The sequence below is a fragment of the Sinomonas humi genome (genome assembly GCF_000802235.1).
In the GTDB taxonomy this organism is placed as follows: domain Bacteria; phylum Actinomycetota; class Actinomycetes; order Actinomycetales; family Micrococcaceae; genus Sinomonas; species Sinomonas humi.
Genome location: NZ_JTDL01000145.1, coordinates 57,524 through 141,445 on the forward strand (window position 1 = coordinate 57,524; position 83,922 = coordinate 141,445).

The 83,922-nt window shown below is 66.4% G+C and carries 65 protein-coding genes and 1 pseudogene; 31 read left to right on the forward strand and 35 right to left on the reverse strand.

Going from position 1 to position 83,922, the window contains the following annotated elements; genetic code table 11:
- Window positions 1-99: 99 nt before the first annotated feature.
- Genes LK10_RS17840 through LK10_RS17850 form a run of 3 tightly spaced genes read left to right on the forward strand, consistent with a single transcriptional unit; the run spans window position 100 to window position 2,518 of the window.
- On the forward strand, window positions 100-1,017 hold the full coding sequence (locus LK10_RS17840; protein ID WP_231567833.1) for an ABC transporter ATP-binding protein: 918 nt from the start codon (window positions 100-102) through the stop codon (window positions 1,015-1,017).
- The gene (locus LK10_RS17845; protein WP_043126671.1) at window positions 1,014-1,766 is read left to right on the forward strand and encodes an ABC transporter permease; all 753 of its coding nucleotides are present in this window, start codon (window positions 1,014-1,016) and stop codon (window positions 1,764-1,766) included. The genes LK10_RS17840 and LK10_RS17845 overlap by 4 nt, the downstream gene beginning before the upstream one ends.
- A 5-nt stretch (window positions 1,767-1,771) precedes the next feature.
- On the forward strand, window positions 1,772-2,518 hold the full coding sequence (locus LK10_RS17850; RefSeq protein ID WP_043126674.1) for an ABC transporter permease: 747 nt from the start codon (window positions 1,772-1,774) through the stop codon (window positions 2,516-2,518).
- Between the two features lie 245 nt (window positions 2,519-2,763).
- Here the strand turns inward: LK10_RS17850 and LK10_RS22055 are convergent, their stop codons facing one another.
- Window positions 2,764-2,910 carry a hypothetical protein gene (locus tag LK10_RS22055; RefSeq protein ID WP_156144246.1) on the reverse strand — a complete coding sequence of 49 codons (147 nt, stop codon included), beginning with the start codon at window positions 2,908-2,910 and terminating at the stop codon, window positions 2,764-2,766.
- A 1,767-nt stretch (window positions 2,911-4,677) separates the two neighbouring features.
- Between LK10_RS22055 and LK10_RS17860 the strand changes: the two genes are divergently transcribed.
- The 12 genes and pseudogenes from LK10_RS17860 (at window position 4,678) to LK10_RS17910 (ending at window position 24,480) form a co-directional block, all read left to right on the forward strand.
- Complete coding sequence (locus LK10_RS17860) at window positions 4,678-6,300, forward strand: hypothetical protein (protein ID WP_156144247.1); 1,623 nt, start codon at window positions 4,678-4,680, stop codon at window positions 6,298-6,300.
- 1,639 nt (window positions 6,301-7,939) lie between these two features.
- Window positions 7,940-8,299, forward strand: a pseudogene (locus tag LK10_RS23090) (DEAD/DEAH box helicase); the annotation flags it as partial.
- 1,479 nt (window positions 8,300-9,778) lie between these two features.
- The gene (locus LK10_RS22750; protein WP_231567834.1) at window positions 9,779-13,033 is read left to right on the forward strand and encodes a DUF1998 domain-containing protein; all 3,255 of its coding nucleotides are present in this window, start codon (window positions 9,779-9,781) and stop codon (window positions 13,031-13,033) included.
- A gap of 32 nt (window positions 13,034-13,065) precedes the next feature.
- On the forward strand, window positions 13,066-14,892 hold the full coding sequence (locus LK10_RS21055) for an McrB family protein (RefSeq protein WP_052207537.1): 1,827 nt from the start codon (window positions 13,066-13,068) through the stop codon (window positions 14,890-14,892).
- A complete protein-coding gene (locus LK10_RS17875) occupies window positions 14,861-16,120 on the forward strand; it encodes an McrC family protein (RefSeq protein WP_231567835.1) in 1,260 nt (419 codons plus the stop codon). Before LK10_RS21055 ends, LK10_RS17875 begins: the two co-directional genes overlap by 32 nt.
- A gap of 99 nt (window positions 16,121-16,219) precedes the next feature.
- Entirely contained in the window at window positions 16,220-17,242 is a 1,023-nt protein-coding gene (locus LK10_RS17880) for a LacI family DNA-binding transcriptional regulator (RefSeq protein ID WP_043126687.1), read from the forward strand.
- Window positions 17,243-17,353: 111 nt separating this feature from the next.
- Complete coding sequence (locus tag LK10_RS17885; protein WP_043126690.1) at window positions 17,354-18,574, forward strand: sugar ABC transporter substrate-binding protein; 1,221 nt, start codon at window positions 17,354-17,356, stop codon at window positions 18,572-18,574.
- Window positions 18,575-18,635: 61 nt separating this feature from the next.
- On the forward strand, window positions 18,636-19,607 hold the full coding sequence (locus LK10_RS17890; protein ID WP_043126692.1) for a carbohydrate ABC transporter permease: 972 nt from the start codon (window positions 18,636-18,638) through the stop codon (window positions 19,605-19,607).
- The gene (locus LK10_RS17895; protein ID WP_043126695.1) at window positions 19,604-20,467 is read left to right on the forward strand and encodes a carbohydrate ABC transporter permease; all 864 of its coding nucleotides are present in this window, start codon (window positions 19,604-19,606) and stop codon (window positions 20,465-20,467) included. Before LK10_RS17890 ends, LK10_RS17895 begins: the two co-directional genes overlap by 4 nt.
- 61 nt (window positions 20,468-20,528) lie before the next feature.
- Window positions 20,529-21,323 (forward strand): ThuA domain-containing protein, encoded by a 795-nt coding sequence (locus LK10_RS17900; RefSeq protein ID WP_043126697.1) that lies wholly within the window; start codon window positions 20,529-20,531, stop codon window positions 21,321-21,323.
- A complete protein-coding gene (locus LK10_RS17905) occupies window positions 21,323-22,432 on the forward strand; it encodes a Gfo/Idh/MocA family protein (RefSeq protein ID WP_043126699.1) in 1,110 nt (369 codons plus the stop codon). Before LK10_RS17900 ends, LK10_RS17905 begins: the two co-directional genes overlap by 1 nt.
- Complete coding sequence (locus LK10_RS17910) at window positions 22,429-24,480, forward strand: glycoside hydrolase family 127 protein (protein ID WP_156144248.1); 2,052 nt, start codon at window positions 22,429-22,431, stop codon at window positions 24,478-24,480. The genes LK10_RS17905 and LK10_RS17910 overlap by 4 nt, the downstream gene beginning before the upstream one ends.
- Before the next feature lie 148 nt (window positions 24,481-24,628).
- On the opposite strand, the gene LK10_RS17915 is transcribed toward LK10_RS17910, so the two are convergent.
- Together LK10_RS17915 and LK10_RS22425 are read right to left on the reverse strand one after the other, a co-directional pair.
- Window positions 24,629-26,110 carry an FAD-dependent monooxygenase gene (locus LK10_RS17915; RefSeq protein WP_043126702.1) on the reverse strand — a complete coding sequence of 494 codons (1,482 nt, stop codon included), beginning with the start codon at window positions 26,108-26,110 and terminating at the stop codon, window positions 24,629-24,631.
- A 212-nt stretch (window positions 26,111-26,322) separates the two neighbouring features.
- Complete coding sequence (locus LK10_RS22425; protein WP_197061988.1) at window positions 26,323-26,688, reverse strand: hypothetical protein; 366 nt, start codon at window positions 26,686-26,688, stop codon at window positions 26,323-26,325.
- Window positions 26,689-26,776: 88 nt separating this feature from the next.
- Between LK10_RS22425 and LK10_RS17925 the strand changes: the two genes are divergently transcribed.
- Entirely contained in the window at window positions 26,777-27,391 is a 615-nt protein-coding gene (locus LK10_RS17925; protein WP_231567837.1) for a glycoside hydrolase family 16 protein, read from the forward strand.
- Between the two features lie 34 nt (window positions 27,392-27,425).
- On the opposite strand, the gene LK10_RS17930 is transcribed toward LK10_RS17925, so the two are convergent.
- From LK10_RS17930 to LK10_RS17945, 4 genes are all read right to left on the reverse strand, one after another.
- Window positions 27,426-29,564 (reverse strand): elongation factor G-like protein EF-G2, encoded by a 2,139-nt coding sequence (locus tag LK10_RS17930; RefSeq protein WP_043126706.1) that lies wholly within the window; start codon window positions 29,562-29,564, stop codon window positions 27,426-27,428.
- Between the two features lie 65 nt (window positions 29,565-29,629).
- Window positions 29,630-31,180, reverse strand: a complete 1,551-nt coding sequence (locus LK10_RS17935; RefSeq protein WP_052207539.1) for a sensor histidine kinase — start codon at window positions 31,178-31,180, stop codon at window positions 29,630-29,632.
- A gap of 179 nt (window positions 31,181-31,359) precedes the next feature.
- Window positions 31,360-32,985: an amidohydrolase gene (locus tag LK10_RS17940; protein ID WP_043126709.1), complete on the reverse strand. Its 1,626-nt coding sequence runs from the start codon at window positions 32,983-32,985 to the stop codon at window positions 31,360-31,362.
- Window positions 32,972-34,483 carry an APC family permease gene (locus tag LK10_RS17945; RefSeq protein ID WP_043126712.1) on the reverse strand — a complete coding sequence of 504 codons (1,512 nt, stop codon included), beginning with the start codon at window positions 34,481-34,483 and terminating at the stop codon, window positions 32,972-32,974. The genes LK10_RS17940 and LK10_RS17945 overlap by 14 nt, the downstream gene beginning before the upstream one ends.
- A 175-nt stretch (window positions 34,484-34,658) precedes the next feature.
- Here LK10_RS17945 and LK10_RS17950 point away from each other — a divergent pair, with 175 nt between their 5' ends.
- Window positions 34,659-35,288 carry a TetR/AcrR family transcriptional regulator C-terminal domain-containing protein gene (locus tag LK10_RS17950; RefSeq protein WP_043126714.1) on the forward strand — a complete coding sequence of 210 codons (630 nt, stop codon included), beginning with the start codon at window positions 34,659-34,661 and terminating at the stop codon, window positions 35,286-35,288.
- Between the two features lie 65 nt (window positions 35,289-35,353).
- Here LK10_RS17950 and LK10_RS17955 read toward each other — a convergent pair whose 3' ends face one another.
- The 4 genes from LK10_RS17955 to LK10_RS17970 are packed head-to-tail and all read right to left on the reverse strand — an operon-like array spanning window position 35,354 to window position 37,850.
- A complete protein-coding gene (locus LK10_RS17955) occupies window positions 35,354-35,758 on the reverse strand; it encodes a VOC family protein (RefSeq protein WP_043126717.1) in 405 nt (134 codons plus the stop codon).
- A gap of 10 nt (window positions 35,759-35,768) precedes the next feature.
- The gene (locus LK10_RS17960) at window positions 35,769-36,236 is read right to left on the reverse strand and encodes a helix-turn-helix domain-containing protein (protein WP_052207540.1); all 468 of its coding nucleotides are present in this window, start codon (window positions 36,234-36,236) and stop codon (window positions 35,769-35,771) included.
- A gap of 18 nt (window positions 36,237-36,254) precedes the next feature.
- Entirely contained in the window at window positions 36,255-37,028 is a 774-nt protein-coding gene (locus LK10_RS17965; RefSeq protein WP_043126720.1) for an SDR family oxidoreductase, read from the reverse strand.
- 54 nt (window positions 37,029-37,082) lie between these two features.
- Window positions 37,083-37,850: a potassium channel family protein gene (locus LK10_RS17970; RefSeq protein WP_052207541.1), complete on the reverse strand. Its 768-nt coding sequence runs from the start codon at window positions 37,848-37,850 to the stop codon at window positions 37,083-37,085.
- A 160-nt stretch (window positions 37,851-38,010) separates the two neighbouring features.
- On the opposite strand from LK10_RS17970, the gene LK10_RS17975 reads away from it, so the two are divergent.
- The 7 genes from LK10_RS17975 (at window position 38,011) to LK10_RS18005 (ending at window position 47,567) form a co-directional block, all read left to right on the forward strand.
- Entirely contained in the window at window positions 38,011-39,375 is a 1,365-nt protein-coding gene (locus LK10_RS17975) for a phenylacetate--CoA ligase family protein (protein ID WP_231567838.1), read from the forward strand.
- 86 nt (window positions 39,376-39,461) lie between these two features.
- A complete protein-coding gene (locus tag LK10_RS22430) occupies window positions 39,462-42,218 on the forward strand; it encodes a hypothetical protein (protein WP_043126722.1) in 2,757 nt (918 codons plus the stop codon).
- 47 nt (window positions 42,219-42,265) lie between these two features.
- A complete protein-coding gene (locus LK10_RS22435; protein ID WP_052207542.1) occupies window positions 42,266-43,015 on the forward strand; it encodes a maleylpyruvate isomerase N-terminal domain-containing protein in 750 nt (249 codons plus the stop codon).
- A gap of 56 nt (window positions 43,016-43,071) precedes the next feature.
- On the forward strand, window positions 43,072-43,749 hold the full coding sequence (locus tag LK10_RS17990; protein WP_043126726.1) for a haloacid dehalogenase type II: 678 nt from the start codon (window positions 43,072-43,074) through the stop codon (window positions 43,747-43,749).
- Window positions 43,750-44,040: 291 nt separating this feature from the next.
- Complete coding sequence (locus LK10_RS17995; protein ID WP_052207543.1) at window positions 44,041-44,820, forward strand: C1 family peptidase; 780 nt, start codon at window positions 44,041-44,043, stop codon at window positions 44,818-44,820.
- 230 nt (window positions 44,821-45,050) lie between these two features.
- Window positions 45,051-45,494, forward strand: a complete 444-nt coding sequence (locus tag LK10_RS18000; RefSeq protein WP_043126727.1) for a hypothetical protein — start codon at window positions 45,051-45,053, stop codon at window positions 45,492-45,494.
- A gap of 159 nt (window positions 45,495-45,653) precedes the next feature.
- Window positions 45,654-47,567, forward strand: coding sequence for a glycogen debranching N-terminal domain-containing protein (locus LK10_RS18005; RefSeq protein ID WP_043126730.1), 1,914 nt, complete (start codon window positions 45,654-45,656; stop codon window positions 47,565-47,567).
- Window positions 47,568-47,943: 376 nt separating this feature from the next.
- Here the strand turns inward: LK10_RS18005 and LK10_RS18010 are convergent, their stop codons facing one another.
- The 8 genes from LK10_RS18010 to LK10_RS18045 form a co-directional block, all read right to left on the reverse strand.
- Entirely contained in the window at window positions 47,944-49,251 is a 1,308-nt protein-coding gene (locus tag LK10_RS18010; protein ID WP_331377580.1) for an FAD-dependent oxidoreductase, read from the reverse strand.
- Window positions 49,252-49,395: 144 nt separating this feature from the next.
- The gene (locus tag LK10_RS18015; RefSeq protein WP_043126732.1) at window positions 49,396-50,166 is read right to left on the reverse strand and encodes an aspartate/glutamate racemase family protein; all 771 of its coding nucleotides are present in this window, start codon (window positions 50,164-50,166) and stop codon (window positions 49,396-49,398) included.
- 83 nt (window positions 50,167-50,249) lie between these two features.
- Entirely contained in the window at window positions 50,250-51,869 is a 1,620-nt protein-coding gene (locus LK10_RS18020; protein WP_081998662.1) for an NCS1 family nucleobase:cation symporter-1, read from the reverse strand.
- A gap of 443 nt (window positions 51,870-52,312) precedes the next feature.
- Complete coding sequence (locus LK10_RS18025) at window positions 52,313-53,011, reverse strand: LysM peptidoglycan-binding domain-containing protein (RefSeq protein ID WP_043126735.1); 699 nt, start codon at window positions 53,009-53,011, stop codon at window positions 52,313-52,315.
- 274 nt (window positions 53,012-53,285) lie between these two features.
- Window positions 53,286-56,702, reverse strand: a complete 3,417-nt coding sequence (locus LK10_RS18030) for a DEAD/DEAH box helicase (protein ID WP_052207545.1) — start codon at window positions 56,700-56,702, stop codon at window positions 53,286-53,288.
- Window positions 56,703-56,755: 53 nt separating this feature from the next.
- Window positions 56,756-58,096, reverse strand: a complete 1,341-nt coding sequence (locus tag LK10_RS18035) for a UDP-glucose dehydrogenase family protein (protein WP_043126738.1) — start codon at window positions 58,094-58,096, stop codon at window positions 56,756-56,758.
- A 25-nt stretch (window positions 58,097-58,121) separates the two neighbouring features.
- The gene (locus LK10_RS18040; protein ID WP_043126741.1) at window positions 58,122-59,267 is read right to left on the reverse strand and encodes a glycosyltransferase family 4 protein; all 1,146 of its coding nucleotides are present in this window, start codon (window positions 59,265-59,267) and stop codon (window positions 58,122-58,124) included.
- A gap of 286 nt (window positions 59,268-59,553) precedes the next feature.
- Window positions 59,554-60,750 (reverse strand): MFS transporter, encoded by a 1,197-nt coding sequence (locus tag LK10_RS18045; protein WP_043126744.1) that lies wholly within the window; start codon window positions 60,748-60,750, stop codon window positions 59,554-59,556.
- Between the two features lie 237 nt (window positions 60,751-60,987).
- Between LK10_RS18045 and LK10_RS18050 the strand changes: the two genes are divergently transcribed.
- The 5 genes from LK10_RS18050 to LK10_RS18070 all read left to right on the forward strand — a co-directional run bounded on the left by LK10_RS18050 (window position 60,988) and on the right by LK10_RS18070 (window position 66,044).
- The gene (locus tag LK10_RS18050; RefSeq protein ID WP_043126747.1) at window positions 60,988-62,130 is read left to right on the forward strand and encodes an oxidoreductase; all 1,143 of its coding nucleotides are present in this window, start codon (window positions 60,988-60,990) and stop codon (window positions 62,128-62,130) included.
- Between the two features lie 183 nt (window positions 62,131-62,313).
- Window positions 62,314-63,636 carry a cell division protein PerM gene (locus LK10_RS18055; protein WP_043126750.1) on the forward strand — a complete coding sequence of 441 codons (1,323 nt, stop codon included), beginning with the start codon at window positions 62,314-62,316 and terminating at the stop codon, window positions 63,634-63,636.
- Window positions 63,637-63,680: 44 nt separating this feature from the next.
- Window positions 63,681-64,292, forward strand: coding sequence for a phosphoribosylglycinamide formyltransferase (purN, locus tag LK10_RS18060; RefSeq protein WP_052207556.1), 612 nt, complete (start codon window positions 63,681-63,683; stop codon window positions 64,290-64,292).
- A 40-nt stretch (window positions 64,293-64,332) separates the two neighbouring features.
- On the forward strand, window positions 64,333-65,235 hold the full coding sequence (locus tag LK10_RS18065) for an ABC transporter ATP-binding protein (RefSeq protein ID WP_043126866.1): 903 nt from the start codon (window positions 64,333-64,335) through the stop codon (window positions 65,233-65,235).
- Entirely contained in the window at window positions 65,232-66,044 is an 813-nt protein-coding gene (locus LK10_RS18070; RefSeq protein ID WP_052207546.1) for an ABC transporter permease, read from the forward strand. Before LK10_RS18065 ends, LK10_RS18070 begins: the two co-directional genes overlap by 4 nt.
- Before the next feature lie 36 nt (window positions 66,045-66,080).
- On the opposite strand, the gene LK10_RS18075 is transcribed toward LK10_RS18070, so the two are convergent.
- The 4 genes from LK10_RS18075 to LK10_RS18090 form a co-directional block, all read right to left on the reverse strand.
- Window positions 66,081-66,626: an SRPBCC family protein gene (locus tag LK10_RS18075; protein ID WP_052207547.1), complete on the reverse strand. Its 546-nt coding sequence runs from the start codon at window positions 66,624-66,626 to the stop codon at window positions 66,081-66,083.
- A gap of 160 nt (window positions 66,627-66,786) precedes the next feature.
- On the reverse strand, window positions 66,787-67,233 hold the full coding sequence (locus LK10_RS18080; RefSeq protein WP_043126756.1) for a DoxX family membrane protein: 447 nt from the start codon (window positions 67,231-67,233) through the stop codon (window positions 66,787-66,789).
- A 104-nt stretch (window positions 67,234-67,337) separates the two neighbouring features.
- Entirely contained in the window at window positions 67,338-67,913 is a 576-nt protein-coding gene (locus tag LK10_RS18085; protein WP_043126757.1) for a hypothetical protein, read from the reverse strand.
- A 13-nt stretch (window positions 67,914-67,926) separates the two neighbouring features.
- Window positions 67,927-69,075: a zinc-dependent alcohol dehydrogenase gene (locus tag LK10_RS18090; protein ID WP_043126872.1), complete on the reverse strand. Its 1,149-nt coding sequence runs from the start codon at window positions 69,073-69,075 to the stop codon at window positions 67,927-67,929.
- 196 nt (window positions 69,076-69,271) lie between these two features.
- On the opposite strand from LK10_RS18090, the gene purH reads away from it, so the two are divergent.
- Complete coding sequence (purH, locus tag LK10_RS18095; protein WP_043126761.1) at window positions 69,272-70,942, forward strand: bifunctional phosphoribosylaminoimidazolecarboxamide formyltransferase/IMP cyclohydrolase; 1,671 nt, start codon at window positions 69,272-69,274, stop codon at window positions 70,940-70,942.
- A gap of 148 nt (window positions 70,943-71,090) precedes the next feature.
- On the opposite strand, the gene LK10_RS18100 is transcribed toward purH, so the two are convergent.
- The 7 genes from LK10_RS18100 to LK10_RS18130 form a co-directional block, all read right to left on the reverse strand.
- Entirely contained in the window at window positions 71,091-71,276 is a 186-nt protein-coding gene (locus LK10_RS18100) for a hypothetical protein (RefSeq protein WP_043126764.1), read from the reverse strand.
- A 99-nt stretch (window positions 71,277-71,375) separates the two neighbouring features.
- Window positions 71,376-71,573: a hypothetical protein gene (locus tag LK10_RS18105; RefSeq protein WP_043126765.1), complete on the reverse strand. Its 198-nt coding sequence runs from the start codon at window positions 71,571-71,573 to the stop codon at window positions 71,376-71,378.
- 286 nt (window positions 71,574-71,859) lie between these two features.
- Complete coding sequence (locus tag LK10_RS18110) at window positions 71,860-73,209, reverse strand: hypothetical protein (RefSeq protein ID WP_052207548.1); 1,350 nt, start codon at window positions 73,207-73,209, stop codon at window positions 71,860-71,862.
- Window positions 73,210-73,307: 98 nt separating this feature from the next.
- Window positions 73,308-73,499, reverse strand: coding sequence for a hypothetical protein (locus LK10_RS18115; protein WP_043126768.1), 192 nt, complete (start codon window positions 73,497-73,499; stop codon window positions 73,308-73,310).
- 239 nt (window positions 73,500-73,738) lie between these two features.
- Window positions 73,739-74,467, reverse strand: coding sequence for a hypothetical protein (locus LK10_RS18120; protein WP_043126771.1), 729 nt, complete (start codon window positions 74,465-74,467; stop codon window positions 73,739-73,741).
- Window positions 74,468-75,235: an AfsR/SARP family transcriptional regulator gene (locus tag LK10_RS18125; protein WP_081998664.1), complete on the reverse strand. Its 768-nt coding sequence runs from the start codon at window positions 75,233-75,235 to the stop codon at window positions 74,468-74,470.
- Window positions 75,236-75,433: 198 nt separating this feature from the next.
- Entirely contained in the window at window positions 75,434-75,700 is a 267-nt protein-coding gene (locus LK10_RS18130) for a hypothetical protein (RefSeq protein ID WP_043126773.1), read from the reverse strand.
- A gap of 266 nt (window positions 75,701-75,966) precedes the next feature.
- On the opposite strand from LK10_RS18130, the gene LK10_RS18135 reads away from it, so the two are divergent.
- Complete coding sequence (locus LK10_RS18135; RefSeq protein WP_043126776.1) at window positions 75,967-78,189, forward strand: NADP-dependent isocitrate dehydrogenase; 2,223 nt, start codon at window positions 75,967-75,969, stop codon at window positions 78,187-78,189.
- Window positions 78,190-78,576: 387 nt separating this feature from the next.
- Here LK10_RS18135 and LK10_RS21060 read toward each other — a convergent pair whose 3' ends face one another.
- The 5 genes from LK10_RS21060 to LK10_RS18160 all read right to left on the reverse strand — a co-directional run bounded on the left by LK10_RS21060 (window position 78,577) and on the right by LK10_RS18160 (window position 83,674).
- Window positions 78,577-80,184, reverse strand: coding sequence for a hypothetical protein (locus LK10_RS21060; protein WP_052207550.1), 1,608 nt, complete (start codon window positions 80,182-80,184; stop codon window positions 78,577-78,579).
- 84 nt (window positions 80,185-80,268) lie between these two features.
- Window positions 80,269-81,255 carry a hypothetical protein gene (locus tag LK10_RS18145; RefSeq protein ID WP_043126779.1) on the reverse strand — a complete coding sequence of 329 codons (987 nt, stop codon included), beginning with the start codon at window positions 81,253-81,255 and terminating at the stop codon, window positions 80,269-80,271.
- Between the two features lie 113 nt (window positions 81,256-81,368).
- On the reverse strand, window positions 81,369-82,448 hold the full coding sequence (locus LK10_RS18150) for a Gfo/Idh/MocA family protein (protein ID WP_043126783.1): 1,080 nt from the start codon (window positions 82,446-82,448) through the stop codon (window positions 81,369-81,371).
- A gap of 57 nt (window positions 82,449-82,505) precedes the next feature.
- On the reverse strand, window positions 82,506-83,138 hold the full coding sequence (locus LK10_RS18155; RefSeq protein ID WP_156144249.1) for a hypothetical protein: 633 nt from the start codon (window positions 83,136-83,138) through the stop codon (window positions 82,506-82,508).
- A gap of 14 nt (window positions 83,139-83,152) precedes the next feature.
- On the reverse strand, window positions 83,153-83,674 hold the full coding sequence (locus tag LK10_RS18160; RefSeq protein WP_043126885.1) for a gamma carbonic anhydrase family protein: 522 nt from the start codon (window positions 83,672-83,674) through the stop codon (window positions 83,153-83,155).
- Window positions 83,675-83,922: the final 248 nt, after the last annotated feature.

Below are 83,922 nucleotides of genomic sequence, written 5' to 3' on the forward strand. Positions count from 1 at the left end.
CCGCTACGCTGCCTCCTGCGAAGGTAGGAGCTGAAGTTCAGTCCTGAGCGCGATTCGCGCTTTGCGTCACGTGGGCATTATGAGAAGCATGTTGCCGCCGTGCGAAACGAGACTTCGATGAACAATGTCATCGCGACAATGGATCTGACGAAACGCTTCAAAGAGCACACCGTTGTCGATGGGCTGGACCTGCTCGTGCCGCAAGGAACGGTCTATGGCTTCCTCGGCCCAAATGGATCAGGGAAGTCGACGACCATGAAGATGCTCCTCGGCCTCACACGGCCGACAAAGGGCGAGATCGAGCTGTTCGGACGGCCTCTCACGCCTGTCTCGCGAGCGGAGATCCTGCCCTCCATCGGGTCGATGATAGAGGAGCCACCTGGCTATGGGCATCTCACCGGCGCAGAGAACATGCGCATCGTCGGGGACATGCTGGGCCTAGTCGACAGACAGATCGAACGGGCGCTGGCCACGGTCCGTCTGACCGAGCATAAGGACAAGCTCGTCCGGAACTACTCCCTAGGGATGAAGCAGCGTCTCGGCATTGCAATGGCCCTTGCCCGCGACCCCTCCCTGCTCGTGCTCGACGAGCCAACGAACGGCCTAGACCCTGCCGGTATCGAAGAGATCCGCACCCTGCTGATCGAGCTGGCAGGGCAGGGCATTACGGTGATGGTCTCCAGCCATCTGCTCGACGAGATCGACAAGATGGCCAGCGTCCTGGGCATCCTCGCGAACGGCAGGATGATCTTCCAGGGCACTCGAGAACGGCTGTTCAATCAATCGATTCCAGACCTGATCATCGAGACGTCCGCGCCCGATGTCGCGCTCGGACACGTGGAGGGTGCAACAGTAGTGCCCGAGGGGATCCGGCTCAGCGGCATTGAGAGAGACGCCGCCGCCCATTTAGTCAAGCGGCTTGCGACAGCAGATGTGCCCATTTACGGAGTCCGCCGCGCCCAGCAGAGCTTGGAAGACGTGTTCATGGACCTCACCGGACGAGGAGGTCTGCTGTGACGCGCGGGGTGCTTCTGGAATTCCGGAAGATGCACAGGCTTCGCACGCTCCCCCTCCTGATCGTGCTCGTCGTGGCGGTGGCTGCCCTCAGCTCGGCCTCGCTGTTCTCCCGTGGAGCGCATGCGACACTGAATGACTCTTCAGCCCGCCCCTGGGCCGCGCTGCTGCTCAGTTACACCATGATCGCGGCGATGACTTCTCCGATCCTCACTGCAGTCCTGGCCAGCAGGCAGACCGATATCGAGCATTCCGGTGCAGGCTGGACGCTCTCTGCTACGGCGGGACATTCGCCTAGTCGGCTCTGCTGGGCAAAACTCGCAGCACTCGCTTTGCTTCTCCTGCCCGCAACCGGTGTGCAGTCGCTGCTCGTTCTGGGCGCCGGCACGCTCGCAGGAATCACCGTCCGCGTCGACCCAGCTCCATGGGCTCTATACACCGCGCTGCTTTATCTGGTCAATGTTGCCTTCTGCGCGCTGTACATCTGGTTGGCGGCGCGCGTCGAGAACCAACTGATTAGCGTCGGCGTCGGCATGCTCGGCGCGTTCCTGGCTGTGTTCGCATTGCTCATACCGTCTGAGCTCAGCAGGCTCATCCCTTGGGGCTATTACGCGGTGATCTCGCATGCAGGCCAGAACGGTGGAGAGGTCACCTACGTGAGTCCTCCTTACGGCTGGATCCTTGGATTCTTCGTCCTTGTCGGGTCGGCCTTCACCTTGGCCACTCGCCACCTCGACCGCGCCGAGAGGTAACTCACGTGTTCCGAGCAGAATTCACTAAGCTCAAGCGCTCCAGCACTTGGATCATCGCCGTCGTCCTTCCATTGCTCGCCGTGGTGACGGGAACCATCAACCTTGCCAACAACACGGAAACCCTCGATGCGGGCTGGTCCTCGTTCACATCTCAAGTCGTCCTGTTCTACGGCCTGCTTTTTTACTCGATGGGCATAAGCCTGCTAGCGGCTGCCGTCTGGAGGATCGAACATCGCGGCACGAACTGGAATCTTCTGCTCACCAGCACTGAAAAGTCGATTCGGCTCGTGCTTGCCAAACTTGCCGCGATCCTCGTGCCTGTTGCTCTTATGCAGGTGGTACTCATCGTCGGAACGGCCGTCTCCGGGCTGTTCATGCTCCGGCTCGACGGCGGCTTCCCTTGGCAGTTCGCGCTGGTTAGCCTCATCGCGATCGTGGCTGCACTTCCTCTTATAGCGGTGCAGTCTCTGCTGTCCCTGCTGGCGAAGTCCTTCGCGGCGCCGGTCGCGCTTTGCCTGCTTGGCTGCGTCATCGGCGTCGCCTCAGTCACCTCCAGCGCACTCCGCCCGCTCGGCTACGTGCTTCCGCAGGCGATCAACACACGCGCGCTTAATCTCGGTTCCACCGCAATCGCCGAGTCTGGGAGACTAACCGTCGTCGATATCATTCCGATGATGTCGACCAGCCTCGGCATAGCCGCCGCGATTGTAGTTTTGACAGTTGGCGCGATCCGGGCGATCAAACTTCGCTGACGCCGAGGCTCGGCGGCGTTCGAGAGCCCGCAGGCGCCGGTCTGATCGCTTCGATCACCGATAAAAGGTGCAGCCGGACGAGCTATAGGCCAGAGTGCGGTCCCGCCAGTCGGCTCCACCTTTGGCCGCTCAGCTGACGCGATTGTCGTTGTCACAAGCTGCACTCCGAGACATCTCGCCCCTGTTCGTCCACAATTTCAGGCTGAGAGTGGAAGGAGATGATCTGCCTTGTTGAGCCTCCGCCCTCATCTCGGCGGGGAGCCTGAGTAGAACCGGCCAAACTTGTTCAAGAACAAGAACATGACGGCAAACCCCACGACGCTCAACAGAGGGCCAGCCCAGTACATCGCGTCCGAACCGCGCAGCAGGATCGCGATCGCGCCGCCCGTCATAGCGAGAGCACCTACGCCTGGCGCCGCCGTTGCGAAGGTGCTCTGTATTTTCCAGTGGATTTGCCCGTAATAGGCGGCTTGAAGAACAAGGAAGAGGATGGCCCCTGGCACGAACACCAAAGGCCATAAGCCCGGTGTCAGGGCGAGAACACTTAGCGATACTCCATAAACCAGGGAGATACCTAACCAATATGCTCGCGGTGACTTTCTCGGCTCCACGTCAGTCTCGTTCCTTCTTGATTAGCAGCTCATATTAAAGTCGATCACCATCCCGCCCAGTGCAAGTGCGAGAAAGCAGCCCACCGCAGTCCAAGGGCCGAAGAACTCCCAGACTTCACACTCCACGCTACTGTTGGCATATCACTCCCAGAGGCGGCCCACGTAGACGGGGACTGCGGTAGCCCGTGAGCATTCTCATCCACTTTGCGAACCCGACAGGATCGAGGGGTCCTTGCCTTGTCCAGTCTCGATATGGCTACTGCTCGTTGTTCAGGAGTGGGCTCAGCAATTGTCGCGCCAGAGGCAAGGTCTTGGCTCTTCGCCGAGGCTGCCGTAGCAGGAGTTAGCGACACTGCAAGAAGCGCTAACGCTGACAGTGAGCGACGACAAGGTAGGCCATTCCGACCGGGGCAGGGCCTCGGCGACGGCGACGGGCAGGTCACCGATCGTGGCGGGATGGTCCACGACCATCAGCGCGGGCCGTGGACGGTGAGGCCTTCGAGGATTGCCCTGAGCTTTGCCCGTCGTGGGGCAGGGCCCGGTCCAGAAAGCGGGGACTCGCTCTTCTAGCTCGGTTCGTGGTGCGGGTGAATCATTTCGCTATTTTGTCGGCCGCCACGTCGGCGGTATTGGTAGCGGTTCCTTTGGGCCGATCCCTACCGTCCACGCTATTCCAAATTGGTCACGCCGAATCTGGTTAGTTAGGTTGCCAAGCGGCTCTAAGAGACCGAGGGCCCAAGCTTCGCCAGTAGACCTGGGTTCTCCCTCAACGGCGTACGGAGGAAAGGCTACTCGGTACCCGGTAGGCCCAAAAACGCCGTTGGTGTGTTCAAACACGACGCACGCGCTGGAGGGCGAGTCGGCCCACACTTCGTGGACCAACACGTCATGACCCTCCCAGGTCGCGAGTGTTCGCAGTAGGGCTTTGATGACTGTCGATGCTTCGTCCATGGTCCTGGCTCCGCTGTTGTTCGTCCAAGAAAGGGGTGATGCTCGCATCTAAGGACCGGGGGATCAAAATGAGGAAGCTCAGGAGTGTTGTCGCGGTGATGATTGCCGCACTGATGACCGTCATTTCGGCTGGGGCCACCACCGGAGGCCAACCACCGCCAGGCCGCGCAGGTCCTGGCGACGGCAAACCACGCCATGCTCGGTCCAGTCCCCCTTCACACGGGTTTTGCACTCGGCAGCAGAGCGGGGATTCGGTTTCGACAAGCGTGGAACAAGCGGGCAACATTTGGCCGTGGAAGCCATGAGAAAGCTGATGGTGTCCCCGAACTGGTGGACGTAGGCCAACGGAAACTACGGTTGGGCCGTCGTACCCCGCAGGACCGCGATAAAGGCCCGGTTCGGCCGGGCATCCGGCAGCACCCTCTGCACCTCGGCGAGCGCCTCGAGCCCCGACAGTCCACGCACCTTCGCGCCGTACAGCCCCGCAACCCCGGCTTCGGGAGCCGCAGTTTTGTCGGCAGAAGGCTATATCTTGTCTCGCAGATGCTTCGTTTGAGGCGCTGGCCGAGAGCGGGCGTCGGATGGGGGGAAGACCCAATGTCGGGTGTTGTCGAATATGCAGATTGGAACCGCGCGATCGGTGAGGCGTTCTTCGGACCTCATGCAGAGGGCGAGCTCGTCTACCTTGATTCCGATGCTGATGCCTTCAGAGAAGCTTGCCGCCGAGTGGGCGTTGCCGAAGACGAGGCAGGCGATTCGCTGGGCTCAAGCGTCCGCTCCCTGCTGAATCTGAGGGGGTCGCACAGGGCAACCTTCGCCAACTTCGATCAGATGACTACCCAATGGGCCCGTCGTCGAAGGAAGGCTGTCCGCGAAGGCGAGAGGACTCCGTTGCCGCCCGTTATTGGGCTGCTCATGATCTTCTCGATGGCGGCGGAGCGAATGGGCGCTCGTGATCCCGGAACCGTTAAGACCGAGGCGGGCTATTACGCGCAACTGGAGAGGCTCCTCCGGATCCCGGTACCGGATTCAACGAGAATCAGGGCCAGCTTTCGTGCCACTTCCGAGACGTATTGGGAAGCGCTCAGCCTGTGGTTGGAGGATCTGGACGGAGCCTATGGTCTACCGAGCGCTCATGCCCTGACTCACCGATACGTGGGTCTGCCGATTTCGCAGGCCCTGATTCGCGACACCGAGCGTCGCCACATGCATTCGATGTTTGTCGATCAGGGTTTCGTTGTGGGCGTCCCGGTCTCCCATGAGGAGATGCGCGACGCAATCGAGAACTGGATTCATTCCCCTTCGGCCGCCCCCAATGCCGCCTTCCGAAAGATGTGGGCGTCGGAGGAGACGCGGCCGAAGATTGCGGACGCTGCCATAGCTGAGCTGCTTGCATGGGATGGTGGCGGCATCATTGCGGGTCGGGGTCCGGACGCTAAAACTGGCGCTGCCCAAGGACGTTGCTTCCTCACAGTGAGGGAACGCCGCAAGGCTCTAAAACGAAGTTATGCGCTCGGCCTCGCGGTTAAGCAGGTGAGAGGTGTGGCTGGCGACGCCAGGATCAAGCTTGCGGGAAATGAGACTGCAACCGTTGATGTTTCCCCCTTCTCTTCGGGCCTGGCTGACTTGAGGACTCCGGCAGAGATAGCGCCCGATAGTCTGCTTGAAGGCGAAGTGATCATCGAGTGGGCAGACGGATCTCGTGCTCAACGTTCTCCAAAGCGAGTCGTGGTCTTTGGCCAGGACGCGGCCACGGGCAGCTATATCGAGATTGACCGTATCGTTCCTTCACTGGGGAGCAGACTCCTCGTGAAGGACGAGGGGGACCTTGTAGCCGCAGCCGAGGCCATTCTCAAGGATGCTGCCGCTCCTGGATTCAAGCGAATCGATGGCCCGGGCTACGACTTGCCAGTTGGATGGGCCCTTTTCTCAGACGTTCAGTTGCTCCGAGCGCCTCGCAGCGACGAGATTCAGCGGCACCGGGATCTTTCTTGCCTTGAGCCGCGGATGAGTACGCAGCTTGCCATTCAAGGCGGTCTGAGGCTGCCGGGAAGGATTCCCAAGTGGGTGGCCGGGCGCGGGATGCACGTGGTGGTAACGGCAGAGGGTGAGACGCCAGTAGATCTCGTCGCATCTCTACGAATCCTGAGACGCTTCAGGCCGAGGAGCGCTGGCTGGCGCGTGAAGTTGTTCCCCCTGCGTCCGTGCCTTTACTTGTGAGTGAGGAGGGCGAAGATATCGTCCTGTCGCTACGTCGGGGCAACAGCGTGCTTCAGGAACTTAAGGTTCGTGTCCGATCATCTGATTCGCCCCGCGATGCGACCCTCCCCGATTTTGCTTCTCTTTGTCACGATGCTGAGGATCGTCTTTGGCCATTGACAGCTGTGCCGTTCGCAGCGGTACGAGACCTGATTGTTGATGGCATCGTGTGCTCTGGCGAAAGCTGCGAGGTCGGTGAAGTCTCGGTTCCCCGCGTTCCGGATTGGGTTGGCACCAGGGTGCCTATGGCTGAACAGAAGATGTTGCGGGTTCCAGCTATCGATTCAAACTCCTGCTTGATAACCGGCAAGCACAAAATGCAATTGCCGACTTTCGATAAGCGGCCGAGGCATCCATGGATGTATGGAACATGCAGCGAATGTCATATCAGCAAACGTTATCCGACTTGGCCGCGGAAGTCCAAGGAAGTTGAAAATAGGCAGAGCGTGCGGAAAGGTCAACTGCCGCCGACAACGGCACTGTCTTCATGGCCTGATTTGATCGAAGCTGTAACTTGTCTCGGCCGAGGGACATATAGCGATTTCCGCTTCCTCGCAAGGCAAGTGGAGGACTCTGCTTTTTTTGTTCGACATGCGCTTACTTCTCTGGACGGACTGTCCGTTATCGAAGTCGAACGTGATCGCGAGCTTCGACCAATCAGCTGGGAGACTGCGCCCACCTGTGCAGCCGAACTACCCGACGGAGGCTGGATTCTCACAGGTCACTGGTCTCGAGACCTGAGAGGGTCCGTGCTCGATGACGTTGAGGCAGCCGGAGGATGGGTTCGGGCTACGCCCTTAGGCTCCGCGTCCTTGGCAGTCGTTGGCGGAGTTTCCCCGATCGACGCGGGGGAGATATTCGAGGGGCATAACGTAGAGGTGGCACCGTCCGCAGGGCTCACGCTCGCTATGGTCCTGCCGCGGCTGTCCGAAGTACTCAAGGGAGTCGTGGCCGTGCCCATGCCGTCTGTCGCAGAAGCTCTCTTTTTCGATTTGGGAAGCGCTCAATGGCGTCCGATATCGCATACGACGTTACCGGGCGCGTATAAGATCTCAAATCGCTTTAAGGATACTTATCTATTTCGGAGTCGGGAGGACGCCTCCAATGGAACTGCCCGGCGGGTGCTTCCTGAACTCGCAAAGCATTTGGCTGCCATGAGTGCGGCTAGGCCAATAGTTCGTTACGATCCGGACAGTGAGTTGCTAAGAGTGCCAGCCGGGTGCGAACTCCCAGGGCTTTTCGCTCGGTCTGCAATTATGTGCAGCGGGGAACTGCCTCAGTTTGAGGCAAAGTCGGCATCGCTCGCATACCCGAATATATCAGCTGAAGTAGCAGGCTTGCTCATTGGAAAGGTCATGTCGTGAATAAACCCACGCCCCTAACGCTCGCGGCCGATCTGAAGGAAGCCCTCTTGCGGTACGTCAACTCCAACTACCGCCTACGTTCGCCCGGTCTCCGTGAAGAACGACTCGAACTATTGTCAGCAGATGGAAGAATCTTTGCGGAGCCCTTGGTCGAGCCCGTCCTGCCATATCCGTTGACAGATGATCTCGGAGAGGTCGCATCAGCGGCTGGCTATTCTGCCGAGACCGCGCGAGTGGTGGGCGATGCCCTATTCCGTCAGTTCGGAGCGGAGCGCCCAGGCATCCGGCGACATCAGGCTGAGGCAATAGGTTGGAACGCTGGCAGTGCGAGTCGACCTCCTAAGCATGTCGTGGTCACCTCGGGAACTGGCTCCGGTAAGACGGAAGCGTTCCTGCTGCCGATCCTTCTCCGTCTTGTAGAGGAGGCTCGGGGCTGGGAAAAGCAGCCTCTGCCCGTTCAGTGGTGGGAAGGTGCAGACGTTAAGACGTGGACTCCTCTAAGGAGCGGTGAAGGTCGACCAGCCGCTCTTCGAGCCCTCATCCTCTACCCCACCAATGCACTCGTCGAGGACCAGCTGTCTCGCCTGCGACAGGCCTTCCGCCGAATAGAGCAGTCGTTGCCACAAGCCCGCCTGTGGTTCGGGAGGTATACGAGCGCAACCATAGGCCGCAATCGGATCCCTTCGTCTGGAGATGCGTCGGTGAAGGCTGCTGCCACCGAGATACAATCCCTCGCTCACGAATTCCGACAGCTGGCCGACTCGGGCAAGGCTTCAGAAGCTGATCTCGCGCTGTTTGCCGACCCAACGAATCATGAAATGGTCTGTCGCTGGGACATTGTGCAATCACCGCCAGATATCCTCATTTCAAACTTTGCCATGTTGAACGCGGTGCTTATGCGCGAATTTGAGAATGACATCTTTGCGCGAACTCGGTCATGGCTGGATGAGTCAGCGGAGAATACTTTTACTCTCGTTGTTGACGAGCTTCATTCATACAGAGGTGCTGCAGGTAGCGAGACCGCTCTGTTGATCCGGAGATTACTAGATAGACTAGGCCTCGGTGAGGGCAGTCCTCAGCTAAGGATCATCGCCGCTAGCGCTTCTCTGAATGACTCGAAAGAGGGGCGCGAATATCTTGAGGAGTTTTTTTCGGTTCCTCGAGAGAGCTTTGGGATATCGGCAGGTCAACCACGTCAGATCCGCGCAGTCCTGCCACTGGACCGCCAACAGGTCGTCGATCCAGCTCCGCGGATCTCCATGTCCTCCAGTGAACTCTCGGAAGCTGTAGCAGCCGCTTGCTATCAGCCCGACGAAGGACGATATCGCGCACAGTACCTGACAGAGCTAGCGCGCAGATTGTTCGGGGAGCGAGACGAGGGTCTCCTGGGCCTGGACAGAGTCTTTTCAGCAATTGCTCGTGATGGCGTGAATGGTGGAATCCCTCTTCGTGGTCACATGTTCGCACGAGTCTTGCCTGGCCTGTGGGCCTGTTCAAACATTGACTGCTCCGGTGTATCTCCGGCACACCGCGATGAGCATCGAAACGTCGGACGTCTATTCGCTGTTCCTGCCTCTGTCTGCGAATCCTGCGGCGCACGAGTCTTAGAACTGATCTACTGCCAAGAATGTGGCGACGCCAGCCTTGGCGGCTACTTTCTCACTCAAGGATCCGACGGGATGGAGGTCTTGAGTTCGACCCCCGCTGGGGTTTCCGTCGACACCGCCAGTCTCGTCAGTAGCCGCCAGAGACGTGATTATCGTTGGGTCTGGCCATGTCGCACAGAGGAGGCTCCTCTCGGAAAGACGACGTGGAGCCACGGCGAGGTCGAAATGTCCTGGCAACCCGCGGTGCTGTCTTCTACGGGCCAGCTAGAAATTGCCGCCGCCGAGGGTTCCAACGCATGGGTCGTCCAAGCTGGATCCAAGGGAGTTCTGGCGCACGAGTTGCCGGCCCTGCCTGGGCGCTGCCCGAGATGCGGTCACTCCGGTCGGCAGCAGACGGCTTCATTCGTTGCGGGTCATATATCGTCGCCACTCCATGGCCACGCTACGTCGGCATCGCAAGCGGTCTCTGTGTATCTTCGCCAGCTCTCACGTTCATTGGGAGAAAAGCCGTCAGATTACAAGACAATTGTATTCACCGATAACAGAGACTCCGCAGCGCGGACGGCGGCGGCGTTGGCCGTACGTCAGTACCACGACATTCTGGTCCAGGTGTTGCGGCGAGGACTCGATGAGGGGGCTCAGTTTGACCTGATCTCCTTGCTCGAGATCTTCGTCAGCGACAAGGCTCAACTCAATGCGTCCCAGCTGGCGACGGTATCCGCTGCCCTCACTAAGGACCCGGCCCTTCTCTTAGCTGTGATGAAGCTCTCGCAGGGAATCGCCGACCCCGAAGACGAGGAATTGCTCGCATCGGTCCGGCATAGTGATCGTCAAGGCATCAATTGGAGCGATCTAAGAACTAATGCGGAACGGCAAATGGTCGAACTGGGCGTAAGTCCGGCCGGAGCCGGTTTCAGTTCCCTGATGAGTCTCGGAGCCGATTGGTATAAATACTACGATCCTCCTCAGCCCGGTATGTGGGTACAAGAAAGCCTGACAGAAATCAGTCTAGGACGGGACCTGATCCGAAGAAAATTGTCGGAAGAGATGTGCCGAACAATTTTCGATTCGGGACGAAGGGACGTCGAGTCGGCAGGACTTGCCAGAATCTTGACGCCAGTGCAGGAGCTGCACGGTGTGGCACTCGCGAACAACGTTGTCGCTGAGTGCATTGCAAGTTGCGTACGGATTCTTGGCCTCGATGCCTACTATGACCAGTCATTCAGATCCCAGCTCTCCAGTGGAGGTACGCCTTCCAGCATCAAACGATATCTGGAACGAGTGGCTAGGGTTCATGGTGTCGCAGCGGATCAGCTGGTGAATGCGGTTTATATCGCGCTTCGCGACAGTGGTCTGGTCGAGGAGTGGATTCTTCGAACAGATAAGTCGGATATTCCTTTGAAATTTGGTCCCTGCGACGATGATTTCTGGGAGTGTCAACAGTGCGGCTTTCGCCATGCTCACCCGTCTGCAGGGGTTTGCGCCAATAAGGGCTGCAGTTCAGTAATGCTCATGCGTCGACTTTGGCGGAATGTAGGCCCGGAGTACCAAGACTGGCTGTCAGATCAGTCAGTGCGACGTATTGCAGTTGCCGAATTGACAGCTCAGACGAAGCCTGCAGAGGAACAGAGGAAACGACAGCGGTGGTTCAGGGGCGTGAACCTGCCAGAACCCCAGGAGAACCCGCTTACTTGTGCGCTCGACGTCCTTAGCGTCACGACTACCATGGAAGTTGGAGTCGACATTGGCGCCCTGAACGCGACGTTGATGGCAAATATGCCGCCCCAGCGATTTAACTATCAGCAGAGAGTGGGTCGGGCGGGACGTGCCGGCCAGCCGTTCTCGTTTGCCATAACGGCATGTAGGCCGAGTGCCCATGACGAATATTACTTTATCAATGCGAGTCGCATGACGGGCGATCTTCCTCCGCAACCCTTCCTCGATATGAGACGTTTGCGCATTGTTCAAAGGGTCATCGCGGCGGAGGTCCTTCGGCGAGCCTTTCTGGAGATGCCTGGGCGTCCCGAGTGGTCGCCTGAGTCGCTTCACGGAAGCTTTGGCAGAAAAGGCGAGTGGCCAGCGCGTAGGTCGTACGTGGGAGACTGGCTCCGTGAATCGGGGCAGGTGCGGCAAGTGGTTGTACTGCTTGCGCAGAAGACCGGTCTGGGTAGGGACGAGGTGGATGAGCTAGAAAGTTGGGCTCGGAAGGACCTGATCGGGCAGATCGATGACGTCTTGAAAGTTCCGGAGCTCGGCGGTTACGAAGAGTTGAGCCTCTTACTAGCGTTGGCGGGGGTGCTGCCGATGTACGGCTTCCCCACTCGCGTCCGGAAACTTTTCTACAAGCAACCTGGGCGCGACCTGGAAGAAGCAGTTGTTTCAGACCGTCCATTGGCGCTGTCCCTTACTTCGTATTCTCCTGGCTCGTCGACGGTGAGAGATCGCGTCGTTCACACGGCTGCCGGATTCGCCCACTACACCCGCGAAAAGGGCCGATGGCTCGCGGCTGATCCGCTCGGCGCCAAGCATGCCGTTGCCCGTTGTCGGCAATGCGTAACAACCTTCGTAGATCAAAAGGTTTCCGGTGTCTGTTCCTCGTGTGGCGGTGCCATCGAGAGCTTTTCGATGTACGAGCCACTTGGCTTCAGAACCACCTACAAGGCCGCAGAGTTTCAGTTGGATGAGCCGCGCCCTGCTTCGAGAAGCCTGCCGACCTTTGCGGCCGCGCAGATGGAAACGTCGCTAATACAAATCGGAGCGGTAGATGTGCGCGTATTCGAAAGGGGCCGCGTACTCCAGTATAACGACAATAGGGGTCGTCTCTTCCGACTCCTGCGGCAGGATGATAAAACGGTGGTAGCGTCCGACTCGGCGCTCTATCCTAAAGGATGGAAGGCGATGCCTACGACTGGGCAGGACTTGGGGCCTTGTGCGATCGGAGAAGTCCACACTACCGACGCTTTGACCGTTGACATCGTCCGCGCTCCTACTGACTCCGGCCGGCTCTTCTTGAACGATGCGCAAATTCCAGCCGCCAGGGCCGCATATTGGTCTCTCGCCGAGGTCTTGCGGAAGGGAGCTCAGCATCTGTTAGATATTGATCCTAGCGAGTTGCAAGCAGGTCTTGAGTATTTCAGTTCAGGCTTGGATCCCGTTGCACGCGTGTTTCTAGCCGACGCTCTCGACAATGGCGCCGGTTATGCCGTTGAGATCGGGACAGAGCAGAATTTCTCACGTCTTCTTCACGAGACGAGGACGGAGCTGTCCAAGGCCTATGAGTCGATCGAGCATGTGAGCTGCGGTAGTTCCTGCCCTGATTGTCTCCGGGCCTGGGATAATCAGCGGCTGCACGGCGCACTGGACTGGCGTCTGGCCTTGGATATGCTTGACATCGCCTCCGGTCACCCGCTGAAGCTGGAGCGGTGGACAGTTCGGACCGGCGAACTTAATGCTGTTGTCGGTCACATCGGCGAAGGTCTCTTCATAGACGACTCTGGTCCAAATGGAATCCCGATAGTCGTCTTCGACGAAGGAGGCAGCGGTGCCGCTGTCGTGATCGGTCATCCTCTATGGAACCACGCCCCAGATCACTTCAACCCGGTTCAGCTGGAGACACTGGAGTACGTGCAGTCCCGTTACTCTCATCTCAAGGTTTTCATGAGTGACTATTACGAGTTTGATCGAAGGGCGATTTCCGTTTTGGATGCTGCGATCAATGGGTGAGTTCATGTCTCAGTCTTGTGGAAGGTGTCGGTTTGAGTAACGAGTATGTGGCCGCGGTACAGGCTGCGGGGCACGGACCCGCGCCCGAGGTGGAGGCTGCCGGGCAGGCCATCATCCATGCGGGTATGCGGCGGGAGCAGTCTCCATACTGGACGGAATGCACGTGGACTGAAGAGAACGCGACAGAGCTGATTCGCCGGATCTATGAAAACGCCGACATGGGCGCCGGGAGCTTCCGTGAGAAACTGAGGAAGCAGCTGGATGGTGCACCGAAAGCGGTATTTGTCTTGGCTGCCGAACTTATCTCGATTCATCTCCTCCCAATCTCGACAACCTTGGGTGCGACCAAGCGGTCGAGGATTGAAGAGGTGCTTCAGTGGGCAGACACCGACTACACCATTCCCGAGGTAATCGAGCGGGCCTTTAGCGCCCCCGGATCTTTCGGGAGTGGCACCGGGTACAACACGAGCCAATGGGAGCATGTCGTCTGGCTCGCAAAGTTCGTCCAGCTGGTGAGCTCGTTGTCCCAGTCCCAGCGTGACGAGGCGCTCACGGCTCCCGAGGCGTTTGCCCGACTGACGGATGCTGTGGAGCATCGTGTGCAGGGAATCAGATTCGCCCTCGAGTACCTGGCTTGGCCGAGTTACTTCCCACCGGTCGTGAGTAGAGACCATCGAAGGAGGATCAGGGCCGCCTTCTCAGCCCAGATTGGCGGCGTCAGCGGAGACAGTGAGTTGGCGATCAGCCAAGATCTCGCAGCGATTCGTCTCCACCAAGAGCAGGAGTTCGGCCGAGGACAGGTCGAGTGGTACGACTCACCATTCCGCGAACAGTGGGATGCAGAGAAGCAGACGTCCAAGCTCGAAGAGATCGAAGTTGCGGCAGAGCGTTCTCACCCAACTGAATCGCAGAGGACTGCCGGCTCAGACGGGTTGCTGTTCGACGTTAGTGATGAACTCGCCGACTCCTTGTTTGTGGACCGCGAGGGCCTGCAGGAGGTCATCGAACTGCTGAGGACGCGGAAGCAGATCGTCCTCTACGGCCCACCCGGGACGGGGAAAACCTTCTTGGCGCGTGCACTCGCTCGGCATCAGACTGGTGAGTCCAGCCAGGATCTCGTGACGACGGTCCAGTTCCATCCGTCCTACGCATATGAGGACTTTTTCGAAGGTTATCGACCGACGTCCGACGGCAAAGGGAACGTTGGCTTTCGACTCGACCCAGGCCCGCTACGCCGTATCGCTGCTGCAGCTGCTAAGCCTGAGAACCGCGACAGGCCTTTCTTCCTGATCATCGATGAGATGAACCGCGGGAATCTCGCGAAGGTATTTGGCGAGCTGTATTACCTGCTCGAGTATAGAGATGAGGCGATCGCTCTTCAATACAGCCCCACCGAGTCCTTCTCTTTGCCGCCCAACCTGTTCCTCATAGGAACGATGAACACAGCTGACCGCTCCATTGCAATGGTCGATGCGGCTATTCGACGACGATTCGCATTTGTGGAGCTCCACCCTCAAGAGGGGTTGATCGCGAACATGCTCTCGCGTTATCTCACGGCCAACGGTATGAGCCAACTGCGGGCGCAACTCCTCGACACCCTTAATAAGGAAATCGACCCCTCGGGGCGAGACCTGATGATCGGCCCCTCCTACTTCATGAAGCGCGACGCCGATTCTGAGGACGGGCTCAGCCGCATCTGGAAGTACGAGCTTCTTCCCTTACTAGAAGAGCACTACTACGGTCGGCTCGAACGAGCGCAGGTTCACGCCCAGTTTGGACTTGAAGGCATTCGCCGGCGAGCTACCATCTCTGCGCAGGCTCGGGACAGTGAGGGAGACGACGATTCAGTCGAAAGCTGAACCCCGTACCCACCTGGTGCTCGATGAGCTCGAGCGCGTGCCCCAGCGAGTGTTCGTCGATCCCTCGACTGCCCGCAAGATCGCTGGCTTGGGTCTCGTGACTATAACACCGGCTTGGGAGGGCGGCATGGACCTCTTACCCACAGGGCGGGTGGGTGCGATACAGGTCGAGGATCTTCTCATCGAGGTCAGACCGAAGGCAAGGGTTGGACTCGACCGCATCTTGTTCTTGCTAGGGTACGCTGCAGATCCGGGGTTTCGTCCAGATGACCTTGCCGGCGCGACCTTCGATGATCTTTTCAGTGCTCTGGCCGAATCAGTGGCGCGACAAGTCGAACGAGCTCTCACGCTCGGTCCGATATCCGGATACGTGCGCGTTGAGGAGGCTCTGCGATCAGTTCGGGGCCGAATTAGGGTAGGCGAACAGATCGCGCGCCACCCCGGAATGCTGCTGCCCCTCGAAATGACCTTCGACGACTACACCGCCGATATACCAGAGAATCGGATACTCCGCTCGGCGATACGTCGGGTTCGAGGGCTTCCCAGACTAGCTCCGGATTTGTCCCGGCGTCTAGGACATTTGGATGCGAAACTCGATGGAGTTGGCGTGCTTGCACCGGGGGAGCCTTTACCGGCATGGCACCCGTCACGACTCAATGCCCACTACCTCCCTTCATTGCGGATCGCAGAACTCGTTCTCAGAAACTTGTCTTCTGAAGCCGGGATCGGTGGGCAAACTATCGCCTCCTTCATTGTCGACATGGCGAAGGTTTTCGAGGACTTCGTGACGGTGGCTCTGCGCGTGGAACTGGGCAATCGAGGATACGCCGCTCAAGCGCAGTATCCGATTGTGCTCGACCAACCGCAGCCAGATGGAAACCAAGTACGGATGTTTGCAGACGTGGTTCTGATGGCGAAAGGGCGCCCAGCGGGTGTATTTGATGCGAAGTACAAGGCGTCCTGGCGTGGATCGTATTCCAATGCCGATCAATACCAGATGCTGGCATACTGCACAGCGCTCGATGTCCGAATAGCATGGCTTCTCTATGCCGACTCTGGCGTTAGCCGAGCTCGGCGGATCGTCAATACGGAAGTGTCGGTCAATGAGGTTCCCATCGATTTGTCTCGCAGCCCGAGCGAGCTGTTGGCCTCGATCGGCGACTTGGCGAAGGTAGTCCTGTCCTCGGACGAGTGGGGACAACCGTTGACGCGAGACTCGATCGCCTGAGAAGTCGGAAACCCCTTGCCCCACCATTGTGACCCATGCCATACTCTCTCTCGATACGCATCGACGATACGGTTCGACGAGCACGAGGAGGTGACTGCGATGCCAACAAGCAAGGACGTAGCTCGCCTAGCCGGCGTCTCGCAGAGCACCGTCTCGTACGTCATGAGCGGCCGTCGGCCCATCTCCGAGAAGACCCGCAAGCGCGTAGAAGACGCGATGGCGCAGCTCGCTTTTCAGCCGAACGCCGGCGCCCGCGCCCTCGCCAGTCGACGCAGTCAGGTCATCGGCCTCGCGATCCCGTTCGTGCCCGATCTGCACCGCGGCTCGATGATGGGGTTCATCTCCGTCATTGCCGCCTCGGCACGGCAGAGCGACTACGACATCCTCCTCGTCACCGATGACGAGGGCCCACAAGGCCTCGAGCGCGTCGTCGGCCAACAGCTCGTCGACGGGCTCATCATCATGCAGGTCGAGGGCGACGACGCCCGCGTTCCCGTGATCCGCAACCTCCCCGTCCCGAGCGTCCTCATCGGTATCCCCGAGAAGCACGAGGGCCTCAAGTGCATCGACGCGGACTTCGAGCTCGCCGGCCAGATGTGCGTCGAGGAGCTCGCCAAGCTCGGCCACGAGACGGTGACGCTCGTGAACTGGCAGGACGCCGTCGTCCGACGTCGCGTGAACTACGTCAAGCGGTTCCACCACGGCGTCGACAAGGCGGGCGCCGCAACAGGCGCCAAGATCATCCATGTCCCGGGCCGCGCCACGATCGCCGGCATGGAGAAGGCCGTCGCCAATGCCCTCGAGCAGACCAAGGGCGTCCCGGCCTTCATCGCCCCCGAAGCCGCCAACCAGGATCTTCTCGTCGAGGCCCTCAACAACTTGGGCCTCGTCCTCGGGAAGGACGTCTCCGTCGTCGTCAATTGCTCCGACAGCCTCGCCGAACGGCAGCGCATCCCGCTGACCACCATCGACTTCGAGCCCGACCAGGTCTCGCGCCGGGTTGTCCAGATGATCGTCCACGACCTCACCGAGCCCACGTCCAGGTCCCATGAGGCCCTGGAGCTCATCCGGCCAGTGTTCAAGCACCGGAAGAGCACCATCCGTCCGCGCCCCCAGCGCTGACATTCCTTACCCCTGCGAGCCGTTCCACCCCGGCAACAATCGATACGCATCGTCGATACGCATCGACAACCCAAGAAGTGAAACATCCCCTAGAAGCGAAGGAGCTTTTCTGTGAAGAATTCACGCGTTTTCGCCGCGCTCGCTGGAGCGGCCTCCATCACGCTCGCCTTGGCGGCGTGCGGGTCGGGATCCAGCACCGCCTCCTCGGGCGGAAAGCAGACGCTGACGATCGAGGACTACTACACCAGCACCTACGATCCGCTCTACAAGGACTGCGGCCAGCAGGTCGGCGTGAACGTGAACCCGGTGCACGTGGCCGGCGCGGCGCTGATCGCGAAGGTCCTCCAGCAGGCGTCCTCGAGGACGCTGCCCGACGTCCTGATGCTCGACAACCCGGACGTGCAGCAGATCGCCGCGACCGGCGCACTCGCGCCCCTCAAGGACTTCGGCGTCAGCGCGCCCGCGGGCGACGTTCCCGGCGTCGTCAACGCCGGCACTTACAACGGCCAGGTCTACGGCCTCGCACCGGTCATCAACTCGATCGCGCTGTACTACAACGTTGACATGCTCAAGGCCGCAGGCATCACGCCGCCCAAGACCTGGGACGAGCTCAAGGCGGACGCGTCCAAGCTGACGGACGCGAGCAAGGGCGTCTACGGCTTCGCGATGAGCAACATCAACACCTACGAGGGTACGTGGCAGTTCCTGCCGTTCTTCTGGACCAATGGGGGTGACGAGAAGAACATCAACAGCCCGGGCGCCCAGCAGGCGCTGCAGCTCGTCGTCGACCTCCAGAACAACGGTTCGATGTCGAAGAGCTCGGTCACGTGGAGCCAGCAGGACGTGAACAACCAGTTCATGGCCGGCAAGGCCGCCATGATGATCAACGGCCCGTGGCAGCTGCCCGCGCTCAACGGCACGAAGGGCCTGAACTTCGCGAGCGTGCCGATCCCGACCCGCACGGCCGACCAGCAGATCGTCTCCCCACTCGGCGGCGAGACGTTCAACGTCCCGCAGACCGGCGACAAGACGAAGATGGGGCTCGCAGCCAAGTTCGTCAACTGCCTCAACACGCCGGCCACGCAGGTGAAGATCGCGGGGATCTCGGGCAACGTGCCCGCGCAGGAGTCGGCGGCCGCCGACTGGGCGAAGAGCCACCCGCAGGTCCAGTCGTTCGTCGAGACCGTGAAGACGGCCCGCGCCCGCACCGCCGAACTCGGCCCGAAGTGGCCCACGGCCGCGACCGCCATCTACACGGCGGTTCAGAATGCGCTCACCGGCAAGGCATCACCGGCGGACGCGCTCCAGCAGGCGCAGGCGCAGAACAAGTAGACCGGGCACGCCGGGGGCGGACAGCCCCGCCCCCGGCACCCGTTCCGCAAAGGAGCGTGACATGACCTCAGTGAGTGACATGACCTCAGTGGGCGGCCGCCTCGATCGGCGCGCGCGCCCGACGGCGGGCGGCCCGACGGCGCCGCGGCGCAGGCCCCGGCTCGGCCGCCAAGTGGCCAGGTGGCTCTTCGTCGCACCGGCCGTCATCTTCGTGCTGGTCTTCTTCGGCTATCCGATCGTGCAGAACGTGATGATGTCGCTGGAGAACTACACGACCACCACCTTCTACACGGGCGAGGCGCCGTGGGTCGGCTTCGCGAACTACGTCACCGTCTTCACGAACCCGCTGTTCACGACGACGGTGATCAACACCGCGCTGTTCACGGTCGGCTCGATCGTGTGCCAGTTCGTACTCGGCCTCGGGCTCGCGCTGTTCTTCAAACGGCATTTCCCGCTCGGCGGGTTCCTCCGCTCGCTGCTGCTCCTGCCGTGGCTGCTTCCGCTCATCGCCTCGGCTGCAGTGTGGAAGTGGATCCTGGACCAGGGCTCGGGAGCGCTCAACCAGTTCCTCGGCCTGTTCGGGGTGAGCCCCGTGCCGTGGCTCGTGAGCCCGAGCCTCGCGCTCGTCGCCGTGATCGGCGTGAACATCTGGCTCGGCATCCCGTTCAACACCACGATCCTCTACAGCGGCCTTCAGGCCGTGCCGGAGGAGCTCTACGAGGCGGCGTCGCTGGACGGGGCCGTCGGGTGGAAGGCGTTCTGGCACATCACGTGGCCGAGCATCCGCTCGGTGGTGGGCGTCGTCGTCGTCCTCGGTGTCGTGTACACACTCAAGGTTGTCGACATCATCCTCGGCCTCACCGGGGGAGGGCCCGCGAACTCGACCCAGACGCTCGCGACGTGGGCGTACCAGAACTCGTTCGTGCAGTTCCTGTTCGGCCAGGGCGCCGCCGTGAGCAACGTGCTGATCGCGGTCTCGCTCGTCTTTGCCCTGGTGTACCTCTCGATGACCCGCAAGGAGGTCGACGAATGACGACGGCGACGCAAGCAATCCTCGCGCCCGGCGGCGTGCGGAAGGACCGCAACCGGCCCTCGCGGAAATGGCCGATGACGGTGCTCGGCATCATCTTCCTGGCCATCATGATCTTCCCGGTCTACTGGATGATCAACAGCAGCCTCCAGGCGAACTCGGGGGCGGTGAACACGGACTGGTTCCCGATCCATCCCTCGTTCGCCGGCTACCAGACCGCCTTCGCGCAGCAGGGCACGAACCTCGTCACGAGCCTCATCGTCTCGGTGAGCACCGTAGTGCTGACCCTCGCCGTCGCCACCCCGGCCGCGTACGGGCTCGCGCGGTTCAAGATGAAGGGAATGACGGCGTTCGTGTTCGTCCTGCTCATCACCCAGATGATCCCCACGATCGTGATCGCGAATGCGCTCTACACGCTCTTCAACAGCGTGGGGCTGCTGAATTCGTACCTCGGCCTGATCCTCGCGGACAGCGCGGCGCAGATCCCGTTCTCGATCCTGCTCATGCGGGCGTTCATGACGTCGATCCCGCCCACCCTGGTGGAGGCGGCGCTGGTCGACGGCGCGAACAACTTCCGTGCGTTCGTCTCGATCGTCCTGCCGATCAGCAAGAACGCGATCATCACGGCGGCGCTGTTCGCCTTCCTCGGGGCGTGGGGCGACTTCCTGTTCGCCCTGACGCTCACGAGCACACCCGACGTCCGCCCGATCACCCTCGGCATCTACAACTACCTCGGCGCGAACGTGTCCCAATGGGGGCCGGTCATGGCTACGGCCGTGATCGCGTCCATCCCCGCTGGGGTGCTGCTCGTCCTTGCGCAGAAGTACATCGCGGCCGGCGCCCTCGGCGGCGCGGTCAAGTGAAAGACGCGGTCAAGTGAAACGCGGCCGAGTGAAACTCGGCCATGTGACAAAGGAGAAACACATGAATTCGACGGCTGGACGACCACTGCGCGTCCTCGTCTGGGGAGAGAACCGGCACGAGCAGGCTGAGCCGCACGTCGCCGAGATCTACCCGGACGGCATGCACAACGCCATCAAGGAGGGTATCGAGGAGAACCTCGGCGAGCGGGTCAGCGTCACGACGGCGCTGCTGGACGACCCCGAGCACGGGCTCACCGAGGAACGCCTCGCCCAGACGGACGTGCTGACCTGGTGGGGCCACGCGGCCCACGCCGAGGTCTCGGACGAGGTGGTCGAGCGGGTGCACCGGCACGTTCTGGCCGGGATGGGCCTCGTGGTGCTGCACTCCGGCCACTGGTCGAAGATCTTCCAGAAGCTCATGGGCACCACGTGCACCCTGCGTTGGCGCAGCGAGAACGATCGCGAGCTCGTCTGGACGGTTGACCCGACCCATCCGATCGCGCAGGGCGTCCCGCACCCGATCGAGATCCCGCAGCAGGAGATGTACGGCGAGCAGTTCGACATCCCGCGGCCCGACGAGATCGTCTTCATCAGTTCGTTCTCCGGCGGCGAGGTCTTCCGCAGCGGCATCACGTTCCGGCGCGGCCACGGGAAGATCTTCTACTTCAGCCCCGGCGACCAGGACTTCCCCGTCTACCACCACAAGGACGTACGCCGCGTCATCGCGAACGGCGTCCGGTGGGCCGCCAGCGACCGGCCGGAGCGGGAGATGCCCGTTCTGCTGCGCTACGAGACCGGCGACTTCTTCAATGGCCATGGTTACGAGGGCGCGATGCGTGACAGGGTCGGCAATTGATGGGCTCGTTCGCCGTCGTGCCCGACGACGGGCCCCTGCGGCTTGTCCTCGTGGGGGCGGGAAACATGGGGCGCGCGTGGCTTCGGATGATCGCGGGCACGCCGACCGTGCGCCTCGTCGGCCTGGTCGACCTGGACCTCAACCTCGCGCAGCGGGCGGCGGCGGAGCACGGGCTCGACGTCGTGATCGGCGACTCGCTCACCGCGGTCGCCGCGGAGTCCGGCGCTCAGGCGGTCATCGACGTGACCGTGCCGCCCGCGCACCACGCGGTCAACACCGAGGCGCTCCTGGCCGGGTTGCCCGTGCTGTGCGAGAAGCCGATCGCGCCGACGGTCACCGAGACGCTCTCGCTCATCGCGACCGAGGAGGTCTCCGGGCAGCTTCTCATGACGAGCCAGTCCCGCCGGTACTACCCCGCGCTGGCGAGGCTGAAGAGCATGACGGCGACGCTCGGCGATATCGGGATCGTCACCACCGAGTTCTTCAAGGCCCCGCACTTCGGCGGCTTCCGGGACGAGATGGAGCACCCGCTGCTGGTGGACATGGCGATCCACGCGTTCGACGCGGTCCGCTACCTGCTCGACGCCGATCCCGTCACCGTCGACTGCCGCACCTTCAACCCCTCGTGGAGCTGGTATCGCGGCGACGCCGCGGCGAATGCGATCTTCACGTTCGAGGGCGGCACGCGGTACACGTACACCGGCAGCTGGTGCAGTCCCGGGCTCGAGACGTCGTGGAACGGCAGCTGGCGGGTGAGCGGGGCCCGCGGCACGGCGGTGTGGGACGGCGACGGCGAACCCGCCGTCGTCCATGCGGAGGACGACGGCGCCCGGCCGGCCGAGGTGCCGGAGATCCGTTCCGAGATCGCCGGGGCGCTCGACGAGTTCGTCACGGCACTGCGCAGCGGGGAGACGCCGTCCGGCGACGTCCACTCGAACGTCCACAGCCTCGCGATGGTCGAGGCCGCCGTGCTCTCCGCCTCGACGGGGCGCACTGTGGAGCTCGCAGCCGTGCTCGAGGACGCCTACCGCAAGGCGCTTGAGAACGAGCTGCGCGACGACGTGCGCGAGGCCCTGCGCTCGTGGGGTTCGCCGGCAAGGGAGGCATGATGAGCACGAGTCCCAAATCCGTCACGGCCGCACCTGTGGCCGCGACCGCTTTCGGCGTCGTCGGGTCGTCAGGCCAGGGCACTGCCTTGGGCGACGGCGTGCTCGGCCGCTGGCAGAGGCGCAACCGGGAGCGGACGATCCCGCACGGCCTCGAGCAGCTCGAGGCCGTCGGGAACATCGACAACTTGCGTGGCGCAGCGGGGCTTTCGAATGCGCCGTTCCGCGGCCCCGTCTTCGCCGACAGCGACGTGTACAAGACACTCGAGGCCGTCGCGTGGGAGCTCGGACACGAAGGCGACGAGGCTCTCCGGACCTTCTACGACGACACCGTCGCGCTCCTAGAGAAGGCACAGGAGGACGGGGGATACCTGAACTCCGCGTATCAGCTGGCAGATGCGGGAGGCACTCCACGTCGAGACCACGCCACGGTGCGCGAGCGCTGGAGCGATTTCGCGTTCGGGCACGAACTGTACTGCGCGGGCCACCTGATCCAGGCTGCGGTGGCCGCCGCGCGTTCGCTCGGCGACGACCGACTGCTCGAGGTCGCGACCCGCTTTGCCGACCTCATTGTGCGCGAGTTCGGGGGACCGGAGTCTGCGGTGTACCCGGGGCACCCGGAGATCGAGTACGCGCTTGTCGAGCTCTACCGCCTCACCGGGAAGCGGGAGTATCTCGAAACCGCTGCCGCCTTCATCGACCGGCGCGGCGCCGGGTGGCTCGGCGACGGCGTCTTCGGGAGGGCCTACTACCAGGACGACGCCCCGGTCCGGGACACGGAGATCATGCGCGGCCACGCCGTCCGTGCCATCTACCTCAACAGCGGCGTGGCCGACGTCTACCTCGAGACAGGCGACCGACCGCTGCTCGCGGCCCTCGAGACGCAGTGGGACGATATGGTCTCCCGCCGCAGCTACGTCACGGGAGGAACGGGGTCTAGGCACCGCGACGAGTCGTTCGGCGACGCGTACGAGCTGCCGAGTGATCGGGCCTACGCCGAGACCTGCGCCGGAATCGCGGCCATGCACTGGGCGTGGAGGATGTATCTGGCCACCGGCGGGGCGAAGTACGCCGACTTCTTCGAAACCGCCCTCTACAACGTCGTCGCAGACGGCCTCGCCGAATCGGGTGACGCCTTCTTCTACAGCAATCCCCTGCAACTGCGCGCGGATCACCTCTCCGTGCAGGAGGAGGCGGCGGCAACCCGGCTGAGCTGGTACTACTGCGCGTGCTGCCCGCCAAATCTCATGCGCACCTTCGCGAGCCTTGAGGGCTACCTCGCGGGCGTGCGCGACGGCGAACTGCAGCTCGTGCAGTACACGCGGTCGCGGATCGAAGCCGAGGTGCAGGGCGGCCGTTGCGTGCTCGACGTCGACACCGAGTACCCGGCCGACGGCCGCGTGCGCATCACCGTGGCCGAGGCCTCGCGCGGCGCCGGCTCCCACGATGGCCCTCTCGGCGCGCTCTCGCTGCGGGTTCCTGCCTGGTGTGGGGGAGTGCGCATCGTCGTCAACGGCGCGGCCGTCACTGCCGAGCCCGCCGACGGCTGGATCCGGCTCGACAACGCGCTCGCGGAAGGCACCGTCGTCGAGCTCGACTTCGACCTGACGCCGCAAGTGCTGCTCCCCGACGAAAGGATCGACGCGATCCGCGGCTGCGCCGCCGTGCGCCGCGGCCCAGTCGTCTACTGTCTCGAGCAGCGCGACAATGAGGCAGACGTCGACCGAGCCGCCCTTGACCCCGCGGCCCTAGATCGCGCCACCCGCGACCCGGACGAGCCCCTCGTTGAGACGGACATCTCGACCGAGCTCGGACCGATACTCGAGACGTCCGGCGCGGTGAGGGAGAGCGGCGTCGGCGAGCTGTACGCGCCGAGCGGCCGGAAGCGGCCGACCTCGGAGCGCGCTGTTCTTCCCTCAGGGCGCACCGTTCTTCCCTCAGGGCGCACCGTTTTTCCCTCGGAGTGCACAGTCCTTCGCCTCCGGCCGTACGCGACGTGGGGCAACGGCGATCCGGGCGCCATGCGGATCTGGATCCCTATCGCCCGCTGAACCCGCCCTCACGGAGGCCGCGTTCGGGCGCCGGCTACATGCGACGGCGAGGATGTGGGAATCCTGTTGCGGAATGTCACGCATTCAACCCTTTTGAATGCGTGACATTCCGGGGGACTGCTGGTCGGGTCTCCACTCACAGCCCGTCCTAAGCCGCAGCGGGCGGCCCGAACCAGCTGGTCATTGCCTCCTGCAGTCCGTTGCTTGAGCCGTCGCCGACCCATGCGACGTAGCCATCCGGGCGAACCAGAACGGCGCTGGGAGCGCCGACCGTGCCAAGGACCGGAAGCTCCCAACGGCCGCGGTATTGGGCGTCGACCAGCTGGACTCGCTCGGCCCAAGGGCTGACGTCGAGCGCCCCGGGCTCGCCGAGGTTGAGCAGCACGGGCCGCGCCGAGTGCAGCAGGGAGAACACCCGGACGGGCCCGTTGGCAGTTTCGAGATCGAGGTCCGGCACGCGACGGCCGAGCAAGGGGTGGCCCTCGCCGAGGTCGTAATGGATATCGAGGCCGCTCATCATGCCGGCGATCCGCTTGCGCGGCTCGTCCATGGCCAGCAACTCGGTCACGATGTCGCGGAGGGCGTCCGTTCGTTCGTCGGTGCGGCTCAGGGCGACTTGGGCCATCGTGTTGTGCAGCACCCGGGCGGCGACTGGGTGCCGCTCAGCGTGGTACGTATCCAGCAGGCTCTCCGGCGAAGTCCCCTTTACCACCTGCGCGAGTTTCCAGCCGAGGTTCACCGCGTCCTGAACGCCGACGCCCAGGCCTTGGCCGCCCATCGGGGAGTGCACGTGAGCGGCATCGCCTGCCAACAGCACGCGTCCTTTTCGATAGGCGGCCGCCTGCCGGGTCGCGTCGGTGAACCGCGAGATCCAAGCTGCATTTCGCAATCCGAAGTCCGTGCCGTAGACGGCGATGAGCGCCCTGCTCAGGTCCTTGAGGGTCGGGTTTTCGGTTCGCCCGGGAAGCTCCTCGGTCACCATGCAGCGGACGGATCGACCGCCGGATGTGCCTGTTCCCTCGACCTTTGACAGTCCGTGGAGTCCAGGGCCCTGACGGCGCAGGCCCCACTCGGGCTCCTCGTCCATCTCGACCTCGGCGATCAGACTGCTCGTTGTCGCCTCCCAGCCAACGAATTCGATGCCCGCCGTCTTGCGCACCAGGCTGCGACCCCCGTCGCAGCCCACGAGATATTCGGCGCGCACCGGATCGCCGTCGCTCAGTCCGACGACGACACCGCCGGAGTCTTGCGCGAAGCCCGTCACCTCGCGCCCGCGGTGGGTCGGCACTCCAAGTTCGTCGACCCAGTCGGCCAGCGTGTGCTCGATGTGCTGCTGCGCGAGGCCGAGACCGTAGTTGTGCCGAGTCGGGAAGTCGCTGATGTCGAGGCGGATCCAGGCAAAGCCGCCGACCTGCCCGGTCTGGCCCTGATCCAGGAACCGATCCGCGATCCCGCGCTGATCCAGCACCTCGATCGTGCGCGACGAGAAGCCGAGGGCCCGTTGGCCGATGAGGGCCAGGGTTTCGCGCCGTTCCAGGACCGCGACGTCGACCCCCGCGAGCGCCAATTCTCCCGCCAGCATGAGGCCGGTTGGACCCGCGCCGACAATCACCACTTGATGTTCGGTCATGAAACTTGAGAGCTTCTCATCTTGATTCCATTCCCTGCAACTTGTGTCGCCTGCAATGGTTCCGCGTTTGCTTCACTTTGGGTGTTCTGCCTAGCGTTGACCCGCGTTCGTGACCAAATCGTTATCGCGGACAACGAATTGTAGGCGGGCGGGGGCGCCGTTGAAGAAGAGGACGACCCCATGAAATCCGATGTCTTGATATCTCGCAAACGTCACCTTGTGGTGCTCGCAGCAGCGGCCCTGGCCCTCGCGGGCTGCGCCGGATCGGGGACGAGCCCGACGGCAGCGCCCACGAGTTCGCCGTCGGTCGCTGCGCTCGCCAAGACGGGAGGTGGGGCGATGCCCACTCCGAGCAGCACGCCGACCTCGGCCAAGCCCACGACCAGTGGGGCCCCGACGCCGGGCAGCACCACTAGCAGCGCTCCGATCTCGAACGGAACCGCAAGCGGGACGACGGCGTCCGCAGCCGCTTCGATGGCGAACTCAGCGCCCGCCGGAGGTTCGGCGCCCGCTGGGGGTTCGGTGCCGGCGGCGGGAACGGCGTCGTCGCCGATCGCCAACGCGGTTGCGGCAAGCACGACCGACGGGTCGCAGGCTGCCCTCACTCAGGGCTGGGGCCCGGTCACGGCAGGCGACGAGTTCAACTATTCAGGGGCGCCCGACCCGATGAAATGGAGCGTCTACAACTCGGCCGGAAACGCCGGACAGGGACTCCGTTCCCCTCAGGCGATCAGCGTGAACAACGGCATGATGACCATCTCGGGAAACTCCGCGGGAACCACTGGCGGTATGAGCGCCAAGTTCTCGCGCCAACAGTATGGCCGGTACGAGGTCAGGATGAGGACCAGCGCCAACGAGCCGCAGTACCACGCCGTGTCTATCCTGTGGCCGGACACGACATCTGCGAAATGCTCTGAGATCGATTTCGCCGAGCAGAACGGAAATCTCGCCGGTATCAACTTCTTCCTCCACTACGGCTGCGCCAATGGGGTCCAGACCTATGCGACCAAGCCACTCGATCTGACCCAGTGGCACAACTATGCAGTTCAGGTTTGCCCCTCAGGTGTGACGGGCTACGTTGACGGCCAGGCCTGGTTCAAGGACACCAATCCGGCGCACCAACCCGGGCAGTCCATGCATCAGACACTGCAGCTCGACTGGTTCCCGACCGGGCAGCCCACCAAACCGGCAACGATGAACGTTGACTGGGTGCGCGACTACAGCATCAACGGCACCGGAAGCGGCGCTTCGGGGACGGTGGCAGCAACGCCCCAATGCTGAGCCGGGTGTCGAGGCCTAGCCGCTTAGGGGCCGCTTAGCCGCCGGGAACCGGGTCGTGGCGTAGATACTCCCGGCGGAAGCGGCCGGTGCCGGCGGTGAGGGCGCGGAGTTCGACGGCGTACCGGAGGAGCTCGACGTCGGGCACCTCGGCGCTGATCTCGGTCAGCGGTTCGCCGGACGAACTCCCCGAGCCAGCGGAGGTCGTGCCCGTGAGCCGGCCGCGGCGTGAAGAGAGATCGCTCATGACGGCGCCGACGTAGTCGTCGGGGACGCTGATCGTGACCGATGAGACGGGCTCGAGGAGCTGGATCTTCGCCGCCGCGGCCGCCTCCCGGAGCGCGAGGGCGCCCGCCGCCTGGAAGGCCGCGTCCGAGGAGTCCACGCTGTGGGTCTTGCCGCCCACGAGCGTGACGCGGATGTCGACGACGGGGAAGCCCTTCGCAACGCCCTTCTCCATCTGCGACCGTACGCCCTTCTCCACCGAGACGATGAACGGCCCAGGGATCACGCCGCCCACGATCTTGTCCACGAACTCGAACCCGCCGCCGCGCTCGAGCGGCTCGACCTCGATGTCGCAGATCGCATACTGGCCGTGCCCGCCCGACTGCTTCACATACCGCCCGTGGCCTGCCGCGCCCTCGGCGAACGTCTCGCGCAAGGGGGTGACGACGTCGACCGTCTGAAGCTTGACCCCCTGCTCGCGGAGCCTGTCCAGCACGACCTCCGCGTGTGCCTCGCCCATGCACCACAGCACGAGCTGATGAGTCTCGGAGTTGCGCTCGACCCGCAGCGTCGGGTCGCCAGCCGCGACCCTTGCGAGGTTCTTCGCGAGCGCGTCCTCGTCCCCGTGGGATGCCGCCTCGACGGCCACGGGCATGAGCGGCTCCGGCATGTCCCATGCCGCGACGAGGAGGGGCCGCTCGCGCGAGGACACCGTGTCGCCGGTCTCGGCGGAGACCCGCGCGATCGCGCAGAGATCGCCCGCGACCGCGTACTGCACCGGCCGGAGGTTTGAGCCGAACGGCGAATAGAGGTGGCCGAGGCGCTCGTCGCTGTCGTGGTCCGGGTGGCCACGTTCCTCGAGGCCGTGTCCCGCTATGTGCACCGGCGTGTCCTCGTGGAGAGTCCCCGAGAAGAGGCGCACGAGGCAGACCCGTCCGAGGAACGGATCGACGGTGGTCCGGACGACCTCGCCCACGAGCGGGCCATTTGGATCGCACGTGAGATCCTCGACCGGGTTGCCGTTCAGCTCGCTCACTTCGGGAACGGCGTGTTCCGCCGGCGAGGGGAAGCCTCGCGTGAGGACTTCGAGGAGTTCGGCGGTGCCCAGGCCATTCGTCGCCGAGGTCGGTATGACGGGGAAGAAGGAGCCGCGGGCGACGGCGGTCTCGAGATCCCCGATGAGCGTGTCGAGGGAGATTTCCTCGCCTCCGAGATACCGGTCCATGAGGGTCTCGTCCTCGCTCTCGGCGATGATTCCCTCGATGAGTTCGCCGCGTGCAGCGTCCCACTCCGCGAGCTCGCTCTGCTCCGCCGGACGGAAGGTCGGCTGCAGCTCGTCTCCCGAGTAATCCGACACCGTGCCAGAAAGCAGCCCGAGCAGTCCGGTGACAGCGCCGTCGTCGCGGAGGGGGAGATAAAGGGGGAGCACCGACTCGCCGAAGGCTGCGCGGCATTCGGCGAAGACGCCGTCGTAATCCGCTCGGGGATGGTCGAGCCTGCTGATGACGACGGCGCGCGGCATGCCAACCCGTTCGCACTCGGCCCAGAGCGCCGTCGTCGTCGCGTCGACACCGTCGACCGCCGAGACCACGAACAGCGCGCCGTCGGCAGCGCGCAGGCCAGCGCGAAGCTCGCCCACGAAGTCCGCGTAGCCGGGCGTGTCGAGCAGGTTCACCTTGATATCGCCGACGACGACGGGAGCCACCGAGAGCGTCACGGATCGCTGCTGGTGCACGGCCGAAGGATCGGAATCACTCACAGTCGTGCCGTCCGCGATCGACCCCATCCTCGAAATGGCGCCCGTCGAGGCGAGCACGGCCTCGAGCAGCATGGTCTTGCCCGCGCCCGAATGGCCCACGAGCACCACGTTGCGGATGAGTTCCGGTCGGTCCGGTGCTGCCTCCGGGCTGACAGTCCCTTTTGCTGGGCCGTTCGTGCCTTTGGCCGACATGCTCGCCTCCCTGTTCCGGGTCCGGGCCTTAATCGTGCTCCTTTCGGACGCCGGACGGCGAGGACTTACGACAAAGTCATATGCTGCTTCGCCCTCCGCAGGGGCAGGCGAAGGGTGAAGACGCTTCCCACACCGACCTCGCTCGTGCACTCGAGTTCGCCGCCGTGCTGCTCGGCGACCTCCTTTGCGAGCGCAAGCCCGAGACCCGTGCCGGGAATGCCCGCTCGGACGGCGGCGTCGCTCCGCTGGAAGCGGGTGAAGAGGCGCTTGAGATCCTCGGGGTCGATGCCGAGTCCCTCATCCGCAATCTCGCATACGGCCCACGGGCCCTCCTCCCGTGCGACGAGGCGGACTGTGGTGCCGGGCTGCGAATACTTGAGTGCATTGGAGACGAGATTGTTGAGCACGCGGACGAGACCCGTGCGATCGCCGAGAATCGGGAGGGCCGTCTCCGTGGAGAGATCGAGCGTGATGCCGTTGTTCGACGCCTCGGGGCTGAACGAGACGCTCGTCTGCTGAACAAGCTCTGCGAGGTCGAGCGGAAGCCGGATTCCGGCCGCCTCGTCGCCGGTGAGAGAGGCGGCGAGGATGTCGTCGACCATGTGGTTGAGGTGACGCGCGTTGCGCATCATGATCTGGAGGTCGGATTTCGCGGCGGGGCTCAGGGAGGGATCGTCCTGGAGCAGCTCCGCGTAGCCGAGGATATTCGTGAGGGGCGTGCGGAATTCGTGGGACATTGCTGCGAGGAACTTGTCGCGCGCGTGGACCGCCGCAACTACCTCCGTGACGTCGGTCGAGGCGAGGACGGTGCCAGCCGTGTCGCCCTGGACGTCTGCGAACTGGCGCCCGGAGATCGAGACGGTGCGGGCGTCGCTTCCCCGGCCGAGCCGGTAGACCTCATGCGCGATCGTCTCGCCCGAGAGGACCTTCGCGAGGGGACGTTGCTCCGCGGGGAGCAGCTCCTCGCTGCCGTCGCGATAGATCAAGAGCTCGGACTCGAGGGTCGTCTGGACCCCCGGGGGGAGTGCAGCAAGGTACAGCTCGCGCTCCTTGGCGTTCAGGTAGGTGTTCTGGCCGTGGTCGTCGAGAACGAGGACGCCGACGTCGACGGTGTCGAGGACTGTATTCAGGAGGCGCTCACGGGTCTCGGTGCGCGCGAGCAGCTCCTCGACCCGCGCCTGCTGAGCCATGCCGCTGAGCGTCATGACCGAGGTACCGACGCCGATGGCGAGGAGCAGGAAGGGAACGAGGAGTTCGGCGGCGAGCCTGCTCGGCGTCGCGGTGCCGGCCAGGATCAGGGGAGCCCAGACCATGAGGAGCGCGGCGAGGCCGCCGAGCGGGACCATGGTGCGCGGCTTGATCCCCGATCCTGCGAGCCACATCGTGGGGAAGACGCCGAGGAGTGAGAGCCCGTTGAGCGAGCTTCCGCTCGCGTAGTGAAGGAGGCTGAGCGGGGCGAAGTCGACCAGTGGGATGACGAGGAAGATCCCATAGGGGAGCCGGTCCCACGGGAGCGCGACGCACACTGCGAGGATCGCGAGCTCGGCTCCCTGCCCGATGAGGAATCTCGCGTCCGTGAAGACGATGGGATCGGCGATGGCTGCAATGACGCACACGTGCCTCCAGATCCCCATACATGCCCCGGAACTTCCCCGGCAAGTCAATTGTGTGACCGGGAGCGTCACGGGGCCTAGATGTGACTTCAGGGCTGGGCGGCGGTTTACTTCCGCGGTCGGCTCAAGAAGTCAGGTGGGCGGCTGCCGTAGCAGCCGCCCACCTGACGTCCCGTGCTTGCTCAGGCCCTCACGGCTTCGCGCAGCCGCACCTCGCCGTCGAGCGCTGTCCCGAGCACCGCCGAGGCGGCGAGCTCGTCCGGCTCCGCGGTGAGTGGGTCCAGCTCGAGGAACGTCAGGTCCGCGCGCTTGCCGACCGTGATCGAGCCCGAGTTTGCCCACGTGCCCGCGGCCCGTGCCGCGTGCGAGGTGTATCCCTCGAGGGCTTGGCGGGCGGTGAGGGCCTGACCGGGCGCAATGGGTTCTTCACGGGTCCCGGCGCGGCGCCGGAGCTGCGCGTCGGCCATGATCGGCAGCGGCGGAAACGGGGCGATCGGCCAGTCGGAACCGAGCGCGAGCGTCGTGCCGAGGTCGCGAAGGTCGCGGCAACGCCAGGCCCGCTGTGCCCGGACCGGGCCGAGGCGGACGCTCCAGTTGTCGCTGTGATCGGCGCGCGAATAGTGGGTGCAGTGGGTCGGCTGCATCGACGCGACGACGCCGGAGCCGACGAAGCGTTCGACGACGGCGTCCGGCACGGTCTCGATGTGCTCGATGCGGTGCACGGCCCGAGCGCGGACGCCGGGGTCGAGGGCAAGAAGGGCATCGAGCACGAAGCCGACGCCGGCGTCTCCGATCGCGTGCGTGGCCGTGGGGACGCCGCGCTCGGCAAAGAACGCGACAGCCCGGGCGTACTCGACAGGGTCGGGCCAGTAGGCCGCCGTCGATTCGCCGAGCGTATCGGGCTCGTGCAGCCACGCGGTGCCGTTGTCGATGGTTCCGTCGATGAAGAGCTTGATCCCGGCCACCTCCCAACGCCGGCCGCCCGTGCCGATCGAAGCCGCCAGCGCCGACCAGTCCTCGGCTCCGGTGCCCGGGGAGCACCACGGGGAGCACCGCAAGCGGACGGGCAGTTCACCGCGTTCCTCGAGCGCCCGGTACAGGGCGGCCGATTCCTCGGCGTGATCCATGACGTGCACCCCGGTGAGGCCTGCGTCGGCGAAACTGTCGAGCACATCGGCGAGGCGCTCCCGCCGCTCCTCGAACGTCTCGGCCGGAAGGTGCCGCGCCACGAGTTCGCACGCAGGGAACTCGAGCAGGAGCCCGGTCGGGCTGCCGTCGGCGTCGCACACCACGGAGGCGGCGCCGTCGAACGATCTCGGCCCGTCGACCCCCGCGATCTCGAGGGCCCGGGAACTTGCGAGCGCCGAGTGGCCGTCGAACAGCCGCACGAACGCGGGCCTGCCGCCGAGGACGCCGTCGATCGCCGCCGCGGAGACGGGCGCGCCGCCGAACGCGTTCGGGTCGAGGCCCCAGGCCTGGACCCACTCGCCCGAGCCCACCCGCAACGCCTCCGCGGCCAGCCGCCGTCGTACTTCGTCGAGGTCCTGCACCCCGCTCAGGTCTGCGCCGGCGGTGATGTCGAGGCCGAACACCGGATGGGCGTGCCCGTCGACGAGCCCTGGCACGACGGTCGCGGAACCCAAGTCCACGATCTCGGTGTCAGGGCCCGCCCAGGAGGCGGCGTCGTCCTGCGTTCCGACGGCGGCGATCCGCCCCCCGCTGACGGCGACCGCCCCCAACGGGGCGGGGTGTGCGGGGTCGAGGGTGTGGATGGTGCCGGCGAGGATGATGCGATCAGGCGAGGTCATGGATTTCAGTGCTCTCAGCTTCGGTGCTTCCGTCATGGGCTTCGGTGCTCCCGATGCGCGCGTAGGCGGCCGGGCGGGCGCGGCGCAGCCATCGGGCGAGGAGGAGGCCGACCACGAAGACCACGGGCGCGATGGACATGAGGACCGCGTTGGTCACCGCGTCGGCGAACGTGAGGAGTTCGATATTGATGCCGATGAGCACGACGGCGGCGAACAGCAGGACCGCGCTCGCTGCGGTGAGCGGGACCGTGAGCCGGTTGCGAACCGCCTCCGGATGGCGGCGGAAGTAGACGAGGGCCGCGATCGCAACGAGCCCCTGGAGGCCGACGATCCCGAAGATCCCGGGCGTATTAACCCAGATGAGCAGCTGCTGGTACGGGTCCGCGCCGAGCACGGCGCACAGGCCGATGACGACGGCGGCAAGCAGCGTCTGGACCTGCCCGGCGCGGTGCGGCGACTTGTGCCTGGGATGAGTGTGCCCGAGGAATGCCGGGAGCACGCCGTCCTGGGCGAGCATGTAGACGTAGCGGTTGATGGCGTTGTGGAAGGCGAGCTGCGAGGCGTAGACGCTCGTGACGATGAGAATGTACATCGCGACCTCGGCCCAAGGGCCTACGTACTGCGCGATGGTCGCGAAGAACATCCCCTGCTGCTGGCTGTTGGCCGCGTCGACCGCGCCGGAGTCGCCGTACGCCTGGATGACCGTCCAGACGATGAACGCGTAGAACACCGACATGAAGCCGACGGCGATGAACGTCGCGCGGGGGACGGCGCGGTCAGGGTCGCGGGCCTCCCGGCGGTACAGCACGGTCGATTCGAAGCCCATGAACGCGGCAAAGCAGATGCCGAGGATTGCGAGCACGCCGGGGCTGAACATCGTCTGCGGGGCGAACGATCCGATGGTGATTCCCTTGGCTCCGCCGTGGGCGAGGATCCCGACGCCCATGACGGCGAGGATCGCGGTCTCCGCGGTGAGCAGGACAGCGAGGACTTTGGCGCCGACGTCGATCCCCCGGTAGCCGAGGAACCACACCGCCGCGATCGCGGCGAAGGCGACGACGGGCCACGGGACGTTGAGGCCGAACACGAAGGAGAGCATCGCCTGGGTCTGGACGGCGAAGAGCCCGTACACCCCGACTTGGAGGCAGTTGTACGAGACCACGGCGACGATCGCCGCGGCGAGGCCGACCGTCTTGCCGAGGGCGATGGTGATGTAGGTGTAGAAGCCGCCGGCGGCCTTGGCATGGCGGGTCATCGCCATGAAGCCGATCGCGAAGAGGGCGAGCACAATGCCGGCCGCGAGGTAGCCGACGGGGGCGCCAATGCCTCCGCGGCTGATCGCGACAGGCGCGACGCCGGCCATCACCGTGAGCGGTGCGGCTGCTGAGATGACGAGGAACGCGATGCCGAAGGTGCCGATCGCGTTCCGCTTGAGTCCGTCGCCGGGAGGGGCGTCCGGTACCGCGGGCGTGCCCGGGGTGGTCTCGGTCTGGGCCATGGGGAGTCCTTGGGTAGGTCTGGGATCTGGGGTTGGGTTCTTGGGCTGAGAAGAGATCTCAGAGGCATAAATCGAAAGCCTTTCGGTTTAGTATGCGGCACGGTGACGTGCAGCACAAGAGGTAGGGTCGAATGGCCGGCTGGACCGCACTGGAAACCGGCGGATTGGAGTTGTCGTGGCGCGCCCTTCGGAGCCCCTCATCACCGTGGAGGCCGTCACTGACGCGGCGCTCGAGCTCGTGGACGAGAGCGGCGACTTCAGCCTCCCGCGGGTAGCGAAGCGGATCGGCGTGACCCAGTCCTCGATCTATCACCACGTGAAGGGGCGCGACGAGATCGTCGAGCGGATGCGGCGCCGGGTCATCGAGTCGACCCCTCGCTCCGCCGTCGACGGCCTCCCCTGGGACGATGCCCTCCGAACCCTCATCCGGGCCTACCGCGACGGCTTCGCCCGGCATCCGCGCCTCGCGCCGCTCCTCGTGCAGCAGACGGTTCAGGACGAGCTCGTGATCGGCCTCTACGAGGACATCGCCCGCACGCTGGAACGGGCCGGATTCTCGGGCGCTGAAGTCCTCGCGGCGATATCGACCATCGACTCCTTCGCCATCGGTGCAGCCCTGGACCTCGCCGCGCCCGACGTCGTGTGGGCGCCGCCGGGGGAGGGGTACCCGACGCTCTCGCGCGCTCTGAGCCACGCCCCCGCCCCGGCCCAGCGCGCGGAGGAGGCCTTCGAGTTCGGCCTGAGCGTGTTTGTCGAGGGGCTGCGCGCGCGGCTCGGGGCGCGGAACACGTCGCGGAACGGCTGAGGCAAGCAAAAGGCGCCGCCCTCCGGTGAGGACCGGACGGCGGCGCCAGCTTGGCTGTGGTTCGGCTACGCCTGCTGGATGCGGACGGTGTTGCCTGCGGGGTCGCGGAGGGCAGCGTCGCGGACGCCCCACGGCTGGCTCACCGGCTCCTGCAGAACCTCCACACCCGGTGCTGCGGCGGCCTTCTCGAACGTCGCGTCGAGGTCTTCGGTGCTGAAGTTGATGCCGCCCAGCTCGCCCTTCGCGAGCAGCGCCGCGATGGTCTCGCCGTCCTCCTTCGAACGGCCAGCCTGCGGCTGGGACAGCACAATCTGGATCTCGGGCTGGTTCGGTGTGCTGAGTACGATCCACCGGAAGCCCTCGCGGGCGACCTCGTTCTGGACGGTCAGGCCGAGGGTGTCGCGGTAGAACGAGACGGCCGCGTCCGGATCGTCGACGAGTACGTGAACGGTGCTGATGGAGACTGTCATGGAAATGATGCTAGGTCGGCGTTGAAACGAGTGCTTCTTCGAAACTGCTCGATTCGGGGTTGGATTCCCGAGCGGGTGCCCCCGTCTTCCGCGGGCGCGTAACGACCATAATGTGGCAGCTCGGGAGGACCCGCCAATCCTCGTGATTTCCCGCCCGATATGAGGACGGCGATTCTCCGACGAGTTCCGTGAACCGAGAAGAGAACGAGCCCAAACTCGTACAGCCGACAGCGAAGCAGATTTCAGTCACGCTCAATTCCCCATAGCGCAGGAGTGCCTTGGCCCGCTCGATCCGCCGAGTCATGAGATAGGCGTACGGCGTTTCCGAATAGGCCTCGCGGAAGCGCCTGCTGAAATGCGCCGTCGACATGAGCGCCGTGCGAGCGAGCGAGGCGACGTCGAGCGGCTCGGCGTACTCGCGGTCCATTCGATCGCGGGCACGGCGCAACCTCTTCAATTCGTCGAGATCAACACCCATGCGTTCAGTGTGCCTGAATCAGAGATTCCGGACGAGCCCGCCGTCGCACCTGAGCGCGACTCCCGTGATGTACGACGCCGGAGCGCTGCAAAGGAAGGCGGCGGCGGCGCCGAATTCCTCGGGCGTGCCATAACGGCGGGCGGGAATGCCCTCGCGGGACTCGTGCTGGACCTCGTCCACGGAGATGCCTCGCCGACTCGCAGCATCGGCGTCGAGTTCGGCCACGCGGTCGGTCGCGATGCGGCCCGGCAGGAGAAGGTTGACCGTCACGCCGTCGGCGGCGACCTCGGCCGCGAGGGTCTTGAGGTAGTTCGCGAGGGCGGCGCGGCCGGCGTTCGACGACGCAAGGTTGGGCAAGGGCGCCACGATGCCGCTTGATCCAACCGCAAGGACGCGGCCCCACCGCCGCTGCCGCATTCCTGGAAGGACCCGCGAGATGAGGTCGTGCTGCGGCCGCACGAGCCGGTCGAACGCGATAGCCAGCTCCTCGGAGCTGAGTTCGGCTGCAGTGCTCGGGCGGGGCCCGGGGCCGTTGAGGACGGCGATGTCGATCGGTCCGAGCCGTTCCTCGGCCTGGTCGACGGCCGACGCGATGGCACCAGGCGCCAGGAGGTCCGCACCGATGGCGACCGCCCCTGGAAGGGACTCCGCTATCTGCTCGGCGAGCTCCCGCCGTCGTCCGGTAATGGCGACGCGCGCTCCCTCGGCGGCGAGGGCGCGCGCGACGGCGAGCCCGAGACCGGACGTCGAGGCCGAGACGAAAGCAGTCTTCCCTGTGATTCCGAGGTCCATCAGTCCATTCTTGCGGACGAGCAGGCCGTCCTTCCTGAACCGCCCTGCGAATCCTCAGTCGATCCGCTCGCGGCCTCCGAGCGGATGCCGATCGAGCGCCGCCGTGAGCCGGGCGACCTGCTCCGTGAGCGCCTCGACCTTCGCCTCGAGCGTCTCGTCGACGGCCTCCACCTCAGCTTCCACCTCCGCCTCGACCTCGGCCGCGGTCTCCGCCGTGATGTTCTCGACGAGCCACGCCGCGATCGACGCTGTCACGACGCCGAGGACGGCGATGCCCGCGACCATGAGCACGGCCGCGACGCATCGGCCGACGAAGGTCACGGGGTAGTGGTCGCCGTATCCGACGGTCGTGATCGTCTCGAGTGCCCACCAGACCGCGTCGCCGAAGGAGCGGATGTTGGAGCCGGGCACGTTCTGTTCAACGTCCTCGGCAGCTAGCGCCCCGCAGTAGAGGATCATCCCCGCCGCACCGAAGACGTACAGGAGCAGCCGGCCCCGCAGCGCGTCCCCGGCACGGATCTGCAGCACGCGCAGGAACGTCACGAGTCGGAGCAGGCGCAGGGGGCGCAGAGCAGGAAGCGCGAGGATCGCGAGTTCGTGCAGGTTGCGGATGAACCAACGCCCGCGGTTGGGCGCGAGCGCGAGCTGAACGAAATAGTCCACGATGAACACAGCCCAGCACGCGAAGACGAGGACATCGGCCCAGATGCCCTCCCTTTCGGGCAGGTCAGCGATGACCTGCACGGAGTACGCCACGAGGAACACGACGGCCGCACCGATCATGGGCCACTCGGAAAGCCTCCGCCACCGCTCCAGAGTCATGGCCGCAGGGTACTCCAGCGCGGGCAGGATGGGGCCCGAGTGAGCGGCACAGCTTTGCGCCCCCGGAAATCCGAGGCGGGTTCCTTCGGTGAAGTCACGATTCGGCAGCGGAGGCTAATGGCCCTATCCAAGCCAATGACGGCGACCTAGTCTGGGCCGCATGAGCGCCGTGGACGCCGAGCTGTTGACTCGCCTCCTAGCGCTCCGTGCGGCATGGAGAACTCATGAGCACTGGAGTCCTGCGCGCATTGCCTCCCAGCAGACCGAGGCCTTCCAGCGGCTCCGGTCTTACGCCGTCGCCCGCTCGCCCTTCTACCGGGAGCGCTACGCGGGCCTCGAGGGAGCGCCGCTCACCGCCCTGCCGCCGGTGACCAAGGACGAGCTCATGGACCACTTCGATGAGGCGGTCACCGCTCCGAGCCTTCGCCTGTCCGACATCGAGGAGCACCTCCACAACCTGGTGGAGAACGACGCCGACCCGTCAGTCCCGTGGCGCGGACGCTGGTGGGCCGCGGCGAGCGCGGGGACGACAGGGCGGCGTGGGATCTTCATCTGGGATCACCGCGAGTGGGCGGCTGTCATCGCCTCCTACGCGCGCGTGCCGAGCTGGGCGGGGATCTTCAGCAGGATCAAGAGACCAGCGCGGGTAGCGATGGTGACGACGCGCCGCCCGAGCCACCAATCCGCCATCATCAGCGCAACGTTCAACTCCCTCCTCTTCCCGACGTTGCGGCTGGACGCCAGTGACAGCCCGGCAGACCTCGCCGCTCGCCTCGGCGCCTTCCATCCCGATCTGCTCGTCGGCTTCCCGTCTGCACTCCGCCCCCTCGCGCTGGAGCAGCTCGCCGGTCGCCTCGACATTGAGCCCCGTGCCGTCGTCGCGACCTCCGAGATCCTGGGCGTGCCCGAGTCGAGGGACCTCGAAGCGGCGTGGGGGAGCCCTCCCGTGGACATCTACGCCACGACCGAGACCGCGTGCATCGCCTCGACATGCACGGCTGGGCGACGGCACGTGTACGAGGACGTCGTCATCGTCGAGCCGGTCGACGCCGACTACCGCCCCGTACCGCCCGGCATCACCGGGGAGCGTCTTCTCGTCACGGTCCTGTTCTCGCGCACTCTTCCGCTCATCCGCTATGAGATGTCCGATCGCGTCCGGTTGGGTGAGCGCGGCTGCCCGTGCGGGCGGTCGTTCAGGCTGCTGGAGGGAGTCGAGGGCCGGACCGAAGACATCCTCCGGCTCCCGGCTGCCGGGGGCACTGTCGCAGTCCATCCCAACGTGTTCCACGAGATCCTCGAGGAAGCGCCCGTGACGGGCTGGCAGGTGGTCCAACGGGAGGACGGACTCGATGTCCTCGTGGCCGGCACGCCGCTCGGCACCGATCTGCAAGGCCTGCGGGACGCGATTGCGCAGCGCCTCACGGAGCAGGGCGTTGTCAGCACACCGGTCCGCGTCTTCCCGGTCCACGAGGTGCCGCGCACACCCCTCGGCAAAGCGAAGCTCGTGCGCGGCCTGGGCCCCTAGGGGCAGCACCTGGCCTGCCCGTGGACAGGCTTCGGCCGCCGCCTTACCATCTATGGCAAGCGCTGGGGAAGGCCTCGGAGAGCGTCATGTCCACAGCACCCATTGGATCCGCCCCCGCGCTCGAAGTCCTCGAGCTCCGCGTCCACGGCGTCCGCAACACACCACCCCAGGAAATGCTCGGCACCCCCGTCGACAATGTCGAGCTCGCGCACGACGGCGTTATCCCCTTGGGGGACAATCTCGCCGGCTTCTACACCCCCAAGACCTCGCTGCCGGGCCAGAAGACCCGCCTCGAGGCCTACAGCTGGGGCAACCTCGACCGCTTCTCGAAGGGGAACACCCTCCTCGGGAAGATCGGCAGGGTCCTCTACAACCTGGGCTGGTTCCTCATCGCGCCGTTCGGCTTCGCCAACGCCGCCTACTGGGCCCGCGCGTTCCGGCCCGACCCGAGCCGCGAGGGCGGCCTCCGTACGGGCAGCGGAGGTGCGATGGTGCGTTTGTTCGGCCTGCTCCTGACGCTCTTGCTCGTCGCCGCGGTCTCCACCGTCGCGTTCGACCTCGTGGCAGTCCAGTGCTTCCAGCCCACGGGAACCCCCGGCACGTGGAAGGTCTGCAGCGCGCTCCCGTCGCAGTTCGACGGCCTTCGAGACCTCACGCGGGGCCAGCGCCTCGCGGCCCTCTCGCTCGCGCCGATCCTCGCCGTCGTCCTCGTCGCGCTCCTGGGCCTCGTGAGCGACGTCCGCTTCCGCACGCGCGCGGGCGACGCCGCCCGCGCCCTGGCCAACCCGACCCAGGAGGATGCGTTCGCGCTCGCGGTTCCGAGCCTCTGGGTCCGCCGGCGCATCAATTCGCCGACCGGGATGCTGCATCTCGCGGCGAGCATCCACCTCGTCGTCATCCTCCTCATGGCGGACGCGTGGCCTCGGGACGGCGCGAGTGCGCCTGCGCTCCTGTGCGTTGCAGGCGTGCAGCTCGTGGTCGTCGCGGGTGTAGTCGCGGCGTGGGCCCGCTCGGTGCATCCGCCGATCGTCTCGGACTTCTGGTCGAGCCGCTACCTGTGGGCCGGACTGCTCGTGGCCGCGGCTCTCCTGACCTACCTCGCATGCGTCGTGACCGAGGTCCAGCTCCCCAACGAGACCCCGAGGGCCCCGTTCACGTCCGGGCAGCTCACGCCGACGATCATCCTCGTGTGCCTCACGATCCTCGCGACGGTCGGCTGCGTCGTACGCTCGGGCTACAACGAGTGGATCGCGACGTCGGTGCTCACCGTCGGCGTCGCCGCCCTCGTCGTCGCCGTGGGCGGCTGGCTCGACCCGCTCGGGTGGGCTGCCAACGCAGCGGCGCTCGCCGTCGTCGTCCTCTCCGGGCTCGGCTTCGTGGTGCCGTTCGTCGTGCTGCGCCGGCGGGACCCGCACCGGCGAGAGCACGCGTGGCACGGCGCTGGGCCGGGGGTCTTCATGTACCTCGCGCTCGTGGTGGCCGCGTTCCTCGCTTCCGCCGTCGCCCTCGGCATCGGCTCATACCTCCGCGCGGGCCGGCTGCAATCGACCCCCGACCGGTCCGACCCGCTCTTCCGCGACCTCACGATCCCCGCGGGCGCCCATGACATCGCCGTCCCGACGGCCTTCTGGGCCTTCGGGGGAGTGCTCGCGCTCATCGTCGTGTTCGTCGCGGGGCTGCTGTGCGTGCTCGCCTGGTTCGGGATGCGCAAGGCCGTCATCGCGAGCCCACCCGTCGACCCGTCCGAGGCGGTCTTCGCCCGCGAGATCGATGCTGTTCGCCGCTCGAGCGCGTTCATGCAGCGCGCCGAGCCGCTCCTGCACACCCTGAGCTGGGTCGTGGGCGTGACGGTCACGGTCTCGCTCGCCTTCACGGTCATGCGGCAGGCGCAGGGCGTCACCGGCCGTTGGGCCTGGGTGCAGAGCGTGCTGGCGGGGTGGTTCGGCGGCCCCGCGGGGGTCGCGGGGTTCTTCGCCATCGCCCAGTGGGTGGTGCTCACGAGCGTCGTGCTCGGCGCGCTCGCCGTCCTCACCGCGGCAGTCACCAATGCCGCCACGCTCGGGCGCGGGCGTCCGCTCGGGCTCCTGTGGGATCTCATGGCGTGGCTCCCGAGGGCGGCGCATCCCTTCGGCCCCGCGTGCTTCTCGGAACGCGCCGTCCCAGAGCTCGCGGACCGCATGATCCGTTGGCTCGAGCCGGACGGGATCCCCGCGCCACGACGCCGCGTGCTCCTCGCGACCCACAGCCTCGGAACCGTGCTGGGCGTCGCAGCGCTGTTCCACTTGGCGGCGCTCGGCCGGATGGACCTCCTCCGGAAGGTGCGCCTCCTGACGTTCGGCATGCAGCTGCGCCCGTACTTCGGCCGGTTCTTCCCCGAGCTCTTCGGGCCCGAGGTGCTGGGCACACCGGGTGTCGCCGGGCCGTCGTTCTGGTCCGCGGATCCTTGGGCTGGCAAGGACCTGGACGGCCAGGCTCTCGGAACCGCCTCGGGGCGCGGGCCTGGGCGGAAGCTGCGGGCGGTCGCCAAACCGGCGCCGGCAGCGGCGAACGACGGCGCGGGGTCGCCTCCAGCGGCTTCGGTCCCGCTCACGGGGCTGCTCGACATTCCCGCGGGCGCGTTCAGCCTCGTGCCCCGCCCGCAGCCCGTGTGGATCAATCTGTGGCGGCGCACCGATTACCTCGGCTTCCCCGGCTACTCGTATTCGGCCGAGCCGAACAACCTCGACCGGCTCGCCCTCGAGATGGAGCCCGATTCGTACATGGCTCGCGTCGCAACCCACGGCAACTACCTTCCGACGCTCGCGTACCTCCAAGCCCGGGACGACCTCCTCGTGGGGTGGTGAGGAGCCTTCGCCCTCTAAATGTCGCCCGGGGGCGCTATCGTGGCCGCGTGACTCACACAGCCGCCGGCTATGCCGCCGCCGTCGACCGCCTCGACCTCCTGACCCAGCGCTTCGCCTCTGCCGCCGAGCGGGTCTCGGACTGGGGAGCGCCTGTACCCGCGTGTCCGAGGTGGACCGCCCGCAAGCTCGTGGTCCACCTGGGGCTCATCCACGCCTGGGCGGCCTCGGCGATCGGCGCGAGCCATGCCCCGCCCGAGGCCCAGTTCGACCTCGGTGACGCACCTCTGCCCACGTGGTACCGCGCGCGGGCCGGCGAACTCATCGCGACGCTGCGGGCGTCGGCGCCAGACTCGACGGCCTGGACCCTGTGGGGCGAGCGAGTGGCCGCGTTCTGGGCGCGCCGGCAGGGGCACGAGACGATCGTGCACACGTTCGACCTCGCGCAATCGCTTGGCGCTGGAGCGGGGGAGCCCCGGGCTGACCTCTGGTCGGTGCCCGAAGACCTTGCGCTCGACGGTATCCGCGAGGTCGTCGAAGGGTTCTATCCGCGGCAGGTGCGGCTCGGGCGGTCGGCGGGCCTGCCCGGCGTCGTCCGCATCGAAGTGCGCACGGACGACGGCGCGTTGCTCGCAACGCTCGATGTCCCCGCCCGCGACGGGAGCTCCGATGGGCCGCTGCTCGGCACTCTCAGGGGGAGCGCCTCCCAGCTGTACCTCGGCCTCTGGGGCCGCGCCCCTCTCCCGGGCGCCGACGCCGAACTGGCTGAAGCTATCCACGCCGCAAGGCTCACGCCGTAGGATGTGGGCGCCGGCCATACCCGAGCCGCCCCTGTTAGAAGGAGGACGCAGTCACCATGGTTCGCCGACCCGAGGTCATCGTCTTCGACGTCAATGAGACCCTCTCCGACATGTCGCCCATGGGCGAGCGGTTCGCCGAGGTGGGAGCACCTGCCACGCTCGCGAAGGTGTGGTTCGCCTCGCTCCTACGGGATGGATTCGCGCTTGCCGCTGCTGGCGACAATGGCGACTTCGCCGAGATCGGCGCTGAGGTCCTGCGGGGCATCCTGCGTGGCCAGGAGCTGAACCGATCTCTCGAGGAAGCCGTCCAGCATGTGATGTCCGGGATGCTCGGCCTGAGCGTCCACCCGGACGTGGCCGACGGCGTCCGCGCACTGGCCGAGGGCGGGTTCCGGCTCGTGACGCTCACCAACGGCGGGACCCTCGTCGCGAAGCAACTGCTCGAAGGGGCGGGTTTGCGGGACTCGTTCGAGGCGCTCCTCTCGGTCGCGGATGCGCCGTTGTGGAAGCCTGCGGCGTCGTCGTACGCGTACGGCGCGACGGCCTGCGGGGTATCGGCCGAGGACATGATGCTCGTCGCTGTGCATCCATGGGACATCCATGGCGCTGCGAAGGCGGGGCTCCAGACTGCATGGATCAACCGGGCAGATGCTGCCTATCCCTCCTACTTCACGGATCCGGGCGTGGTCGCGCCCGGCATCGACGGCCTGGCCGAGCTGCTGGGGGCCGGATGAGGGACGGCGAGAGGGCTCCCTGGAGTGGTTCGAAGGGCTGACAATCGCTAGGCAGAAAGCCTCTTGACAGGCGCGTCACGGAGTTAATAAAATCGAAGGACAAACAACCGAATCGGTCCTGATTCCCCCAGCGTCTGGACCGAACGCGCCAGCCGGGCATCGGACCCGTCCTTTCAAAGAGGCCTCCTCCTTGCGGGGGTCGAGCTGCGAACCCGGCTGGATGCGCACTTCCGCCCCTGCGGCCCGCATCAGCTGCGGCCGGTCCCGGCCGCCGTGCAAAGGTCTCCACCCATGACCACTCCCACCACCTCTCATGGCACTCACGGCTACGGCTGGGTGCCCGACGTTCCAGACCAGCGCGACTACCTCTTCGCGGCGCCGCCCGAAGTCCTCGGCGCCCTCCCGGCGTCGACCGATCTCACCGCCCAGTGTCCGCCTGTCTACGATCAAGGCCAGCTTGGCTCGTGCACCGCGAACGCCATCGCCGGCGCCCTCGAGTTCGATGCCGACAAGGAGGGCATCTCCGGGTACACGACCCCGTCGCGTCTCTTCATCTACTACAACGAACGAGTCATGGAGAACACGGTCTCGAGCGATTCGGGCGCGCAGATTCGTGACGGGATCAAGTCCGTCGGCGCGCAAGGCGCGTGCCCGGAGGCGGAGTGGCCGTACGAGATTGCGAAGTTCGCGGATCAGCCCAGCCAGCAGTGCTACACCGACGCGAAGGAGCACCGCGCGGTTGCCTACCAGCGCGTGGCCAGGAGCCTCCAGCAGATGCAGGGCTGCCTTGCCGCCGGCTATCCCTTCGTCTTCGGCTTCACCGTGTACGAATCGTTCGAGAGCCAGGAAGTCGCACAGTCGGGCGTCGCGCCGATGCCTGCTCCGAACGAGCAGGTCCTGGGTGGGCACGCCGTCGTCGCCGTCGGCTACGACAACGCAAGCCAGCGCTTCCGTGTGCGGAACTCATGGGGCACGGGGTGGGGCCAAGGAGGCTACTTCACCATGCCGTACCAGTACCTCCTCTCGACGGGCCTCTCGAGCGATTTTTGGACCATTCGAATGGTCAGCTAAAGCCGAATAGCGGGGATTCGGGATGGATCGGGCGTGCTGCGGGTGCGCGCCCGATCCTTTTTCTTCTTGCAGTCCGCCCGACCCCTGCGCGCTCTCGGTTCGTGGCGATCCCGCAAGCCGGGACTCTTGGCCCTTGGGCCCTCCCGGTGGGCTCGGCGATCCTGAAATGGATCCCCCCCGCACGCATCCCATCAGTCGTGGTCGCTATGAGAGCCACGGGAAGGAAATCCATGATCGTCTCGTCTCTCTCGGCCCCTGCTCCATTGCTCAGGAAAGATGCGCTTCTGGCCCGATGGGCAAACGTGCGCACGTCACTCCTTCTCCAAGGCGCGCCTGCGAATCGTGCCGCCACCGAGGCTGCGTGCGCGGGAGCGCTCGAGGCGTGGGAAATGATCAATGGATTGCGCCGCCGCGAGCGGGCAGTGGGAAGCGTTGCAACAGCCTCGACGCTCGAGGCAGCCTTGCGTCCTCTCCAGGACGTCATCATCCAACTGCTTCACAGTCCCGGCGACCCCGAAGGGGCCGACGAGGCGGTGCGGAACGCGCAGCGCAGCTTCGAGACGGTCGCCCGCAGTCGGGCTGCCCGCACTGATCCGCGTGCGCTCACGGCCGTCGGCGCGGTGTTCGGTTCCCTTGACGAGCTTCTCGATCCCCTGGGCGCGGCGGCAGTCTGACGGCCGCTTGACGGAGCCACGGCAGTTTGAAGGCGTGAAGGCCTGTCTGAGGCCCTCACGCCTTCTTTCTTGCAGTGTATTTGAATGATCAAATCCGGTAGGGTCTTGAGAATTGGCAGACGGACCGAGTCGGCGACCACCACAGGGAGCGATCTACCCATGCCCGAGAAGCTGCAGCCCTTCCTCCACGACCTCGAAGTCGTCCTTCGGGCCCCTACGCAGGCGTGGTCCGGCCGCGACGGACAGATCCGAGCCGCCTCGCCCGGCAACGCAACAGTCCAAGGGGTCATGCATTCGGACGTACGCGTGCTCAGCGAAGCAGTGCTCGAGGTCGGCGGCCGCGAGCCCGAGCCCGCGGGCTCGTGGCACGACGACGACGGGCGGCTCGTCGTCGTCGGCCTTCCCCGCAACCTGGCTGCGGCCTGGGGAGACCCGGTTGCCCGCATCCGCCGCACGCGTCGCGTCGAGCCGGGTGTTGTGGAGGAGGAGATCGAGTTCTCGTCCGCCACGGAGGAACCGGTCTCGGCTGACGTGAGTATTCGGCTCGCGGCCGACCTCGCTCCCATGGAGGCCGTGAAGTCGGGCATTCCCACCCAGCCGATAGCAGCTTCCGAGGCCGACGGCGCGCTGAGCTGGTCCGCGGGCGAGGTGACGGCCGCCGTGGAAGCGCCGGGCGCCGTCGTCGACCTCTCCGACCCAGCACACCCGGTGCTGCGATGGTCGCTCACTGCGTCCGCTTCAGCACCCGCCCGCGTCTCATGGCGGGTCAGGGCGGAGGACCGGATCGCGGTCGTGGTGGGCGCGGCCGGTCCCGCGCCGATCGATTGGCGGGGACTGCGGCGTCCCTCGGACGTGCGGCTCGCGCGCTTCCTCGAGCAATCGCTCCGTGATCTCGACGGACTCCGCATGTCGCTACCCGACCTTGAGCGCTGCGAATTCCTGGCCGCCGGAGCACCGTGGTTCTTCACGCTATTCGGGCGGGACTCGCTCTGGGCCGCCCGGTTCCTCCTGCCGCTCGGTACGGAGCTCGCCGAAGGCACGCTCACGGCACTTGCCTCGTTCCAAGGGGCGAAGATCGATCCGGAGTCGCAGGAGGCGCCCGGGAAGATCATGCACGAGCTGAGACGGACGGCGCTCACGCTGCACGGCGAGAAGATCAGCCTCCCGCCCATCTACTACGGGACTGTCGACGCCACGGCTCTGTGGGTCTGCCTCCTCTACGACGCCTGGCGCAGCGGAATGGCAGTCGACGCCGTTGAGCGGCTTCTGCCCCACGCCGAGCGCGCCCTTGCCTGGATCGCGGACGGTGTCCTCGACGGGTACCTCAACTATCTCGACACAACCGGGCACGGGCTCGCGAACCAAGGCTGGAAGGATTCTGCCGACTCGGTGCAGTTCCGCGACGGAAGACTCGCCAAGGGGCCGATCTCGCTGTGCGAGGTGCAGGGGTACGCCCACGAAGCCCTCGTGCACGGGGCAGAACTCCTCGAGGCCTTCGGTCACGTCGGCGCTCAGGCCGGGGCTGCCCCCGCGCAGCTGCGGGATGCCGCGGCTGCGCTTGCCGAACGCTTCAGGGCGGACTTCTGGCTCGAGGACGAGCGCGGGCCATATGTCGCGATAGCACTCGACGGTTCCGGGACGCCGGTGGACACCGTGGCGTCGAACATGGGCCACCTGCTCGGAACGGGCCTCCTCAGCGCGGATGAGGAGGCGATCGTCGCACGGCGGCTTGTGGACCCGGAGCTCGATTCGGGCTACGGCCTTCGGACTCTTGCAACCTCGAGCGCCGGCTATTGGCCCCTCAAGTACCACGGCGGTTCAGTCTGGGCGCACGATACGGCCATCGCGATCCTCGGGCTTGCCCGCTCCGGCCACCGGGACGCTGCCGTCCAATTGGGGGAAGGGCTGCTCAAGGCAGCGGAGTCGTTCGATTACCGGATGCCGGAGCTGCATTCAGGTGACTCGGCGGCCATTGCGACTCGTGCCCTCCCATATCCCTCGGCGTGCCGGCCGCAGGCGTGGTCGGCGGCCTCCGCCGTCGTCATTGCGGACGTCCTCGGGGAGCTGGGCTAGCCGCCCCTCCCGTTTGGTGGTCACCTCCGGACGGTGCGCCTCCGTTTGGTGGTCATCTCCTGACGGTGCGCCTTGGTTTGGTGGTCACGTCCCGACGGTGTGGGTTGGTTTGGTGGTCATGTCCTGACGGTGCGGGTTGGTTTGGTGGTCATCTCCTGACGGTGCGCCTTGGTTTGGTGGTCATCTCCTGACGGTGCGCCTTGGTTTGGTGGTCATCTCCTGACGGTGCGCCTTGGTTTGGTGGTCATCTCTCGACGGTGCGGGTTGGTTTCTTGGCGACTCCGCACCGTCGGGAGGTGACTTCTGGATGGGCTGGGACCGTCGTGAGGTGACTTCTGGATGGGACGGGACCGTCGGGAGGTGACTTCTGGACGGATTAGGGGCGTGCCCACTTCGGCGCGTGCTCGGGGAGCGGCCCGATCCCCACAAGCCGCGCGGGGACAACCCGGAGCGCCGGCACGGCGTCGAGCAAGCGAAGGGGGAGCGGGGTGCGCTCGGAGGTCGTCCAATCCGACCCTTTTCCGGCATCCTCGTCGAGCACTTTGCCCACGACGGCGCGGTGCGCGAGCTGCTGGAACCCTTGGATCAGCACAGTGGGCCACCATCGGCGCCGCTGCACGCTCTGCAGCACGGCCTCAGGCACGGCGCCGCCGCGAGCGAGCGCTGGCCGCAGGATGCGCGCAGCCGCGACCGCGTCCTGAACGGCGAGATTGATTCCGACGCCGCCGACCGGGCTCATCGCGTGGGCCGCGTCCCCGATAGCGAGGAACCCCGGGAGATGCCAGCGGGCAAGTCGATCGAGGCGCACGTCGAGCAGCTTGACGTCGTCGAACGACGCCGGTGCCTCGCCGAGGCGGTCGGCCAGCCACGGCTGGACCTCGCCCAACCGGTCGCGGAAGGCCGCGATGCCCTCAGCGCGGAGCTTCGCGTCGGCTCCCTTCCGGATGATGTAGCCGCACTGCCAGTAGTCTCCTCGGTCGATCATGATGAGGAACTGGCCACGGTGGATCCTTCCGAGAGCGCCCTCCGGATCTGACGCCTTGCGGGGCACTCGGAACCACCACACGTCCATCGGCACCCCGAACGTCGAGGGCTCGAGCCCCGCGGCGGAGCGAACCCTGGAGCCGCGACCGTCACACGCGACAACGAGGTCTGCTTCGAGGCGGTGCTCCGTTCCGTCGTCCTGGCCCTGTTGCCCGTGCGCCGCTCGGCTCCGCCACACGACGCCGGTGACGCGCCCGCCGTCGGGCGCCCCGCCGTCGTCGGCCCCCTCGCGAAGTAAGCCCGTCACCTCGGCCTCCCGCAGGAGCCGGAATCCCGGTTCCTTGTTCGCGGCCTCCGCGAGCAGTTCAAGCAGGTCCCGCTGCGGGACGAGGGCGATGTAGTTGTGAGGACCGTGGAGGCGGGAAAGGTCACCCAGCTGGGCGGGGCCGGAATCGAGGTCGGCCCCGACCCATGTGATCCGCCGCTGGGGGAGTGCTTCGAAGGCGGGCCCGAGCCCGAGCTCGTCGAGCAGCGCCAGGGTCGAGGGATGCACGGTGTCGCCACGGAAGTCCCGCAGGAAGTCGGCGTGCTTTTCGAGGACCGTGACCTCGATCCCTCCGCGGGCGAGCAGCAGCCCCAGGAACATGCCGGCGGGGCCCCCGCCGGCGATCGCGACGCGCGTGCGCTCCATCGCAGCCATGGCCCCAAGCCTAGCGGCGGGGAGAACGGCGGAGTGAAGCTTGAATAGAAGCGAACGCCGCACCGTGACGCGGGGCCATCCGGGTGAGATGGGATGCGTCTCGGTGCGGCGTTCGCACTCGGGAAGGTGGCGGGTACTGCTGCCTTACGCGGCTGGTTCGACGATTGGCGCTTCCTGCACAGCAGCTTCCGGAAGGGAGGGGGCCGGCCAGCCCACTACCTTCTTGGGCCGGGGCTTCGCGAAGGTGCGGACCTTCGACGTCGTGAGCCCGAGGCGCACGAGGGACTCGGCGGCGGCGACGGCGGCAGCGACGCCGTCGACCACGGGGACCCCGCAGCGTTCGCGGATGCGTTCCTCGAGCTCCGCCATGCCACCGCAGCCGAGCACGATCACCTCGGCCTTGTCCTCCCGTACCGCCCATTCCGCCTCGGCGACAATCGCCTCGACCGCGCGCTGCGGGTCCGCCTCGAGCTCGAGGACCGCCATCCCCGAAGCGCGTACCGAGGCGCACCGTGCGTCGAGCCCGGCGAGCTTGAGCCGATCCTCGATGAGCGGGACGGTGCGATCGAGCGTCGTGACGACCGAGTACTTGTGGCCGAGGTACATCGCGGTCGCCGCGGCGGCTTCCGTAATGTCGACGACGGGCACATCGAGCAGCTCCTGGAGCCCCTCTCGCCCGTGCTCGCCGTAGCCGGCCTGGACGACTGCGTCGAACTCGCCGTCGTACTTCGTCACGGCGTCCATCACGGCGATCGCGGCGAGATAGCTCTCGAAGTTGCCCTCGCACGAATCGGCACCGAACCGAGGCGTGATGCCCACGATCTCCGTGCCCGGCAGGGCCGCGCGGCGGGCCTGTGCCGCTATGGCGTCCGTCATGGACTGGGTGGTGTTGACATTGGCGACGAGGATGCGCATCGGAAACTCTCTGGGTCGTAGCGAAGCCGGGAGGCGAGGAAGGCTGGTGTGGGCGTCTAGCGGCGGGTTGGCCGTGGCCCGGGTCAGTGGACCACCGGGACGGCGATCGCCTCGCCGTCGGCGTCGTGGAACTGGCGACGGCGGTCGGCCACGAGCCAGTACGCGATGGCGCCGAGCCCCGCGCCGAAGAACCAGGCGAACTCGGAGAGGACGTTGAGCGCTGGGACGAACGCGATGGCGAGGGCGACGGCGGCCGCGGGGACGAGCGCGACGATCGCCCGCGGGTTGACGCCACGGCGGTAGTGGTACTCGCCGGTGGACTCCTCCGTGTAGAGCTCACGGACATTGACGCGACCGCGGCGAACGAGCCAGTAGTCGGCCATGATGACGCCGAACAGCGGGCCGAGCAGGGCACCGAGGCCACCCAGGAAGTACACGATCACCGTGGGGTTGTTGTAGAGGTTCCACGGCAGGATCACGAGGCCGATCACCGCGGAGACAAGCGCGGCCTTGCGGAAGTTGAGGCGCTTCGGGAAGAGGTTCGTGAGTGCGTACGTCGGGGCGACGAAGTTCGCCATGAGATTGACCGCGACCGTTAGCACGAGGAGTGCGAGCGACGCGCCAGCGAGGAGGAACGTGTTTGGGATCGCCTGGACGACGTCGGACGGGGACGTGATGATCCGGCCGTCGATCTTGAACTGGGCTCCGGCGAGGACAACGCTGATCGCGCCGAACAGGAGCATGTTGATGGGAATGCCCCAGAAGTTGCCCTTGACGATCGACTTCTTGGACTTGGCTGCCCGAGTGAAGTCGCAGAAGTTGAGGACGAACGTGCCGTAGATCGAGACCCAGAGGGCACCGCCGCCGAAGATATGCCCCCACATCGCCGGTCCCGTGAGGCTCGTGTTCGTGTGCCAGGCGATGGAGAAGCCAGCGCGGCCGAACATCCAGACGGCGAGGGCGAGCATGGTGACGAGGATGATCGGGCCAGCGAAGGCCTCGTACTTGCGGATCATCTCCATTCCGTAGCTCACGATGATGACCTGCACGATCCACAGTGCGACGAACGCGATCCAGCCGAGCGGGGAGAGGCCGAGGATGTCGCCTTGGTCGAGGGGCTTGAGGCCTGGCGCGAGTGCCACGAGGAGCACGCGGAGGACGACGGAGGCGAGGTACGTCTGGATGCCGAACCACGCGATGGCGACGCCGCCGCGGATCAGCGCGGGGATCTGCGCGCCGTGGATGCCGAACGAGATGCGGCTCATGACGGGGAACGGAACGCCTGTCTTCTGCCCCATGAAGCCCGAGAGCGTGAGCAGCCCGAACAGGAGTGCGGCGCCGAATCCCAGCGCGCCGAGCACCTGCCAGCCGCCGAGCCCGAGGGCGAAGAGACCGATCGCGAACGCGTAGTTGCCCAGGCTGTGCACGTCGTTGGCCCAGAGGGTGAAGATGCTGTACGCGCTCCAGCTGCGGCCCGACCGCTGGGTCGGGGCGAGGTCGCGGTTGTAGAGGCGTGGGCTGAGGGCGACGGGGATCGAGCGGGACGGGAAGGACGACGACGGCGACTGGGCCGTGCCCGTCGGCTCCCCGGGGGTCGGGGTTGATTCGGGGTTCGTGCCGGTGCTCGTGCCGCTGGCTGCGGCTTGGGCGTCGACGTTGGGGGCTGTCAGCGGTTGGACGGCGATGTCCGGATTGCTGTTCATTGTTCTCTTTCGGATCGGTACTGGCGGATTGGGGGTCCGCGTTTGGGGATCCGCTGGCCTGTTCTGGCTGTGAGGCTCAGCTGTCCGGCTCGATGGCCGGTGTGCGAGGAGTCTCGGTTTGGTGTGACCGGCCTCTCATCGCTTGGTATACAAACTACTCTGGGATACCAAAGCTGGCAAGAGGTCGGGAGAAAGTGATATTTGAAGTTCTTTTGCTGGTTCTTGGGATACCGGAACTTGCGGTTGGTGAAATGCTCCGTCCCGCCGCCCCGGTCACCTTGAAACCGCCCATAATGCAGCAAACGCCGCATCTTCCGCTTCCGTCGAAGACGGAGGCGGCCGATGCGGCGTTTGCGGAGTCGGCGCTAGCGCGCTGCCGGCGTAGGCCTCGCTCCTGCCCGGGCTCGAGAGCCCTTCTGGATCGAGACCTGCCGGACCGAGCCTTACTGGGCCGGGAGCTGAAGGACCTGGCCGGGGAAGATGAGGTTCGGGTTGGCGATGACGCTCGCGTTGGCATCCGCGAGGCTCTCCCAACCGCCGGTCACACCAAGCTGCTGGGCGATGGCGCTCAGGGTGTCGCCAGCCTTGACCGTGTAGGTCTGGCCCGAGACGGGAACCTGCGCGACGTGGCGCGGGGCAGCCTGGACGGGCGCGACCTGAACCGGGGCAGCCTGGACGGGCGCGGCCTGAACCGGCGCAGCCTGGGGGGCTACGGCAGCGGCCTTGGGGGCCACCTGAACGGGAGCGGCCTGGACAGGCGCGGCCTGGACGGGGGTCGGGTTCGCACCGGCCGTGCCGTAGAGACCGAGCTTCGCGGAGCAGGCAGGCCATGCGCCCCAACCCTGGCTCGCGAGAACGCGCTCGGCGACGGAGATCTGGGTAGCCGGGGAAGCCTGGTTCGGCATCCCGGTTCCGCCGTAGGCCTGCCAGGTGCTCAGCGTGAACTGGAGGCCACCGTAGTAGCCGTTGCCCGTGTTGATGGCCCAGTTGCCACCGGACTCACACTGGGCGATCGCGTCCCACGTGGACGTGCTGGCCGCGTTGGCAGCAGGGGCCGCGAGTGCGGCGCCGCCGATGGCAGCACCGGAGATGGCGGCGAGGGCGAGAGAACGACGTGCAGCAGTTTTGAAGGTCTTCTTCATGAGTTCTCAGATGCTCGGGACTCCATCGGCACTCGTTCCGTCCCCGGAAGTCGACGTGCGCCGCCGGTCCCTGACAGTTTGAGGTCAGGACGATGGTGACTGCGCAAACGGCGGCGAGCGATGGACGGCAGTACCCGGCATATGCAGCCGAAGGCGCAAAATGCCTCGGCGTTGTGCCCGCTGGGTCGGGCGGTCCGTTACCGAACCTTGACCTACCCTAGAGTACAAATCCTTCGTTGCCAAATCGTGATCGAGGGCCGCCCGACCTCGGCGCTCACTCGATGAGGCTTCGCACATCCTCTGCCTTGAGAGCGGAGGAGAACATGGCGTCGTCGTCCATGACGGAAGTGAAGAGCGCGGCCTTCTTCTCTTTGAGCTGCATGACCTTCTCCTCGATCGTCCCCTTGGCCACGAGCCGGTACGTCATGACAGCGCGCTCCTGCCCGATCCGGTGTGCGCGGTCCACAGCCTGGGCCTCGGCGGCAGGGTTCCACCACGGATCTAGGAGGAAGCAGTAATCGGCCTCGGTCAGGTTGAGGCCGAAGCCCCCCGCCTTGAGGGAGATGAGGAAGACTGGCGCGTCACCTTCCTTGAAGGAGCGGACGACGGCGCCCCGTCGCTTCGTGGAACCGTCCAGGTAGGCGTAGGGGATCCCAGCGGCATCGAGACGTTCGGCCGCCTTGCGAAGAAACGACGTGAACTGGCTGAACACGAGTGCGCGATGGCCCTCGGCGATCACGTCGTCGAGCTGCTCGAGCAGCACGTCGAGCTTGGCTGGGGAGACGCCCTCGAGTGCTGGGTCGACGAGGGCAGGATCCAGCGCCATGAGCCGCAGGAGCGTGAGCGAGCGGAAGACGATGAACCTGTTCCGGTCCAGGTCCTCGACGAGCCCGAGCACTTTTTCGCGTTCACGCTGAAGGTACTGCTCGTAGAGCCGTCGGTGCTTCGGTGCGAGGTCGACGTCGAGCCGCTGCTCGACCTTGGCCGGCAGTTCGGAGGCCACCGCTTCCTTGGTGCGGCGCAGCATGAGAGGCCGAACGCGCCTCCGGAGCCGGGCGAGGCGCTTGGCGTCGCCATTCTTCTCGATGGGTCGGGCAAACTCCTGCGCGAAGACGCTGGCCCCGGGAAAGAGCCCCGGCGCGACGATCGCGAAGAGGGACCACAGCTCCATGAGGTTGTTCTCGAGCGGCGTGCCGGTCAGCGCGAGCTTGAAGGGGGTTTCGAGGTCCCGGGCGAACTGGTGGGCCTTCGTGGCTCGATTCTTGAGGAACTGGGCCTCGTCCATGATGAGGCCGTCCCACGGGAGCGCGGAGTAGGCATCGGCGTCCAGGCGGAAGAGGGCGTAGCTGGTGACCACGACGTCGGCACCCGCCACGGCCTCCGAGAGCGGTAGCCCGGACGCCCCTTGAGTGTCGGTGACCGCGACCGTCCGCAGCGACGGCGCGAAGCGCTCGGCTTCGACGGCCCAGTTGGGCACCACCGAGGTCGGCGCGACGACAAGGAAAGGCGCCCGCCCGGCGTCGTTCGCCGATTCCGGAGCCGCGCCGCTCGCCGCGTCGCCTGCCTGACCGCCCGACTCCCGCGCGTGAAGCAGCAGCGCGAGCGTCTGCAGGGTCTTGCCGAGCCCCATGTCGTCCGCGAGGACCCCGCCGAGGCCGTGCCGCCACAGGAACGCGAGCCACTCGAAGCCCTCGTGCTGGTAAGGGCGCAACTGAGCGGCGAGGCCAGCCGGGACCGGAACCGGGTCCAGGGCCTCGGGCTCGAGGAGCCCGCGCACGGTCTTGCGCCATCGAGGTGGCTCGACCGTCTCGCCCGCGAGCTCGGCGATCTCATCCCACAGCCCCGCTTGGTACAGGCTCAGTCGGGGTGGCTTGGGCGCGCCGCCTTCGGCCTTCCACTCGCGCAGTTCGTGGGAGGCATCGATGATTTCCTTCAGGCGCAGGATCTCCGGCGTATCGATCCTGAACCACGACTTGTCCGGGAGCATGATCTTCGTCCGCCCCCGCGCGAGCGCCACGAACACGTCCTGAAACGCGACCTGCCGCCCCTCGACCGTGATCATGAGCCCCAGATCGAACCAGTCCCGCTTGTCGCTCTCGACCGCGCTCAACACCAGCTCGGGCGCGCCGTCGAGCCGCCGGTAGGCCGGCTTGTCCCCGCGCAGGACCACCTCGAGGCCCTCGACCTTCCTCAGCTCGGGCAGCGTGCGCTCGGCGAAGTCCGCGGTGTCGAGATCCGTGAGGGTCGCGTCGCCGAGTGCCCTCCGGCCGAGCGCGCTGTCCTCGAGGGCGTCCGCAACGCGGCCGACGACGGCGGCCTCCTCGATCTCGTCCCTCGCGTGCCGCTCGTCCGGGGCGGCGTAGAGCGCGAGCTGCCGTACGTCGTCGCCCGTTCGGTACTCCCAGTGCCACGCGAGACGCAGCCGGTCCTTCGGCTCGAACGTCGCGGTGAGCACCAGGACGGGCGGCTCGATCGGCGGGAGCTCGACGCTGCCGTCGCTGCTCGAGACGGCCAGGCTTCGAGCAAGGTCCGGGTACAGCTCACCGAAGAACACTTCGCGGTCCTCGTCCGGGACCAGAATCGGTTCGCGATGCCGCAGGAGTGCCCGCTCGCGATCCGTCAGCGGGTGCGAGGCAGGGGCGAGCACGATGAGCTCGTCCTTGCCGTTCCGCAGCGCGGCGTACGCGCCGTGGTCGCCGATCGGACCGGCCGACGACGCCGGAACCTCCTCGCCGTCGAAGGCGAGCGACGGGGCCACAGTCAGCCCGCCGTCGTCCGCCTTCCGGACGTCCACGCTCACCTCCGCGACGCCCGCCACGTGGATCTGTACCGTGTTCTTTGCCCCCACGAGCTCGATCCCGGCGCCAGCCGCCTCGTTCAGCACGTTCCACCAGAGCGGGCTGTTGAAGTCGTCCACGTAGATCCAGGGATCGTTGGGACGCCAATAATTGCCCCCGTCCGCGAGCTGGAGCGGCTGAACCTGCTGAAGGACCCGGAACTGGGCGGGCTCGAAGCTGCCCGCGTAGTCGCGGCGGCCGAACGTTGACCAGCTGAGGCTTCCGCGGTTCCATCGGCCGGTTGCCGGGTCCTTGCTCACAGGCCTGATGCCGAGCTTGATGCCCTCGCGGTGCTGCCTCGCGTATTCGAGCCCGTACTTCTTCCTCTTGTGCGCGTCGAGGTCGCGCAGTTCGAACTGGAGGGCCAGCCGGCTGCGTTGCGCCGAGCCCGGCGTCGACCCGGCCGGCGTCAGGATCTCGGCGAGGGCCATGCGCCACGCCGGTTGCTTCTTGCGCTTCGCGGCTGTGGGGGAGGCGACGCCCATGCGTGCCCGCACGGTCTGCTCGTTCGCGGCGAGGACTGCCGCGAGCATGTGCTTGCAGTCGCTCCCGACGGGGCACGTGCACCAGCCGCCCTCGTAGAGGTCCCGGCCAGGTGCTTGACGAATGCGCACGAGGCACTCGTAGGGCTCGGGCTCGCTGCCTTGCACCTCCGCGGTGAGCTCGCCGCTCTTGGCGTTCCAGTCGAAGCTCAGGACGTGCCCCCCTCGCGCGTACGCCGTCGCCCGCGCGAGCGTGGTCGGGCCTACGGTCCGGACGAGCCCGTGGACGTCGACCATCGGCAGGTCCGCGGCACGCGTTCCGTTCGTCGCTGGCTGACTTGTCTTCGGCTCATCAGCGGGGGAGAAGGGCACAATGCCATCCTCCCACGCACCCCCGACACTCCTCGGCCCGCTTCGGGCAAGCGCTACAGCGATGCGGCCGCCTCGGGCACCTGCAGTCCGGTGCCGAGCCCGCGCACGGTCCACCCGGCCTCACGCCACACTTCGCGGTCGAGGACGTTCCGCGCATCGACCATCACGGGCTGGGCGACGAGCTCGGCAATGTCGTCGGGGCTCAGCTCCCGGTACTCGGCCCACTCGGTCAGGAGCAGGACGAGCTCGGCACCCTCGCAGGCGGCCGCAAGCGTGGCCTCGAACTGGAGCTGCGGGTACCGCATGCACGCGTTGTTGATGGCCTTCGGATCCGTGACCACCACGTGGGCGCCCGCCTCCGCGAGCCGCAGGGCGACGTCGAGCGCTGGCGAGTCACGGATGTCGTCGGTGTCCGGCTTGAAGGCTGCGCCGAGGACGGCGAGGCGCCTCCCGACGACCGAGCCGCCGCACAGCTCGGCGGCAACAGCTGCGACCCGCGTCCGCTGGCCCACGTTGATCGAGTCGACGAGGCCCATCCATCCATCCACCGAGTCGACGCCGAGCTCCCGGGCCTGCGCCCGGAACGAGCGGATGTCCTTGGGGAGGCAGCCCCCGCCGAAGCCGAGCCCTGCCGCCAGGTACCGCTGCCCGATCCGCGGGTCCAGCCCCATCGCGGCGGCGAGCTGCGTGACATCCGCGCCGGCCGCATCACAGAGCTCGGACATAGCGTTGATGTACGAGAGTTTCGTCGCGAGATAGGCGTTGGCTGCCGACTTGATGAGCTCCGCCGTCGCGAAGTTGCACACGAGCCGCGGCACGCCCGCGTGCAGGAGCGGCGCGTAGACCTCGTCGAGCGCGCGGAGCACTGCGGGGGCGGCAGCATCGCCGTCGTCCACCCCGTACACGAGGCGATCCGGCACGAGCGAGTCCTTGACCGCGGTGCCCTGCCGCAGGAACTCGGGGTTCCAGGCGAGCTCGACCTCCGCCTCGCCGAGCCACGCCCGCACCCGCCGGACCGTCCCCACCGGCACAGTGGACTTGCCGACGACGACGGAGCCCGCCTTCGCGTGCTCCGCGAGAGAGCGGGTGGCGGCCTCGAGGTACGTGAGGTCGGCGAGTTCGCTCGTCTTCGACTGCGGGGTGCCGACGCAGAGGAAGTGGACGTCGCAGTCCCGGACGAGGTCCATGCTCGTGGCGAAGTCGAGGCGGCCGGTTGCGCCGCCCTCGGCAAGGAGTTCCTCGAGGCCAGGCTCGAAGAACGGCGCGAAGCCGCGCGCGAGCTGGCTGACCTTGTGGGAGTCGGTGTCGATGCCTACGACCACGTGGCCCATCGATGCGAGAGTGGCGGCGTGGACGGCCCCAAGGTAGCCGCATCCGATGACCGAGATTCTCATTCAGGTTCCTTTCGGGGAGTCGGCTTCAGCGCACGGCGAGGGACGCGCGGGCCGTGATGACGTCGTCGTAATGGCGCACTAGCTGATCGCAGATCGTGGACCACGTGCGGCCCTGGACGCTGCGCAGGGCCGCTTCGGCGAACGCGGCTCGCTTCGCGTCGTCGCCGATGAGGTCCTGCACATACGAACGGAGCTCGTCGAGGTGCCCCGGCGTGTAGAGCCACCCAGTCTTCGAGTTCTCGACCAGGTCCAGCGGGCCTCCGCGCCCCGTCGCGACGACCGGCACCCCCGAGGCCATGGCCTCCTGGATGGTCTGGCAGAACGTCTCGAATTCGCCCGGATGGACGAAGAGGTCGAAGCTAGCGACTATTCGCGCGAGGTCTTCGCCGCCTTGGAATCCCGTGAAGTGGGCGCGCGGCAACTGGGCCTCGAGGGCTGGCCGGAGCGGGCCATCGCCCACGATGACGAGCTGCGTGTCCGGCAGATCGGCGAGCACGCGGAGGTCCTCGACCTGCTTCTCGGCGGCGAGCCGGCCCACGTAGCCGATGATCTTCTTCCGCCGTCCACCCGCGCCGCCCGTCATCGAAGCCCGCCACGCGCCGTCGCGCTTCGCAGGGTTGAAGCGCTGGGTGTCCACGCCGCGGCGCCACAGCTCAGCGTCGAAGATCCCGCGGCCCCGCAGCTGGTTGAGTGCAAAGGTCGACGGCGCGAGGGTGCGGTCCGCGAGGAGGTGGATCTTCTCGACCCGTTCCCACGCCCAGTTCTCGAGGAACGGCACTCCGTACCGGGCCGCGTAGCTGGGCACTTCGGTCTGGTAGATGGCCACCGTGGGGATGCCGAGGCTGTGGGCGGCGCGGACGGCGCGCCACCCCAGCTCGAACGGCGAGGCGAGGTGCACGACGTCGGGCGCGAACCGCTTGAGGATCCGACGGACCTTCGGCACGGCGCCGAACGCGACGCGGACCTTCGCGTAGCCCACCATCGGCATCGACGGCAGGCGATGGACGAGTGCTCCGGAGACGTATTCCGGCCCCGTCCCCATCTCGCCCGCTGGGGCAATCACGAGCACCTCGTCTCCGCGCTCCTGAAGGTGCTCCAGGACCCGCAGAACCGAATGGACCACTCCGTTCATCTGGGGCAGGAACGATTCGGCGACTATCGCAATCCTCACGCTTCCACGGTTCCGCGCGCGACTGACGGTCGGGCGGAAACGGCGTGACAGCGAGGGGAAGGCTTGGTTAACGCGAGGATTTGCCCTAGGCGTTTCGGGTACGCCTAATCGCGCTCTGAGCCGTCTCGGGTACGGATACTCCCGCCCTGAGCCGTCTCGGGTACGGATACTCCCGCCCTGAGCCGTCTCGGGTACGGATACTCCCGCCCTGAGCCGTCTCGGGTACGGATACTCGCGTTGAATCAGCGTCCGGCCAGGGAAATCCGCGGAGTGGCGGGCGCCCGACTCAAGACGACGGGAGGCTGGCCCTTCTCGGCGCCGCTGCAGAGAGGGCAGCCACGACGACGGCGAGAACTCCGAGCCCCCATCCAATCCCCGCCCCAGAGGCGACGGCGCCGACGAGGAGCGGCCCTCCGGCGTCGCCCATTTCACGGCCTAGCTCGGCGCTGCCCATGGTGCGCCCCAGACGCTCGGGGGGCGTCGCGTCGGCGAGGTGGGCGAAGGCGATGGGCGTCGCAACTCCGATCCCGCCGCCCACGAGGAGCGCCGCGATATACACAGCGAGAGCGGTCGCGCTCCCGCCCGCCAGAGGGAGGAGGGCCGCGACGGCTGCCCCGAGCGCGATTGAGAGGAGCCCGCCGGTCATGCCCACCCGGTCCGCGATCCGCCCTGCATCGCGAAGTCGCCCGACGCGCGGCTGGACGAGCGAGGACGCGAGCGCGAGGACGGTGACGACGGCGATGCTCTCCAGGGTTCCGAGGCCCGCCCGGGCCGCGAGCGCGGGCAGGAAGCCGACGGCCGCCCCGAGCGATCCGGTCGCTCCGGCGAGCACGAGGGTTGGGCCGAGAAACGAGCGGTCGGTCAGCTGACGCGCGAGGTCCGCCACGGTGTAGCGGGGCCGAGGGAGCGGCTCGAGCCGGGGCACGGCAACGGCCACCCAGACGGCGACGACGAGAGCCAGCGCCGCGAGAACTCCGAAGAGGGCCGGGAAGCCGCCCACGATGAGGGCGCCTGCGCCGAGCAGCGGCCCAAACGCGTAGCCGAGCCCCTTCCATGATCCGTAACGGCCGAAGTAGCGCCCGGTGTTCTTGCCGGCAAGCCGTGCGACGCCGGCGGACGACGCTGGGGAGAAGGCGGAGGCCGCCGCCCCTTGGCCCAGCCGGGCAAGCGCGAGGACGAGCGGCTGGCCCGACCAGAGCCCCACGAAAGATGCGACGGCGAAACCGATCAGTCCGCCCACGATGACTGGCTTGGGGCCGATCCTGTCCGAGAGCGAGCCGAAGACGGGCTTGAGGAATACCTCCGCCACGTCGTACAGGGCGAGCAGCACACCGAGGACCAGAAGATTGAGGCCAAGATTCCCAGTGCTGCTCTCCGCGCCAAGGGCCGCCGCGATGCTGTGGGCGCCGAAGGCGGTCGTGAAGCCGGCCGCGTACAGGGGCACGACGGCGGTGCTCGCCGCCGGGGGGTGTGGTTGGCTCACCGGTGAATTCTACGGACACGACGACGGCGCGGACTCCGCCGAGTTGGTCCGCGCCGCCGGTTTCGGTTGGCTCGTGGATTGACCTGTCGCTTTCAACCCGTTCGAGAGGGCGGGCGCAAGTCGCAGCATCAACGTCTTAATTTTACGTCCTGTAGTGGACTCGGTTATGTGCAGAAGATCACATCTGGTGAGGAGGAAGGGCGGAATGCCAAGAGGTTCAGAGCGGTTGCCGCCAGCATGACCCTTGAGAGCACCGAAACCGGCCGCGCCACCCTTGCAGACCTCTTCACCCCTGTCGATCTCGGCGCCCTCCGCGTTCCCAACCGCTTTGCGATGGCGCCGATGACGCGCGAGTTCTCGCCCGAAGGGACCGTTACGGACGAGGTGATCTCCTACTACGCCCGCCGGGCTGCTGCCGGCGTCGGCCTTCTCATCACCGAAGGCGTCTACGTCTCCGAAGACTCGGGTCCAAGCATCCGGGTTCCGCGTCTCTTCGGCGAGCCCCAGCTCGAGGCGTGGAAGCGCCTTGTCGAGGCCGTCCACGCCGAGGGCGGCCTGATCGCCCCGCAGCTGTGGCACCTCGGGGCCGAGCGCGGTGATCACCCGCAGTACAACTCCGATCTGCCGACCCTGAGCCCGTCCGGACTCTCGTCGTCCGGAAAGACACGGGGGCGCGCGGCGACAATCGCGGAACTCGAGCGCATCCGCGACGACTTCGCCCGCGCCGCGGCAGCAGCAAAGGCGGCCGGCTTCGATGCCGTCGAGCTCCACGGCGCCCACGGCTACCTGCTCGACCAGTTCCTCTGGGAGGGGACGAACCGCCGTGAAGACAGCTACGGCGGCTCACTCGAGGCCCGCACCCGCTTCCCAGCCGAAGTTGCCGCCGCGGTGCGCGCTGCCGTCGGGCCCGAGATGCCGGTCATCTTCCGGTTCTCCCAGTGGAAGTCCGGCGACTACACGGCCCGAATCGCCAAGACACCCGCTGAGCTAGAGCTCCTCCTGGGTGCGCTCGCGGAGGCCGGCGTCTCGGTGTTCCATGCCTCGACCCGCCGCCATTGGGAACCGGCATTCCCGGAGGCCGAGGGGCCCGAAGCACAGCTCGGGCTCGCCGGCTGGGCGAAGAAGGTCACGGGGCTGCCCTCGATCGCGGTGGGTTCCGTCGGGCTCAACCAGGCCTTCCAGGTCGCGTTCCAAGAGGGCGGCCGCGCCGAGACGGCTGGCCTTGAGCCGCTCCTCGACCAGTTCGCCCGTGGCGAGTTCGACCTGATGGCCGTGGGCCGTGTGCTCCTGAGCGATCCGGCCTGGGTCGCGAAGGTCCGCGATGGCCGGTTCGGTGAGATCCGTTCCTTCCACGCTGAGGACCGCGAGACGCTCAGCTGAGTTCACCCGCGCTCCCGCCCGCTTGTGTTTTCCCAATCGGTCGGGGGCGCGGCGTGTCTCGCCGCGACGCCTTCCCGGAGCATCAGAAGTGGGCCGGAGCGCGGGCGTCCAGCCAGTCGTAGTCGCCCAACCCCCGGTGTGCCTGATCCGCCTTGAGCACCGTCCATGGCACAGTGGGACCCGATGAAATTGCGCTCCGACCAGTCCGGGATCCGCGGCCTGCCGATGCCTCTGTGGCTCCAAGGCGGCGCGGAGGCGCTCCAGGCTGTGCTCATCTCCGCAGTGGCCGCGCTCGTCCCCATCGCGGCGGTCTGGCTCACCGGCGGCTTCGGTTCGCTGCAGCCCGCGGATGCAATCCGGCTCGGCGGCCAGGCATGGCTGCTCGTCCACGGCGTCCCGCTCTACCTCTCCGAAGCGGCTCCGGCATCCGACGGCGGCGCGGCGCCGTCCGCGCCCACCGTCCTGAGCCTCATTCCCCTGGGCTTCGCACTCCTGCCGTTCCTGCTCTCGTGGCGTTCGGGCCGCCGCCTCGCCCGCGCTTCGTACGCGGAGACCCTGTGGCAGGGCCTCCTCGGAGCAGCGGCCCTCTACGCGCTCGCTGGCTTCGCGACCGCATTCGTATGCAGCACGAACGCGGTCAGCGCAAACGTGGCCCTTGCGGCGTCGGTTCCGCTCATCCCGGTCGGGTTCGGGCTCATTGTCGGTGCGCGCCGCGAAGCCGGCTCGTGGAGCCGACTCATCGGGGTGGACGCGGTCGACTGGATCGCGCGCACGGGTCAGTATTCGCGCTGGGCGGGCAGTTATCTGTGGGCAGTCGTCCGGGCGGGGTTCGTCGCCGCGGTTGCCGCCTTTGGACTTGCTTCGGCGCTTTTGGCACTGGACCTGGCCATCCGCTGGGCGAACGTGGTCACGGTCTACGAGGCCCTCGGGGCCGGCGGCGTGGGGGGTGGCGCGCTGACGGTGGCACAGTTGGGCTACGTGCCGAACCTCGCTGTCTGGTCCCTCGGCTGGTCCTCGGGAGCCGGGGTGATTCTCGGCGCGGGCTCGAAGGCCAGCGCACTTTCGACGGCGGTCGGTCCGCTGCCGCCGATCCCCGTCCTTGCCGCCCTCCCTACGTCGTCCGCGTCCGTCGCCGCCGCCGCCGTCGTGCTCCCAGTCCTCGCCGGCGTACTGGGCGGCTGGTGGTTCCAGCGTGCAGGGGAGGACCACTTCGACGAGTGGATCTCCATCAAGGTCCCCGCACGCTGGTTCTCCGCATCGGTCTCGGCCCTCGTCCTCGGGGCCCTCGTCGGCGCCGTCGCCGGGGCGTTCGCCGCGGTCGCAGCATTTCTCTCGGGCGGCTCGGCGGGGATAGGCCGCTACTCGGCCGTGGGCCCGAACCCGCTTTCGATGCTCGTTTGGGTGGGGATCGAAGTGGCCATCGGGACGATCGTGGGCTATGCGCTCGCGCCGTGGCTCGAGCGCGGCCAGCTCGCCCGCACCAACGCCGAATCAGTCAACGCGTGAACCAGGCAACCAACCGGCCGCGGGATCTCGCCTATCGTGGATCCATGCGCATCGTGGTCCTCGTCTCCGGCACCGGCTCGAACCTCCAAGCGGTCATCGACGCCGTGAAGGCGGGCGAGCTCGACGTCGAGATCGCCGCTGTCGGAGCGGACCGCGAGGGGACGTACGGGATCGAGCGCTCCGAGGAAGCCGGTCTCGAGACCTTCGTAGTCAACTTCAACTCGTTCGAGACCCGCGCCGAGTGGGACGCCGCGCTTGCGGAGAAGATCGCTTCCTACGCCCCCGATGTCGTGGTCTCCTCGGGATTCATGCGGATCGTGAGCGCCGACTTCATCGAGCGCTTCGCCGGCCGTTACCTCAACACGCACCCGGCCCTCTTGCCCGCCTTCCCGGGGGCGCACGGGGTCCGCGACGCGCTCGCCTATGGCGTCAAGGTCACGGGCTGCACTGTTCATTGGGCGGACGCCGGGGTGGACACCGGGCCGATCATCGCCCAGGAGGCACTCGCCGTCGAAGCGGACGACGACGAAGAGTCCCTCCACGAGCGGATCAAGGTCGTCGAGCGCCGGCTCCTCATCGACGTCCTGCGCCGCCTCGCAGCGGGCGAGATCGAGACGCCATCATCCGATGGGGGGATGCGCACTTCCGCCTTTTGACGGGTGCCGGAGTGCGCCTGAGGGCGTCATGCTCGAAGCTATGAGAGCAAATCCTTCCGACCTTGCCGTCCGCGTCCGCGGGCTGCGCAAGGTCTACGGCGACCTGAACGCCGTGGACGGCATCGACTTGGACATCGCACGCGGCGAGACGTTCGCACTGCTCGGTCCCAACGGTGCCGGAAAGTCGACGACTGTCGAGATTCTCGAGGGCTACCGGCACCGCACTGGCGGGGAGGTTAGTGTCCTGGGAGTCGACCCCGCCCACGCGAGGCTTGACTGGAAGGCCCGCCTCGGCATTGTGCTCCAATCGACGGGGGAGAGCGGCCAGTACACGGTCCGGGAGCAGCTCTCCCATTTTGCGCGCTTCTACCCGAATCCCCGGAAGGTCGGGGAGGTGATCGCGGCCGTCGGCCTCGAAAGGCAGGCCAACACCCGCATCGGCAAGCTCTCGGGAGGCCAGCAGCGCCGCGTGGATGTCGCGCTCGCCATCGTCGGGCGCCCCGAGCTCCTGTTTCTCGACGAGCCCACCACGGGCTTCGACCCCGAAGCCCGTCACGAGTTCTGGGGTCTCATCGAGGAGCTCAAGTCCGAGGGAACAACGATCCTCCTCACCACGCACTACCTCGACGAGGCCGCTCGGCTTGGCGATCGCGGAGGGGTGATCGTGGGCGGCCGGCTCATCGCCGTCGGGCGCATCGACGAGCTGGGCGGGGCTGAAGCCCGCATCCCCCTCGTGCGCTGGTACGACGAGGCGGGGGTGCGGCGCGAGGAGCGCACCGAGCGCCCTGCCGAGCGCGTCGTGGAGCTCGCGCGCCAGCTGGGCGAGCCGCGCGAGCTCGAGGTGATCCGGCCGAGCCTCGAGGATGTCTATCTTGGCCTCGTCCATGCAGCGGGCTCGCCCTCTCCTGCGCCCGAATCGGCCAAAGAGGAGGAACCGGCATGAGCATCCTCTCCCACGGGGTGGCCCGCACGGGCTACGAGACGAAGGGCTATTTCCGCTCTCCCGACAGCGTCTTCTTCACCTTCCTGTTCCCGATGCTCATGCTCGGGATCTTTGCGGCCGCATTCAGCTCTCGAGGTGACATCGGGCTCGGGCCGGGTTCGAGCGATCACGTGTCCGTGGCCGGCTACTACCTCCCCGGAATGCTTGCCGCCGGCATCCTGCTCTCCGGAGTGCAGAATCTTGCGGTCGACATTGCGGGCGAGAAGGGCGACGGGACGCTCAAACGCCTAGGTGGGACGCCCCTTTCGCCCATCTCCTACTTCCTCGGCAAGCTCGGCCGGGTATTCGTGACGGGCATCCTCCAGGCCGCGCTTCTTCTCGCGGTCGCTAATCTCGCTTTCGGCGTCTCACTGCCGAGAGCGTGGAGCGCATGGGGAACATTCGCGTGGGTCTTCGTGCTCGGCACCGTCACGTCCGCGCTTCTCGGCATCGCGCTCTCGGCGCTTCCCCGCAGCAGCCGGAGCGCTACTGCCGTGGTCGTCCCGATTGTCCTGGTCCTGCAGTTCATCTCGGGCGTGTACCTTCAGTTTTCGATGCTTCCCGCCTGGATGCAGAATCTCGCGAGCGTCTTCCCGCTCAAGTGGATCGCCCAGGGCATGCGCTCAGTGTTCCTGCCCGACGGGTTCAAGGTCCTCGAACAGAACGGGACCTGGGATCTGGGGTGGGTCGCCGTGTGGCTCGTGGTGTGGCTCGTCGTCGGCCTCGTGATCAGCCGCCTCACCTTCCGGTGGATCCGGCAGGACGCGTGACGCGACCCGCGGATCCAGCGGCTGCGGCGAGCGGCTCTAGATGCCGGCGCCCGGATCTGCCGCGCCGGTGCTTCCGGTCTGGGTGTTTCCGGTATCCGTGCCTGAGCCGAACACCTCGCCCGACTGCGGGGCGGAGTCGACCTGGCCCCTCCACGCGCCGGTCTCGGAGTCGCGCGACTCGATGAACTCCTTGAACTTCTTGAGGTCGGACCGGACTTGGAGGTCGTCAGCACCAAAGAAGGATCCGAGCTTCTCGACAGCGGAATCCGGATCCCATTGGAACTCGACGTTGACGCGCGTGGTCTTGGGGCCCAGGGAATCGAACGTCACCACACCGGCGTGCTCCACACCGTCGACGCTCTTCCAGGCGACGCGCTGGTCTGGCTGCTGCTCGGTGACGATCGTGTCGAACTCGCGGGTCTGGCCGCCCACTTTCGTGGTCCAGTGGAGGTGCGTGTCGTCCCGCTGGACCACTGACTCGACCCCTCCCATGAATTGGGGGAAGGACTCGAACTGGGTCCACTGGTTGTAGGCCTGGGAAACGGGGACGTTGACGTCGACAGACTGGCGGACGGTGGCCATGGCGCTCTCCTTGGCTTGGGCTGCGTCGGGAACGGGGACCGCGGTCGCGTCCCCGAAGGACTTGTGCGGTTGGCCATTGCTTGACCTGGCCGTGCCGTGGCTGGCACGCGTCCACCGTAGGCACGGGCCGTCGGGAGGGTCAACGGCCCGTGCAGCGGTCTCAGGACGCCTTGGGCTTCTTGACAGTCTTCACGACCGTGCGGCGCTTCCGGTTGAGGACGAGGGCGACGCCGATAGCCGCGAGCCACGTGTCCTTCGCCATGGCGACGCCCGCCTGGGTCGGCCGGATCCCGTCCGCTTCGGTAAGCCCAGGCGTCTTCGCGTAGACAGCGACGAGGGCTGTTCCGAACGCGGTCAGGCCCAGGCCAGCGAGCTTGGTCGGCACGATGGGAAGGACGAGTGCACCCCCGAGCGCGATCTCGCCCGCGGCAAGGGCCTTGCCGAACGTCGCAGCGGGAAGCTGCTTGACCTGCGGGATGGCATTGGCCGCCATTCCTTGGAGGGCTGCAGCCCGTTCCTCGTCAAGCGAGAGCTTCGAAACGCCCGAATTGATCAGGTACGCCCCCGTGACGAGGCGGAGGACGGCGTGGCTCGGCGAAAATCCCATGGTGGTCTCCTTCGTTCCCGGCGTGCGGCATGCGCCTCCAGCCTATGGAGGCCCAGCCTGATTGTCAGCCGTGTGGTGTGGGCGTGTGTTTGGCGAGGTGCGGTCTAGGCGGCGTGACGGCGCCGGAGCAGCGTGCGGATGCCGAGGACGACGAGGGGCCCTGCAAGCCACGGTCCTGCCACGATGAGCGGGTCCATCCAGACGTGCGAAAGGTCCGAGCGATTCTGTCCGAAGCGCGACGAAACGGGGTGGTGCCCGGCTTCTGCAAGGATTCCGGTCTCCGTGATCGGGTTGTCGGGCCGAGTGCTCACGAACGAGCGGGCGTGCGATTCCCACGCGTCGACGCGGTCGCCGAGGATGAGGAGGAGCCAGTGGGCGGCGCGTCCTTCGCTGAACTTCGCGTACGCCAGTCTCCGGATTGCTCCCGAGAATCCCTTGAGGGGAACGGAGGTCCCGAAGACGGGGGTGACGAACTTGTGCTCGATCGAATGCTCGCGGGTTTCGTCCCCGGGCTGGCGGTCCGGGAAATCCCAGTGGGCGCCGCTCGCTCCGGGATCGTACTTCTCCCGGGGCACCGAGGGCCTGTCCCGGGGATCGAGGTCCGCTCCCCAGCCCGGGATGCGGGCCCTGAGCTCCTCTGAGGAGGGATTCTGGTACGGCTTCTCTGCTGTGTAGGGCATGGCGCATTCCCTCTCAGGCGGCGTTCGGGAGGATGAGCGGCTTGATGCAGCCGTCGAGCTTCGCGGAGAAGATGTGGTAGCCCTCTGCGATGTGCTCGAGCGGGATCCGGTGTGTCACAAGCTCGCTCGGCTTGAGGTACCCGTTCCGGATGTGCTCGAAGAGCCTGGGCCACTGACGCTTGACGGGGCATTGATTGGCGCGAATTGTGAGGCCCTTGTTCATCGCGTCGCCGAACTTGACGGCGCTGAAGATCGGCCCGTACGCGCCCAAGACCGAGACCGTCCCGCCCTTGCGGACGGCGTCGATCGCCCAGTTGAGCGCGATCGGCGAGCCGCCTTGGAGCTTGAGCTTGGCGGCCGCGACGTGTTGGAGCAGGTTGCCGTCGGCCTCGGCTCCCACGGCATCGATAACGACGTCCGCTCCGAGATATTCGGTGTCCTTCTTGAGCTGGAGCACAATGTCGTCGTATTCCGTGAAGTTGTACGTCTCGGCGTGGGCGAACGTGCGCGCCTTTTCGAGGCGGTAGTCGAGATGGTCGACGACGACGACGCGGCCCGCGCCCATGAGCCAAGAGGATTTCGCGGCAAAGAGCCCGACCGGACCGGCCCCGAACACGACCACGGTATCGCCTTCGCTGATATCGCCGAGCTGCGCTCCAAAATAGCCTGTCGGGCACGCGTCGGTGAGGAGGACTGCATCCTCGTCGTCCATCCAATCCGGAATCACGCTTGGCCCGACGTCGGCGAACGGGACGCGCACGAACTGGCTCTGGCCGCCGTCGTACCCGCCACAGGTGTGGGAGTAGCCGTAGATGCCGCCAATCGCCGTTGCGTTCGGATTCACGTTGTGGCAGTTCGAGTACAGGCCGCGCGCACAGAAATAGCACGAACCGCAATAGACGTTGAAGGGGACCATCACCCGGTCGCCCTTCTTCAGATTCTGTACAGACGGCCCTACTTCCTCCACGACCCCAATGAATTCGTGGCCGAAGGTCGTGCCGACGCGGGTGTCCGGCATCAGGCCGTGAAAGAGGTGAAGATCCGATCCGCAGATTGCGGCGAGGGTCACCCGGACGATGGCGTCGTTCGGATGCTCGATCTTGGGGATGTCCTTTTCCTCGACACGGACCTTGTAGGGTCCGCGGTAGACCATTGCTTGCATGGCATCCGCCTCCTCGCGCATTGTTGGCCGGCCCCGGCCCCAGAGTCATCCCCCTTCGGCCGCGGAGGGAAACAAGCGCCTTGGGCGGAGGGCGAGGGGACGGACGACGGCGCTCGATAGAATGAGCGCGAACTGCCCCCCACACCGTGCCTCATTTCGCTGCCGCCCAGCGATATGCCGCGCGCGAGAGAGACGAGTGACTGTGATCCAGCTTGACCGTGTTCCCATCCGTCGCGCCCTGATCTCTGTCTACGACAAGACCGGCCTCGAGGACCTCGCGAAGGGGCTGCATGCCGCGGGGGTGCGCATCGTCTCGACCGGTTCGACGGCGAAGAAGATCGCCGCAGTCGGGATCCCGGTCCAAGAAGTCGAGGAGGTCACGGGTTCACCCGAGATGCTCGACGGACGCGTCAAGACCCTTCACCCCCGCGTGCACGGCGGGATCCTCGCGGACCGACGCGTCCCGGAGCACATGGAGACGCTCGAGCAGATGGGGATCGAGGCGTTCGACCTCGTCGTCGTCAACCTCTACCCGTTCGTCGAGACCGTCCGTTCGGGAGCTGAGCTGGACGCCGTGGTCGAGCAGATCGACATCGGGGGGCCGGCGATGGTCCGTTCGGCGGCGAAGAACCACGCGGCGGTCGCCGTCGTCGTCGACCCCTCGTTCTATGGCGAGGTAGTGACGGCCGCCGCGGAAGGCGGCTTCAACCTCAAGACGCGGCAGCGGCTCGCGGCGAAGGCGTTCGCGCACACTGCGGCCTACGACACCGCGGTCGCGACCTGGACCGCCAGCCAGTTCCTGGACGAGGACGCGGAGGGCGTCGTGAAGTGGCCCGCCTACGCGGGCCTCGCGCTCGAGCGCTCCGAGGTGCTCCGCTACGGCGAGAACCCGCACCAGCAGGCCGCGCTGTACGTCGACAAGGCGGCACCGGCCGGCATCGCCCAGGCGGACCAGCTCCACGGCAAGGCGATGAGCTACAACAACTTCGTGGATGCGGACGCAGCCCTGCGCGCGGCTTTCGACTTCGCAGATCCCGCAGTCGCGATCATCAAGCACGCGAACCCGTGTGGCATCGCCGTCGCGACGCCGGGAGCTGAGGACCCGATCGCCGACGCGCATCGAAAAGCGCACGCCTGCGACCCGGTGTCCGCCTACGGCGGTGTCGTCGCGGCCAACCGGACAGTCACGAAGGGCATGGCCGAGACGCTCTCCGGGATCTTCACCGAGGTTGTCGTGGCGCCTGACTTCGAGCCTGAGGCTGTCGAGATCCTCTCCAAGAAGAAGAACATCCGCCTTCTCGCGCTTCCGGAAGGCTACGACCGCTACCCGACCGAGTTCCGGCAGATCTCCGGCGGCATGCTGGTGCAGTCCTCGGATCGCCTGGACGCGGAGGGCGACGAGCCCGCGAACTGGACGCTTGCGAGCGGCGAGGCCGCTGACGAGGCCACCCTCGCGGACCTCGCATTCGCTTGGCGCGCGTCCCGGGCCGCGAAGTCGAACGCCATCCTGCTTGCGAAGGATCGGGCATCGGTCGGCGTCGGCATGGGCCAGGTCAACCGGGTCGACTCGTGCCGCCTCGCGGTCGAGCGCGCGAACACGCTCGGAGTCGCCGTCGAGTCGGACGTCGACGCCGCTGGCGGCGCCTCGGGCGGGGACGCGAGTTCGGCCCCCGAGCGCGCCCGCGGCGCTGTCGCCGCTTCGGACGCGTTCTTCCCGTTCGCGGACGGCCTGCAGATCCTCATCGATGCCGGGGTCAAGGCTGTCGTCCAGCCCGGCGGTTCGGTGCGCGATGAGGAGGTCATCGCGGCCGCGAAGGACGCTGGCGTGACCATGTACTTCACAGGGTCGCGGCACTTCTTCCACTGACGGGCGGTCCCCGAGCCTGTCGGGGATGCTCGGGGGAGCGGTTCCACAAAGAGGGAGGGACGGCCTTGGCGGCCGCCCCTCCCTCTTTGTGGTGATGATGCTTGTGGCGATGATGCCCTTGCGGCGATGATGCTCAGCCGGTCAGCTGTTACTGGATTACCGCGATCGTCTGGGTGGCGTGGCTGGCCGCTGCTGACCAGAGGGCGGCCACGTTGGCCGCAGTCGATGAATTGAACGCTGCCACGCCCGCCCAGTTGACGACTGCCAGGGTGTCGCGATCCGGCAGAGCCTCCGCAGTTTCCGCAGCGAGTTCGGCAGCTGTGATCTTGGTCATTCTGATCATCTCTCCTTTGCGATTTCGGTTGTTGTGATTTCTAGGGTCGTTCGTCACTGTTGGGCGAGTGCCTTCGTCAGTGTTGGGCGAGTGCCTTCGTCAGTGTTGGGCGAGTGCCAGCCACTGGCCGGCATTGGCTGTCGCCGTCGAATTGATCGTCGCGGCGTTGACTGCCAGTGCGAAATTGAACGCTATGACTGGTGCGACGTTGATGTTGATTCCGCTCGACAGGGTGTCGCGCTCGGGAAGCATATCCGCGCGCTCTTCGGCTAATTCAGCAATTGTGAATGGCATCATGGGTCTTCTCCTTCTTGCAGGGCCTCCCGCTTCAGCCGAGACACCCGGCCTCAGCCGAGGCACCCGGCGCCGGGCGGGGAACCGACGCCGGGCGCGTCTTCAACTTTGATTCACCCGGGGGATTGGGCCCAGGTGGACGATTGGTCCTGGCGATGTAGTTTGCGCCGGATATCACCCTGCGGCGGTGCGTTGGCAGGGGAGAGGCACGGGCGTTTGCCACGGAGACTCTCGTCATTTCGGGTCGCCTCCTTTCCGATGTCAGCTGGCCCTGCGGGGCCGCTCTCAGTCAGAAGTGGTAGCCGAGCCGGAACAGCCCGGGTGTAGTGGCGTGGCGGGGCTTGTAGCGGACCACGGGCGGTGCCATCCGGCCGGCGGCAACCCGAATGATGGAGGCCGTCAGTCTCGCGATGATCAGCAGCGAGCCCACAGCGGGCAGCGCCAAGAGCGCCATCGCGAGGATCGACATCGCGGCGTCGAACGGCTGCCCAAGAGCCAGCGCCACCGAGAGGCGACTCATGTGGGTGACGCCGGCTGTTGCGGTTTCGGTGAGGATGGCCGGCAGGCTCACGGCAAGCCAGGCAAGGACGCCGGCGAGGAACGGCACGACGGCGAGTACCCAGGCTGTGACGATCCGCCTGGCTGTGGGCCTGAGCTCCCGAACGCGAGGGTCGGTCGGCCGCCCGGGGATCAGGCTTCGGAGCACGGGTGCCACTCGTGCGAAGAGGTCGGGTATTCCCGCGAGATCAGAGAGGACGAAGTAGCCGTCGAGCCGAATCGTCGGCGGGAGCTGCTGGGCCATCTGGAGCTGCGTGGCGATGACGAGGAGGAGGAAGAGCGGGCTGCCGGTGAGGAGATACGCACCGCCTGCGCACAGCACCCACCAGAGATGGAAGTACAGGCCCCCTAGGTCGGTCCGGATCCTTCCTGCCCGGCTGAGCCGGTAGGAATCGGTGACGTCCGTGAAGAACGCTGGGAAGACGAGATACAGGCCCACTCCGATCACGCCGGGAGTGCCGCCCCCATAGCGGCAGGCGGCAGCGTGCCCCACTTCATGGACCAGGCCTCCGACCGTAACAAGGGCGAAGAGCAGGAGAAGCAACGCCGGGGTCAGGAGAACCGACGCGAGTGCACCCACGACGTCGGTGCCAAGGAAGAGGCGGGCGTCCAGGGCGATCAGCGCGAGGCACGCGAGGACGACGACGGGGGGTGCGTAGAGCTTGCTGAGAACAGACGCGATGCGCTCGACGTGGTTGGCGCGCAGCACCGTGGCCTTCACGGTCAGCGCGAGCAGGGGTGCGGCCGAGGGCGGCGGTGCGGCGGGGCTCTTCCCGGGGCGCTCGAGGAGGCCGAGCGGCTCGAGTTTGCTCTTGGCCAGTAGCGTCAGCCCTTCAACGTCGAGCTCCCGCCCGAAATTGCTGCTGACCCTCCGGGCGAGCTCATCGGAGGGAAGCGGCCGGGCAGCCTCCCTCACGATGCTGTGCAGGAGTTCGGTGAGCTGTACAACCTGTCCGTCCGCTCGCCGAACGAGGTAGGTGCTGTGGTTGAGGCCGGAACCATTCACGAGTCCAAGCAGTTGCACCCCGCTTGCCCGCTGCCAACGCTGTGGCGCGGATGGCGGTGTCGCCGTCATGGTCATGTGGATCCTCCTCTTTCACCCCTTGTGCATCGGGCGCGGCGCCGCCGTTCTGGGCCAGCGGCGCCGCGCCCGAAGAATCGATCGCTTCCTTGTGCCTGCTACTGCAGGACCAAAATGGTCTGCGTCGCGTTGCTGAGGGCTGTCGAATGGACCGCGAGAAGGTTCAGCGCAAGCGACGAGTTGGAAGCGTCGATACCGGCCCAGTTGAAATAGTTGGTGGAAAGCGTGTCCCGATCGGGGAGCAGCTCCACGGTCTCGGCAGCGAGTTCTTCGGCGGTGAGCTTGGTCATGAAACTCAACTCCTTGGTCTTGGCTTTTCTGGGGAACGCGATTCGGAGTAATCGCTGATGAGAGTCAAGCGGACACTCGTTATTGCTGTGTTACTGGGGCGTTATCGGCTCGACGTGGGAAAACGCCCGTCGTCTCGGGCCAGCGCATAGCAAAGCCCCCGCCCAGCTGCGAGCGGGGGCCTGCCCTATGCATTCATATCCGGATGCATTCTCGGATTCGATCAACCGCAGGGAATCAATTAGTCCCCTGAGTCGACCTCGACTTTGGTCCTTACGTCTGCCGCCTTGGTGTCCTTCGTGATCGCTGATTTTGCTTGGGCTGCGGCATCATCGGCGTCCTTCTGCACGCTAGTCCGATTCTGGGGTCCGCTGGAGAGCATGACGCCGAGCTGCTGCTCGATCTGCTTGATGAGGGCCCTCGTGGAGGCGGAGAGGGCGCGCTGGGAGCTCCCTATGACGACGAACTGCAGGGCGACCGCCGTCGTCGTGCATGACGTACAGGCGACGTTGAGTGCAAGCGAGCGGTTGTTGACGGTGACCGAGGACGCGTTGCTTCCAGTGACGATCTGAACCGACACGGCGGACGACGAGCAGTTCGCGCAGCTCGACCAGGCCGTGGCCGCGTTGTCCGCCATGGCTGGTCCGCCGTTCAAGACGTTGACTGTCTGGAGAGTTGTCGCGCTGCCCGAACAGCCGTTGCAGTTGCTTGTGGAGACTGCGGTCGCGACGGCCTTCCCGCTTCCGGGGCCAAGAGCTGTGTCAGCCCGCGCGGAGTCCGTGACGAGGGGCTGCGCGGCTGTCGGTATGGCCGAGGAGGAGACGTCGAGCGACGCCGATGCCCTGACGTCGTCCGAGGGTCCACGGCCTTGTGCCGAAGCCGGGCCGGCTGCCGAACTGCCCGCAAGTGCGAGCGCGAGAAAGGCAAAGATGAGAGCAAGGGTCTTCCATCTCGGGCGGCGTGCCATCATTCACAGCTCCTTAATCAGTTGGCGGTGTGCAGCCAGCCGGCTCCTTTGCGGGGCCGGCAGGGGAGCGGGCAGTTCGAGAAGGCCACGGGAACCGCCGGTCAGTGCAGCCTTGAGCCGGTCAGACGGTTCGAGGCCGAGTTCGTCGCGAAGGCGGAAACGGAACTCTTCAAGGGTCCGGTAAGCTGCGGCGGCATTTCCCACGTGGATCTGCGCACGGATGATGAGCGCACACGCGGACTCGCGCAGGGGTTCGATCGCGGCGGCCTGCTGGGCTGCGACGATGGCCGCGTCGGCTTCGTCCCGTGCCAGGTGCTGCCGCGCGATTGCCTCGAGAGTCGCCACACGCAGGACGCGCAGGCGCTCCTGCTCGAAGATGATCCAGTCCTCGTACCAGCCGGGGAGCAGTTCGGCGCTCGAGAGGAGGTCCTCGAATTCCGCATCGAAAACCGCTCCCGAGCGGACGAGTTCCGCTTGGCGGCGCAGGCGCCGCACATCGACAGCGATGCTCGGCCCGAGGCCTATTGGTTCGAGGCTGTCAGAGAGCAGTCCGGGGAGCTGGTGGCGGACCTTGAAGACGGTTGCGCGAAGGCTCCCGGCCGCCTGCTGCTCGGCGGACTCGGGCCACAGGAGCCCGGCCAGATACGAACGCGGCCGTTGGCCCATGAGGGCGAGGGCGGTGATGAGCCTCTGCTGTCTGCTTCCGACAGGCGTGGGACGGCCGTCGCACATCAGCTGCCAGCACCCCAAGAGACGTAGATCCCATTCCATCCCTTGACCCGCCCCCTCGATCGCTGCTGTCGCCGGGGGTTGTGGGCTTCGGTCAAACGACGTGACCCCCGCGGTACGCGCCTGCTGAAACGAGTACCAGCATGACGAGGAGGAGATAATCCAGTCAATGGATTTATTGCGGTTGACTGGAACTTTCGGGCAAGCCTGAGTGAACTACCGGGACCGTGAAAGGAGCGGTCACAGAGTCTGGTCGGAACCCGTTTCCCGACGCTCGGCGGTGGCTCTGGACGCAAGCCAGTCGCTTACGCTCTTGACAGCAGCCCCGGCGTCCGAGGTGACCTTCAGAGCGGATGGTTCCCACGCGCCGTCGGACGCAAGGATGCGGATGCGGAGATCTCCGCCAGCCCCCGGCTCCTTCCACACGCGGAGTACGAGGGTCCCGAGTTCCTCGAGCTCCGGTTCGTGCTCGTCCGTCCCGTTCGCGGACGCGGAATGCTGTGCCATCTTCTCCTCACCTGTGACGAGCGCCCCCCAAGGCGCGCATTACGCAAGAGCGTCTCCGTGCAGTCTAGGGGCTTTCGGCCCGTTGTCAGGAAACGGCGGATGACGCCGACGGGGCCCGCCTTGGCGGTGTTTTGACTTCATGATCTTCGGCTGTCCCTAGGCTCCGGTAAGTTAAGGACGTTGACATAGCAGCACGCATGCACACTGCGGCGAACGCTGAAGCGAACCGGCGCCGCGGTCTGCCGACCTCCAGGGAGGCGCCACCCATGGCCACGATCATCTATACCCACACGGACGAGGCGCCCATGCTGGCGACGCACTCGTTCCTTCCGATCATTCAGGCCTTCGCCTCGACCGCGGGCGTCGACGTGCAGACTAGGGACATCTCCCTCTCGGGCCGCATCATCGCTGTGTTCGGCGACTACCTCACCGAGGAGCAGTGCACCTCTGATGCGCTCGCGGAGCTCGGTGAGCTCGCCAAGAAGCCAGAGGCGAACATCATCAAGCTTCCGAACATCAGCGCATCGGTGCCGCAGCTCAAGGCCGCGATCGCCGAGCTCCAGTCGCAGGGCTACGCTGTTCCGGACTACCCGGACAACCCTGCCTCCGATGAAGAGACGGACATCCGCTCGCGCTACGACCGGATCAAGGGCTCGGCAGTAAACCCCGTCCTGCGCGAGGGCAACTCGGACCGCCGCGCGCCGCTGTCCGTAAAGAACTACGCCCGTAAGAACCCGCACTCGATGGGTGCGTGGTCGCCGAACTCGAAGACCAACGTCGCGACCATGGACGCGGCCGACTTCCGTCACAACGAGAAGTCCGTCGTGATCTCCCAGGACGATACCCTCACGATCCAGCTCGTCCTCGAGGATGGCACGGTCAAGGACCTCAAGAAGGGCCTCAAGGTACTCGCCGGTGAAGTCGTCGACGCGACGTTCATGAGCGCCGCCGCACTCGACGAGTTCCTCGCCGCCCAAGTGGCACAGGCCAAGCAGCAGGGCGTCCTCTTCTCGGCGCACCTCAAGGCCACCATGATGAAGGTCTCGGACCCGATCATCTTCGGACACGTCGTGAAGGCCTACTTCAACGAGCTGTTCGGGACCTACGGCAAGCAGCTCGCCGCCGCCGGTCTGAGCCCGAACAACGGACTCGCTTCGATCCTCAACGGCCTCGACGAGCTCCCCGAGGACGTCCGCGAGGGCGTGAAGGCGCTCGTTGCGAAGGGCCTCGAGGAAGGTCCAGCCCTCGCGATGGTGAACTCGGACAAGGGCATCACCAACCTCCACGTCCCCTCGGACGTCATCGTGGATGCCTCCATGCCGGCCATGATCCGCCTCGGCGGCCACATGTGGGGCCCGGACGGCAAGGAACACGACACGCTCGCGGTCCTTCCGGATTCCTCCTACTCGGGCGTCTACCAGGTCGTCATCGACGACTGCCGCGCGAACGGCGCCTACGATCCGACGACGATGGGCAGCGTCCCGAATGTCGGCCTCATGGCGCAGGCAGCAGAGGAATACGGCAGCCACGACAAGACGTTCGAGATCCCCGCTGCCGGCCGCGTCCAGATCGTTGACAGCCGTGGCAACGTACTCCTTGAGCACGAGGTGGAGCAGGGCGACATCTGGCGTGCATGCCAGACGAAGGACGTCCCGATCCGCGACTGGGTCAAGCTCGCCGTGACCCGTGCCCGCGCTTCCAAGACGCCAGCCGTGTTCTGGCTCGACGAGACTCGGGCGCACGATCGGAACCTCATTGCCAAGGTGCGCGAGTACCTCAAGGATCACGACACCGACGGCCTCCAGATCGAGATCATGGCGCCCAAGGACGCCACGGCGTTCTCGCTCGAGCGCATTCGCCGCGGCGAGGACACGATCTCGGTGACCGGCAACGTGCTCCGCGACTACCTCACCGACCTGTTCCCCATCCTCGAGCTCGGCACGAGCGCCAAAATGCTCTCCATCGTTCCGCTCATCAACGGCGGCGGGCTCTTCGAGACCGGTGCCGGCGGCTCCGCTCCGAAGCACGTGCAGCAGCTCCTCGAGGAGGACTACCTCCGCTGGGACAGCCTCGGCGAGTTCCTCGCCCTCGCGGTGAGCTTCGAGCACCTCGCCAACTCGACCGGGAACTCGCAAGCCCAGGTCCTCGCCGAGACGCTCGACCGCGCGACCGGCACGTTCCTGCTCGAGAACAAGTCCCCGGGCCGGAAGCTCGGCACGATCGACAACCGTGGCAGCCACTACTACCTCGCTCAGTACTGGGCGAAGGAGCTCGCCGAGCAGACGGACGACGCCGCGTTGGCAGCAGCGTTCGGACCCGTCGCCCGTGCGCTCGTGGAGCAGGAGGATGCAATCCTGGCCGAGCTTCTCGGGGTCCAGGGGCACTCCGTTGAGATCGGTGGGTACTACCACCCGGACGAGGAGAAGACCTACGGCGTGATGCGTCCTTCCCGGACACTCAACGGCGTCATCGACTCGCTCCGCGGCTGACCCTCCTCAGCTGACGGGCTAACCGGCCCTCCCGGCGCCCCGCACCAAGCTAGGTGCGGGGCGCCGTCGTCTGTTGAACGGCGTCGCCTGTTGAACAGCGTCGTCTGTTGAACGGCGCCGTCGGCGGGAACAGCGCCGTTTGTTGAACGGCGCCGTCGGCGGGAACCGCCGTCAGCCCTTCCCCCAGCGAAGGACTGACGACGGCGGCCTGTCGGAGTTTCACCACCTTCTGGGGCCTGAGCTCCGGCGTGTGCGGCGAATCGCCGTCTCCCCGGTTCCTTCGGCCCCTAGATCATGGTGAAACTCCCGCGAAATGAACTCCAAGGGACGGCCTCGCCGGTCAGCTCTGCCCAGATGGACTGCGCCAACCGTCCCTTGGAGGGTTCTTCAGGAAATGGCTGCCCGCGGCATCCGGCGAGCAGCGACCCCACCGGCGATACCGAGGCCGCCCATCGCGAGGCCGACTCCGATGCCGAGGAGGAGCACCGCACCTGCGAGCAGGAGCGTGAGAGCCGTCGGCGTGGTGCCGGCACCGCTGATGAAGGAGCTCAGGCCGAGGCAAGACCCGGCTCCCGAACCGCTGCCGGTGTTCGTGCCGGAGCCCGTTCCAGCCGCAGCTCCTGTTCCAGCCGCAGTTCCCGTTCCAGCTGCAGTTCCCGTTCCAGCTGCAGTTCCGCTGCCCGTCGCGCCCGTTGTGCCGCTGATGTTGTTCTCAGCGCCCACCATGGCCCCGCTGCCTGCGCCGGTGGCCGCCGCAAAGCCGGCACCGAGTGCAGGCTCGCCGCCGATCGAGGCCGAGACGTCGGGTACCGACGCGCCGATGCCTGTATCAGCAGTGCCAGTGCCAGCGGTGCCAGTGCCGGCAGCTACAGTTCCAGCGGTGCCGGTGCCCGCCGAACCGAGATCCGCGGTGCCGGTGCCAGCGGTGCCCGTCCCCGAGGTGCCCGTGCCCGAGGTGCCGGTCCCCGAGGTGCCAGTGACGGTGCCGCCCACGCCTCCGACGTCGGCGGGTTGCCCGAGGCCGATGCTCGCGTAGATTCCGCCGAGGAGATCGCCTGAAGCATTCCCCGTGCCTGCGTTAGCGCCAGTTCCTGCTCCGGTCGAGCCGGTGCTGGTCCCTGGTTGGGCTGCGTTGAGCAGGAGCGTCGCGCTGCTGCCGTCCGCGACGCCTGTGGCCGGAAGGCCGACAGAAACCACGCCAGAGGCAGGAACCGGGGCATTGACGGCCACGGTCGGAGCGAGCGGGCTGAGGCTCGTCAGAGGGCTGACGCCGCCTGTTCCTGCGCCGCCTGTTCCTACGCCGCTGATTCCTACGGGAAGGGTGCTCCCGGAGAGAACGCCGGACGGAACGCCGATGGCGGGTTCGGGAGCGGACGGCACCTCAGGAACCGCGGAGGCTCCGGAGGTCACCACGGCCGGAACCCCGATAGAGACCGCGGGCGCTGTACCGAGAGTGGCCGTCTGGCCGTCAGAGCCGGTGAGGCTCACGGCGGTCGGTGCGGCGACGACGGCCGCGGGGGATGTCGCCGTCGTCGTCGTGTTGCCTGCGCTTGGGCTATTCACGACGGCGGGGGCGCCCACCGAGACAGCCGGCGCCGCGGCCACGGTGAGGGATTGAAGGCTCGGCGCTGTTGCGCCATCAGCCCCAGCAGGGGTGCCCAAGGCACTCCCAGCCGTTCCGGTTGGGAGGGCGAGGGCCGGCGTGGTCACGGGCGCCGGGTCATCGGTGTCGGTGGGGTTGGGGACCGCGACGGCGGGCGGCGCGACGACCGGCAGGGAAACGCCGGGGAGAGCGCTCGTCGTGCCCGGGGTTGAGTCGGTGTCCGAGGCCGGGGCGGTCGAACCGCCGATCTGAACGGTCACGGGGACCGTGGCATTCACGAGGGGATTGGTAGCGACGGTCGTGCTGTCTGCCAGCGCGGCCGCCTCGCCGAGGCCCATGAGACCTCCGGCAACGACGGCGCCGAGGAGAACTCGGCGGGCAAGCTTGTTCACAGTTCACTCCTGATCTGAAAGGGTGCGCGCGACGGCGCGCCTGGACGGTCTTGTCTGCCGCGCTTGGGGCAGACCCGTCCCCAGTCAGTCGGGGGTTGAGCCGGGATCGAATGCGGGCGAGGCCGGCACGAGTTCGCGTCTGGGCCGGGCCCGGCCCAGGAGGAAGAAGAGCGGGGCGAGCGAGAATTCCGCGGCGAGAGCCGCGTTTCCCTGCACGGGCGGCGTCGGGCCGCTTGATCCGCCCCCAGCGGAATCTGAAGGGCCGGCGGGCGGGGCCACAGGCTGCGTCAGGGGTGGAAGGTCGAGCGGCGTCTGGGCAACGGTGCCGAGGCTGTTCGGCAGGACTGAGGCCCAGAACGCAGCCCAGCTCAGCGCTCCGACGCCGGAAGAGCCCGTGGCGAGGCTAGCGAAGCGTTCGACGGCGGGAGCCTGAGTGGCGGGTTGGCCTGCCGTGGGTGCCCCGTCAGGGCTCGCCTCGACGGAAGGATTTGCGACATTCGGCGAAGGCGCGGCAAGCACGGGGGAGGCTGGCGCGGGAGCAGCCGCGGGGGTCGACGCCGTCACAGGGCTAGGCAGGTTGACCGCCACCGGCGAGGGGGCGGCAGAGACTGCGTTGCCCACCTTCGCGACAGTCTGGCCAAGCCTCGAGGCCGTGTGCGTGACGACCGGTTCGAGGGGTTCGAGCGGACCCTGCAGAACCGGGGCCACGACGCTAGGCGTCGCTGCAACGGCCGAGCTGAGCGCCGTCGTCGTGCTCTTGACTGCGGAAGCGACCTCGTTCTGCACCTGCGGCACAGCATCCTGCGCGGGGGCCACCAGCTCCTGCACGGGCGCTACCGGCGGAAGCGCTGCCGCCACCGGCTTGACAGCCGTGGCGGTCAATTGGGCGGGGGCGTTCACGACGGGTGACGAGAGGACCTGCGATGACACGGGAAGAGGCGGGGTGGGGTCCGAGGAAGCAGACGCAGACGATCCCCCCAACAACAGCCACCCAACGCCCAGCCCGGCGGCAACAGCCGCGTGCCGCGCGAGGGAGAGGACGCGATGCCGCGCCTCTGGTGCCAACCGCATGCCCCCTCCTCCCCAGCGTGAAGGACCCGGTTGAAACGCTCGCAGTGATGGTCATGGTATGTGACAGTTTTTACTGGGGGAAGACATCGCGGCGAAAAATTGCGTGCAAGGACTCAGCGGCTCGCCCGCTCGTCGTTGGGGTAGCGAACGCCGAGCTGCTGGCGAACCCCGTCGAAGAGGCGCATGGTGCTCAACGAGTGCGACCACGGCATCGTCGGGCTCTGGGCGAGACCCTGCTGGACGCAGCGGGTCACCTCCCGCAGTTCGTAGACGTAGCCGCGCCCGACGACGTCGAACGCCTCCGTGCGCGCGGGGTCCCATCCGCGCTGCACCCGGAGCCCGCTCGGATTGTTGATCCCACCCACCGTCGTGAGGACGCCCTCGGAGCCTGCGACCGTCGCAACGCGGGGACCCTGCGCGAGAAGCGACGAGGTGAGCGTTGCGAGCTGGCCCCCGCTGTACCCGAGGGCAAGGATGTTCTGCTCGTCCACCCCCTCGGCGTTCAGGGTGCCGAGGGCTGTGAGCGAGTCAGGGAACCCGAGCGTTCCAACCGGCCACAGGAGCGTGTACACCGTGAGGTCGAGGAGGGCGCCGCCGCCGGCTCCGACCGCCCAGATGCGGTTCATCGGGTCCTTCGGCGCCGGGAATCCCAGATCAGCCGAGACCCACTGGACGTCTCCGAGCTCGCCGGACCCGGCGATCTCGAAGGCCCGCTGAATCGAGGGGAGGAACCGTGACCACACCGCCTCCATGAGGAACACGCCCCGCGCGCGAGCCAGATCCACGAGCTCCTGGGCTTCGTGCGCGTTGATTGTGAAGGCCTTCTCGACGAGGACGTTCTTGCCCGCCTCGATGACAGCCTTCGCCACTTCGTAGTGCTGGGCGTGCGGCGTCGCGACGTAGACGACGTCCACATCCGGATCCTGCGCGAGCGCGGCATAGCCGGGGACCCCGCCGTCGTCCGCGTAGTGCCTCCGGAAGCCGAACTCGCGGGCAAACTCCTCTGCCCTGTCCGCGAAACGTGAGCTGACTGCGTGCAGGGTCGCGTCGGGGAGCATCGCGAGGTCGCGGACCACCGTGCGCGCGATCCCTCCCGTTGCGACGACCCCCCAGTTGAGGGGGCGGCCGGTCGGGGTACGGGGATCCGTGCTGTCCTGTGACGAAAGCCACGAACGTTCGATATGGCGGGTCATGCGTCCCATCCTTGCACGGGGTCTCGCTGCTCCTCAGGTGCCCGATGGTGGCCGGGCTCAGGCCCAGTACGGCCGGGCGCGTTCCGCCGCGGAGCGGAGGAGGGCGCCGTCGAACTCCATGGACGATTCGCCGATATCCGCCGCTTGCCACTCGGCCACTAGCCGATGTGGGCCGGGTGCAGGAAGGGGCCAGAGCCAGAGGCTGAGCTCGGTTGTCCGGTTCTGCTCGCCTCCTGAACCGGAGCCGCTCGCGTGACGCAGCACGGCGCGCGGCGCCGGTGCTTCCGCGATCGGCCAAGCTGGCTCGGCGTCGGTGAGGGCTTTGCTGCCGTCGGGATACAGGATCCCAAACCTCAGGCTCGTCCGATCTGCTAGGCCAGCAAGTCTCATTCCCGGGTGATCGTGCGCCTGCGCCGCCCACTCGCGGTCGGACTCGTCCGTGCGCCGGCGCACGCATCGGACCTCGAGAGTCGCTCCGTTTGCATAGACCCTCGCGCACTCGACCGCGAGGGTGACGCGATCGGTCTGCGCGAGGACGACGTCGAGCGGGACCACCGCCGGCATCTCAAGCGACGGCGGCGCGAACCACTCGGGGAGCTGAGGCTGCGGCGGGTATGTACGACCGGATTCTGATACCGGCGGGAAGAAGCCCATGCGGCCCATGGTGCCAGCAGCGCTCGGCTTCCGCACGGACGTCGCTAGCGTCAGCCGGCCCCGTTGGCCTCTCGGTGCGCCCGCGCGAGCTCCTGATAGTGCTCCGCATTACGATGCACTCCCGCTACTTCCTCATCCGTGAGCTCACGCCGCACCTTCGCGGGAACCCCTGCAACGAGCGAGCGGGGCGGGACGACTGTCCCCTCGAGGACCACTGCCCCCGCGGCGACGAGCGAGTCGCTCCCGATGACTGCTCCGTTCATGATGGTCGCGCTCATACCGACCAATACGTTGTCCTCTACCGTGCATCCGTGGACGACGGCGTTGTGACCCACTGAGACGCCCGACCCGAGCGTGCACGGGAATCCGGCATCGGCATGCAGGACGACGTTGTCTTGGAGGTTGCTGCCGGCACCGACTCGGATTGTCGCGGTGTCGGCGCGCACCGAGACCCCGTAGAAGGCGCTCGAACCCTCGGCCAGGTGCGCATCGCCGATGATGCTCGCCGTCGGCGCGACAAACGCGCTCGGATGGATGTCAGGGCTCGAGCCCCCGAAGTCGATGACAGGCATGCGCACAGACTATCGCCGCCCCCCGTTTGTTGGTCACCTTCTGGGGGTGCGGGTTGGTTTGTTGGTCACCTTCTGGGGGTGCGGGTTGGTTCGTTGGTCACCTTCTGCGGGTGCCCCTCCGGAGCGACCGTCCTTAGGTGACTACCGAACGGGGAGCGACCGTCGTTAGGTGACTACCGAACGGGGAGCGACCGTCGTTAGGTGACCATCAAACGGGAGGGAGGGAGGGAGGGAGGGAGGGAGGGAGG

What these genes read in the sequence shown, in the direction of transcription:
- LK10_RS22055 (WP_156144246.1), bottom strand. Translation starts at nt 2,910, where the DNA reads ATGACGGGCGGCGCGATCGCGATCCTGCTGCGCGGTTCGGACGCGATG.
- LK10_RS17860 (WP_156144247.1), top strand. Translation starts at nt 4,678, where the DNA reads ATGTCGGGTGTTGTCGAATATGCAGATTGGAACCGCGCGATCGGTGAG.
- LK10_RS17880 (WP_043126687.1), top strand. Translation starts at nt 16,220, where the DNA reads ATGCCAACAAGCAAGGACGTAGCTCGCCTAGCCGGCGTCTCGCAGAGC.
- LK10_RS17890 (WP_043126692.1), top strand. Translation starts at nt 18,636, where the DNA reads ATGACCTCAGTGAGTGACATGACCTCAGTGGGCGGCCGCCTCGATCGG.
- LK10_RS17895 (WP_043126695.1), top strand. Translation starts at nt 19,604, where the DNA reads ATGACGACGGCGACGCAAGCAATCCTCGCGCCCGGCGGCGTGCGGAAG.
- LK10_RS17900 (WP_043126697.1), top strand. Translation starts at nt 20,529, where the DNA reads ATGAATTCGACGGCTGGACGACCACTGCGCGTCCTCGTCTGGGGAGAG.
- LK10_RS17905 (WP_043126699.1), top strand. Translation starts at nt 21,323, where the DNA reads ATGGGCTCGTTCGCCGTCGTGCCCGACGACGGGCCCCTGCGGCTTGTC.
- LK10_RS17910 (WP_156144248.1), top strand. Translation starts at nt 22,429, where the DNA reads ATGATGAGCACGAGTCCCAAATCCGTCACGGCCGCACCTGTGGCCGCG.
- LK10_RS17915 (WP_043126702.1), bottom strand. Translation starts at nt 26,110, where the DNA reads ATGACCGAACATCAAGTGGTGATTGTCGGCGCGGGTCCAACCGGCCTC.
- LK10_RS17925 (WP_231567837.1), top strand. Translation starts at nt 26,777, where the DNA reads ATGAAATGGAGCGTCTACAACTCGGCCGGAAACGCCGGACAGGGACTC.
- LK10_RS17930 (WP_043126706.1), bottom strand. Translation starts at nt 29,564, where the DNA reads ATGTCGGCCAAAGGCACGAACGGCCCAGCAAAAGGGACTGTCAGCCCG.
- LK10_RS17940 (WP_043126709.1), bottom strand. Translation starts at nt 32,985, where the DNA reads ATGACCTCGCCTGATCGCATCATCCTCGCCGGCACCATCCACACCCTC.
- LK10_RS17945 (WP_043126712.1), bottom strand. Translation starts at nt 34,483, where the DNA reads ATGGCCCAGACCGAGACCACCCCGGGCACGCCCGCGGTACCGGACGCC.
- LK10_RS17955 (WP_043126717.1), bottom strand. Translation starts at nt 35,758, where the DNA reads ATGACAGTCTCCATCAGCACCGTTCACGTACTCGTCGACGATCCGGAC.
- LK10_RS17960 (WP_052207540.1), bottom strand. Translation starts at nt 36,236, where the DNA reads ATGGGTGTTGATCTCGACGAATTGAAGAGGTTGCGCCGTGCCCGCGAT.
- LK10_RS17965 (WP_043126720.1), bottom strand. Translation starts at nt 37,028, where the DNA reads ATGGACCTCGGAATCACAGGGAAGACTGCTTTCGTCTCGGCCTCGACG.
- LK10_RS17970 (WP_052207541.1), bottom strand. Translation starts at nt 37,850, where the DNA reads ATGACTCTGGAGCGGTGGCGGAGGCTTTCCGAGTGGCCCATGATCGGT.
- LK10_RS17975 (WP_231567838.1), top strand. Translation starts at nt 38,011, where the DNA reads ATGAGCGCCGTGGACGCCGAGCTGTTGACTCGCCTCCTAGCGCTCCGT.
- LK10_RS22430 (WP_043126722.1), top strand. Translation starts at nt 39,462, where the DNA reads ATGTCCACAGCACCCATTGGATCCGCCCCCGCGCTCGAAGTCCTCGAG.
- LK10_RS17990 (WP_043126726.1), top strand. Translation starts at nt 43,072, where the DNA reads ATGGTTCGCCGACCCGAGGTCATCGTCTTCGACGTCAATGAGACCCTC.
- LK10_RS17995 (WP_052207543.1), top strand. Translation starts at nt 44,041, where the DNA reads ATGACCACTCCCACCACCTCTCATGGCACTCACGGCTACGGCTGGGTG.
- LK10_RS18000 (WP_043126727.1), top strand. Translation starts at nt 45,051, where the DNA reads ATGATCGTCTCGTCTCTCTCGGCCCCTGCTCCATTGCTCAGGAAAGAT.
- LK10_RS18005 (WP_043126730.1), top strand. Translation starts at nt 45,654, where the DNA reads ATGCCCGAGAAGCTGCAGCCCTTCCTCCACGACCTCGAAGTCGTCCTT.
- LK10_RS18010 (WP_331377580.1), bottom strand. Translation starts at nt 49,251, where the DNA reads ATGGCTGCGATGGAGCGCACGCGCGTCGCGATCGCCGGCGGGGGCCCC.
- LK10_RS18015 (WP_043126732.1), bottom strand. Translation starts at nt 50,166, where the DNA reads ATGCGCATCCTCGTCGCCAATGTCAACACCACCCAGTCCATGACGGAC.
- LK10_RS18020 (WP_081998662.1), bottom strand. Translation starts at nt 51,869, where the DNA reads ATGAACAGCAATCCGGACATCGCCGTCCAACCGCTGACAGCCCCCAAC.
- LK10_RS18025 (WP_043126735.1), bottom strand. Translation starts at nt 53,011, where the DNA reads ATGAAGAAGACCTTCAAAACTGCTGCACGTCGTTCTCTCGCCCTCGCC.
- LK10_RS18035 (WP_043126738.1), bottom strand. Translation starts at nt 58,096, where the DNA reads ATGAGAATCTCGGTCATCGGATGCGGCTACCTTGGGGCCGTCCACGCC.
- LK10_RS18050 (WP_043126747.1), top strand. Translation starts at nt 60,988, where the DNA reads ATGACCCTTGAGAGCACCGAAACCGGCCGCGCCACCCTTGCAGACCTC.
- LK10_RS18055 (WP_043126750.1), top strand. Translation starts at nt 62,314, where the DNA reads ATGAAATTGCGCTCCGACCAGTCCGGGATCCGCGGCCTGCCGATGCCT.
- purN (WP_052207556.1), top strand. Translation starts at nt 63,681, where the DNA reads ATGCGCATCGTGGTCCTCGTCTCCGGCACCGGCTCGAACCTCCAAGCG.
- LK10_RS18065 (WP_043126866.1), top strand. Translation starts at nt 64,333, where the DNA reads ATGAGAGCAAATCCTTCCGACCTTGCCGTCCGCGTCCGCGGGCTGCGC.
- LK10_RS18070 (WP_052207546.1), top strand. Translation starts at nt 65,232, where the DNA reads ATGAGCATCCTCTCCCACGGGGTGGCCCGCACGGGCTACGAGACGAAG.
- LK10_RS18075 (WP_052207547.1), bottom strand. Translation starts at nt 66,626, where the DNA reads ATGGCCACCGTCCGCCAGTCTGTCGACGTCAACGTCCCCGTTTCCCAG.
- LK10_RS18080 (WP_043126756.1), bottom strand. Translation starts at nt 67,233, where the DNA reads ATGGGATTTTCGCCGAGCCACGCCGTCCTCCGCCTCGTCACGGGGGCG.
- LK10_RS18085 (WP_043126757.1), bottom strand. Translation starts at nt 67,913, where the DNA reads ATGCCCTACACAGCAGAGAAGCCGTACCAGAATCCCTCCTCAGAGGAG.
- LK10_RS18090 (WP_043126872.1), bottom strand. Translation starts at nt 69,075, where the DNA reads ATGCAAGCAATGGTCTACCGCGGACCCTACAAGGTCCGTGTCGAGGAA.
- LK10_RS18100 (WP_043126764.1), bottom strand. Translation starts at nt 71,276, where the DNA reads ATGACCAAGATCACAGCTGCCGAACTCGCTGCGGAAACTGCGGAGGCT.
- LK10_RS18105 (WP_043126765.1), bottom strand. Translation starts at nt 71,573, where the DNA reads ATGATGCCATTCACAATTGCTGAATTAGCCGAAGAGCGCGCGGATATG.
- LK10_RS18110 (WP_052207548.1), bottom strand. Translation starts at nt 73,209, where the DNA reads ATGACCATGACGGCGACACCGCCATCCGCGCCACAGCGTTGGCAGCGG.
- LK10_RS18115 (WP_043126768.1), bottom strand. Translation starts at nt 73,499, where the DNA reads ATGACCAAGCTCACCGCCGAAGAACTCGCTGCCGAGACCGTGGAGCTG.
- LK10_RS18120 (WP_043126771.1), bottom strand. Translation starts at nt 74,467, where the DNA reads ATGATGGCACGCCGCCCGAGATGGAAGACCCTTGCTCTCATCTTTGCC.
- LK10_RS18125 (WP_081998664.1), bottom strand. Translation starts at nt 75,235, where the DNA reads ATGGAATGGGATCTACGTCTCTTGGGGTGCTGGCAGCTGATGTGCGAC.
- LK10_RS18130 (WP_043126773.1), bottom strand. Translation starts at nt 75,700, where the DNA reads ATGGCACAGCATTCCGCGTCCGCGAACGGGACGGACGAGCACGAACCG.
- LK10_RS18135 (WP_043126776.1), top strand. Translation starts at nt 75,967, where the DNA reads ATGGCCACGATCATCTATACCCACACGGACGAGGCGCCCATGCTGGCG.
- LK10_RS18145 (WP_043126779.1), bottom strand. Translation starts at nt 81,255, where the DNA reads ATGCGGTTGGCACCAGAGGCGCGGCATCGCGTCCTCTCCCTCGCGCGG.
- LK10_RS18150 (WP_043126783.1), bottom strand. Translation starts at nt 82,448, where the DNA reads ATGACCCGCCATATCGAACGTTCGTGGCTTTCGTCACAGGACAGCACG.
- LK10_RS18160 (WP_043126885.1), bottom strand. Translation starts at nt 83,674, where the DNA reads ATGCCTGTCATCGACTTCGGGGGCTCGAGCCCTGACATCCATCCGAGC.